This window comes from Nioella ostreopsis, from assembly GCF_004000255.1.
Lineage (GTDB): Bacteria > Pseudomonadota > Alphaproteobacteria > Rhodobacterales > Rhodobacteraceae > Nioella > Nioella ostreopsis.
Window position 1 is genome coordinate 1 of sequence record NZ_RCIQ01000014.1, and the last position, 115343, is coordinate 115343.

103 protein-coding genes, 1 tRNA gene and 1 pseudogene (1 of these 105 running past the window's edge) are annotated in these 115343 nt (G+C 62.3%); 44 read left to right on the plus strand and 61 right to left on the minus strand.

Annotation, left to right across the window (positions count from 1 at the left end; translation table 11 throughout):
* Window positions 1-49: 49 nt before the first annotated feature.
* From EP237_RS14540 to speB, 3 genes are read right to left on the minus strand one after another with little or no spacing between them, the layout of a single operon-like run.
* Window positions 50-1021 (minus strand): M28 family metallopeptidase, encoded by a 972-nt coding sequence (locus tag EP237_RS14540; protein WP_127561633.1) that lies wholly within the window; start codon window positions 1019-1021, stop codon window positions 50-52.
* Complete coding sequence (locus EP237_RS14545) at window positions 1018-1809, minus strand: crotonase/enoyl-CoA hydratase family protein (protein WP_127561634.1); 792 nt, start codon at window positions 1807-1809, stop codon at window positions 1018-1020. Before EP237_RS14545 ends, EP237_RS14540 begins: the two co-directional genes overlap by 4 nt.
* Before the next feature lie 56 nt (window positions 1810-1865).
* Window positions 1866-2831, minus strand: coding sequence for an agmatinase (gene speB, locus EP237_RS14550; protein ID WP_127561635.1), 966 nt, complete (start codon window positions 2829-2831; stop codon window positions 1866-1868).
* Between the two features lie 166 nt (window positions 2832-2997).
* Here speB and EP237_RS14555 point away from each other — a divergent pair, with 166 nt between their 5' ends.
* From EP237_RS14555 to EP237_RS14580, 6 genes are all read left to right on the plus strand, one after another.
* Complete coding sequence (locus EP237_RS14555) at window positions 2998-3921, plus strand: aminotransferase class IV (protein WP_127561636.1); 924 nt, start codon at window positions 2998-3000, stop codon at window positions 3919-3921.
* 152 nt (window positions 3922-4073) lie between these two features.
* Complete coding sequence (locus tag EP237_RS14560) at window positions 4074-4487, plus strand: SET domain-containing protein (protein ID WP_164744714.1); 414 nt, start codon at window positions 4074-4076, stop codon at window positions 4485-4487.
* Between the two features lie 654 nt (window positions 4488-5141).
* Window positions 5142-6566, plus strand: coding sequence for a dihydropyrimidinase (hydA, locus tag EP237_RS14565; RefSeq protein WP_127561638.1), 1425 nt, complete (start codon window positions 5142-5144; stop codon window positions 6564-6566).
* Window positions 6563-6949, plus strand: coding sequence for a VOC family protein (locus EP237_RS14570; protein ID WP_127561639.1), 387 nt, complete (start codon window positions 6563-6565; stop codon window positions 6947-6949). The genes hydA and EP237_RS14570 overlap by 4 nt, the downstream gene beginning before the upstream one ends.
* On the plus strand, window positions 6946-7626 hold the full coding sequence (locus tag EP237_RS14575; protein ID WP_127561640.1) for an aspartate/glutamate racemase family protein: 681 nt from the start codon (window positions 6946-6948) through the stop codon (window positions 7624-7626). Before EP237_RS14570 ends, EP237_RS14575 begins: the two co-directional genes overlap by 4 nt.
* On the plus strand, window positions 7619-8536 hold the full coding sequence (locus EP237_RS14580; RefSeq protein ID WP_127561641.1) for a dihydrodipicolinate synthase family protein: 918 nt from the start codon (window positions 7619-7621) through the stop codon (window positions 8534-8536). The genes EP237_RS14575 and EP237_RS14580 overlap by 8 nt, the downstream gene beginning before the upstream one ends.
* A gap of 390 nt (window positions 8537-8926) precedes the next feature.
* Here the strand turns inward: EP237_RS14580 and EP237_RS14585 are convergent, their stop codons facing one another.
* The 5 genes from EP237_RS14585 to EP237_RS14605 all read right to left on the minus strand — a co-directional run bounded on the left by EP237_RS14585 (window position 8927) and on the right by EP237_RS14605 (window position 11948).
* A complete protein-coding gene (locus EP237_RS14585) occupies window positions 8927-9733 on the minus strand; it encodes a transglutaminase-like domain-containing protein (RefSeq protein ID WP_127561642.1) in 807 nt (268 codons plus the stop codon).
* Between the two features lie 34 nt (window positions 9734-9767).
* Window positions 9768-10571 (minus strand): hypothetical protein, encoded by an 804-nt coding sequence (locus tag EP237_RS14590; RefSeq protein WP_127561643.1) that lies wholly within the window; start codon window positions 10569-10571, stop codon window positions 9768-9770.
* A 200-nt stretch (window positions 10572-10771) separates the two neighbouring features.
* A complete protein-coding gene (locus EP237_RS14595) occupies window positions 10772-11251 on the minus strand; it encodes a hypothetical protein (RefSeq protein ID WP_240661650.1) in 480 nt (159 codons plus the stop codon).
* Window positions 11252-11298: 47 nt separating this feature from the next.
* Complete coding sequence (locus tag EP237_RS14600) at window positions 11299-11643, minus strand: hypothetical protein (RefSeq protein WP_127561644.1); 345 nt, start codon at window positions 11641-11643, stop codon at window positions 11299-11301.
* The gene (locus EP237_RS14605) at window positions 11640-11948 is read right to left on the minus strand and encodes a hypothetical protein (RefSeq protein WP_127561746.1); all 309 of its coding nucleotides are present in this window, start codon (window positions 11946-11948) and stop codon (window positions 11640-11642) included. The genes EP237_RS14600 and EP237_RS14605 overlap by 4 nt, the downstream gene beginning before the upstream one ends.
* 276 nt (window positions 11949-12224) lie before the next feature.
* Here EP237_RS14605 and EP237_RS14610 point away from each other — a divergent pair, with 276 nt between their 5' ends.
* On the plus strand, window positions 12225-12650 hold the full coding sequence (locus EP237_RS14610) for a hypothetical protein (protein WP_127561645.1): 426 nt from the start codon (window positions 12225-12227) through the stop codon (window positions 12648-12650).
* A gap of 89 nt (window positions 12651-12739) precedes the next feature.
* Window positions 12740-13060 (plus strand): hypothetical protein, encoded by a 321-nt coding sequence (locus EP237_RS14615; protein WP_127561747.1) that lies wholly within the window; start codon window positions 12740-12742, stop codon window positions 13058-13060.
* 191 nt (window positions 13061-13251) lie between these two features.
* On the opposite strand, the gene EP237_RS14620 is transcribed toward EP237_RS14615, so the two are convergent.
* From EP237_RS14620 to acsA, 6 genes are all read right to left on the minus strand, one after another.
* On the minus strand, window positions 13252-13986 hold the full coding sequence (locus EP237_RS14620; protein ID WP_127561646.1) for a Crp/Fnr family transcriptional regulator: 735 nt from the start codon (window positions 13984-13986) through the stop codon (window positions 13252-13254).
* 58 nt (window positions 13987-14044) lie between these two features.
* Window positions 14045-15019 carry an IS6 family transposase gene (locus EP237_RS23790; RefSeq protein WP_338068184.1) on the minus strand — a complete coding sequence of 325 codons (975 nt, stop codon included), beginning with the start codon at window positions 15017-15019 and terminating at the stop codon, window positions 14045-14047.
* A 107-nt stretch (window positions 15020-15126) separates the two neighbouring features.
* A complete protein-coding gene (locus EP237_RS14635) occupies window positions 15127-15372 on the minus strand; it encodes an acyl carrier protein (RefSeq protein ID WP_127561647.1) in 246 nt (81 codons plus the stop codon).
* A complete protein-coding gene (locus EP237_RS14640) occupies window positions 15369-16544 on the minus strand; it encodes a dihydrolipoamide acetyltransferase family protein (protein ID WP_127561648.1) in 1176 nt (391 codons plus the stop codon). The genes EP237_RS14635 and EP237_RS14640 overlap by 4 nt, the downstream gene beginning before the upstream one ends.
* On the minus strand, window positions 16544-18541 hold the full coding sequence (pdhA, locus tag EP237_RS14645; RefSeq protein ID WP_127561649.1) for a pyruvate dehydrogenase (acetyl-transferring) E1 component subunit alpha: 1998 nt from the start codon (window positions 18539-18541) through the stop codon (window positions 16544-16546). The genes EP237_RS14640 and pdhA overlap by 1 nt, the downstream gene beginning before the upstream one ends.
* On the minus strand, window positions 18538-20244 hold the full coding sequence (acsA, locus tag EP237_RS14650) for an acetate--CoA ligase (protein WP_206052306.1): 1707 nt from the start codon (window positions 20242-20244) through the stop codon (window positions 18538-18540). Before acsA ends, pdhA begins: the two co-directional genes overlap by 4 nt.
* A gap of 265 nt (window positions 20245-20509) precedes the next feature.
* Here acsA and EP237_RS14655 point away from each other — a divergent pair, with 265 nt between their 5' ends.
* A complete protein-coding gene (locus EP237_RS14655; protein WP_127561651.1) occupies window positions 20510-20746 on the plus strand; it encodes a hypothetical protein in 237 nt (78 codons plus the stop codon).
* 68 nt (window positions 20747-20814) lie between these two features.
* Window positions 20815-22578 carry a phospholipase D-like domain-containing protein gene (locus tag EP237_RS14660; RefSeq protein WP_164744716.1) on the plus strand — a complete coding sequence of 588 codons (1764 nt, stop codon included), beginning with the start codon at window positions 20815-20817 and terminating at the stop codon, window positions 22576-22578.
* Window positions 22579-22748: 170 nt separating this feature from the next.
* Here the strand turns inward: EP237_RS14660 and EP237_RS14665 are convergent.
* From EP237_RS14665 to EP237_RS14675, 3 genes and pseudogenes are all read right to left on the minus strand, one after another.
* Window positions 22749-23387, minus strand: a pseudogene (locus tag EP237_RS14665) (IS6 family transposase); the annotation flags it as partial.
* A 65-nt stretch (window positions 23388-23452) separates the two neighbouring features.
* Window positions 23453-23743, minus strand: coding sequence for a Rieske 2Fe-2S domain-containing protein (locus tag EP237_RS14670; RefSeq protein ID WP_240661651.1), 291 nt, complete (start codon window positions 23741-23743; stop codon window positions 23453-23455).
* A gap of 26 nt (window positions 23744-23769) precedes the next feature.
* On the minus strand, window positions 23770-24732 hold the full coding sequence (locus tag EP237_RS14675) for a fatty acid desaturase family protein (protein WP_127561654.1): 963 nt from the start codon (window positions 24730-24732) through the stop codon (window positions 23770-23772).
* Between the two features lie 136 nt (window positions 24733-24868).
* Between EP237_RS14675 and istA the strand changes: the two genes are divergently transcribed.
* The 4 genes from istA (at window position 24869) to EP237_RS14690 (ending at window position 28057) form a co-directional block, all read left to right on the plus strand.
* Window positions 24869-26392: an IS21 family transposase gene (istA, locus tag EP237_RS14680; RefSeq protein WP_127561749.1), complete on the plus strand. Its 1524-nt coding sequence runs from the start codon at window positions 24869-24871 to the stop codon at window positions 26390-26392.
* A complete protein-coding gene (gene istB / locus EP237_RS14685) occupies window positions 26382-27173 on the plus strand; it encodes an IS21-like element helper ATPase IstB (RefSeq protein WP_127561655.1) in 792 nt (263 codons plus the stop codon). Before istA ends, istB begins: the two co-directional genes overlap by 11 nt.
* Before the next feature lie 92 nt (window positions 27174-27265).
* Window positions 27266-27388, plus strand: coding sequence for a hypothetical protein (locus EP237_RS23700; protein WP_276317005.1), 123 nt, complete (start codon window positions 27266-27268; stop codon window positions 27386-27388).
* A gap of 189 nt (window positions 27389-27577) precedes the next feature.
* Window positions 27578-28057, plus strand: a complete 480-nt coding sequence (locus EP237_RS14690) for an N-carbamoyl-L-amino acid amidohydrolase (RefSeq protein WP_127561656.1) — start codon at window positions 27578-27580, stop codon at window positions 28055-28057.
* A gap of 277 nt (window positions 28058-28334) precedes the next feature.
* On the opposite strand, the gene tcuB is transcribed toward EP237_RS14690, so the two are convergent.
* Window positions 28335-29405, minus strand: a complete 1071-nt coding sequence (gene tcuB / locus EP237_RS14695; protein WP_127561657.1) for a tricarballylate utilization 4Fe-4S protein TcuB — start codon at window positions 29403-29405, stop codon at window positions 28335-28337.
* Window positions 29395-30780 carry an FAD-dependent tricarballylate dehydrogenase TcuA gene (tcuA, locus tag EP237_RS14700; protein ID WP_127561658.1) on the minus strand — a complete coding sequence of 462 codons (1386 nt, stop codon included), beginning with the start codon at window positions 30778-30780 and terminating at the stop codon, window positions 29395-29397. The genes tcuB and tcuA overlap by 11 nt, the downstream gene beginning before the upstream one ends.
* A gap of 83 nt (window positions 30781-30863) precedes the next feature.
* Between tcuA and EP237_RS14705 the strand changes: the two genes are divergently transcribed.
* Window positions 30864-31784: a LysR family transcriptional regulator gene (locus EP237_RS14705; protein WP_127561659.1), complete on the plus strand. Its 921-nt coding sequence runs from the start codon at window positions 30864-30866 to the stop codon at window positions 31782-31784.
* 17 nt (window positions 31785-31801) lie between these two features.
* Here the strand turns inward: EP237_RS14705 and EP237_RS14710 are convergent, their stop codons facing one another.
* The 5 genes from EP237_RS14710 to EP237_RS14730 form a co-directional block, all read right to left on the minus strand.
* Entirely contained in the window at window positions 31802-32623 is an 822-nt protein-coding gene (locus tag EP237_RS14710) for a universal stress protein (protein WP_127561660.1), read from the minus strand.
* Between the two features lie 50 nt (window positions 32624-32673).
* The gene (locus EP237_RS14715) at window positions 32674-33645 is read right to left on the minus strand and encodes a D-2-hydroxyacid dehydrogenase family protein (RefSeq protein ID WP_127561661.1); all 972 of its coding nucleotides are present in this window, start codon (window positions 33643-33645) and stop codon (window positions 32674-32676) included.
* A 63-nt stretch (window positions 33646-33708) separates the two neighbouring features.
* A complete protein-coding gene (locus EP237_RS14720) occupies window positions 33709-34791 on the minus strand; it encodes a 4-oxalomesaconate tautomerase (RefSeq protein WP_127561662.1) in 1083 nt (360 codons plus the stop codon).
* Window positions 34788-36815, minus strand: coding sequence for a tripartite tricarboxylate transporter permease (locus EP237_RS14725; RefSeq protein ID WP_127561663.1), 2028 nt, complete (start codon window positions 36813-36815; stop codon window positions 34788-34790). Before EP237_RS14725 ends, EP237_RS14720 begins: the two co-directional genes overlap by 4 nt.
* A 75-nt stretch (window positions 36816-36890) precedes the next feature.
* Entirely contained in the window at window positions 36891-37991 is a 1101-nt protein-coding gene (locus tag EP237_RS14730; protein ID WP_127561750.1) for a tricarboxylate transporter, read from the minus strand.
* A 128-nt stretch (window positions 37992-38119) separates the two neighbouring features.
* On the opposite strand from EP237_RS14730, the gene EP237_RS14735 reads away from it, so the two are divergent.
* The 3 genes from EP237_RS14735 (at window position 38120) to EP237_RS14745 (ending at window position 41660) form a co-directional block, all read left to right on the plus strand.
* Window positions 38120-38791, plus strand: coding sequence for a response regulator transcription factor (locus EP237_RS14735; protein WP_127561664.1), 672 nt, complete (start codon window positions 38120-38122; stop codon window positions 38789-38791).
* Window positions 38792-38847: 56 nt separating this feature from the next.
* The gene (locus EP237_RS14740) at window positions 38848-40167 is read left to right on the plus strand and encodes a sensor histidine kinase (RefSeq protein ID WP_164744717.1); all 1320 of its coding nucleotides are present in this window, start codon (window positions 38848-38850) and stop codon (window positions 40165-40167) included.
* 333 nt (window positions 40168-40500) lie between these two features.
* Window positions 40501-41660, plus strand: a protein-coding gene (locus tag EP237_RS14745) for an IS3 family transposase (protein ID WP_127561666.1) whose coding sequence is annotated in 2 segments (ribosomal slippage) — window positions 40501-40759 and window positions 40759-41660 — 1161 coding nt in all. Because the reading frame shifts where the segments join, the coding sequence is not laid out codon by codon here.
* Between the two features lie 445 nt (window positions 41661-42105).
* Here EP237_RS14745 and EP237_RS14750 read toward each other — a convergent pair.
* A tRNA-Ser gene (locus EP237_RS14750) sits at window positions 42106-42195 on the minus strand.
* Window positions 42196-42425: 230 nt separating this feature from the next.
* On the opposite strand from EP237_RS14750, the gene EP237_RS14755 reads away from it, so the two are divergent.
* From EP237_RS14755 to EP237_RS14800, 10 genes are all read left to right on the plus strand, one after another.
* Window positions 42426-43268 (plus strand): SPOR domain-containing protein, encoded by an 843-nt coding sequence (locus tag EP237_RS14755; RefSeq protein WP_240661652.1) that lies wholly within the window; start codon window positions 42426-42428, stop codon window positions 43266-43268.
* 18 nt (window positions 43269-43286) lie between these two features.
* Window positions 43287-44453: a D-alanyl-D-alanine carboxypeptidase family protein gene (locus EP237_RS14760; protein ID WP_127561668.1), complete on the plus strand. Its 1167-nt coding sequence runs from the start codon at window positions 43287-43289 to the stop codon at window positions 44451-44453.
* Window positions 44453-45064: a dTMP kinase gene (gene tmk / locus EP237_RS14765; protein ID WP_127561669.1), complete on the plus strand. Its 612-nt coding sequence runs from the start codon at window positions 44453-44455 to the stop codon at window positions 45062-45064. Before EP237_RS14760 ends, tmk begins: the two co-directional genes overlap by 1 nt.
* A complete protein-coding gene (locus EP237_RS14770; RefSeq protein WP_127561670.1) occupies window positions 45061-46197 on the plus strand; it encodes a DNA polymerase III subunit delta' in 1137 nt (378 codons plus the stop codon). Before tmk ends, EP237_RS14770 begins: the two co-directional genes overlap by 4 nt.
* Before the next feature lie 34 nt (window positions 46198-46231).
* A complete protein-coding gene (locus EP237_RS14775) occupies window positions 46232-47038 on the plus strand; it encodes a TatD family hydrolase (RefSeq protein ID WP_127561671.1) in 807 nt (268 codons plus the stop codon).
* On the plus strand, window positions 47038-47835 hold the full coding sequence (locus EP237_RS14780; protein ID WP_127561751.1) for an MBL fold metallo-hydrolase: 798 nt from the start codon (window positions 47038-47040) through the stop codon (window positions 47833-47835). Before EP237_RS14775 ends, EP237_RS14780 begins: the two co-directional genes overlap by 1 nt.
* Window positions 47836-48768 carry an AEC family transporter gene (locus EP237_RS14785; RefSeq protein WP_127561672.1) on the plus strand — a complete coding sequence of 311 codons (933 nt, stop codon included), beginning with the start codon at window positions 47836-47838 and terminating at the stop codon, window positions 48766-48768. It abuts the gene before it with no gap.
* A 70-nt stretch (window positions 48769-48838) separates the two neighbouring features.
* Entirely contained in the window at window positions 48839-49573 is a 735-nt protein-coding gene (locus tag EP237_RS14790) for a fused DSP-PTPase phosphatase/NAD kinase-like protein (protein ID WP_206052307.1), read from the plus strand.
* Window positions 49566-51311 carry an ABC transporter ATP-binding protein gene (locus EP237_RS14795; protein ID WP_240661653.1) on the plus strand — a complete coding sequence of 582 codons (1746 nt, stop codon included), beginning with the start codon at window positions 49566-49568 and terminating at the stop codon, window positions 51309-51311. The genes EP237_RS14790 and EP237_RS14795 overlap by 8 nt, the downstream gene beginning before the upstream one ends.
* Window positions 51312-51578: 267 nt before the next feature.
* The gene (locus tag EP237_RS14800; RefSeq protein ID WP_127561673.1) at window positions 51579-52487 is read left to right on the plus strand and encodes a DUF2927 domain-containing protein; all 909 of its coding nucleotides are present in this window, start codon (window positions 51579-51581) and stop codon (window positions 52485-52487) included.
* A gap of 164 nt (window positions 52488-52651) precedes the next feature.
* Here the strand turns inward: EP237_RS14800 and EP237_RS14805 are convergent, their stop codons facing one another.
* Window positions 52652-53023: a hypothetical protein gene (locus EP237_RS14805; RefSeq protein WP_127561674.1), complete on the minus strand. Its 372-nt coding sequence runs from the start codon at window positions 53021-53023 to the stop codon at window positions 52652-52654.
* A gap of 355 nt (window positions 53024-53378) precedes the next feature.
* On the opposite strand from EP237_RS14805, the gene EP237_RS23540 reads away from it, so the two are divergent.
* On the plus strand, window positions 53379-55793 hold the full coding sequence (locus EP237_RS23540) for a glycosyltransferase family 2 protein (RefSeq protein WP_240661654.1): 2415 nt from the start codon (window positions 53379-53381) through the stop codon (window positions 55791-55793).
* On the opposite strand, the gene EP237_RS14820 is transcribed toward EP237_RS23540, so the two are convergent.
* Genes EP237_RS14820 through EP237_RS14830 form a run of 3 tightly spaced genes read right to left on the minus strand, consistent with a single transcriptional unit; the run spans window position 55787 to window position 57382 of the window.
* A complete protein-coding gene (locus EP237_RS14820; RefSeq protein ID WP_127561675.1) occupies window positions 55787-56443 on the minus strand; it encodes an SDR family oxidoreductase in 657 nt (218 codons plus the stop codon). The two genes, EP237_RS23540 and EP237_RS14820, sit on opposite strands and share 7 nt — an antisense overlap.
* 1 nt (window position 56444) lies before the next feature.
* Entirely contained in the window at window positions 56445-56879 is a 435-nt protein-coding gene (locus EP237_RS14825; RefSeq protein WP_127561676.1) for a DUF1178 family protein, read from the minus strand.
* A gap of 59 nt (window positions 56880-56938) precedes the next feature.
* Entirely contained in the window at window positions 56939-57382 is a 444-nt protein-coding gene (locus tag EP237_RS14830; protein WP_240661655.1) for an NUDIX hydrolase, read from the minus strand.
* Between the two features lie 168 nt (window positions 57383-57550).
* On the opposite strand from EP237_RS14830, the gene EP237_RS14835 reads away from it, so the two are divergent.
* Window positions 57551-58711 carry an acetoin utilization protein AcuC gene (locus tag EP237_RS14835; RefSeq protein ID WP_206052308.1) on the plus strand — a complete coding sequence of 387 codons (1161 nt, stop codon included), beginning with the start codon at window positions 57551-57553 and terminating at the stop codon, window positions 58709-58711.
* Here the strand turns inward: EP237_RS14835 and EP237_RS14840 are convergent.
* The 12 genes from EP237_RS14840 to EP237_RS14895 all read right to left on the minus strand — a co-directional run bounded on the left by EP237_RS14840 (window position 58698) and on the right by EP237_RS14895 (window position 73237).
* A complete protein-coding gene (locus EP237_RS14840) occupies window positions 58698-59045 on the minus strand; it encodes a hypothetical protein (protein WP_127561679.1) in 348 nt (115 codons plus the stop codon). The two genes, EP237_RS14835 and EP237_RS14840, sit on opposite strands and share 14 nt — an antisense overlap.
* Window positions 59046-59200: 155 nt before the next feature.
* Entirely contained in the window at window positions 59201-60922 is a 1722-nt protein-coding gene (locus EP237_RS14845) for an IlvD/Edd family dehydratase (protein ID WP_127561680.1), read from the minus strand.
* Window positions 60919-62370 carry an NAD-dependent succinate-semialdehyde dehydrogenase gene (locus EP237_RS14850; protein ID WP_127561681.1) on the minus strand — a complete coding sequence of 484 codons (1452 nt, stop codon included), beginning with the start codon at window positions 62368-62370 and terminating at the stop codon, window positions 60919-60921. Before EP237_RS14850 ends, EP237_RS14845 begins: the two co-directional genes overlap by 4 nt.
* Before the next feature lie 8 nt (window positions 62371-62378).
* Window positions 62379-64259, minus strand: a complete 1881-nt coding sequence (locus tag EP237_RS14855) for a thiamine pyrophosphate-dependent enzyme (protein WP_164744718.1) — start codon at window positions 64257-64259, stop codon at window positions 62379-62381.
* Window positions 64252-65763 carry a tripartite tricarboxylate transporter permease gene (locus tag EP237_RS14860; protein ID WP_127561682.1) on the minus strand — a complete coding sequence of 504 codons (1512 nt, stop codon included), beginning with the start codon at window positions 65761-65763 and terminating at the stop codon, window positions 64252-64254. The genes EP237_RS14855 and EP237_RS14860 overlap by 8 nt, the downstream gene beginning before the upstream one ends.
* Window positions 65764-65768: 5 nt before the next feature.
* The gene (locus EP237_RS14865) at window positions 65769-66272 is read right to left on the minus strand and encodes a tripartite tricarboxylate transporter TctB family protein (RefSeq protein ID WP_127561683.1); all 504 of its coding nucleotides are present in this window, start codon (window positions 66270-66272) and stop codon (window positions 65769-65771) included.
* Window positions 66273-66296: 24 nt separating this feature from the next.
* Window positions 66297-67262 carry a Bug family tripartite tricarboxylate transporter substrate binding protein gene (locus EP237_RS14870; protein ID WP_206052309.1) on the minus strand — a complete coding sequence of 322 codons (966 nt, stop codon included), beginning with the start codon at window positions 67260-67262 and terminating at the stop codon, window positions 66297-66299.
* A 65-nt stretch (window positions 67263-67327) separates the two neighbouring features.
* Window positions 67328-68380, minus strand: coding sequence for a xanthine dehydrogenase family protein molybdopterin-binding subunit (locus EP237_RS14875; protein WP_127561684.1), 1053 nt, complete (start codon window positions 68378-68380; stop codon window positions 67328-67330).
* Window positions 68377-70266 (minus strand): molybdopterin-dependent oxidoreductase, encoded by a 1890-nt coding sequence (locus EP237_RS14880; RefSeq protein ID WP_127561685.1) that lies wholly within the window; start codon window positions 70264-70266, stop codon window positions 68377-68379. Before EP237_RS14880 ends, EP237_RS14875 begins: the two co-directional genes overlap by 4 nt.
* Window positions 70259-71179, minus strand: a complete 921-nt coding sequence (locus EP237_RS14885) for an FAD binding domain-containing protein (protein WP_127561686.1) — start codon at window positions 71177-71179, stop codon at window positions 70259-70261. Before EP237_RS14885 ends, EP237_RS14880 begins: the two co-directional genes overlap by 8 nt.
* 22 nt (window positions 71180-71201) lie before the next feature.
* The gene (locus EP237_RS14890) at window positions 71202-72365 is read right to left on the minus strand and encodes a zinc-dependent alcohol dehydrogenase (protein WP_127561687.1); all 1164 of its coding nucleotides are present in this window, start codon (window positions 72363-72365) and stop codon (window positions 71202-71204) included.
* A 32-nt stretch (window positions 72366-72397) separates the two neighbouring features.
* Complete coding sequence (locus tag EP237_RS14895; RefSeq protein WP_127561688.1) at window positions 72398-73237, minus strand: IclR family transcriptional regulator; 840 nt, start codon at window positions 73235-73237, stop codon at window positions 72398-72400.
* Window positions 73238-73678: 441 nt separating this feature from the next.
* On the opposite strand from EP237_RS14895, the gene EP237_RS14900 reads away from it, so the two are divergent.
* Window positions 73679-74110, plus strand: coding sequence for a BLUF domain-containing protein (locus EP237_RS14900; protein ID WP_127561689.1), 432 nt, complete (start codon window positions 73679-73681; stop codon window positions 74108-74110).
* Between the two features lie 23 nt (window positions 74111-74133).
* Here the strand turns inward: EP237_RS14900 and EP237_RS14905 are convergent, their stop codons facing one another.
* The 7 genes from EP237_RS14905 to EP237_RS14935 form a co-directional block, all read right to left on the minus strand.
* On the minus strand, window positions 74134-75336 hold the full coding sequence (locus tag EP237_RS14905) for a sugar ABC transporter permease (protein ID WP_127561690.1): 1203 nt from the start codon (window positions 75334-75336) through the stop codon (window positions 74134-74136).
* Between the two features lie 15 nt (window positions 75337-75351).
* Entirely contained in the window at window positions 75352-76116 is a 765-nt protein-coding gene (locus EP237_RS14910; RefSeq protein ID WP_127561691.1) for an ATP-binding cassette domain-containing protein, read from the minus strand.
* Window positions 76117-76186: 70 nt separating this feature from the next.
* Window positions 76187-77275, minus strand: a complete 1089-nt coding sequence (locus EP237_RS14915) for an ABC transporter substrate-binding protein (RefSeq protein ID WP_127561692.1) — start codon at window positions 77273-77275, stop codon at window positions 76187-76189.
* Between the two features lie 154 nt (window positions 77276-77429).
* Window positions 77430-78305, minus strand: a complete 876-nt coding sequence (locus EP237_RS14920) for an SDR family oxidoreductase (RefSeq protein WP_127561693.1) — start codon at window positions 78303-78305, stop codon at window positions 77430-77432.
* On the minus strand, window positions 78302-79306 hold the full coding sequence (gene iolG, locus EP237_RS14925) for an inositol 2-dehydrogenase (protein ID WP_127561694.1): 1005 nt from the start codon (window positions 79304-79306) through the stop codon (window positions 78302-78304). Before iolG ends, EP237_RS14920 begins: the two co-directional genes overlap by 4 nt.
* A gap of 261 nt (window positions 79307-79567) precedes the next feature.
* A complete protein-coding gene (locus tag EP237_RS14930; protein ID WP_127561695.1) occupies window positions 79568-81001 on the minus strand; it encodes an NAD(P)(+) transhydrogenase (Re/Si-specific) subunit beta in 1434 nt (477 codons plus the stop codon).
* A gap of 13 nt (window positions 81002-81014) precedes the next feature.
* Window positions 81015-82589, minus strand: coding sequence for a Re/Si-specific NAD(P)(+) transhydrogenase subunit alpha (locus EP237_RS14935; protein WP_127561696.1), 1575 nt, complete (start codon window positions 82587-82589; stop codon window positions 81015-81017).
* A gap of 300 nt (window positions 82590-82889) precedes the next feature.
* Here EP237_RS14935 and EP237_RS14940 point away from each other — a divergent pair, with 300 nt between their 5' ends.
* Window positions 82890-84173, plus strand: coding sequence for a DUF3422 family protein (locus EP237_RS14940; protein WP_127561697.1), 1284 nt, complete (start codon window positions 82890-82892; stop codon window positions 84171-84173).
* A gap of 371 nt (window positions 84174-84544) precedes the next feature.
* Here the strand turns inward: EP237_RS14940 and EP237_RS14945 are convergent, their stop codons facing one another.
* On the minus strand, window positions 84545-86158 hold the full coding sequence (locus EP237_RS14945) for an AMP-binding protein (RefSeq protein ID WP_164744719.1): 1614 nt from the start codon (window positions 86156-86158) through the stop codon (window positions 84545-84547).
* A gap of 1 nt (window position 86159) precedes the next feature.
* The gene (locus EP237_RS14950; RefSeq protein WP_127561698.1) at window positions 86160-86609 is read right to left on the minus strand and encodes a D-galactarate dehydratase; all 450 of its coding nucleotides are present in this window, start codon (window positions 86607-86609) and stop codon (window positions 86160-86162) included.
* Window positions 86610-86683: 74 nt separating this feature from the next.
* Between EP237_RS14950 and moaA the strand changes: the two genes are divergently transcribed.
* Window positions 86684-87694 carry a GTP 3',8-cyclase MoaA gene (gene moaA, locus EP237_RS14955; protein WP_127561699.1) on the plus strand — a complete coding sequence of 337 codons (1011 nt, stop codon included), beginning with the start codon at window positions 86684-86686 and terminating at the stop codon, window positions 87692-87694.
* Here moaA and EP237_RS14960 read toward each other — a convergent pair whose 3' ends face one another.
* The 6 genes from EP237_RS14960 to argE form a co-directional block, all read right to left on the minus strand.
* A complete protein-coding gene (locus tag EP237_RS14960) occupies window positions 87695-88336 on the minus strand; it encodes an SAM-dependent methyltransferase (protein WP_338068183.1) in 642 nt (213 codons plus the stop codon). It abuts the gene before it with no gap.
* Window positions 88297-89460, minus strand: coding sequence for a M20 aminoacylase family protein (locus EP237_RS14965; protein WP_127561700.1), 1164 nt, complete (start codon window positions 89458-89460; stop codon window positions 88297-88299). The genes EP237_RS14960 and EP237_RS14965 overlap by 40 nt, the downstream gene beginning before the upstream one ends.
* Window positions 89461-89476: 16 nt before the next feature.
* On the minus strand, window positions 89477-90649 hold the full coding sequence (locus EP237_RS14970) for a M20 aminoacylase family protein (protein WP_127561701.1): 1173 nt from the start codon (window positions 90647-90649) through the stop codon (window positions 89477-89479).
* 14 nt (window positions 90650-90663) lie between these two features.
* Window positions 90664-91833: a M20 aminoacylase family protein gene (locus tag EP237_RS14975; protein ID WP_127561702.1), complete on the minus strand. Its 1170-nt coding sequence runs from the start codon at window positions 91831-91833 to the stop codon at window positions 90664-90666.
* Between the two features lie 101 nt (window positions 91834-91934).
* On the minus strand, window positions 91935-93281 hold the full coding sequence (locus EP237_RS14980) for an NAD(P)/FAD-dependent oxidoreductase (RefSeq protein WP_127561703.1): 1347 nt from the start codon (window positions 93279-93281) through the stop codon (window positions 91935-91937).
* The gene (gene argE / locus EP237_RS14985; protein ID WP_127561704.1) at window positions 93278-94441 is read right to left on the minus strand and encodes an acetylornithine deacetylase; all 1164 of its coding nucleotides are present in this window, start codon (window positions 94439-94441) and stop codon (window positions 93278-93280) included. The genes EP237_RS14980 and argE overlap by 4 nt, the downstream gene beginning before the upstream one ends.
* A gap of 222 nt (window positions 94442-94663) precedes the next feature.
* On the opposite strand from argE, the gene EP237_RS14990 reads away from it, so the two are divergent.
* The 5 genes from EP237_RS14990 (at window position 94664) to EP237_RS15010 (ending at window position 100447) form a co-directional block, all read left to right on the plus strand.
* Complete coding sequence (locus EP237_RS14990) at window positions 94664-95671, plus strand: ABC transporter ATP-binding protein (protein ID WP_127561705.1); 1008 nt, start codon at window positions 94664-94666, stop codon at window positions 95669-95671.
* Window positions 95664-96656 carry an ABC transporter ATP-binding protein gene (locus EP237_RS14995; RefSeq protein ID WP_127561706.1) on the plus strand — a complete coding sequence of 331 codons (993 nt, stop codon included), beginning with the start codon at window positions 95664-95666 and terminating at the stop codon, window positions 96654-96656. Before EP237_RS14990 ends, EP237_RS14995 begins: the two co-directional genes overlap by 8 nt.
* A gap of 67 nt (window positions 96657-96723) precedes the next feature.
* Window positions 96724-98433 carry a peptide ABC transporter substrate-binding protein gene (locus EP237_RS15000; RefSeq protein WP_127561707.1) on the plus strand — a complete coding sequence of 570 codons (1710 nt, stop codon included), beginning with the start codon at window positions 96724-96726 and terminating at the stop codon, window positions 98431-98433.
* A 93-nt stretch (window positions 98434-98526) separates the two neighbouring features.
* On the plus strand, window positions 98527-99537 hold the full coding sequence (locus EP237_RS15005) for an ABC transporter permease (protein WP_127561708.1): 1011 nt from the start codon (window positions 98527-98529) through the stop codon (window positions 99535-99537).
* Window positions 99530-100447, plus strand: a complete 918-nt coding sequence (locus EP237_RS15010; protein ID WP_206052310.1) for an ABC transporter permease — start codon at window positions 99530-99532, stop codon at window positions 100445-100447. The genes EP237_RS15005 and EP237_RS15010 overlap by 8 nt, the downstream gene beginning before the upstream one ends.
* 127 nt (window positions 100448-100574) lie before the next feature.
* On the opposite strand, the gene EP237_RS15015 is transcribed toward EP237_RS15010, so the two are convergent.
* Complete coding sequence (locus tag EP237_RS15015; protein WP_420812524.1) at window positions 100575-102782, minus strand: primosomal protein N'; 2208 nt, start codon at window positions 102780-102782, stop codon at window positions 100575-100577.
* Window positions 102783-102871: 89 nt separating this feature from the next.
* On the opposite strand from EP237_RS15015, the gene fsa reads away from it, so the two are divergent.
* The 6 genes from fsa to EP237_RS15045 all read left to right on the plus strand — a co-directional run bounded on the left by fsa (window position 102872) and on the right by EP237_RS15045 (window position 107451).
* On the plus strand, window positions 102872-103525 hold the full coding sequence (fsa, locus tag EP237_RS15020; protein ID WP_127561710.1) for a fructose-6-phosphate aldolase: 654 nt from the start codon (window positions 102872-102874) through the stop codon (window positions 103523-103525).
* Window positions 103526-103577: 52 nt separating this feature from the next.
* On the plus strand, window positions 103578-104291 hold the full coding sequence (locus EP237_RS15025) for a DUF484 family protein (protein ID WP_127561711.1): 714 nt from the start codon (window positions 103578-103580) through the stop codon (window positions 104289-104291).
* 5 nt (window positions 104292-104296) lie between these two features.
* Window positions 104297-105220 (plus strand): tyrosine recombinase XerC, encoded by a 924-nt coding sequence (locus tag EP237_RS15030; protein WP_127561712.1) that lies wholly within the window; start codon window positions 104297-104299, stop codon window positions 105218-105220.
* Between the two features lie 96 nt (window positions 105221-105316).
* Complete coding sequence (locus EP237_RS15035; protein ID WP_127561713.1) at window positions 105317-106006, plus strand: CDP-alcohol phosphatidyltransferase family protein; 690 nt, start codon at window positions 105317-105319, stop codon at window positions 106004-106006.
* Window positions 106007-106124: 118 nt separating this feature from the next.
* Window positions 106125-106454 carry a hypothetical protein gene (locus EP237_RS15040; protein WP_127561714.1) on the plus strand — a complete coding sequence of 110 codons (330 nt, stop codon included), beginning with the start codon at window positions 106125-106127 and terminating at the stop codon, window positions 106452-106454.
* 664 nt (window positions 106455-107118) lie between these two features.
* Window positions 107119-107451, plus strand: a complete 333-nt coding sequence (locus EP237_RS15045) for a hypothetical protein (protein ID WP_127561715.1) — start codon at window positions 107119-107121, stop codon at window positions 107449-107451.
* Here EP237_RS15045 and EP237_RS15050 read toward each other — a convergent pair.
* From EP237_RS15050 to EP237_RS15065, 4 genes are all read right to left on the minus strand, one after another.
* On the minus strand, window positions 107441-107701 hold the full coding sequence (locus EP237_RS15050) for a Flp family type IVb pilin (protein ID WP_127561716.1): 261 nt from the start codon (window positions 107699-107701) through the stop codon (window positions 107441-107443). The genes EP237_RS15045 and EP237_RS15050 overlap by 11 nt on opposite strands.
* 80 nt (window positions 107702-107781) lie before the next feature.
* Window positions 107782-108582 (minus strand): inositol monophosphatase family protein, encoded by an 801-nt coding sequence (locus EP237_RS15055; protein WP_127561717.1) that lies wholly within the window; start codon window positions 108580-108582, stop codon window positions 107782-107784.
* 131 nt (window positions 108583-108713) lie between these two features.
* On the minus strand, window positions 108714-114776 hold the full coding sequence (locus EP237_RS15060; protein ID WP_127561718.1) for a choice-of-anchor L domain-containing protein: 6063 nt from the start codon (window positions 114774-114776) through the stop codon (window positions 108714-108716).
* A 286-nt stretch (window positions 114777-115062) separates the two neighbouring features.
* Window positions 115063-115343, minus strand: partial view of a LysR family transcriptional regulator gene (locus EP237_RS15065; protein ID WP_127561719.1) — the 3' portion only. It continues 628 nt past the right edge of the window; 281 of the gene's 909 nt are visible here — the last part of the coding sequence; its start codon lies beyond the right edge, outside the window; the stop codon is at window positions 115063-115065.

Consider the following 115343-nt stretch of genomic DNA (forward strand, 5'->3'; position numbering starts at 1 on the left):
CGTGGATGAGTTCGTGTTCTGAGGGCGCTCGGGCTCCTGGATCAATCCGCTAGGCGAGCTCCGCCGCGGTTGCCATGATCGCCACCAGAAGTCGCGTCGCCTGTTCCAGTCGGCCGAAGTCCATCAGTTCCGGCACGTCGCCGCTGGTGTGATAGGGCGGGCCGCTGGCGCCGCCATCGTATAGCCCGATACAAGGGAAGCCCGCCGCCTCGAAGGGCATGTAGTCGCTGTCCCAGATATCCGTCTGTGCCGTCGGAAGGCTCGTATGCTGCCCTGCCAGGGCCACGGCCATCTGCCCATAAGCCCCCGCCGCCGCATTGTTGGCGGGGGTTGCGTTGCCCTGATCATACTCGATGAACAGGGGCGCGGCGGGATTGGGCGGGCGATATCCCAGCATGTCGAGGTTGACCATCAGCTCCACCGGCCAGCGCTGCTGCGTGGCCACGGCGGCACAGCGGGCCGAGCCGATCAGCCCCTGTTCCTCGCCGGTGAAGCCAACGGCCACGATCTGGCGCGTGACCTCCTGCCCCGACAGGATGCGCAGCGCCTCCAGCATCGCGGCGATGCCAGAGCCGTTATCATTGGCCCCCGGTGCGCTGACGGCGGGGTTTTCCGAGGTGGTATCCAGATGCGCGCCAAGAAGGATCACCTCGCGGCCGTCCAGTGGATCGCCCCAGATCACGTTGTTGCGCACCATCCCAGCAGGCAGCGTCACCGGCTGGCGCGAGATTGCCCCTACGGGCCCGGCCTCCGCGAAGGCTGCCGCCATCCAGTCCTCCACCGCACCGTAACCCGGCCCCTCGCTCCACCTTGTACCGAAGCCGGCCAGCGCGTCCACATCCGCGCGCAGCCGCGCCGGGTCAACCTGTGCCACCAGCCCCGCAACGCGCGGGTTCATCTCCGGCACCCGGAAGGCCACCTCTGGGCGCGGCACCTTGCCGGACGCAGCCTGTGCCAATCCCATCCGGGGCAGAAGAGTGGCGGCAAGGCCGCCTATGATCAGCCTGCGTCTGTCGGTCATTTGTAAACGGGCTCCCGTCCCTGCATCCGCGCCATGACGGTTTCCACCTGATTGGGCGCACCCATCAGATCCGCCTGCAATTCCGCCTCCAGCCGCAACCCCTCTGCGGTCCTGTTCGACCACAGCGCATCGACCAGTGCCTTGCTGGCCCGCACCGCATCTGGGGATCGCGCGGCAAGCTCCTGCGCGAAGGCCATCGCCGCCGCGTGGGGATTGTCCGACAGGCGTGTCACCAGCCCCTCGGCCAGCGCCTCCGCGCCGCTCATCACCTGTGCTGTCATGATCAACGCCTTGGCCCGGTCGGCGGGCATCAGGCGCGGCAGGCTCAGCGAAATGCCCATATCCGGGATCAGCCCCCATTTGCCTTCCATGATCGAGAGCTTCGCCCCCGACGCGGCAATGCGGAAGTCAGCGGCCAACGCCAGCTGGATCCCCGCCCCGAAGCAGACCCCGTCAATCGCAGCAATCACCGGCACGGGCAGATCCGCCAATGCCTTGGCCGGGGCCTGAAACCGGTTGGCGTCGCCCTCTGGCGCCAGCATCTCGGCCTTGATTGCATCGAGATTGCCTGCAAACCCCATCAGCACGGATGTATCCATGCCCGCGCTGAAATCGTCGCCCGCGCCGGACAGAACCACCGCCCGCAAGCCCGGCTGACCGGCCAGCATCTCACAGGCGGCGACCAGATCCGCCAAAAGCTCCAGCGTCACGGCGTTCTTCTTCTCGGGCCGGTTGAGCCGCAGCTCCGCAATCGGGCCGTCCGCGTTCAAGATATCTATCAGGGCCATCGGCACCTCCATGCAATGCCTTGCATGGGACGCCGACCTGCCCCGCCGGTCAAGCCTTACCGCGCGTCTGATGAGCCGCGCGCGTGCAGAATGCGCCCGATGAGGTTCAGCAGAAGCTGCGCCGCAAGGATCGCCGTCGTGTCCGTGTGATCATAGGCCGGTGCCACCTCGACCAGATCGACACCCACGATCCGCTGCCGTTTCGCCAGCGCCGCCAGCAGTTCCAGCACCTCGTAATAGAGGAACCCCCCGTGGCTCGGCGTCCCCGTGCCGGGCGCGATCGACGGGTCGAACCCGTCGATATCGATGGTCAAGTAGATGTCCACACCCGCCGGGATACGCGCCAGAACCGCCTCGGTCCCCAGGGCCCGCATCTGCCGGACGGAAAGGATGTCGGAGCCCATCCGGGCGGCATCCTCATAGCCTTCCTTCGCGGTCGATGACACGTTGCGAATGCCAAGCTGCGTCAGCCCGGTCACATGATCCTGCTCCGCCGCGCGGCGCATCGGGTTGCCGTGGCCATGGCGCACCCCGTGCCGTTCATCGACGAAATCGAGATGCGCGTCGATCTGCACGATGTGGATCGGCCCCCGCCCGGCAAAGGCCCGCACGCAGGGGATATTCACCGAATGATCGCCCCCCAGAACCACCGGAAGCGCGCCCTTGGCAAGGATTGCCCGCACCCCCGCCTCGATATTGGCGTGGCTTTGCTCCGTATCCGTGTGGACGATATCGGCGTCACCCATATCCACGATCCGGGTACCGGGGCCGAGGTAGGTCACCCCGTCCTCGTGATCATAAGCCCCGGCATGCCCGAAAGAGAAGAGCGTGGAAGCCTCGCGGATCGCGCGCGGACCGAAGCGCGCACCGGGCCGCCACTGGGTGCCGAAATCGAAGGGCGCACCGAGAATGGCCACATCGGCCTCAAGCTTGTCCCAGTCGGGCTGGTAGTCGTATTTCCCGAAGGTCGCGATACCGGTGAAGGGCAGGTTGAGCCGCCCGCTCTCGTATCCATGTGCCATATGCCGTCCCTTTCAAAGCTCCGGCCAGCTAACCGCCCTGCGCACAGGCTGGCAAGGGGCGGCCAAAATCCTTGCAAGGATTTTCCAACGCCCTTGCAAGGGCGTTCCCCGCTTGACGGCCAGCGCCCGCCCGTGTCCCCTGTTCCGGCAAATGGAAAGGGACAGAATGGCACCGGATCTCAGCAAAGGCGCGGCGTGGATGAAGGGCGAAATCATCCCAATCGGCGAAGCCACCATCGGCGTCACCGACTGGGGCGTCACCCATTCCGACATCACCTATGACGTGGTGCCCGTGGTGAACGGCGCCTTCTTCCGTCTTGACGCCTATCTCACCCGCTTCATGGCCTCGCTCAAGCTCACTCGCATGGACCCCGGCCTCAGCCGCGACGCCATTGCCAAAGCCCTGCACGCCATGGTCGCCGCCTCTGGCCTGCGCGACGCCTACTGCGCAATGGTCACGGCACGGGGCGTGCCCCTGATCCCCGGCAGCCGCGACCCGCGCGACTGCGGCAACCATTTCTACGCCTGGTGCGTGCCCTATATCCACGTCATCAAGCCCGAAACGCTGGACCAGGGCGCCAGTGTCTGGATCGCCGAACACACCCGCCGCATTCCGCCCGACAGCGTCAATCCCCGCGCCAAGAACTACCACTGGGGCGACTTCACCCAGGGGCTCTTCGAGGCAAAGGACGCTGGCTATGAAACCGTGGTTCTGCTCGATCATCAGGGCAACCTGACCGAAGGCCCCGGCTTCAACATCTTCCTGGTCGAGGGCAACACCGTCTTCACCCCCGACACCGGCGTGCTGGAGGGCATCAGCCGCCGCACCGCGCTGGAAATCTGCACCGAGATGGGGCTGGAAAACCGCGTCGAGCCCGTGCCTGCCAGCCGCCTCGACACGGCGGACGAGGTCTTCCTCACCTCCTCGGGCGGTGGCATCCTGCCCATCACCAAGGTCGGCACCCGCATCTTCGGCAATGGCAAACCCGGCCCTCTCGCCGCAAGAGCCCGCGCGACTTACTGGGATTGGGTCAACCGCCCCGATCTGCGCAGCGAAATCGCCTATGCGGATGGACCGCCGCCCGCGTGATCACTTCTTCTGTAGCAATGAAGATGCCCTTTGACAGACTCGCGGAAAAAGCGCTGGCATCGCCCCCGCGCTGCCTGCCCGGCGCGGGGCCTGTCCCCATCCTTTCCACGACCGGACAAGGGCAGGCCGGACCCATAGACAGGATCACGCCCATGATGATGGTGCGTTGCTATCTCGGCCCCTCTTCCATCGAGGGGATCGGCGTCTTCACTGCGACCGACATTCGCAAAGGCGGGCTCGTCTGGCTCTATGACAGCCGCTTCGACGTGTCCTACGAGAAAGAGGACCTGACCCGCGTCCCGCGCCATTTCCGCGAGTTTCTCGAACGCTACACCTATGACCATCCGCGCGATCCCGATTTCATCGTACTCGATTGCGACGAAGGCCGGTTCATGAACCACGCAGACCTGCCCAATGTGGACCTCACCGACCCGAACCGGGGCATCGCCACGCGCGACATTGCAACCGGAGAGGAGCTGACCTGCGATTATCGCAGCTTCACCCATGGCCGAGTGGAGTTCCAACCGTCCCGGCACCGCATCGGTCAGGTGATGGGCACCGCCTGACACTTTCGCCTTGGCAGAAATACCTCCGGGGTTTGGGGTGGAACCCCAAGCGGCCCATTGACGCCCCCGCGCAAGCGGGGGGTGAGGTGGGCCGCCCACGGGTCGACGCCGAAGGCGGCGAAACCGGCAGCACCGGTCAGGTGCGTGCGGGCGAATTTCTGGCGGACGCCTGCCGAAGCAGACAGCATTCGCTTCCGGCTTAATAGAGAGCTCTGCCATATGGACCGTTGCGGCAAGAACCGCTTCTATCGACATCCCTAGTCGGCTCAGAAGAAGGTCAATCCTGTCGCGTATCTGCCGTGTCCGATCGTTGACACCCAGCGTCTTGTCCTCTGCCACAAGTCCGCTCAAGTATCGGGCTCCAGCATGCTCGACGGCAGCGTGGTTAAGCTGCGCTCTCTCTTCCCGGATGAGCACGCACAATGCGGACAATCCCGTTTCGCGAGCACAATAACGCAACTGACATCCATGTGACCACAACGTGCGGACACTTCCGGATTGGTGCCACGCTGGCCGCTGGAGCGTCGGAGCGCCCAAAGGTACAGACGCCGCCGCTTTCGGCCGAAGACAAGCTTGTCGGAGACCGTGAAGCTTTGCAGAGCCCGCGATTTGGTGCAGGCTGCGTCCAAGGGCTCAGGATAGTGGCGGGAAGAGATGGACTGCGAGGCAGACATTGTCATTCACGATGGTCAGGTGGTTACGCCTGACGGTGTCGTCTACGGCGACCTGACGATTGCCGATGGCAAGATCGTTTCGGTCGGATCATCCGATGTCAGCGCGAAAGCACATATCTCGGCCAAAGGAAAACTGGTCATGCCGGGCGGTGTCGATCCGCATGCACATATCGAGCAGATGTCGGGCATGGGGCAGTGGAACGCCGACACGTTCGAAACCGCAACGAGGTCAGCCGCCATGGGCGGCACAACCACCGTGATCTCCTTTGCTGCGCAGGCCGCTGGCCAAACAATCCTCGATACGGTTGCAGATTACGCCGCACGCGCCGCGCGGGGCGCAATGATCGACTACGCCTTTCATATCACGCTGACAGACCTCTCGGTGCGAGGATTCGAGCGGGATCTGGCCGAGATGATCCGGAAGGGGCACCGATCCCTCAAGGTATTCACCACTTACAATATCCAGCTGCATGACGCTGAACTGCTGCAGATCTTTCGGCAGGCGCGGCAGGCGGGGGCGCTGGTCTGTGTCCATGCGGAAAACGACGCGATCATTGCACAGGCGAGAGAGGCACTGATCGCGACGGCTCAGACGGCGCCGCGTGACCACGCAAGGTCTCGGCCCAGAATGGCCGAGATCGAAGCGGTGGAACGCATCTGTCGATTTGCCGAATATCTCGATCAGCCGGTCATGCTGTTTCACATCTCGACACGTGAGGGCGCACAGGCGGTGCGGGCCGCACGAGACAGGGGTGCCCCGGTCTGGGCCGAAACCTGCCCGCATTACCTGTTCATGACAGAGGACGTGTTGGACCGGCCCGGCTTGGAGGGTGCCAAGTGGATGTGCTCGCCGCCGCAGAGACGCGCCGCGGATCAAGACGCGTTATGGCAGGCCCTTGGGGATGGCACACTGTCCCTGGTGTCTTCCGATCACTCCCCCTACCGCTATGACGAAACCGGCAAGCTGGCCGCCGGTGCGGATGCCGGATTCCATCAGATTGCCAACGGGTTGCCAGGGCTGGAAACGCGCCTGCCGCTGATGTTCGACGCGATGGTGTCGAAGGGCCGGGGTGGTCCCGAAGGCTTCGCCGAACTGACCGCCCATGCGCCTGCGCGGCTCTACGGGCTCGCGGGCAAGGGGGGCATCGCCGAGGGAAAGGATGCGGACATCGTGATCTGGGACCCGGACAAGACGGTCACCTATGGTGCCAATGACCTGCACGACAATGTGGGCTACAACCCATGGGAGGGCCACAGTGTCACCGGGTGGCCTGAACAGGTTCTTCTGCGCGGAAAGACAATCGTGAAAGACGGACGGCTTTGCACAACCCCTGGCAGCGGGAACTGGGTGGACCGCCCGGTTCTGGCCACTCAACCGACCGGAAAGGGCGGCTTGACACCATGAGACCGGACGCACCCAACCAACTGGCCATCACGTTCTTCTATTACCGCGATCTTCCAGCCGCCATGCGGTTTTACGAGGACGTCCTGGGCCTGACACTGGCGATCGATCAGGGGTGGAGCAAGATCTACGAGATCTGTCCCGGGGCCCATGTCGGGTTGGTGGACGAGACCCGCGGGATGAACAAATGGGCCCCGACCAAGCCGGTGCAGCTTTGCATTCGGGTGTCGGATGTCGATGGCTGGTACGACTACGCCCGTGCAAAGCAACTGGCGAACCTATCTGAGCTCTTCGTCAACGACGAGATCGGCATCCGCGCCTTCGTCTTCAATGACCCCGAAGGCTATCAGATCGAGATCCAGTCGGCCACGCGGGCTGGCGCATGACCACGCTTGTCGTCATCAATCCGAACTCGTCTCAGACAGTCACCGATGGGATCGACGCAGCCATAGACCCTTTGCGGAGCTTCGGCATCCCGATCCGCTGTCTGAGCCTGGCCGAGGGCCCGCCGGGCATCGAAAACCAGCGTCAGGCGGACCTGACCATTGCCCCGATGCTGCAGCTTGCAGCGGCACAGAAGGACGCCGCCGGATACGTGATTGCCTGTTTCGGTGATCCGGGACTTCAGGCCCTGCGCGACCAGACCGTGCTGCCCGTGGTCGGCATTCAGGAAGCGGCTGTCATGACCGCGCTGACCCTTGGGCAACGGTTTGGCGTTATCGCCATCCTGCCTGCCTCGATACCGCGTCATCTAAAAGCTTTTGGCGCTATGGGGGTGCTTGACCGGCTGGCGGGCGATCGCGCCCTCGGGTTGGGCGTGGCGGACCTTGCCGACCCGGGCAAAAGCCTCGACGCGATGATCGCCACCGGCAAGCGCCTGCGCGACGAAGACGGGGCGAACGTGCTGATCATGGGCTGCGCCGGAATGGCCATGTATCGAGACCAGCTGCAAGAGGCGACAGGCCTGCCGGTTGTCGAGCCGACCCAGGTTGCCGTGAGCATGGCACTGGGGCAGATCCAACTGGGCCTTTCACATAGACTGCAAAGAACTGATCATGCTTGATGAAACCACCAAAGGCGTCTTCACCATCGCCGCCACTCCGTTTCTGCCAGATGGTGCACTGGATTTTGACAGTATCGACCGGATGGTCGACGCCTACGTGGAAAAGGGCGCTAATGGCCTGACAATCCTCGGCATGATGGGCGAGGCGGGCAAGCTGTCGGCCTCGGAATCCGTGGCCGTCGTTCGACGCGTGACCTCGCGCTGTCAGGTGCCGGTGGTCGTCGGGGTGTCGGCGTCCGGCTTTGCGGCGATGACAGCGCTGAGCAACGAGGCCATGGCAGCGGGCGCAAGCGGTGTGATGGTCGCCCCGCCCATGGGCCTGCAGACAGACGCACAGATCACCAGCTATTTTCACAACACTGCGGATGCCCTCGGGGACATTCCGTTTGTCTTGCAGGATTTTCCATTGGCGACAGGCGTGCAGATCTCGCCCTCGGTGATCCTGCAGATCGTCGAGGATTGCCCCACCTGCGTCATGCTCAAACACGAGGACTGGCCCGGTCTTGAAAAGATTTCCGCATTGCGCAGGGCCTCGGACGCGGGCAGCCGACGCATTTCCATCCTCTGCGGGAACGGTGGGATGTTCCTGCTGGAAGAAATGATGCGAGGCGCGGATGGCGCGATGACAGGGTTCGGATACCCCGAGATGATGCGCCAGGTCCTTGATGCCTTTCAAGCGGGCGACATCGATCGTGCACGTGACATCTTTGACGCCTACCTGCCCATGATCCGGTATGAATCCCAGCCCGGCATGGGCCTCGCCATCCGGAAATACTCGCTGGCACGCCAAGGAATTATTGCCCATCCAACCCTGCGCAAACCGGGTGCTGGCCTGACCCCCGCGACGAAAGCCGAGATTGACGCACTTGCCGCGCGTCAGGAAAAACGTCTGTCGGACCTGGGGCTGTAGAGCAAATCGGTTATTTTGCACAAATCCTGTGAGGGCCGGAGTTCCCCATTCCCCGGAGGGATTTTTCCCACGGCCTTTGTGACAGGTCTGCCGAGAGCGGTTTAGCCGATTAGAACGGCGATGCGGACCAGGATTTTTGCGACCAGCCGGTCGACGCCTCTCGACATCAGGAATTGGCCGAGACGCTTGATGCAGGTCCACCCCTGACCGCCAGTGCATCTCTGAAAGAAATGCGACGAGAGGGTCCGTCTCGACGCGGCTTCGGCTGTGGTATCCGCTTCAACCCCGCCACAATGCCTTGCTGAGAAAAGGTGTGTTCCTCTTCATTGCATTTGAGGGGATTAGCGACGCCGATTTACGAGGGTGTATCGAAAACGGGGTAGAGGTCAGTCAGGTCAATTCATCCGTCCACACCTTGAATTCCGTCAAGATGTTTACCCCGAATGTCTGGGTCAGCGGCACATCGGCGGCATCGCGACCGCGCGCGATCAGGATTCTCGCAAACCTCGGTTTGTTGTTCCGGGGATCGAATATGTGCCAGTCTCCGGAAAGGAACACCTCCATCCACGCGGCAAAATCCCCAGGAGGATGAGGGAAAGGGTCACCGATGTCGCTCAGATATCCGGTGCAGTAACGTGCGGGAATGTTCATGCAGCGACACAAGGCGATAGCGAGATGGGCGAAGTCGCGGCAGACCCCCTGCCGCTCGGCAAGGGTCTGCGATGCGGTGCGCGTCGCTTGCGCCTTCATATAGTCGAAGCGGACATGTCTGTGCACGAAATCGCAGATCGCCTGGACGCGGGGCCAACCGGGTTGCGTGGTCTCGAAAAGTCGCCAGGCTTCCTCCGAAAGCAGATCGGTATCGCAATACCGGCTTCCTTGCAGGAACTGGAGGGTTTCGAACGGCAGGTCCTGAACGGCATGCTGCTGAGCGTCCGGGGAGACGGGATCGGGCTGGCCCGTATCGCGAAAGATGCCATCCGTCGACAGGCAAAAGTCGCCGGCAGGAGCCACGAGGCGCGTACACCAGTTGCCGAAACCGTCGCGGTAGCTTTCGAGCGGTACGCTCGGCGACGTTACGAGGTAATCCGCGCGTTCCAGATCGCCGAAACGCGAATAGTGGACGTTCAGCACCGCGATCAGCGGCGTCGGCTGGGGCAGGCTGTATCGCAGGCGACACCCGATGCTGACGCGCATGCCGGATAGAGGGCCGCGCGTCGCCGTTTCACCTTTACCTTCCAAGGATGCATGCCCCATCGGAGAGTTGGTAGCCCCGATTGCAACTCCACCGGTTGCCGGAGCGATTGAGATGGGCGTTCTGCGGCACATCAATGGCAATGCAGCCGCCGCTCTGCAACTCGTATCCACGCTCACAGCGCCAGCCGGGTCCGTAGGAGTCCTGTTCCAGAAAAGCGTTTGCCGGCAGCACAATGGCGTCGCAGCGACCGTCAACCTCCACGAAGCCCCTCTCGCAATCCCATGCCGCTCCGTAATCTGCATTTGTGAGATAGCCGTTTGCAGGCACGGCGATCGGCTGGCAGGATCCCGCGTCTGCCACGAAACCGCGATGGCAAGACCAACCTGCGCCTGAATTTTCCTCTGTCAGATAGGCATGTTCGGGCAGATCGATGGACACACAGGCGTTGCGCTCTTGCCGATAGCCGCGGTCGCATTGCCAATCATAGCCGGAAGACCGGAGGAACGCGTTTGCGGGCACCGGGATTGGATCGCAGGACGCCCCGTTCACCACCTCGTAGCCACGCTCGCACTCCCACCCCGTCCCGTAGGAGCGCCCGGTTGGATAGGCGTGCTCGGGGATGTCGAGCGCAAGGCATTCGGCGCCCTCGACCCGGTAGCCAAGATCGCAGACCCAACCGTCGCCATAGCTGCGGGGCTGGGCGTTTGTGGGCACCGGGCCAATGCCGTCCTGCGCAAGGACAGGGACGCCGAAGGAGGCGATCAGACAGACCATGAGTGCCATCTTCGTGACCAGCCACGCCGCGGGATGTCCTGTTGGTTCCTTGGCCTGTCTCATCGCCGCTTGCTCCTTGGCGGACCAGAGTCCGCCGGTTGCCGCGCGTGTCTTCGATAGCCCAAGTGAGAGCGTTCCGGCCAATCGTCGGCTCCGCGCAACGGATGGCGGGGATCTCCTGGAGATCGGTCCCGATGGCATTCCTTCGTTCTCAGCGACCTGGAGCGAGAAGTCCTGCGGGACTGTCGGATGATTGCGACCGGTCATTGGGGCGACAGCTTGTGCAAGGCCGCAGCGGCGAGAGCATGTTCCTTCTGGTGGTAGTCGCCGCAGAACTTGCCGTTGACTTGCACCTCCCAGATTCCGTTTCGTTCGCGTATCTGAACCCCATCGCGCTGCGCTGACTGGTTCATGGAGGAATCCTGCCCTCTACCGCTTCCCGGCGGCACATGTTTCTTGTCGGTCACTTCCGGCTCCTTCGCCTTGCGCGCACGCACGTCTCCGAGGAGCATCACGGCGCGAATGAATTCTTCCGCATAATCATCGGTTTCACGGTGGTCATGTTCATGCCGGACCATACTCATCGGTTCGACGAACCGTTCTCGCAGGTGGTCTATGAAACGCGGTTCCGTCCGTGCCATGTAGGCGATCAGCGCCTGCAGAACCCGTTCATGGGCAAGCACACGCCGTTCGAGATCTGTCGTCTCCGAAGCCCGAGGCAGAAGGGTTTCCGCTTGTGTCATGACCTGTTTCGCCCCCAGCAGATTGATGTTGGTTTGCCTTGTCTCGTTCAAAGATCGAGTTCCGCGAGACACGCCTGCGCGATGTCGCGGTCCGGATCGTCGGTTCCGGGCATGGTCGCCCAGCCCGCATCCATGAGCGCGTCGCGCCGCTGGTAGGTCGCGGCGGCGCGGATCGTCTCCAGTATCTCCGCCCGTTCCGGGTCGGAGAGCGCGATATCGAGACAGACCGGCACCATGGAGGCAACCACGCTATCGCGAGACATCGCCATCGCCCTGTCATTCGAGGTGCCACCGGTTACCCAGCCGCCCCAGCTGAAGCCGACCACGCCGACGAAAACCGCGCCGATCACGGCACCGTAGACACCGGGTTTGAGCCATTCGGGAGTATTCATGTTTCATCCTCCTGCGGGGAAAGCGCCGCATCGCTTTGATCGTTCTTCTTGGTTGCGCCCTGATCCCGTCCCAGCGCCTCTGGCAGATCGCTGTCGGAAATTGCGCGTCGCTCGGAGCGTCCCGCATGACGGCCCCTGCCGCGCACCGTCAGATAGGTTGCCGTCCGACGGTAGGCCTCGAAGCTCAATCCTTGCAGCAGCTCTTCTTCGACGAGAATTTCGTAGTCTCCAGCGGGCAGTTCGTCGGAGTATCCCGATAGGGTGAACGGGGTCGAAAACGTCACCGTCGATCTTGTCGACCGCATGTTCATCTATGGTCTCCACGATGTTGGTGGCTTCGTCGTTCGTCGCTGCAGAGGACCCCATGGTCACCGGGTCGGACCAGTCGACGATTTCCCTTTTCTAGCTCATGATTGTTGGCCTTGCGCTGACACAGGTTAGTCCCCGGCGCCGACCCCTTTGCGCCCTCGCCGTTCACAGACGCCGACACTGACCTGTGTAAGGGCGCCAGGATCGGCCTGCGTCTATGCAGTGGGAAACAGTGGCGAGTTGCGCCCCTGCAACCAAGGAATGGAACGACGATGGCCGCACATGATGTCCTCAACCCGCACCCGCCCGAATTCGAACGATTTCTTTATGCCTCGGTCGGCGAGGACCGGAACGGCTATGTCGTGACAGTCCTCTCCACGCTCGCGCGCCTCGGCCTCGATCCTTGGAAAGAAACCGCTGAACTGGTCGCGTTGGGGCGTAATGCTGCGCAGACGCGGTTGGGAACGCGGCTTGCTCGATTTCGGGATGTTCCCAAGCTTGCAAGCGATCACGGCAGAGTCGCACGAGACCTGAGCCAGTTGCTTCCCGAAGGCCGGACGTCAGGCACCCTGAAGCGCGCTGCCGCGACGGTCGCCGACGGTCACCCGAGCTCAAGCGGAGCAATTTGGGCGGTCCTCGCGATCATCTTTGTGCTGTTTCAGGTGCTGACGTTTGGCGGGTGGGGGTCAGGCGAATGACAGTTTCCACGCAGCCCAGAAAGACAATAGGCCATGCGGCGCACAAGACTGGGACGCTATCGCCTGACGTACAAGGCGTACTATGGGACATGGAGGAACAGTTCTGGACCAGTGGGATCGACAATGCGCGGGCGACGACAGCGCCCAACGCCGTCATGGTCTTTCCCTATCCACCCGGCATTCTTCAGGGCGACCAGATCTGGACCCATCTGCGCGAACGAACCGGCTGGCGCTCCGTCCTCTTGGCCGAACGGCGCGTGACACGGTGTCGTGACATCGCCATTCTCACCTACCGGGTCTCGGCTGAGAAACCCGATGTGCCGATCTACAAAGCACTCTGCGCCTCCACATACCTTCACGACGACGACAGATGGCTGAGAGTTTCCCATCAGCAAACGACTGTCACTTGAAGTAAAGCTTGGCACTGCATCACCCAGGTCGGAACGTCCATGAGAGGACAGTCCAGATGGCTCCCACACAGAACAAGACCGGTGAGACCAACAAGAAACTCGATGCCGCGACCCAGCCTCTCGCGGAACCTCCGGCACCTGACGTGATCTCCGGGGTCGCCTGCCCTGCCAGACGAAGGAGGACCGCCCTGTTATTTCAGGAGCGGTCCGGTCTGGTCCAGATAGGCCGGATCGAACTCGGCAAGGTCCACCAGCCCGCCATAGTCGTGAAACGTCACTTGTCCGTCCCGAAAGGTCACCAATTCACGTTCGCGAAGCTGGCGCAGGACGCGGTTCACGTGGACCGCGCTCAGCCCCAGCGTATCGGCGAGGTGATACTGTGTCAGCGGGCAGTCGAACCCGTCCTTGCCGCCCATGCCGACCAGCGCAAGCCGCGATCCCAGCTCCAGCAGGAAGTGCGCCATACGGGCGTCCGCATCACGCCGTCCGATTCCGACCAGATGCTCGACCACCATCGCCTCGTCCCGTGACGCCGCCCACAGAATTGCAGTCGCCAGGCGAGGGGTCTGCGCGAACGCTTCCAGCAGGTCGACCGCCATCACTTCGGCAGCCTCGATATCCACGATCGGCTCGAAACTGTGGTCCGAGGTGCGCAGGAGAACGCTCCGCAACCCCAGAAAATCCCCCGGCACCTGGACATCCACGATCTGCCGCGTCCCGTCGGCCTGTAGCTTGTAGGAACAGACCCATCCTGCGGAAAGAATATAGGCGGCCTGAGCTGTCTGGCCCTGATGCACCATATCGCGCCCCGCGACGAAGGATCGACGACGCTGGTGCAATCGTTCAAGGACGGCCAGCTCGACATCAGACAGAGCGATGAAGGCCGAGAGCTTGCGCGTCAGAGGGCTGTGTTCAGCTGAAGTCATGGGGCCCCTCGGTTTGTCTTGACCCAAGAGCGGAAATCGGCCCGGACACTGCTCTGGATCAGTCCAGCATAGAGCACTTTCTGCAAGAAGCACGGATGCATTTGAGCCTCACCTTTTCCCGGTTCACAATGCCAAGAAAGGAATCCCGGATGTCCACGGCGAGCGAACATGCAGGCGAGGCCGCCCTATCGATCTGCGAGGCACTGCTGCTTGCCATGAACGATCGCGGGCTGCTTCCGGAGCACGAGATCGTAGGGGTTCTTCGCGACGCCGCAGCGACGCATGAGAACGCCATCGGCACCGAATTCGAAACGGAAAGGCACCGAGCCGTCGCAGACTTGATCAACGCGATCATCGCTGGCGGTGACGCAGTTCGTCGCTTCTGAGGAAGAGCGTCGACGGTGCTGGCAGGCGGCTTTTTTTCGATACGGCGGTGTCGGACCGATTCCGACCAGTTTCCACAAGCACGGTGGACCTGCCCCGGTGCTGTCAGACGAATTCGTCTCGGCAAGGGCAGGTGCGTGTTCTCGGCCCGATCAATCAACTCGCGACCCGTTTCCTGACGGTGGCGAGCACTGATTTCCTTGAGGGCAGCACCGCAGGGCCGGAGCCTGTCTGTAACGATCGCTTCCGGGCGCCCGGGCTTACGCATTGCTTTACTGAGAAAATTCAGCGCGGCCTTCTTATCACGCCTCTTCGTGACATAGCTTTCCAGGACCTCACCTTCGTGATTAACAGCCCGCCACAGGTAATGACGTTTGCCGTTGATCTTCACGAAGATCTCGTCGCGGTGCCATTTCCAGCGGATCGACTTCGGCTCCATGATCCGTCGATTTCGAATTTCCGATGCAAGCACCGGGCCGAACCTATGCCACCAGTAGCGCACTGTTTCGTGACTGACGTCGATGACCCGTTCATGGAGCAGATCCTCGACAGTGTGAAGCGCCAGCGGAAACCGGACGTTGAGCAGTACCGCCAAGCGGATGATCTTTGGGCGCGTCTTGAAACAGCGGAAGGGGCTGCGTTTGGTTATCTGCGAACGCAAGACAGCGCCCTGCCCCGCCTCAAGCTAAGTTCTTCTGACAGGACCCGTCGGCGTGATGCCGGCCAGTGAAAGAGAATGCTTCACCCGCTGTCAGATCATGCCATTCGCTCGGCCAGATAGGCTTGGGCCAGCGCAACGGAGGCAATCCGGGGATAGTCTGCTTCTGGAATATCGACGCCAAGCCGGTCGTGCAAAGCGGTCACCAGGGTCAGCACATCCATCGAGTCGAGGCCAAGATCGTCTTGAATGTGATCATCGGGGCCAACTGTATCCGGTTCTATATCTGGCGCGACATTGGTCAGTTCCTGAAGGAAAGCGGTGCGGATCTCATCGGGTGTCATAGGGCCTCCGGGGTGGAAAGAAGTGAGTCGAAAACGGACAGGAAACGAGAGGCCTGTCGCCCATCATTCGCGCGGTGATCAGCGGAAATCGTCAGGGTCACCAGGTGGCGCGGTTCAACGTTTCCATCAACCACCCAGGGCCGCAGTCCCGGCGCGCCGATGCCGACAAGCGCAACCTGCGGCGGGAAGATGACGCCTGCCATGCTTTCAGCGCCGCTGTCTCCAAGGCTGGACAGGGTGATCGTGCCCTCGGTCATTTCTGAGCTGCGCAATCGTCCTGCGCGGGCTCGCGTGACCAGATCGCGCATTGCTGCCATCAGCTCGACAATGCCCATCTGCTCGGCGTCCACAATCGCCGGGGCCACCAGCCCGCCGCTGCGCAGGGCCACCGCAAGGCCGGGGTTTATCTTGTCGGACGGCTTGAACCCTTCCTCGGTGAAGTGGCCGTTTACGGTCTTCACCTTGGCAGACGCCAGAACGGTCGCACGCAAAAACAGTGCGCCCAACAGAACCCGTTCGGATGGCGGCTTGCCCTCGTTGAAGGACGTCAGCCACTCCATCGCCGGTGTCACGTCGATGGTCTGGGACAGGTAAAAATGCGGGATGGTCTGCTTGGACCGCGTCATTGCCGCTGCGATCGCCCTGCGCATTTCGTCCTGCGGTGACCGTTTGGATTGCGGTGTCTTCTCGGCCTCGACATCCTCCAGGACAATCGCACCGCCTGGCCCTGAACCTGTCAGCATGGCCAGATCGAACCCCAGCTCTCTGGCCTTGATGCGGGCAGCGGGCGAACTTTGGACCACCCCGGGCGCAGGGGCTTGAGGCCTCTGAGGTGGGATGGGCGCTACAGGTTGCGGGGCCGGCGCGGTTACTACGGGCTGCTCTGCCTCAACCGGGGTGGCCTGTTCTGCGACCGCGGCTTCTGGAATGGGTTCGCCTTCGGCCTGTATCGTGGCCAAAGGTGCACCGACGGCCAGGTCGGTCCCGATATCCGCAAGCAACTCCCTGACGGTTCCTTCCTCGAAGCACTCGATTTCAATGGCCCCTTTCTGGGTTTCGACCACCGCCACGATATCGCCACGCGTGACAGCATCGCCGGGGGAAACCAGCCATTCGATCAATCGGCCCGCTTCCATATCGGCCCCGAGCGAGGGCATTGCGAAGATACCCATCAGACCCGCCCCATCACGGATTTCGCCATCGCCACGATCCCTGCAACCTGCGGAATTGCCGCGTCTTCCAGATGTTTGGGATAGGGGATCGGGACTTCGGCCGCACAGACCCGTCCAACGGGCGCATCCAGTGTCCAGAACGTCTGTTCCATGATCCGGGCGGATATCTCTGCCGCCAGCGATCCGGTCCGCCATCCTTCGTCGACGATCACGGCGCGCCGGGTTCGGGCAAGCGAGGCCATGATGGTCTGGTCATCAAGTGGACGCAGGCTGCGCAAGTCGATGACCTCGGCACTGATGCCATCGGCGGCAAGAGCCTCAGCCGCCTCCAGCGTTTTGAAAAGCGAGCCTCCGTAGGTGATCAGCGTCAGGTCATCGCCTTCGCGCCGAATAGCTGCGCGGGTGATGTCGACCGGCCCCGCATTGGTGTCGATCGCCTCTTCCCGGTTATAGAGCATCACGTTTTCAAAGATCAGCACCGGGTCGGGGTCTTGCAAGGCCGTCCAGAGCATCCCGCGCGCGTCCTCGACCGTGGCGGGGGTCAGAACCTTGAGGCCGGGGATATGCGCATACCATCCCTCAAGGCTGTGGGAATGCTGCGCGGCCAATTGTTTGCCCGCGCCGGTCGCCATGCGGATCACAAGTGGCACGCCAAACTGCCCGCCCGACATATGCCGGATGGTGGCTGCTGTGTTCATGATCTGATCAAGCGCCAACAAGGAGAAGTTGACCGTCATCAATTCGACGATCGGGCGCATCCCGGCTGCGGCAGCGCCGATACCTGCACCGGTGAACCCGGATTCCGACAGAGGAGTGTCGCGGATCCGATCTTCACCGAATTCCTCCATCAGCCCCTTGGACACCGCATAGCAGCCGCCATATGCCCCCACATCCTCGCCCATAAGAAAGACGCGGTCATCTCGGATCATCGCGTCGCGGATCGCCTGCTTGACGGCCTCGCGATAGGTCATCTGAACGGTTTCGCCAGAGGGCGCAGTTGGCTCTGGCATCTCAGGCTGTGGGCCAAGAACATGATGATCGAGGGTGTCCAGCGGTTCCAGGCTACCCGCTTCGGCGAAGGCGACGGATTGCGCGATCTCGGCGTCGGCGTCGGCCTCGATCCGCGTGACGTCCTCGGGGTGGATCAGCTTGTTGTCCAGTAGCCATGTCTGGAACTGCACAATCGGCCCGCGCTTGCGCCAGTCGGCGATTTCGTCCTTGGGACGGTATAGCTGTGCATCGAACATGGAGTGCGCCCGGAACCGGTAGGTGCGGCATTCCAGAAAGACGGGTTTGCCAGTGTCCCGGATCGTCGCAATGGCCTTGCGCGCGGCGGCCTCGACCGCGACCACGTCCATGCCGTCAACAACCACGGACGCAACACCGTAAGACGCGGCCTTCTTGCTGATATCGGTTTCCGCCTCGGTGCGCGCCAGGGCTGAACCCATGGCATAGCCGTTGTTTTCACATACGAAGAGAACGGGCAGATCCCACAGGGCGGCAAGGTTCATGGTTTCGTGAAACTCGCCTTCGGCCACCGCGCCCTCGCCGAAGAAACAGGCCGTCACATTGATCTCGCCCATCATCCGGTCGCGCAGGGCCAGCCCGCCCGCCAATGGCAGACCGCCGCCGACAATGGCGTTGCCGCCAAAAAAATTTCGCCGCGCGTTGAAAAGATGCATGGACCCGCCGCGCCCGCGGGAACAGCCTTCGACCTTGCCATACATCTCGGCCATGATCTCCGACATCGGCAGGCCGCGAAGCAGGGCGTGGCCATGTTCGCGATAGGTCGCGACCACCCGGTCCTCATCGTCCAGCAAGGGTATGATCCCCGCTGCGATGGCCTCTTCTCCATCATAAAGATGCAGGAAACCGCGGATCTTCTGCTGCGTGTACATCTCGGCGCATTTGTCTTCGAACTTGCGCACGCGGATCATGTCGGACAGCAGTGACAGAACATGGTCGCGGTTCAGGCGGGGTTTGTCAGGGCTGGTCATGATTCATCCGACTCCAATGTGGAAATATCGCCTTCGGGCAAGCCAAGTTCGCGGGCCTTGAGCAGCCGCCTCATGATCTTGCCGGATCGCGTCTTGGGCAGCGTCTTGTGGAAGATCACCTCGCGCGGGGCGACGGCAGGCCCCAGCTTCTTGCGGGCATGGCCACGCAATTCCCGTTCCAGCTGTGCCCCGGATTCATAACCGGGGTTGAGCGTGACATAGGCTTTCACGATTTCGCCCGCCGTTTCATCGGGAATGCCGATAACGCCTGCCTCTGCCACCGCCGGATGTTCGATCAGGGCGCTTTCAACCTCAAATGGCCCGATCAGGTGGCCAGAGGTCTTGATCAGGTCATCGGCGCGCCCCACGAACCAGAAATACCCATCCGCATCGCGCAGGGCGAGGTCACCCGACAGATACCAGCCATCTGCGAAGCATTTGTCGTAGCGGGCCTGTTCATGCAGGTAGGCCCGCATCATCGACGGCCAGCCGGGCCGCAAAGCGAGTTCCCCGACCTGCCCGGTGCCAAGTTCGGTCAACCCGGCCTCACCCCGTTCGACAATACCCGCTTCGATTCCCGGCATTGGCTGTCCCATGGAACCCGGTCGCACTGTCATGCCGGGCCGGTTGGCGATCATGATGCCACCGGTTTCGGTCTGCCACCAATTGTCGTGGAATGGCTGACCAAAGACCTTCTCGCTCCAGACTACGGCCTCGGGATTCAGGGGTTCTCCAACGCTTGCCAAAAACCTGATGGAGGAAAAATCATAGGGCGCTGCTGCGTCTGCCCCGGATCGCATCATCATGCGGATCGCCGTGGGCGCGGAATACCACACCTCGACCTTTTCGTTCTGGACAGTGGAGTACCAACGGTCGAGGTCGAATTCTGCCTCGTCCACGATCATCGTGACCCGGTTCACCAAAGGTGCAATAATGCCGTAGGACGTACCCGTAACCCAACCGGGATCAGCGGTACACCAATAGATAGTCCCCGGCGTCAGATCGAGCGCATGCCTCCCAGAAAAGGCATGATAGACCACCGCATTGTGGACATGAACCGCGCCCTTGGGCTTGCCCGTCGTTCCCGAGGTGAAATGGATCAGCGCAGGGTCTTCCGGCCCGGTGCGCACGGTCTGGAATGACGGGTTTGAGGCAGCCATTGCCGGGCCAAGTGCGACGCAGCCTTCGGGCGCGACATCGCCAAGGATCAACACCAGTTTCAACGACGGGATCTGGTCGCGCCACGCAACGATCTTGCGCTTGTAAAGCTCGGCAGTCGTGACAAGCACATTGGCGCTGCCGATCTCCATTCTGGTCTGAATGGGTTCCGGCCCGAATGCAGAGAATAGCGGCGTAAAGATCATCCCAGCCTTAAGCGTGCCAAGTGCCGTGATATATAGCTCGGGCACCCGCCCCATCAGTGCAAAGACACTGTCGCCCTTGGACAGACCGTGCGCGGCAAGCACATTGGCCAGCCGGGCAGAGGCGTCTGCAAGGTCTGCATAAGTGAAGGGCAGACGGGCACCGGACTTGCCCAGCCAAAGCATCGCGACATCTTCGCCGTGGCCTTGCCCTACGTGCCGGTCAATCGCCTCGTAGGCAATGTTGATCGACCCATCTGGGGCGTCGATCAAGGCTCGTGCTTCTGCCCATGTATCCGCTGGTGAATTGCGGTCTTCTGAGTGGTGGTGTTCCTTGTCCATGGTCATCCTCCCGCTGCCCAGTTTGGTACTTGGAACGGGCAGAGGGAATGACATGGGTCAATTGTTGCGAAGCGCGACAACAGGACACAATCCTGATGCCCCGGCCTGATGTCCCGGCAATTTCGTTCGGGGTGTGTGTAGAACCTGATCGGGTAGGACCTTGATCAGGGATAGGGTTTTGCCCTTCACCCGATCCTCAGATCCACGCAGTTCGAGGACCGCTTTGCCATTGCTGATGAATTACACCATATTGCGCGGGGTGCGCATGGCACGAGAAGACGAGCCGTTTCAGATAAGCGGCGAAAAACCCATCGATCTATCTGACAAAGCCTGCGGCGTTGCCCGCCAGACCCTTGACTACGCCGTTTCGAAGACACCCAGATCGGGTATGCAAATCATCAGTGAACATGACCATCTGCGTGCGGTCATTGGACATCTGAACCTTGCTCGATCGAAAGACCATAGGAGCATAGAGTGGCCTTTGTTGGGATGGGTCGTCTGATTGAAGGCGCCGTGGTCGCAGTTTTGCTGTTCGCTCTGACTGGATGCGCGCCGCGTGAAGGGTTGGGTGTGCTGGAAGGCGACATTCCTTCGACGCAAGGCGATTTGTGGCGCGTGGGCGAAGCAACGCTTTACCTTGCTGCCGAGGGCCCCGCCCAAGACAGCGCGCAGTTCGTGATACCCGACCTTGGGGCCCATCGTGTCGAGATCCATCTCGAAGCGGTGTCGCGGCGGCCGATTACCATTTCACTCCGCTGCGAAGGCCCTGCCGGAATTCGCCGCATTGATACGCCAAATCGACGCCTGGCACCCGGAATAGCGAGGGAGTTCACCCTTCCTCCGCGGGGTCAAGGGTCTGCGTTGCTTGACTGGCGTCCTGAAAGCGGCGAATGCCGCATCGCATGGGGGGATGATCATAGCATCGCCCTGCGCCCAGAAAGCGCGGTCCTGCCTCATCTGTCTGACCTGTCGCAAGCAGCGCTGAATTGCAGGGTCGATCCGGCTTTGCAACTGGACCCGCTTCAACGGGTGTTCCTTGACCAGGGCGCTTTGCTGCAAACCTGCCCGGTCGATCCGGGTCGTGTCAGGTTGCTGGGTGACGCGCTTGATGGGCTGGCCGCGCGGGTCGAGGCCCTGACCGGCAGCACCGTGTCCCGGCAGGCCCTGAACGCTGGTGATCCAGATCTTCCCCTCGATTTCTCGAATGCGCCGCAGCTTGATCTGATCCAGATTTCATATCTGCATATTCGTGCCGATTTCGTCGGTTACCTGACGGCGCGTATGTTGGCACATCACGCACAGCGCGGCACGCAAGTGCGTATTCTTGTCACCAGTTTGCTGATGCTGGAGGAAGACCGCGTTTTCTACGATTCAATTGCGGCGCGCTATCCCAACATCCAGATCCAGTACTATCAGTGGCGCAACAGGGGCATCGACCGCCCCATCGATATCGTCAATCAGCTGCACCGGGTTCAGCACACGCGCGCATTTCTTGCCTTGTCGAGACAGCCAGGCCGGTCACGCTATATCTTCGGCGGGCGCAACCTTCATGACGGGTTCTTCTTTTCAGACCCATTCGATCTGGAGGATTGGCCATATCTCCACACCTATGACGAAGGCGGCTTTCAGGATCTGGGATTCTTCTCCGTCTATGAGGACATCGAAGTAGAGCTGCGTGATGATCAGGCCGTTCGCAACATCGCGGCACATCACCTGGCGCTGTGGAACCGGGATGCGGAAACCCAGCGGGTTGGCCCATCCAACACCGGATACACTGACCAGAGTCGCGGGATGCGGCACTATCTTTCGCTGCCATGGGCGGATGGGCGCGATCAGGTCCGATGGTTTGTGGATGCAATTGATGCAGCGGCGGACGAGGTGCTGATCGTCACCCCGTATCTCAACCCGCCGCCGCAGATCCAAGAGGCGTTGATACGGGCGCAGGCGCGCGGCGTCAGGGTGCGTATGGTGGTTCGGCTTGAATCGACCGATCCCGCCGGGTTCATCATCACCGCCCTGAACCGTAGATATGCCGCGCTATATTCCGGCCTGTTCGAGATCGAGGAATATTTCCCTCGGCCCCGTATGATGCACACGAAAATGATGGTCATCGACAGGCGGCTTGCTGTCACCACCAGCACCAATCTCGACCACCGTGCGTTCTGGCACGATACCGAGAACGGGCTTGTCTTCATGGAAACACCGCAGGTCGACGCGCTGTTGGACATTGTTGAACAATACCGTCAAACCACCCGCCGGTTGACGCCCGATGAACCCGAACATCCGCTTGGCAACGCTCTCTACAATTGGGCCTGGTTGCGGTCTGTGTTCTGATCGGATCATTCGGGAATGGCTTTGCGCAAGAGCGCCAGGAGCTATGGCGGGGGTGCTGTCAGACCAATTCGAACTCGTCTCAGTTAGGACAGTCAGGCTGTCGCTTACGCCGCGCAAAGACCGCGCCACTCAGCGAGAGCGGCGGCGCGGTTGGCCTTAAATTGCGGTCAGCTGGAGAGGCTGCGTTCCCGGTTGAAGTGGTTCGAGACGGAGGCATGGACGGAGGCGAATTTCTGCAAACTTTGACCCCTCCGGAACCATAGCAGTGCCCGTTCCCGTCGTCGGAATTGCAAGTGCGCGAACTCGGCCCGATTAATCAACCCGCGACCCGTTTCCTGACGGAGGCGTGCACCGATTTCCTTGAGGGCAGCACCGTAGGGCCGAAGCCTGTCTGTAACAATCGCTTTCGGGCGCCCGGGCTTACGCATTGCTTTACTGAGAAATTTCAGCGCGGCCTTCTTGTCACGCCTCTTCGTGACATAGCTTTCCAGCACCTCGCCCTCTTGATCAACGGCCCGCCAGAGGTAGTGACGCTCACCGTTGATCTTCACGAACATTTCGTCGAGAAGCCAGCGCCATCGGCTGAATTTCATGCCCTGGATCCGCCGTTTTCGGATCTCCGAGGCGAACATCGGACCGAACCTGTGCCACCAATACCGGACCGTTTCGTGGCTCACATCGACACCCCTTTCATGAAGGAGATCTTCGACATTCCTGAGCGAGAGCGGGAACCGGACGTAGAGCATCACCGCCAGGCGGAAGATCTCAGGGCTGGTTTTGAAGTACTTGATGGGACTGGGTTTGGTCATGCAGGGACGCTAGCCAGCGCCCTACCCTTCCTCAAGACAAGTTCCTCTGACACTACCTCGCGCAGTCATATCCACGCGAGGACCTGCCCGTCTTCAACTTTGCAATCGATCATCCGCAAGGCGACGCGCGCGGGTGCCGCAAGGGCCTTTCCGGTAAGGGCATCGAACAATCCCTGATGCAACGGGCATTCAATGCGCCGCCCGTCGAAATAGCCATCGCAAAGGTTTGCCGCACCATGGGTGCAGCGCCCATAGCTGATGGAGATGCCGTCCACCCCGTCGTATATCGCCAATTCGCGTTGGCCGACGACGACAGGTGTGACGTCACCTTTTTCCAGGTCGTCAACCTTGGCCACCACGTGCCATGCCTTTACACGAGCCATTACAGGGCCTGCTTGGCGTCAGACCGGGGCTTCTTGCCAAGAAGCTGCGCGACGATATCCCGGTGCGCGCCCAAATATCCGCGCGGCTCCACGAAAATATAGCCATCCAGTTTCTTGTGAAGACGCGGCAACGCGTGGAACGGCACCGACGACGCGTAGTGATGTTCTGCATGGTAATTCATGTTCCAGCACAAGAATTGAAACGGCTTGGACACCAGATTGCTTCGCGTGTTTTCTCGCAAGTCATCGACATTTGGACGACCCACATGTTCGGTCATGCGAATAGCCCGCATGACCGGCTCGCCCATCAGATACGGCACCAGCCAGAACCAAAGCGGGCCCGTCCACCCTGTCGCGATGCATGCGATCAAAAGGGCCACGTAGAATCCCAGCATCAGGCGGGCCTCCAGAAAGACGATGGGTTGCACATCTTTGGGAAGAAAATGCACCTCGCTCTCGTCTATCCGTCCCGACGCATGAAGGATCAAGGCACGCATCTGTCCGAAGACGTAAGGTATGGCCGAGATGTACTTAAGATAGCTCCAGACCGTCTTCGGTAGTGGGATCAGCTCGGGATCTTGTCCATTCAGCTGGGTATAGGTGTGGTGATCGCAATGCTCATAGCGGAAGTGCTGGTGGGGGACGTTGATGATCAAACCGCAGATCCACCCCACGGCATCGTTGAGCCAACGGGTCCGAAACACGGTGTAGTGGCAGCATTCATGTTGCAAAGAGAAATGATGGACCAACACGACACCATGGATGAACATCGCGGGCACAACCCATATCGTCCCCATGGTAAGCGCGATCCCTGTGCCCGTCACAACCAGCAAGATGATCCAGATTGCAAGGTGCCGAAAGGCCGGCAGGTTGGAGCGCTGCATCAACGCTTTTAGCTCCCTGCGGCTGATTGCTCCGTCCTGCAACGCTTGCGTAATGGGGGTTCTGACGGCATCGGTCATTGCTTGCTCCACGTCCAGCCGGGTGTTGGATGTCACTGAGAAGTGACCCAGCAGCAGTCGAAATTGTCACTGGGATTTGACCCATGTGGAACCTTGCCCCTGACGGGATTTGTCAGGGGATATTGGAGTGATCGACATGGGATTTTTGAGCGTCATTCGACGTTGGGCTTTGCGGGACAAGATGCCCATCCGCGAGATTGCGCGGCGGACTGGGCTGTCTCGCAACACAATCAAGAAGTATCTGCGGGCGGGGATCGTTGAGCCGCAGTTTCAGACACCAGCGCGACCGAGCAAGCTGGACCCGTATGCAGAGAAGCTGTCAGGCTGGCTGGTGACCGAGCAGCGCAAGTCGCGCAAGGATCGGCGGACCGCGAAGCAGATGCATGCTGATTTGGTGCAGCTTGGCTATGACGGCTCGTATGAGCGGGTCGCAGCCTTTGTGCGGGCCTGGAAAGGAGACCGGCAACGCGCGCAGCAGACCACCGATCGCGGAACATTCGTGCCGCTGGTGTTCCAGCCGGGCGAGGCGTTCCAGTTCGACTGGAGCGAGGATTGGGCCCATGTCGGCGGCGAGCGCATCAAGTTACAGGTGGCTCACATCAAGCTGTCGCACAGCCGCGCGTTTCTGGTCAGAGCGTATCTGCTCCAGACGCATGAGATGCTGTTCGACGCGCACTGGCACGCGTTCCGGGTCTTTGAGGGCGTGCCGGGCCGCGGGATCTACGACAACATGAGGACGGCTGTCGACCGTGTGGGCGCTGGCAAGAAGCGCGACGTGAATGCGCGGTTCATGGCCATGACCAGTCACTACGTGTTTGAGCCCGACTTCTGCAATCCAGCCGCCGGCTGGGAGAAAGGCCAGGTCGAGAAGAACGTCCGCGATGCGCGCCACCGGCTCTGGCAGGTGATGCCGACCTTCCCTGACCTCGAAGCGCTGAATGACTGGCTTGAAGAGCGCTGCAGGGTTCTGTGGACCGAGACTGCGCATGGCACTTTGTCTGGCAGTATTGCCGATGCCTGGGAGGCCGAGAAGCCTGCGCTGATGCCCTTGCCCACAGCCTTCGATGGCTTTGTCGAACAGAGCAAGCGCGTATCGCCCACGTGCTTGATCACCTTCGACCGCAATCGCTACTCTGTGCCTGCCAGCTTCGCAAACCGCCCCGTCAGCCTGCACATCTACCCTGAACGGCTGGTGATCGTGGCCGAAGGGCACGTGGTCTGCGAGCATCAGCGCATCATTGAACGGTCGCACCGGCAACCTGGCCGCGTCATCTATGACTGGCGCCATTACCTCGCCGTGGTCCAGCGCAAACCGGGCGCGCTACGCAATGGTGCGCCCTTCGTCGAGATGCCAGAGGCGTTCCGTCAATTGCAGAAGCAGATGCTGCGCAAGCCCGGCGGCGATCGGGAGATGGTCGAGATCCTGTCCCTCGTCCTGCATCACGATGAACAGGCTGTGCTCTGCGCCGTGGAAATGGCGCTGGAGGCAGGCGTGCCGACCAAGACCCATGTGTTGAATCTGCTTCACAGGCTGGTGGACGGCACACCGACCGACCAGCCCGATGTGACGCCGCCTTCACGTCTCATTCTGACGAAGGAACCTGAGGCCAACGTTACGCGCTACGATGGACTGCGGGGAGGCACACGCCATGCGTCATGACCCCGCCGGAGCCGCCATTGTCATCATGCTGCGCAGCCTGAAGATGCCAGGCATGGCGCAGGCAGTGCATGACCTCATGGAACAGGGAGCGCCTGCATTTGACGCGGCAATCCCGATCCTGTCGCAACTGCTCAAGGCTGAAATGGCCGAACGCGAGGTGCGCTCCATCTCCTACCATATGAAGGCCGCGCGCTTCCCAGCCTACAAGGACCTGTCCGGCTTCGACTTTGCCGCCAGCGAGGTCAACGAAGCTCTCGTGCGCCAGCTGCATCGGTGCGCGTTCATGGACGCGGCCGAGAACGTGGTCCTGATCGGCGGTCCCGGAACTGGGAAAAGCCATGTCGCGACCGCCATCGGCGTCCAGGCCATCGAGCAGCACCGCAAACGCGTGCGCTTCTTCTCGACCGTCGAACTGGTGAATGCGCTGGAACAAGAAAAGGCCCAAGGAAAGGCTGGAAAGATCGCCGAGGCGCTGGTGAAGACTGAATTGGTGATCCTCGACGAGCTCGGCTACCTGCCGTTCAGTGCCTCGGGCGGTGCGTTGCTGTTCCATCTTCTCAGCAAACTATACGAGCGCACCAGTGTGGTCATCACCACCAACCTCAGCTTCAGCGAGTGGGCCAGCGTTTTTGGCGATGCCAAGATGACCACAGCACTCCTCGATCGCCTCACCCATCGCTGCCACATCCTGGAGACAGGCAACGACAGCTACCGCTTCAAGGCCAGCTCCGAGACGGCGAAAAAGAAACGGAAGGAGGCAGCAGCATTGACCCCATCATGAATTAGCAAACATAACGAACGGCCGGGTCAGATCTCGGTGACAAAGCTGGGTCAGTTCTCAGTGACATCCAACACCGCGTCCTGCGCCTGACCTTGCTCGCGCCCGATATCGTCGATGCGATCCTGGACGGGAAGCAGGGGCCGGGGCTGACGCTTGCGCGGGTGCTGGAGCCGTTTTCGATGGAGTGGACAGAGCAGCGGCAGAATTTTGCATGATCGTCAAGAACGGCCCTTACCAGACATCGACACCTGCGTTTGAACTGCGGCGCGACTTCACGAAAGCGGCCACTGGCGAGCTGCTGCAACCAAACTTGATTCCGGATGTTTCCAGCAAGCTTCGCTTTAATCGTTGCACTCTTTAGTGTTAAGAAACTTCAACAGACATTGTGGGAAAGACTTCGAGGAATGAAGAATCCGTATCTGACACATGGCCGGTTACCTGATCTCATTGCCGCGCTAACGGCCATGGGTGCATATAAGTTTTACAAGTTGGACTTTGAGACTTGGGCGAATAGAATAAGCGGCCCGCAAAAAGATGGCAAACACTGGAAAGCTGTATTTGAGGAACATCCTGAGTTTTTCAGGCTCAACCAAGAAAGAACCAAAGCGTCGCTTGTGTGGCGCAGAACACTTCCGCGCGATTATAACGTCGATGACGTTCCGGAAATCCTACCAGACCATCAGCTTCAAGGTGGGGCCTATGATAGAATCAGCCGCGGCCCTTTGGGCCCTGATGAAATCAAGGCCCTGATTACAGTTGCGATCGAACTGCACGAGCGTGCTATTGATCAACAACGCTCCTCGCGCTGGTGGATACCCCTTCTGACTGGAGGACTTGCTTTCTTGGGTGCTATTGTCGGCGCGTGGTTCTCAAGAGAAGGATGATGATTAATATGGAAACGCCGAAGGACAATAGATGAGAAAAGTCGTTAGCCCTTTCAGGCAGAGCACTTCGACACTAACCTTCTGCTTGACTCTCGGCCCTTTGCAGACATTTGTCGTATGGCCGGCTTCCGCAGTGCGGCTTCTACGAAGCTGACGTTTACCGCAGGTAATTTTCTCGGGCTTGGGCTTACTAAATCCCATGAAAGCCGTTGTGCGAATAAACGTTTGCTTCTGTTGCCCGCAGCATCACGCATTTCGCGAGGAGTTGTTGCTTTCCCTATGATGAACTCCGCTTTGAGTTCTCTTCTCGCACCAATGCGGCCATGCGATAGAAGCCATGTGCCATTTTGGTGAACGGTGTCAGCAAGAAGAAGGCCAGAACTGCGCCGAGATGCAGAGCCAGCAGGGTCGGCATTGCCACAGTCTGACCGAACAGGTAGAGCGCAAGGCCGGAACCCGCCACAAAGCCCAGCAACACCACAAAGGCCATTTCTCCACCCCAAGCCGTGGCAGATCCAAGCTCTCGTGCGGATCTGAGCTTGAGCCTAACCATCCAGAACGCACCAGCTGTCAGCATCAGTCCACCCGTGACGCCAAGCAGTTTTGGCAGCGACCAAAGCGGATAGGGTGCGTGAAGGCCAAAAGCATAGTGCATGACGGTGCCCGACGTGGTCGCAGCAAAGCAGAGCAGGAAGCCATACATGACCAGATGATGTGCATGGCGGCGCGCGTGGCTAAATCGGTCTTCATCCTCGAAATTGCAGCCTTCGCCGTGGCCTGCTGCGAGGTTTTTCATCTTGGCTGCTGACACCAAGGCCCCCTTCAGGTCCGAGAAAGCGACAGACCCTCCGCCGGTTTCCCCCCAGTAGCGCCGAATACTGACGCCAAGGCTAAGGAGCGGAAAAAGGAATGCCGGTGCAAAGATCGCCACCATCGCAGTGTGGGACAGGACCGCGTAGAAACCCTCACCACCTGCCGGTCCGAGAAACCGAGCCGCCACAAACAGGAGAGCAAATCCCAGGACCGTTACGAGTGCAATCAGCACGCCATTGCGTTGAAATGCCTTTGCGGGCGCCTGCGGCCAGGCAAACTCCTCCCAACTGTCCTGTCGAAGATCTGCAAGAATGCCGGGAAGGTTCAGGTCAAACTCATGCGGAGCGGTGTACTGACAAGCATAAAAACACCCCCGGCAGTTGTGGCAGAGATTGGCGAATTGCATAAGGTCGGCATCCGAGAACGCGCGCAGCCGGTGCAAAGCGGGAAAGACCGAGCAATATCCCTCGCAATAGCGGCAGGCATTGCAGATCTCGGCCTGACGGCGGGCTTCCTTGAGAAGTTCAGCTTGCATGGGCTGCGGCCTCCCGCCCTGCGATGCGTCCGAAGACGGTTCCGATTGTCATACCAAATCCAGCGAGATAGCCCTGCCCCAGAATCGATCCGGCCATTGTTTCCCCCGCTGCCCAGAGGTTCCTGATCGGACCATTTCTGGTGGAGCATTGCGCATTCTCGTCAACCTTCAGCCCCAGATAGGTGAATGTAACGCCAGTGCGCAGCGAGTAGCCGTAAAACGGTGGCTCGGTGATCGGTCTGGCCCAATTGGATTTGGAGGGAGTGAGCCCCGCGGTGGCAACGCCATCCAACTCTGTCGGGTGAAAGGGGCTGGTATCACCGCATGCGGCATTGAATTCCGCGACCGTCGCCTGCAACCTGTCCGGCGGCAGGCCGAGCTTTTCGGCAAGCTCCTCCAGCGTATCGGCTTTGATCGGGGGAAATACGGACGGCATGAACAAGTTCAGCGATTTCGCATCAATGATCACATAGCCGACCTGATCGGGTTGAGCTGCCACCAGGCGCCCCCAGATGGCGTAGCGCTTGGGCCAGACATCCTCACCTTCATCGTAGAAACGTTCGGCGTGCTTGTTCACGACGATGGAAAACGGCACGCAATCAAGCCGGGTGACGATGCCCCCGTCGAACTTTGGTGCGCGCCCATCGATCGCTACGGCGTGGCACTGGGTGGGATCACCCACGCTTTCCACACCCTGATCCAGAAGATCAGCCAGAACAACGCCACGGTTATAGGGAGTACCGCGGATGAGAAAGTTTCTTGCCTGTTCTCCCCAGGCACGGGCAAGCCAATCAATGTCTGCCTGAAACCCGCCCGAAGCGACAATGACCGATTTCGGGGAGATCGCATTCGGGGCTCCGCCATGTGTGTAATCCACGCGAGTGATGAGGCTTTCTTCCAATTCCAGATGGGTCACGACAGCCTCATAGAGCACTTCCACTCCCAGCCTTTCGGCCGTGCGATAATAGGCATTCACGAGACCCTTCCCGCCACCCATGAAAAAGGCATTGGTCCGCGCCAGCGACAGGGTGCCAGACAGTGATGGTTGGAAATGGACGCCATGGGCCTGCATCCAGGGCAGGCACTCCTCAGATCTCCGAATGGCAAGTCGGGCCAGATGCTCGTCGGTCTTGCCGCCGGTTACTTTCATGAGATCAGCGAAGTACTCGTCTTCGCAATACGTCTCCACCAGCGGGCCAGCCGGCTTGGAATGCATGCAGCGAAAATTGCGGGTGTGGCGCGAGTTGCCTCCGCGATAGGGTTTGGGCGCAGCTTCGAGTATCAGGACGCGAGCGCCTGCCTCCGCTGCCGTCATTGCTGCGCAAAGCGCCGCGTTCCCACCACCGATTATGGCCACGTCGTATTGGCTGATCATCTGGCTTGTTCCTCTGACTTGAGATGGGCTTAGTCAGGTAGGGTTGATTTGACCAATGATGTAATTCGTGAGATTAATGCAAAATGCGTATCAATTATGACTTCACCGATCTGCAAGCCTTTCTCGCCGTGATGGAAACGGGTTCCTTTCATGGGGCGGCGGATCGGATCGGATTGTCGCAGCCGGCTGTCACCCGCCGGGTCATGAAGCTGGAGGAGATGCTGGAAACCCAGTTGTTTCAACGCCATACACGTCAGGTGAGCCCAACTCTTGCAGGAAAACGGTTGAAGGCACGGGCCGAGGCGATGCTTGCAGATGCCGAGGAGATGACCCTTGCGATGAGAGACGAAACGTCCCGTTTCGCGTTTCAGCGCAACCAGATCGTGACGATTGCCACGATCCCGACCGTTGTGTCCGGCCTGTTGTCGCCAGCCCTTCAGAAGGTGCATAAAGACGGTCAGGCACTGCGGGTTCGCATCCTTGATCATAGCGCCAATGGCGTGGCCGAGGCGGTGGTTTCCGGCGAAGCGGATTTCGGGATCTGCTCCATTCCGGCGCTTGATCCCGGCACGGATTTTCACCCGCTCTTCGATGACCCGATGGTTGCGACCTTTCCTGAAGATCACCCCTTATCCGCTCAGGATACCGTGTCATGGGAAGATCTCATGCAAGAGGCTGTGATCCTCCCAGGTCAGGGCACCGGGAACAGGTTGCTGATAGACGAAGCAATGGCCGCAGCACGGGTGTCCTGCCGCTGGTCCTTCGAGGTTGGGCGATCCACCACCGCGATTGATCTGGTTGAAGCCGGATGTGGTATCGCTCTGCTACCCCGCTCATCCGTGGTGGGACGGGGCCGGACACGTTCCGTGCCGCTTTGCGCGCCGGCGATCCGTAGACCCGTGGGCCTGCTGACGCGACGCGGTGTCAGGCATTCTGAGACGTCCAAGGCGCTATTTGATGCCGTCGCCGATGCTGCCCGCAGTCAATTCGTTTCGATGGAGTGATGCGTCATCACTCGCCCTCAATGCGCCAGAAGCACCGGCACATGTGCCTCTTTCAGAACATCCGTCGCAGCGCCGCCTACAATGTCATGGCTGAACTTGCTGTGTTCAAAGGCCCCCATCACGATCAGGTTGACCGCTTCTGATCTGGAATAAGCCAGGATCGTGTCCGCGATACTGCCAGCTTGCGCGACCGTGACGGCCTTGGCCATGACGCCATGCATCGACAGGTTTTTGACAAGCCGGTCCGTGTTTCGGGGAGTTTGAGAAACGGAGAGCAGCGTCACGTTCGCACCCTGCTCAAGGATCGGCATCGCCGCGGCAATCGCGCAAGTTGCTGCACGTTTCCCGTCCCAGGCAACCAGAACATTGGTAGCGGCGGTTTCCGATACCTCATGCCTTTGCGGCACAATAAGAACCGGGCGGCCGCTCCGAAGGGCGATCAGGTCGGGATTGGTCGCATAGTCGTCCTCATAGACGGCACCCACATGATGACCAATCACGACCAAATCGAAGGCCCGCGCGAAGGCGGCAATCGGCCCGCTCGTCTTCGGGTCAAGCTCCACAAACTCGGCGCGATCTGTCAAACCCTGCGCACCCACGACATCAAGGAAACGCGCCTTGATATCATCCATGATCTTTCTGCCATTCGCGTCGAGCTGCTCGATGACCTGCTTGGGAAGGTGCGCGGGTAGCTGACGGTGGAGAAACCCAATGCCACCCGTTTTGGCCACACCAGTCAGATGCGCGTCGTGGCTTTTTGCAAGCTGAACAGCATACCGAAGACCGCTGCCTTTTGACGGATCGCCGCTATAGGCACATAGGATGGATTTGATGCTCATTGGGTACTCCCAGCATTTTGGCCGGCGATCAGTGGCAAACTGGGGAAAGCCTACGGACGCCAGACCTCCGGATTGATCATGTGGATGGGCGCGCCGTTCGTATAGGCGTTGATCTGATCGAATATGTCACTGAATTGCAGGTCAAATTCGTCTTCGGTCACATAGCCCAGATGCGGGGTCGGCAAGACCTGCGGATGGGAAAGAAGCGGATGTGAACTGTCGGTCAGAGGCTCAGTGTCGAAGACATCAATAGCCGCAAAGATGCGTCCCTTGGCGATTTCAGCCTCAAGCGCACCCGGTGCTATGAGTCCCGCCCTTGAGGTGTTCACGAGCAGGCTACGCGGCGCCATTTGAGAGAGGTCATCGGCCGTGACGATCCCGCGTGTCTCCGGTTTCAACCGGACATGAAGGCTGACGATATCCGAGGTTCCAAAAAACGTTCCGCGGTCCTTTGCGAGGCATTCGCCATCTGCCCGAACCCGAGCGCGACCGGCCTCTGAGGCCCACCATTGCACATGCATCCCCATTGCCTTGGCATAGCCTGCAACGGCCTTTGCGATACGCCCAAAGCCATATAGCCCAAGGGTCCGCCCTCGCATCGTTCGCCCAACCCCTGCCTGCCATTTTCCCGCCCGGATCGACTCCACCTGTGCTGGGATCTGCCGGTAGCTGGCCAGCATCAGGGCCAGAGTCATCTCGGCGGCGGCATAAGAGGGCGTGTCGCTATGCATGTTCGAGCACAGGAGCACGCCATGATCGCTGCAGGCTGCTACATCTACATGCGGATAGACACTGCGCTGCGATATCAGACGCAGGTTGGGAAGCCGTTCCAGCAGATCTCTCGAAATGGTGGTGCGTTCCCGGAACAACACAAGACACTCCGCTTCCTGTACCCGCTTGGCGAGTTTCGCGGGGTCTGGCTCATGGTCGGTCCAGATCGTGACCTCATGCGATGCCAGCTTTGAAAAGCAGGGAAGGCCCCTCAGAGTATCGAACCAGTCATCGAGGATATGCACCTTCATGGGTTTCACGGCCTTTCTAGTCTGAGTGTGCAGCGCGAGCTTGCTCCATCTACCGAACGCGGATCAAATGATACCGGGCGGGATCATGACGTCGCCGCGCGCCAGAAGGCGGGCGGTACGTATCAACCCGGCTGAGCGGATGGTGATGTCCTTTCCATCGCATTCGAAATCCACCACCACGTCAATGGATCCGCTCGGGTGCTCCAAAACGATCCTTGCGGGGCTCTCAGTCGGCACGGAGCAAAGGCCCTCTGCCACTGTGCCAGGGGTCAATACGCAGGAGGCGAGGCATTGCGCGCCGGTCACCGCCATCGTCGGGTGTGCCGTCCAGGGCATGAAATACCGGGCCGCTATTGTGCCGCCGACACGCGGTGATGCCAGAAGACCGAATTTCGGTGTGACCGATTGCGAGACATCACCCATGCCCATAGCCTTGCCGGCGAGTCGGCGCACAGACTCTATCCGTGAAAACAGTGCCTTGTTGTCGTTCAGCTCGGCAACTGTTTCATAGCCGGTCACGCCAAGATCTTCCGCCCTCGCGATGACCATCGGCATGGCAACATCCATGCAGGTCACTTCGACACCATCAAATATGTCGATACGGTTGCCAGTGGGCAGAAGGGCCCCTGTCGCACCGCCAACTGTTCCCATGAACTGCAGGCCTACGGGCGCGGCGCAACCGGGCACACCATCAATCTGCGCATCACCATCATATCGAGTGCTTTTGCCCGGCGTCTGGATGTTGGCTTCTATCAGCGCGCCGGTGTTGACGGCACGAATGCGAATGGTTGTCGTATCACCGATTGGGTCTACCAGACCCATCTCGATCGCTGCCGGCCCAACGCCTGACAGGATATTTCCGCAAGTTGGCTTGAAGTCGACCTGACCGTCCTCAACGCCAACCTGCGCGAAGAAGTAATCGACATCCGCTTTGCTGTCCTCTGACCGTGACAACATCGCGACCTTGGTCGTGACCGCATTGCCGCCACCGATTCCATCAATATTGAGCGGATGGCCCGACCCGATTGCCGCAACCAGAACGCGCGCCAGGGTTTCGAGATCTTCGGGTAGATCGCTCCGCCTGAAATACGGTCCACGAGAGGTACCTCCACGCATGAACCAGAAGGGTATGGCTGTTTGTGTCATGTCAGCGGCCAGGGAAGATCAAGGTAGGATTGCAGCAGGCCAGGTGGGAAATCGCGGTTGAGAGTTGCCGCCATCCCGCAGATGAAGGCGATTCCGGCAGCGGTGTAGAGCGTTGCGAACCCCCAGGATTTCCCCGCGCGATACCGGATGAAGAGCAACAGGAACACCGCCAGCGCCAGGATGAAACCGAGAAGCGCGGTCAGGAGAAGCAGTCCGCCAAACCAGGCCAGCGTTGCCCAAAGACCGTAGGCATTGCTCTCGCTATCTTCGACCTCCCGATCGGCAAAAAGCGGATCGGTTTCGGGCTTCAGTCGCATCTTCAGCAAGAGGAGAGCGCAGCCGATCAATCCGAGAGTGCCAACGAAGACCGGGAAGACGCGGTCGGTCCGGGCGTAGTCCGGGATCATCGAGGCGTCGGTGTAAGCAATCGCAATATAGGCGGTGATCGCCAACAGAAAGAGCAGTGGTGCGCGCTTGCCACCGGAGTTCACATCGCCTTCGGCCTGGATGTTCTTCGCCTGCCGCAAGCCAAGGATGACCGAAAGCAGCGTGATGATGACCAGAACGATCACGATGGGGCTGAAGATATAGTCGAGCCCTTCTTCAAAACTCCGCCGAAAACGGGAGCTTGCGATCTGATAGGCCTGGTTCGTGTAGCGCTCGGCGGGCGCCGAAAGGACAAAGCCAATCAGGAAGGCCGGGCGCGACCAGTCAAAGCGGCGCAAGAGAATACCCAGCAGTCCAATGCCAAACAGGGCGACGAGATCCCAGATGGATTGCCGCGACTGAAACGCCGCGAAGGCGATGATCATGAACAGGAACGGGGCCAGCAGTGCGAAACGGATGTTTGTCAGCCGCGCGATGCCACCTGCCGCAGCAATGCAAATGAGCGTGCCGACGACATTGGCGAGGGCCAGAAGCCAGACGATGGCGTAGGTGAAATTGAGGTTGTTGTTGATCATCGAGGGACCAACCTCGATCTGGCCGGTTCCCAGCAGCGCCACTCCTGAGATGAAGATGGCCATAGAGCCGGAGCCGGGAATACCGAAAAGAAGCGTCGGAACCAGCCCGCCGCCCTCCTTGGCGTTGTTGGAGCTTTCAGGGCCGACAATGCCCCGGATGTCCCCTGATCCGAACTGCGATTTGTCCTTGGAGGTCTGCACCGCGTGTCCATAGGCAATCCAGTCCACAACGGATCCGCCAAGCCCCGGGATCACACCAACAGCCACACCAATCAGGGAACAGCGCACCGACAACCATATATTAGCCCACCAATCCTTCACCCCGGTCAGCCATCCGCCGCCCAGAACCTGCCGGTCGGAGATGGCCTTATCCTGTCTTAGGAGCGCGATGATCTCCGGGACGGCGAATATCGCCAGCCCGACAATCACCAGTTTGAACCCGTCCACAAGGTAGGGCAGATCATAGGAGGCCATCCGCAGCTCACCCGAGGCCGCGCCTTCGCCGATGGTGCCGATCAAAAGGCCGAGACAGGCGGCCACAATTCCTTTGATGGCGACCCGGCCTGCCAGAATACCAACCATGGAGAGCCCGAAAATCGTGACCATAAGCAATTCCGGCGTCTGAAACGCCAGCACGATGGGCCGGGCGGCCAAAATGAAGAAGGTCAGGAAGGTGGCGCCAAGCAGCCCCCCAAAAAGTGACGAGGAGAACGCCGCCGACAGGGCACGCGCCGCCTGCCCTTTCTTGGCGAGCGGGAACCCATCCAGCACGGTCGCCTGGCTTGCAGATGAACCGGGTATGCCCATCAGAACGCTGGCGAAGGTGTCGGATGTTGGCACCACCGCAACCATGCCGACCATCAGGGCCAACCCCAGAAGTGGTTCCATCCCGTACATGAACGGCAAAAGAAGAGACAGGCCCGCAATTCCGCCAAGACCGGGGAAAACCCCGATACAAAGTCCCATCACGACGCCGAGCACCAGATAGCCCAAAACGACCGGGTTCAGGATCATGCCGAAAGCGTCGCCAAGCGCGGGCATGGCGGTAGCGAAGAGTTCCATTGCGGACTCCTGTCTTTTCAGAGATTTCCATGCAGGAATCCCCCGCAACCTTAGGCCGCGGGGGAAAGGGCGAGGTTACTGCAGCACGACGCCGTAGCGATCTGCGAGCCACTCGATCACGTAAGTCTGAGCCTCTTCCGGCACATTGGTGGCACTTTCCAGCGCAACCTGGGCAGCATCGCCGGTCAACTGCGGGTAGACGCCAAGGCGGGCCTCAGAGATCTCTGCGAAATCATCCCGCTCGGTAATGGCCCGGAACGCCGCAGAGTACGCGTCAATTGCTTCCTGGGGCGCGCCTGCGGGCAGGAACACCATCTTCTGGGCCGGGAAGCCTGCCGTGAAGAAGGCGACCCAAGCATCCCATGCCGGTCCGCTCGTTTCGCAGCTTGGTGCGGCTTCGCACACTTCTGCAAAGCTTGGCATATCCGGGAATGTGGGGTCGCGAACAAGGTTGCCATCGGCATCCAGCGCCCCGAAGGAGAACCACGGAACCGCCGTTCCGGCTTCGACAAGCGGCACCACACCAGACAGGTAGGATGACGAGGTCTGATAATCGATATTCGCCTCGCCACGCTCGAACATCAGGCGACCATCGCCCCGTCCTTCGATGCCGAAGACAGGCTCCACGTTGAGACCCAGCAATTCCCACGCAAGAAGCGGCACAAGATCAAGCCGTGTTGCACCCTGACTACCGTAGATGAAATTTTCCTCCAGCAGCGCATCCACACCGCCAGCCTCCAGCTGTGCGGCAAGGTCGGCCGGAAGATAGGCGACACCACCGGTGCCAGACGCCAAAACAACGTTCCAGTCACTGTATTCATAGCGCACCCGCGGGTCATTCAGCAGGAATGGGAACTGGGTGGAACCGGAGGATCCGAAGATCGTGGTCCCGTCTTCATATTCCAGCCCCTGAAAGTGGTTGGCTCCCCGCGTCGAACCCGCTCCTGGCATGAAGGTCACGACAACGGTCGGATTGCCTGGCAACGCTTCGCTCAGAAGCGGAGCGTAGAAGTTGGCCCAACGTGCGGAACCGCCGGTTTCAGAAAATGGAATGATCCACTCCACAGTTTCGCCGGACAGATCAAAACCATCGCCGTCCGCCAATGCATGCGATGCAAGACCTATGGCCGAAACAGTGGTGAGAAGCACTGCAGAGTGCTTAAAATACTTGTTCATGTTTTCCTCCCAGAAAACAGGGTCTCCCAACCCTGGATGTCATTCACAATCGGCTCAACAGCGCCGACTTGATGCGGGCAACATTCAGTGCCAATCTTTCATGAACCTTTCATCGGAAAAAAAACTTCATGCGCATCGTCATAGTAGAGGACAATGTTTCGGTCGCCAAAGGCATCGCTTACCGCCTTCAGGACGACGGACATGCTGTTGATCTGCTTCATGACGGTGCCGAAGCTGATCTCTTCCTGCGGGATGATGGTGGAGATCTCGTTATTCTCGACATCAAGCTACCGGGAATGGGCGGGCTTGAGATTTTGGCGGCAATGCGTGCCAGAGGAGACAAGCGTCCTGTTCTGATGCTGACGGCACAGTCCGAAATCAGCGACAAGGTTGCCGGCCTGGATGCAGGCGCTGATGACTACCTGTCGAAGCCGTTTGAGATGGATGAGCTGAGTGCGCGCATCCGCGCCCTAAGCCGGCGACCGGGGCGGGTTGATTCAGAGACTCTGAGCATCGGACCACTTACATTCGATCCGACTGCCCGCGCGCTGTTGGGTCCGGGTGGTGATTTGTCTGTACCGCGCAGAGAGGTCTCACTCTTCGAGACATTACTAACGGCAAATGGCCGTTTCGTTTCAAAACAGGCGCTGCTCGACGCATTGTACGGCACCGGCAGCGATGTCGACGAGTCCGTTGTGGAAGTCTACGTTTCACGCCTGCGCAAGCGCCTCAAGGCCTTCGGAGTGGAGATCTCCGTGCGACGCGGCATTGGATATGCGATGTCAGAGCCTGACCGATGACGCGAAGCTTTTCGCTCCGCCTGCGGCTGACGATCATTATTCTCATCCCGCTTCTGTTGATCTCGGCAGGCGTTGCAATTTGGGCGGCCAGAGACGCCCAAATCCGTGCCGCCGACCGGTTTGACCGGTCCCTTCTGGTCACCGCCTTGAGCATTTCACGCGACACGGCCATCAGCGGCGGTGACGCCTTGAGCCGGGAGACCCGCGACCTGTTGCAGAACACCTCGGGCGGCCAGGTTTTCTATCATGTCTATGCCCCCGATGGGGTTTTCGTGACCGGCTACGCGACGCCACCGGTTCCTCCCACAGATTTGGAAGACGACGCTTATATCTATTTCGATGCACAGTATTTCGGGCGCCCGGTGAGGGCGGTCCGGTTCCTGGAAAGTCTGGAAATTGACGGGCTGTCAGGCCAGTTCACCTTCACCGTTTGGCAAGACCTGTCCTTGCGGGATGGATTTGTGCGAAGCCTGTCGCAACGCACCTATGCTGTGATGGCCACCCTTGTTGCCGCAGTTGCCTTTTTCGTCTGGTTCGGTGTGCGGGTCGGGCTACGACCACTTCTGGATCTCGAACGCGCGATCGAGCGTCGGTCGGCACAGGATTTGACAACAATCAAGCGAGCGATCCCGGAAGAGGTGAAGGGTGTCGTCGGCAGGCTGAACGAGTTGCTGTCGGAAATGTCGGCGACGATCCAGGCCAAGGACCGCTTCATTTCCGATGCGGCTCATCAATTGCGCAATCCGATTGCAGGTGTGCTGGCCTTGTCGGAGGCCGTTGTGAACTCGAAATCGGAGGCGGATTTCAAGACCCGAAGTGCCGACCTTGTCGAAGCTGCCGCACATGCCGCCAAACTGTCCGAAGACCTCTTGGCCTTTGAAAGAGCACGCTCTGCCCCTCCCTTCGAAAACCTCGCCATTGTGGATTTAGCATCGACATTGGAAAGCATCGTCAAACGATTGCAGCGCGACGCGATGATCCGCAACGTCCGGCTGGAGCTTGAGACGGACGGCGACCCGGTTCTTGTGCGTGTCGATGCGCTGCTGCTTGAGCAAGCCATTGAGAACCTTGTGACCAATGCTTTCTTCCATGGTGGGGAGCAACTGACAGAAGTTCGTCTTCAACTCATGACCGAAAGCCAGCATGCCATCATTTCAGTGATCGATAATGGCAAGGGTATGGAGACCACGGATTTCGAAACAGCGCTCTCCCGGTTTGGTCAAGTCGCCCCCGGCACCGGCAGCGGTCTGGGACTGCCGATCGCAAATGCAGTGGCAGAGGCCCATGGCGGGCGTCTGGTTCTGTCTGAACTCGATCCCGGACTATTGGTGCGGATCTTTCTGCCAATGACGCGTTCATCCGAGCAAGACGCATAGTTTTGCGAAGTTTGTGCACTAAAGAGGATGCAAAGTGAAAACACTCGACCGCCTGAAATTGGGCCAATAGGGGAATCCGCATGTGCAGATGATGGATTCAAACTCCGACACCGTTTCCAGGCTGATCTAAGGATGGATGGCCGAGTGTTCGTGACGATTGGTCAGTCGACATATCCAGGCGCCAGCATTGGGTTGAACAGTTTCGCACCCATTTTTTTCAGATTGGGAAACGGTTTGCCAATGCTGCAGCTTGGTTCAGAGCCGCTGACCTGCCCCCCGAAACTTCCCTCGTTCTGATGTAGAGTTTGCTCAACCTTTCCAAGGAACAAACGAATGCGAAAGAGCCGTTTCACAGAGGCGCAGATCATCGGAATGATCAAAGAACAGGAAGCCGGGATGCCAACAGCGGAGGTGTGCCGCAAGCATGGCCTCAGCCAGGGCACGTTCTACAAATACAAGTCGAAGTATGGCGGCATGGAGGTGTCCGACGTCGCCAAGCTGAGGGCGCTGGAAGACGAGAACGCCAAGCTGAAACGCCTTCTGGCTGACACTATGCTCGACAACGTGGTGCTAAAAGACCTGCTGGGAAAGCACTGACGACGCCGAATGAGCGGCGAGAGGCAGCGCTCAGGGCGATGCGGGATCATGACATCTCGCAACGCCGAGCGTGCAGGCTCGTTGGTGTCGCCCCCAAAACTGTTAGGCGCGAACGCCCGCCCGACAATCCTGAGATCAGGAAGGAGATGAAGGCCGTCGCAGCCAAGCGCCGTCGGTTCGGCTACCGGCGGATCGGCGTGATGCTGGACCGCAAGGGGATGATCATGAACCACAAGAAGCTCTACCGGCTCTACACGGAGGAGAAGCTGGGCGTCAGGCGACGACGGGGTCGCAAACGGGCCCGTGGCTCGCGGACGCCGATGCCGGAAGCGCTGAGGCCGGGCGAACGCTGGTCGCTCGACTTCCTGTCCGACACGTTCGGCGTATCCCGTCGGTTCCGTATTCTGGCCGTGAATGATGATTGCTGCCGCGAAAACCTGTGTCTGATGGCCGATACCAGCATCTCGGGCGCACGGGTGGCGCGGGAACTGGATGCCCTGGTGCGCATCTATGGCAGGCCGGCCAGCATAGTCAGCGACAACGGGACGGAGTTCACAAGTCGCGCGATCCTGAAATGGGCGAACGACAACGGCGTGGATTGGCACTACATCGATCCGGGCAAGCCGCAGCAGAATGCCTTCATCGAGTCATTCAACGGCAGCCTGCGCGACGAGCTCTTGAATGAGGAGATGTTTGACAGTCTGGACGATGCCCGGCGCAAGCTGGCGCTCTGGCGATACGACTACAACAACATCAGGCCGCACTCATCGCTAGGAAACCAGACACCCACACAAGCGCGTCGGACGCTTGAGCAGTTTGAGGGCTCCGCGCCCGACGCGCTTGCCCAAACCAACGACGACGAATATGAAAACCAGACCCGCAGACTCTCGTTATGAATGAGGGAGCCTCGGGGGGCAGGTCACCGCGCAGCGCCGCCACAAAGAAGGCCGTGCGTTATCCCGGCCCGAATATCCGATATATTTGGAGTGGATCGAGTCGTTCACTTGCGCAGCCAAGGTCCGGATCCCGCCCTCCCCGTCGAAATACCCCAATAGTGCAGTGTAAAATTTGGCCCAAAGCGTTAGATTTCAGTTCCATCTGGTCGAACGAGACTGGCGTCAACGTCAGTTTTCTATGTCAAGAAAATCACAACATCGCCAATAGCTTACAAGCTGAACACCAAAACGGCGCAGTCATCAGGTTCAGAGAATACAGAGCCGAGAGAACAGATTTTGGGTCAATTGGCGGGATCGGAGTGAATAGCCTGACGCGTAAATCCCTTTGAAAACACGAGAAAATCCGGCTGAGATCACACGCAGAGAACGGTTTCGCGAGGGCAAATGGCGGAGGAGGTGGGATTCGAACCCACGGTACGCTTTCACGCACGCCGGTTTTCAAGACCGGTGCATTCGACCACTCTGCCACTCCTCCGTGGGGGTCGGAAGCTTCCCTTAGCGCCCCTCCTGCGATTCTGAAAGTACCCCTGAAACCGCAGCAACCGCAGGATGTTGCCGATTGCGTCCAGGATGGGTTTGCAGCGCGCGGGGGAAGCTGTATCCTTGCCGCGAATAGCCGGGCGGGTTCCGGCGACTTGGACGGCGACGCCTCGGGTCAAGCGCAGGGCATAAGGCGCGATGGGGCGGCAGAGCAGGGGAAAGATGATGAGCTTTCTGAAGGCCTACGGACAGCCGGTGCGGATTGTTGGGGCGCTGGCGCTCGTGTTTGCGCTTGCGGGCTGCGAGGACGGGTTTCAGCTGCCTTTCGGCCAGGGCGCGGGCGGAGGCGGCAGCGCCACGTCGGAGCGTTCTGGCTCCACCCGTCTGGTGGAACGCGACGTGGAAGCGCCCGAGGTCTTCCAGGAAACCGACCAGGGGCTCTGGGATGGGCGACCTTCGCTCGGCGGGGTCTGGGTGGCGCATCCCGATGCCACTGACCCGGAGCGGGTGATCATCCGCAACGAGGCCAATGGCCGGTTCGTCATCGGCGCCCTGTTCCGCCGGGAACGCGATAACCCGGGTCCGGTTCTGCAGGTCTCGTCCGATGCGGCCGCCGCGCTGAACATGGTGGCCGGTGCACCGACAGAACTGAACGTGACCGCGCTGCGGCGCGAGGAAGTGTCCGAACCTGAGATCGTCCCGGCCGCCGAGGCCACTGCGCCTGCGGGCGATATCGAAACCTCGACCATCGATCCGATCAGCGTGGCCGCCGCCGCGATTGATGAAGCGGAAGCCGAGGCTGCCAGCCCGGCCCCTGCCCCGCAGACCAGCAGCCTGGACCGGCCCTATATCCAGATCGGCATCTTCAGCGTCGAGGCCAACGCGAACCGCACCGCCCAGATGATGCGCGACGCAGACCTCTCGCCGATTGTGCATGAGCAATCCAGCAGCGGCCGCACCTTCTGGCGCGTCGTGATCGGCCCCGCCCAGACCACGGCAGAGCGCAACCGCATGCGCGAAACCGTGCGTGGACTTGGCTTTACCGACGCCTATTTCGTAACCAACTGACCTGTGCAAAGAGGACTCATGTTCGCCCGGCTTCACCTCGTCATCGTCTTCCTTCTCGGGCTATTGGCCCTGCCCGCCGCCGCGTTCGAGACCGAGGCCAATGCCGCCTATGTGATCGACCACAATACTGGGCAGGTTCTGCTGGATCTCAACGCAGACGTGCCCCTGCCACCGGCCTCGATGTCCAAGCTGATGACGCTGAACATGGTGTTCGAGGCGCTGGAGGACGGGCGGCTGACGCTCGACACGCTCTTGCCGGTCAGTCAGCACGCGATGGATTACGGCGGCTCGACCATGTTTCTCAACACCCGCGACCGGGTCAGCGTCGAGGATCTGATCCTTGGGGTCATCGTGCTCTCGGGCAACGACGCGACGGCGGTTCTGGCCGAGGCCCTCTCGCCGGATGGAACCGAGGACGGCTTTGCCGAGTTGATGACACAACGGGCGCGGCAATTGGGGATGATGAACTCCACCTTCCGCAATTCCAATGGCTGGCCGGAGCCGGGCCACGTGATGTCCGCCCGCGATCTGGGCATTCTGGCGGAACGTCTGATCACCGAGTTTCCGCAATATTACCACTACTTCAATATCCGCGAATTCGCCTTTGACGGCCGTGCCCCCGACAACCGCTTCAACCGCAACCCGTTGCTTGGGCTCGGGATCGGCGCGGATGGCTTGAAAACCGGCCATACGCAAGAGGCGGGCTATGGGCTCGTCGGATCCGCCGTGCAGGGCAACCGCAGGGTCACCTTCGTCATTTCGGGCCTTGGCAGTGCCGAGGCGCGGGCGCGCGAAAGTGAACGCATCGTCAACTGGGCCTTCCGCCAGTTTGCCGAGCGCGAGGTCGTGACCGAAGGTACCGAGGTGGCACAGGCCGAGGTGTTCCTTGGCCAAAGCGCGACCGTCGGAATGGCCGCCGCCGAAAGCGTCACCATGCTGCTGCCTGCCCTTCTGGACAGCGAGATGGAAGCGGAGGTCATCTATTCCGGCCCCATTCAGGCCCCTATCGTGGCGGGCCAGGAACTGGGTGAACTGGTCATCCGCGTGCCAGATATGGAAGAACGCCGCGTGCCATTGCTGGCCACGCAGGACGTGGGCACCGCCGGGATCAGGCTGCGGCTGCGCACCGCCTTCGAACAGGTCATGCAGATGGTCTTCGGCGGCGGCGATCCTCTGGCCGGCTGATGTTCATATCCCTTGAAGGCATCGACGGATCGGGCAAGAGCACTCAGGCGCGCCTGCTGTCCGATGCCCTGCGGGCAATGGGCCGCGACACGGTTCTGACGCGTGAACCCGGCGGCTCACCGGGGGCCGAGGAAATCCGTTCGCTGGTGCTGGAAGGTGATCCCGACCGCTGGTCGGCGGAAACCGAGATCCTGCTTTTTACCGCCGCGCGCCGCGACCACCTGGAACGCACGATCCTGCCCGCTCTGGCCGCCGGGAAAGTGGTGATCTGCGACCGTTTCGCCGACAGCACCCGCATGTATCAGGGCCTGTCGCGGGGCGATCTGCGGGCGCAGGTGGATGCGCTGCATTCCCTGATGATCGGGCGCGAACCGGACCTGACATTGCTCATCGACATGGACCCGGCCAAGGGGCTGGCCCGCGCCAAGGGTCGCAACGGAACCGAGGAAAGGTTCGAGGATTTCGGGCTGCAATTGCAGGAACGGATGCGTGCGGGTTTCCTGGGTCTGGCAGAAGAATTCGCCCCGCGCATCCGCGTCATTGAGGGCGACCGGTCACAGGATGTCGTGGCTGCCGATGTGTTGGCAGTCGTTCGGACTGCGCTCGCATGAAGACCCTTGGCGAAGCTGACGCGCTGCCCGAGGCTGACCGGGCAGAGGGCGCCCCCCACCCGCGCGAGGCGCATGACCTCTATGGGCACGCCAAGGCCGAAGCCGCCTTCCTCGACGCTTTCAACTCTGGCCGGATGCACCATGCCTGGCTGCTCATCGGCCCCAAGGGCATTGGCAAGGCCACGCTGGCCTGGCGCATCGCCCGGTTCCTTCTGGCCACCCCGATGGATGACGGCGACGCGCTGTTCGGCACGCCGCCAGCACCCGACCGGCTGGATATCTCGCCCGAGAACCCCGTCGCGCATCGCATTCATGCGCTGTCGGAACCGGGGCTGTGCCTGATCCGCCGCCCCTGGGATCACGAAAAGAAGCGGCTCAAGACCCGGATCACGGTCGATGAGGTCCGCAAGATGAAAGAATTCTTCGGCCTGTCCGCAGGAGGAAACGGTCGCCGCGTGGTCATCGTCGATGCCGCCGAGGAAATGAACCAGAACGCGGCGAATGCGCTGCTGAAAATGCTGGAGGAGCCGCCGAAGAACGCCACACTTCTGCTGGTGTCCCACCAGCCCTCACGCCTGCTGCCGACCATTCGCTCCCGCTGCCGAACCCTGACGCTTGGCACGCTCGGGCCGGAGGATATGGGCCGCGCCTTGCTGCAAGCGGGGATCGAGGCGGAGGATAGCACCGCGCTGGCCGAACTGGCCGCAGGATCGGCAGGCGAGGCGGTGGCGCTCATTCAGCAGGAGGGCCTGACGCTTTACGCCGAGATCATGGAGCTGTTTGCCACCCTGCCCCGCATGGACCGCATCCGCGCGACCAAACTTGCTGATAGCGGCGGCGCGCGCGGGGCCGAGGCGCGGTTCGACCTGACGCTCGATCTGATGGACCGGATGATGTCGCGGCTGGCGCGCACCGGGGCAACCGGCCATCCCCCGCAGGAAATCCTGCCCGGCGAGGCCGATCTGCTGACCCGCCTTGCGCCCAATATGCAGGCAGGCCGGGCCTGGGCTGACCTGTCGGCAGACCTGACGTCGCGTGCCCGGCGCGGCAAGGCGGTCAACCTTGACCCTGCCGCGCTTCTCCTTGATATGTGTCTTCGGATTGGCAGCACCGCCGAGCGCCTGCCCCTCTGATCCATCCACGGGAAGGCACAAAGGACGACGCTTGATGAGTGACCTGCCGGATATTGTCGACAGCCATTGCCACCTCGATTTCCCCGATTTTGCCGAGGAACTGCCAGAGGTCGTGCAACGGGCCGTTGATCAGGGTGTAACCCGGATGGTGACGATCTGCACCAAGCTGCGCAATGTCCCTCAGGTTCAGGCCATCGCCGACGCCCATGCGCCGGTGTTTTGGGCCGCAGGCACCCACCCGATGAGCGCCGCGGATGAACCCATGGCCACGGTCGAGGAACTGGTGGCGCTGGCGCAACATCCCAAATTCGTGGGCATCGGCGAGACGGGGCTCGACTATCACTACACCGCCGAGAGTGCAGAGGTTCAGCAGGTCAGCCTGCGCCTGCATATCGAGGCCGCACGACAGACCGGCCTGCCGCTGATCATCCATTCCCGCGATGCCGATGATGACATGGCCCGCATCCTGACGGAAGAGCACGCGGCAGGCGCGTTTACCTGCGTGATGCATTGCTTCACGTCGTCGCCCGCACTAGCGGAAACGGCGCTTGGTCTGGGTTTTTACCTCTCCATGTCGGGCATCACCGCCTTCCCCCGCTCCTCCGACCTGCGCGATATTTTTGCCGCCGCACCGGTGGACCGCATCCTTGTGGAAACCGACGCGCCCTACCTCGCCCCGCCACCCTATCGCGGTAAGCGCAATGAACCGGCCTACACCTTCCACACCGCCAAGCGCGCGGCGGAAACCTTTGGGCTATCCGAGGCGGAGTTCTTCGCCCAGACCACCGCCAATTTCGACCGGCTGTTCTGGAAGGCCAAGGAGTGGAGGCAAGCCGCCTGATGGCCGAGCTGCGCTTTACCATTCTGGGCTGCGGATCGTCCGGCGGGGTGCCCCGGCTTGGCGGGCATTGGGGCGATTGCGACCCGGAGAACCCGAAAAACCGCCGCCGCCGCTGTTCGATGCTGATCGAGCGCGAAAGCGAAGCAGGCATCACCCGCGCGCTGATCGACACCTCGCCCGACCTGCGGTCTCAGCTGCTGGATGCGGGCGTGGGCGAACTGCATGGCGTGGTCTATTCCCACGGGCATGCGGATCATGTGCACGGCATCGACGACCTGCGCATGATCGTCTTCAACATGCGCAAACGCATCCGGGTCTATGCCGATGGGGCTACGCAGAACGACCTGCTCAGCCGCTTTGGCTATGCCTTTGTGCAGCCAGAAGGCTCGGCCTATCCCCCAATCCTCGACCTCTATTCCATCGACGGCGATATCGAGATCGACGGACCCGGCGGCGTGATCCGCCTCACCCCGTTCGAGGTGGAACACGGCAATATCGACAGCCTGGGGTTTCGCATTGGCGACCTGGCCTATCTGCCCGATGTCTCCGATATCCCCGAGGCAACCTGGCCCGCTCTGCAAGGCCTCGATTGCTGGATCGTCGACGCCCTGCGCCGCACGCCCCATCCCAGCCACGCGCATCTGGACAAGACCCTGGGCTGGATCGCGCGCGCCGCGCCCCGCCGCGCGGTGCTGACCAATATGCATATCGACCTCGACTACCAAACCGTTGCGGATGAAACGCCCAACCATATCACCCCCGCCCATGACGGGCTGGTGATAAGATACGAGGTCTGAATGACCGCCCTTCTCGACATTGTGCTGCCGGTCTTTCTTGTTCTGGGGGCCGGGTATATCGCCGTCTGGCGCGGGCTGTTTTCCGACGCCGGCGTTGACGGGCTGATGGTCTTCACCCAGAAATTCGCGATCCCTTGCCTGCTCTTTTCCGCGATCTCGACGCTGGACCTCGGGCAAGGCTTCGACTGGCGCCTGCTGCTGTCCTACTACGCGGGGTCCACGACCGTCTTTGTCCTGGGCATTCTTGGCGCGCGCTTTCTGTTCGGGCGCAGCATGGCAGACAGCATCGCCATTGGCTTCGTGGCGCTTTTTGCGAATTCGGTGCTTCTGGGCCTGCCGATCACCGAACGGGCCTACGGGATTGACGCGCTGGTTCCGAACTATGCGATTGTCGCGATCCATGCGCCGTTTTGCTACGTGCTCGGCATCACGACGATGGAAATCGCCACGGCAGCCAGCCGGGATCCGCTGCGGCTGGTCACCACGGTTGGCAAGGCGGTGTTCAGCAACGCGCTGATGATCGGTATTCTTCTGGGCTTTGCCGCCAATCTGAGCGGCCTTCAAATGCCCGGAGTCGTGGGCGACGCGCTCGACCTGATGATCCGCGCCGCGCTGCCCGCCGCGCTGTTCGGTCTGGGTGGCGTTCTTTATCGCTACCGGCCTGAGGGCGACGCCAAGGTGATTGCCTATGTCTGCGGCCTGTCGCTGCTGGTTCATCCCGCCATTGCCTTTGGCATGGGACGGTTGGTCACCGATCTGACCACCGATCAGCTACGCAGCGCGGTCCTGACCGCGTCCATGGCCCCCGGCGTCAACGCCTATCTCTTCGCCAATATGTATGGCGCGGCGCGGCGGGTTGCGGCCTCTGCGGTGCTGATCGGCACTGCGGCCACGGTGCTGACGGCCTCCGGCTGGCTATTGCTGTTGCCGTGACGCGCTTGTGAAACGGCCCTGTCCAGCGTAATCAGCCCTCTACCCGAAACAGCCCGAGGCCCCTGCCGCCGTGACCCCCGCCCTCAAGACAGCCCTGCGCAATCGCCGCGCCCGCCGCCGAGCAGCGCTGTCCCGGTGGCGTGCAGGTTGGTCGGCGGATCTGGATGCCCCCGGGGCGCGCGCGGCCGCGCGCTATGACATGAATGTGCTGGACCATGGTTTCGTCCGGCGGTTCTGGACGAATACCCGTGAAATCGCGCCGGGCGTCTGGCGGTCGAACCAGCCTTCGCCTGAACGGGTGGCCGCGCTCGCGGATATGGGCATTCGCACGATCCTGAATTTTCGCGGCGTCAACCATTGGGGCAGCTATCTGCTGGAGGTCGAAGCCTGTGCCCGCCATGGCATTACTCTGCTGAACGGTCGGCTGAGTTCCAACACCGCCCCGACGCAGGAGGAGATCCACACAGCGCTGGCGCTGATGAAGACGGCCGAAAAGCCGATGCTGATGCATTGCAAATCGGGGGCCGATCGGGCCGGGCTGGCCTCTGTGCTTTATCTTCTGTCCAACGGAACCGGGCCAGACGAAGCCGCGCGGCAGCTGTCTTGGAAACACGCGCATTTCCGGTTCACACGCACGGGCATTCTGGATGCGTTCGTTGCCGCCTACGCGGACGCCCGCCACAAGACCGGTATCGGCTTTCTGGACTGGGTCGATACGGTCTATGATCCCGAAACACTGACCGCTCGATTTACCGAGACCCGAGGCGGAAACCGATTGCTGGACTGGGTATTGCGCCGTGAATGAGCCCAAGACAAACCTGCTGATCCGCCTTTGGCGGGACCACGTGGTGCAGTTCTGGCCGCTGCTGGTCGTGGCCTTCCTGCTGATGGTGATCGAAGGCGGGTCGCTCGGCGCGATATCCTACCTGATCCAACCGCTGTTCGACGAGGTCTTCGTCGCGGGCGACGCGGGTGCGGTCACCTGGATCGCCATGGCGATCTCGGGCGTTTTCGTCCTGCGCGCAATTTCCGGCTTCGGGCAACGGGTGCTGATCGTCACTGTCGGCCTGCGCGTGACCACCAATCTGCAATCGCGGCTGCTAGCACATCTGCTGGGACTGGACGCGCGGTACTTTCAGGACAACGCGCCGGGCGCGCTGATTGAACGGGTGCGCGGCGACACGCTGGCGCTGCAGGGACTGGCCAGCGCCACGCTGATGACGCTCGGGCGTGACACGATCTCGGTCATTTCGCTGCTGGCTGTTATGATCTGGTCGGACTGGCAATGGGCGCTGCTGGCGCTTGCGGGTGTGCCCTTGCTGATCTTCCCGCTGACCTTCCTGCAAAAGCTGATCCGAAAGACCACCCGCGCTGCCCGCGAAGCCGCCTCGCGCCTCTCGACGCAACTTGATGAGATCTTTCATGGAATCGTATCCATCAAGGTCAACCGGCTGGAGACCCACGAGGCCATCCGCTTTGATCGAGAAGTGAACGGCTTCCTTGCCGCGCAGCTGCGGGCTGAACGGGGCAAGGCCGCCAACCCGGCGCTGATCGACATAATCGCTGCCATCGGGTTCATGGCGGTGCTGATCTATGGCGGGCATCAGATCATGTCGGGGGACAAGACCGTGGGGCAGTTCATGTCCTTCTTTACCGCGCTGGCACTGGTCTTCGACCCGCTGCGGCGGCTGTCCGCTCTGGCGGGCAATGTGCAGGCCGCCATGGCCTCGCTCGACCGGCTTTACGAAGTGCTTGAGGCGCGCCCGACCATTCTGACGCCCGCTGCCCCCAAACCGCTGGCCGCCGGCGATGTGGTGTTCGACGCGGTCGATTTCGCCTATGGCGACACGCCGGTTCTGAAAGGGCTCAGCTTTACCGCCGCCGAGGGCAAGACCACCGCGCTTGTCGGGCCTTCGGGCGCGGGGAAAAGCACCGTTTTCGCATTGCTGTCGCGCCTTGTAGACCCGGTATCGGGGCAGATCACGCTAGGCGGCACCACCACGACCGATGCCGATCTGGAACGCCTGCGCGATTCCATCGCCCTTGTGGGACAGGCCGAGGCGCTGTTCGACGAAACCATTGCCCAGAACATTCGTCTTGGGCGGCTCGATGCCAGCGATGAAGAGGTGCGCGCCGCTGCCGACGCTGCGTCCGTTCTGGACTTCGCCAAGACCCTGCCCCTCGGGCTGGACACGCCCGTCGGTCCGCGCGGGTCCGGTCTGTCCGGCGGACAGCGCCAGCGTGTGACCATCGCCCGCGCCATGCTGCGCGATGCACCCATCCTGCTGCTGGACGAACCGACCTCGGCGCTTGACGCGCAATCCGAAAAACTGGTGGGCGAAGCCCTTTCGCGCCTGTCCAAGGGGCGAACGACGCTGGTGATCGCGCATCGCCTGTCCACCATTCGCGACGCCGACCTGATCGTCGTGATGGACAAGGGTCGCGTCGTCGAACAGGGCAATCACGAGGCGCTGATGCAGGCGGGCGGGGCCTATGCGCGGCTGCACCAGTTGCAAAATGCGGGCGTGACCGCGCCGCTGTGACAGCCAACAGGCGATTCCCCGGTTTGTGACAGCCCTTGCCTTTCGGGAATCCCTGAAAATGTGAACAGACGAGCGGCGGCCGTCCTGAACCGGATTCCACGCGTATTGCCAACCCCTTAACGGGAACCGGCTGTGACCGGACCAAACCGCGTCTGTTCACATTTTTTCCGCAGCGGTTGACAGCCCGCCAGAGCCCCCCGAACACTGTGGATCAAAGGCCCGGATCGCTCGCCGGTGCCGTTCCCGACCCATGTGCCGGAGACAGACATGATCTTTACCCGCAACACGCCCGCAAGGGGCGCGCTTGCCCGACTGATCCTTTCCCTCGCTGCCTGTGCGGTCTGCGCCCTTGGGGCGACGGCTGCATCAGCGCAGCACCAATCAGTCATCCAATTGGCCAGTTACTACCAGCAGCTGGAACATCAGCTCGTGTCGCAGGGGCGCTTGCGGCAGGAAAGACGGACCGCCGGCATTGATGCAGAGACCCTGGCGCGCAACTTCATGGCGATTGCGATGCGGTCGGAATATTCCCTTCGCGGTGGCGGCACGGCTCAGGGTGGGGGCGCATCGGCCCTGCGCCGGTGGGAACAGCCCATTCGCCTGGGCGTGCATTTCGGCGCGTCCGTCAGCGGACCGCAACAGCAGCGTGACCTGTCCACGGTCCAAAGCGTGGCGCAACGGCTGCAACGGGCCAGCGGGCACCCGATCCGCGTGGTTGGGTCCAACCCCAATTTTCACGTGTTGATCCTCAATGACGAGGAACGCGCCAATGCCCGCTCGGTCCTGCAACAGATCGCGCCGGGGCTCAGCCGCGCAGCGCAAGGGGCGATCCTGCGGATGCGGCCCAATACGTTCTGCATGGTCGTGGCCATCCCCGGCGCCAATCCTGCCGATGGCTATCAGCAGGCCATCGCGATCGTACGTGCCGAACACCCGCCTTTGATGCGCCGGTCCTGTATTGAAGAGGAGCTGGCGCAAGGTATGGGGCTTGCCAATGACAGCCCCGAGGCGTGGCCGTCCATCTTCAACGATGACGAGGAATTCGGCGTGCTGACCCACCATGACGAGCTGCTGCTTCGGATGCTCTACCATGACAGCCTGCGCTGCGGCATGTCCGCAGGAGCCGTCGATGACTATGTCGAGGCTCTGGCGCGAACGGTGCTGTCCACCGGCTGACGGCCTCCGCCTCCACGAACGTAAACCGGCCCCGGCGCTTTCGCGTCGGGACCGGTCCACCGCACCGCATCCATGGGTGATCCGCTTGGGGAGGGGTCGGATCAGGCACAGGGGAAAATCAGGGATGGGGCGGTCAGGGCAGGCCGATCCGGCCCGCCCAAGTCTTAGCTGTCGTCGGCGGCTGCGAGTTCCGCGAAGATGCGGGCGGCGGTTTCGTTCACGCCGAAGCTCTGGGTCGAGATCACTTCCGAACCGCTGTTACGCAGGTAGGATGCGATGGCGAAGTCGCCATCTTCCTCGGCCTGACGCAGGCGGGCATCATAGGCAACCGATCCGTCAACGGGGTTTGCACCCCCATTCAGAATGAAGGCTGCTGCGGCCCGGTCATCGCCTTCCAATGCGTCGCGCAGCTGGATCAGCTCAGCCAGGGAGTACTGACCTGCTTCCACGCCGACGGAAGCGGCAAGGGTATCATTCGCGAAGGCCGGAGCGGACAGGGCAGCAACGAGCGATGCGGTGATTGCGAGGGTTTTCATGGGTCTTTCCTTTCGAGTGTCGTATGTCTGTTTGCGGTGTTCTGGCGGCGGTGCGACCCGCCTTGTGAGACAGCAGATAGGCCCGGTTTCAGCCGACCAAAACGGCGAAACCGGCAGAGAGTTCTGCGCATCTACGCACACAACTTTTCGCGACGGAAAGTTTTTGCTCATCACGAGAGAGTGATCATCCCACCTCTTGTGACAGGAAAAATGGTTTCAATTGGAACCGACCACACGCTGCCCCTCGCATTTCAGCCCGATATGCGCTTTAATCCGCGACAACGCGAATGACCGGTCCCGCCAGATGGCCCGGCATGAGGATACGAGTAACGGGCACGCGCCCAGGGGGCAGTTCATGCCGAAGCACAGGTATACGATCCTGTCGATGATGAAGGATGAGGGCCACTGCCTTCTGGAATGGGTGGCCTATCACCACCTGATCGGCTTCGACAACATCTGCGTCTACACCAACAACTGTCAGGACGGCACCGACGACATGCTGATCCGGTTGCAGGAGATGGGCTATTGCCAGCATTTCCGCAACGAGGTGCCCAAGGGCAAGAAACCCCAGCCCCACGCCCTTTGGCTGGCGGGCAAGAACCCGGAGATTTGCGAGTCCGACTGGGTTCTGACGATGGATGCCGATGAATTCGTCAACATCAAACTGGGTGACGGCACCGTTCAGGAACTGGTCGATGCCATGCCCGATGGCACGGAAGGCATCATGATCACCTGGCGCTTTTATGGGTCCAACAATGTGCTCGACTGGCGGCCCGGCCTGGTGACCGAAAGTTACACCCACGGCGCGCCGGACAGGTTCCGCAAGGGCTGGGGCGTCAAATCCATGGTGCGGCCCTTCCCCGACATGAAATTCGGCATCCATCGCCCCTCGATCAAGCACAAGGCCTCCAAGGAAGGGCAGATCGAGAAGCTTCTGGCGCTGAAATGGATGAATGGCGGCGGCAAGCCGATGACCGAAAGCTTCAAGAAAAGCGGCTGGCGGTCGACTGGCCCGACGCTGTCCTATGATTTCGTCGAGATGAACCACTACGCGGTCAAAAGCTACGAGGCCTATCTGCTGCGGCGCCTGCGCGGCAATGTGAACAACAAGGAGGACAAGTATAACGCCTCCTATTTCTCGATCTTCGACCGCAACGAACAGGAACCCAATGTCAGCGCCGCGCGCCATGCGCCCAAGGTCAAGGCGCTGATGGCGGAAATGCTGGAGGACGCCAAACTGGCCGAGTTGCAGGACAAGGCGCTCGCCTATCACGCCGCCCGCGTCGATCAGCTGCGCCATACCGGCGAGTATGACGAATGGGTCGAAAGCCTGCGAGAGGCGGGCGCGGTGCGGATTGATCAGCTGGACGAGGTGTTGTTCACTCAGCATCTGCCGAAAGACACCCAGGAACTGGTGCGCAAGATGCAGGCCGATGGCGTGCCAAACAAGACCATTGCCAAGATGATCGCGCGCTCGACCGGCATCCGAAATGCCGAAAAGCGGCAGGATGCAACGGATGCGGAGGAGCTGGCGAAGATGACTGGCGTAGATCTGGAAACCGGCGAACGACAGGACAAGACGCCCGAGCCGGAGCCGCCCGCCGCCAATCTGGCGCCCGAGACCCGCGCCCGGCTGATCGCGCTGATCCAGAAGGCCCGCAAGACCGGAGAGGTGATCGACGAAACCGGGACAGCCGTTTCTGACTCGGATCCGGCCAGCACGCCTGAAGACACGCCCGCCGCCCCGGCCCTGCGCCCCAAGCTGTCGCAGCCTTTCCCCGGCGACGGGCGCAAGGTGGTGCTTTCCACCATGAAGAACGAAGGCCCCTATCTGCTGGAATGGATCGCCCATTACCGCAACCTGGGCTTTGACGATTTCGTGCTGTTTTCCAACGACTGCACCGATGGCACCAACCTGCTGCTGAACCGGCTCGATGCAATGGGGATCGTCCATCATTTCGACAACCCGCTCGGGCCGCGCATGGACCCGCAGCGCCGCGCCTATTCCCGCGCCAACCAGATGGATGCAGTGCGCGACGCCTCCTGGGTGCTGATCGCCGATGCGGATGAGTTCCTCAATGTCCATGTGGGCGACGGCACCGTTGACGCCCTGATCGACGCCTGCCCCGACACCACCGAGGCCATTTCGATCAACTGGCGGCTCTTCGGATCGGGCGGGCAACGGCACATGCTGCCCGAGCCGGTGACGCAGCGCTTCACCCGCGCCTGTCGCGTCGAAGACCCTGAAAGCGGGCTGGTCTGGGGATTCAAGACCCTCTTCCGCCCGGCCAGTTTCGACTATTTCGGCGTTCACCGTCCGCGCTTTGAAAAGAAGGTCGAGATCCACCCCGACCAGGTGACTTGGGTCAATGCCCGCGGTGAACCCATGGGCGAGAAATACCTGCGCGGTGGCTGGCGGTCCAACAAGGATATCGTGGCCTACGATTTCGCCCAGATGAACCATTACGCGATCAAGAGCCGCGAGGAGTTTCTGCTCAAGCGCCTGCGCGGCACCGCAAACTCCAAGGACAAAGGCCGCATCGACCTGGGCTACTGGGACAAGTTCGATCTCAATTCCTGCGAAGATGCGTCGATCCGGTCAGGCGACCTGCAGGGGCGGATGGACGAGATGTTGCAGGATGGCGATCTGGCCGCATTGCACCGCGCCACGCTGGACAGCGCCTTGCGCACTATCGAAATGCAACTGGAAGACCCGGAACTGCGCGACTTCGTGGAAGGCGACAGCCCGGCAGACGTGGCCGCTCAGTAAGGGTGCTCGCGCCCGTCCCATGTCAGAAAACAACCGGTCGAGGCCAGAGACAAGCCGTCGAAGCGCGCCAGCAGCCCGGCTGCGGACTCCGCCACGGTGATATCAGCCGCCGTGCCGCCCATGTCCGTCTGCACCCATCCGGGATGATAGATGCCCACGGCAATCCCCTCGGGCAGCAGTTCCGCCGCAAGGTTGCGGCCCAGATTCAGCGCCGCTGCCTTGGACGCCCTGTAGATGAACGATCCGCCCGGCGCCTTGGTATCGCTGCCCATCTGTGACCCGATGATGGCGATCTTCGCGCCTGACGCGGCGCGCAGTTGCGGCAGCAACGCCTGAACCGTCAGGAACACGCCGGTCACGTTGACGGCAAAGGTCTCGGCCCAAAGCTCTGGCGGAAAGCCGTCATCAAGCTGGTGCAGCTTGTCCAGATACACGCCCGCGTTGCACACCAGCAGATCGACCGGGGCAGGATGCGCGTCTGACAATGCGGCGACCGAGCCCGGATCGGTCACATCCAGTGCATGCCACGCCCCGACGCCATGGGTCTGACCATCGCGGCAGGTGCCCATAACCGTATCGCCACGCGCCGACAGTGCCCTGACCAGTTCCAATCCGATGCCACGGGACGCCCCGGTCACGACTGCGCGCATGTCAGGTGCTCCGGCTCTTGGGGATGATCGGCAAGGGCGCGACGGGAATGCCATCCTCGATCAGCGCCTTGGCCTCTTCCGGCTTGGCCTCGCCATGGATCAAGCGGTCGGGCGCCTCGCCCAGATGGATCTTGCGCGCCTCGCTGGCGAAATTGCCGCCAACATAGGTGGAGTTCTCCTCCACATGTTTGCGCAATGCCTTGAGAGCCTCTTCCATCGGGTTGTCCGGCTGAGACAGCTTGACCGGCGGCGTGCCCTCGCGCTGCGGGGCGGATTTCGCCACGCCCGGCGCCATCATGGCCTTTTGAACACCGCCACCGCCACAGACCGAACAAGACAGCATCCCGCGCCCTTCGAGCGCCTCGAAGGCTTCGGCGGATTTGAACCAGCTGTCAAAGCTGTGGCCATCGGCGCATTTGAGCGTGTATCGGATCATGATTGAAGAACAGTAATCTTCGCGGGTGCAGAATCAAGCCCCGCTGCATCACACGGGCGTCACAAGTACTTTCCCGGGGTGAAATTGCGAATGATTTTCTTCAGTTCCGGTTCATCGACGCGGGCCGCGGCCTTGCGCTGCGAGAACCATTTCAGCTTTCGGGTGCCCTCCTCGGGGAATTCACGCTCCAGCTTGCGTACTTCCAACGGAAACACCGCAACGATGCAGGGGGTGCGGCCATCGTCTGGCAGCGTCTTGGTATAGGAATAGAAGCCCGCGCAGGTTTCGCTGATCACCCCGCGCAACCCACCTTCCTCCCACGCTTCCTGCGCGGCTGCCTCGGCCGGGGTCTTGCCATCCATCGGCCAGCCCTTCGGAATGATCCAACGCCCGGTATCGCGGCTGGTCATCAGAAGCACCTCGACCTCGGACTTGCGGCGGCGAAACGGCAGCGCGGCGAACTGCATTCGCGGTTCGCGCTTCCCCGCGCCGTCCAGGCGCATGGGCGCTTGATATGTCCGAAAGCTTCCCATCTGCGATTGGGTGCCTCTTGTTGTGACGATCCTGCTCACCTGCCAATTTAAGCGGAAATTCCAGGATCGCAAACAGAAGGGGTTGAAATGCGGCCTTTGGGCGCGAAGTCTTTCCGGACAATGGCCAGAAAATCACGCATGACCGATACCGATCCCCCACAAGGTCCGTCCGGCGGGGAAAGCTGGCCGCTGTTCTTCGGCTCCGAGATCTACCGGCATTCCTCCTATGGTGCGCATCATCCCCTGCGGGTGCCGCGCGTATCGACCGTCATGGACCTGTCGCGCGCCATGGGCTGGCTGCCGCCCGACCGGTACCGCAACAGCCCCCGCGCCAAGCCTGCCGCGCTGACGATCTGGCACACACCCGACTATCTCTCTGCCCTGCAAGAGGCCGAGGCACGGCAAGAGGTCAGCCCAGAGACCCGCGAGCGCCATGGGATCGGCACGGTGTCGAACCCGATCTATGGCGAGATGTTCCGCCGCCCCGCCACCGCTGCCGGGGCATCCCTGCTGGCAGGCGAGCTGCTGGCCGGTGGCGGTGTCATCTACCATCCCGGCGGCGGCACCCACCACGCCCTGCCCGACCGGGCAAACGGGTTCTGCTATCTCAACGACCCGGTTCTTGCGATGCTGTCCCTGCGACGCGCCGGCGCGCAACGCATCGCCTATGTCGATATCGACGCCCATCATTGCGACGGGGTCGAACATGGCTTTGCGGGCGATCCCGACACGCTGCTGATCTCGGTGCACGAGGACCGCCGCTGGCCCTTCACCGGTGCACTCTCTGACGACGGCGGTGGCAACTGCTTCAACCTGCCGGTGCCGCGCGGGTTGAATGACAGCGAAATGGCGCTGATCCGCGACAGCCTGATCCTGCCCGCGCTGCACGCCTTCCGCCCTGACGCCATCGTCCTGCAATGCGGCGCGGACGCGGTCGAGGAAGATCCGTTGTCGCGCCTGACTCTTTCGAACAACGCCCATTGGGCCGTGGTCCGGGCAATCATGGACCTGAACGCCCCGCGCTTGCTGGTTCTGGGCGGGGGTGGCTACAACCCGTGGTCCGTCGGCAGGCTCTGGACCGGGGTCTGGGCCACCCTGAACGGCCTTGAGATCCCCGACCGCCTGCCGCCAGAGGCCGAGACGGTTCTGCGCGCGCTGCAATGGGACAAGGCCCGGCGCGGGAAGAACCCGCCGGAGCACTGGTTCACCACCCTGCGCGACGCCCCTCGTGACGGGCCGATCCAAGACCAGCTCCGCCACGATCTGGGGCACCTGACCGCGCGGCTCAGTCGATGGTGAACGCCACGATCACGTTTTCCCGGTCCGGGTACGCAGATCCCTTGCTGATGTAGACTTCCAGCCAGTCGGAATGCAGCAGGAAGGACGTGTCGATCTGATCGGGGCCGGTTTCGGGCGTGTCAAAGGTGGTGTCCGTGCCGCCGATGATGCGCACATGCGCGACCTGACCGGGCCGCACGCGGAGGAAGAAACACTCGGTCAGAGCGTGATAGGACGTCGCCTGAACCTGCGTGGAATTCGTGCCGGGGGCGAATTCTATCACCCTGCATTCGGCATGGGCGGCGGCAGTGGAAAGGGTCAAGGCGGTCAGGGCAGCGGCAAGAAGGCGGGTCATGATAAGGGGCTCCGGGGTCAATCATTGTGTCTGCTCCGACCCTAGCCCGACCTGAAAGCAGAAGGCATGGGGGAAATCCCCCATCCTTGGCCCCCGGAAAGAACGCCCCCAAGGATCACCGCCTTGGGGTACGTTTCGCAATGAGCTTCAGGCGCTCAGCCGCCTGTCTCGTCCAGCGGTTGCAGGAAGTCGAAATCGCACCCCGCATCGGCCTGAAGCACGGTTTCCGCATAGAGCCTGTCATAGCCGCGCCGCGCCTCTGGCGGGACGTTCACCGGCTGCCATTCAGCGCGACGGCGGGCAAGCTCGTCTTCGTCGACCAGCAATTCGATGGATTTGTTGGCCACCGACAGCCGGATCCGGTCGCCGTTCCTGACCAGCGCCAGCGGCCCACCCACCGACGCCTCGGGCGCCACATGCAGCACGATGGTGCCAAACGCCGTGCCCGACATGCGCGCGTCCGAGATGCGGACCATGTCCTTGACGCCCGTTGAACTGAGCTTCTTCGGGATCGGCAGATAGCCCGCCTCGGGCATGCCGGAGGCGCTTTTGGGACCCGCGTTCTGCAACACCATGAAATCATCCTTGGTGATGTCGAGATCAGGGTCATCCACGCGGTTCGCCAGATCCTCCAGCGAGGTGAAGACCACCGCGCGGCCTTCCTTCTCGAACAGCGTCGGATCGGCGGCGGAGCGTTTCAGGATTGCGCCACGCGGGGCAAGATTGCCAAACAGCGCGACCAGCCCGCCCTGCGGTTCCAGCGGGGCCTCGGCCTTCGAGATGATCCGGTGATCGACATAGCCGGGGTCCTGTTCCAGCCGGTCCCCAAGCGTCGTTCCCGCGACCGTCAGCGTGTCGAGATGCAGCAGCGGCTTGAGTTCCCGCAGAACCGCGCCCGCCCCACCTGCGAAGAAGAAATCCTCCATGTAATGCTGGCCCACAGGTTTCAGGTTAACAAGAACCGGGGTCGTGTCGGACAGCTCATTGAGCCGTTCAAGCGAGATCTTGATGCCAAGCCGCCCGGCAACCGCCGTCAGGTGGATGATCGCGTTGGTGGACCCGCCAATGGCCAACAGCATCCGAAGCGCGTTTTCGACGGATTTTTTGGTGATCACCTGGCTCGGACGGATCGGGCTATGGATCATCCGCGCCGCCGCAAGGCCAGAGGCTTCACCCGCGCGCAGCCGGTCGGCATGAACCGCAGGGATCGCCGCCGTGCCGGGCAACGACATGCCAAGCGTTTCCGAGATGCAGGCCATGGTCGACGCCGTGCCCATCACCGCGCAAGTGCCTGCCGTTGTGGCCAGCCGCCCCTCGATATCGCCGATCTGGGTCTTGTCGATCTCGCCCGCGCGGAATTTACCCCAGAAACGGCGGCAATCGGTGCAGGCGCCAAGCCGCTCCTCCTGATAACGCGAGGTCATCATCGGCCCCGCCACCAGTTGCACGGCAGGCAGATCGGCAGAGGCCGCGCCCATCAGCTGCGCGGGCACCGTCTTGTCGCAGCCACCGACCAGCACCACCGCATCCATCGGTTGGGCGCGGACCATCTCTTCCGTGTCCATCGACATAAGGTTGCGGAATTTCAGGCTGGTGGGGTTCAGGAACACCTCGCCCAGAGAGATCGTCGGAAATTCAATGGGCAGCCCGCCGCCAAGCAGAACACCGCGCTTCACCGCGTCGATCAGTTCGGGAAAGTGGCGGTGGCAGTTGTTGAAGCCGGAAAAGCTGTTGGCGATGCCGACGATGGGCTTCTTCAGCACTTCCTTGGAATAGCCCATGGAGGACGCAAAGGAATTGCGCAGGTAGACCGAAAAATCCCGGTCGCCGTAATTCGTCAGCCCGCGGGCCAGGCCCTGATCCTTGTCGTCGCTCATGCGCCCAACTCCGGCAGCTTGGTCTTGATGTATTTGGGGTTCAAGTAGTCATGGACGCCAAGCGACCCGCCCTCGCGCCCCATGCCGCTTTCCTTAATGCCGCCAAATGGCGCCTCGGCGGTGGCCAGCAGCATTTCGTTTACGCCGACCATGCCGAGTTCGAGATCCTCAGAGGCGCGCGTGGCAAGGCCGAGGTCGTTGGAAAACACATAGCCCGCCAGCCCGAAGGGCAGCGCATTGGCCCGCTCCATCACCTCGTCGTAGTCGGTGAAGGTGGTGATCGGCGCGATGGGGCCGAAGGGTTCCTCGGTCATGACCATGGCATTGTCCGGCACCCGGCCCAGAACCGTGGGCTCGAAGAAATAGCCCTGGTTGCGCCCGTCGGGAACCCGACCACCGGCCAGCAGATCGGCACCCTTGCTGACGGCATCCTCGGTCATGGCACGGATCGTCTCCACCCCACGTCGATTGGCCATCGGGCCCACCTGAACGCCCTCTTCCAGCCCGGTGCCGATCTTCAGCCCCTTGGCGATTTCTGCGAAACGGCCCGCGAACTCGTCATAGCGGGATTCGTGCACGTAGAAGCGGGTCGGCGAAATGCAGACCTGCCCGCAATTGCGGAACTTGGTGGGCGCGCAAACCTCGGCGGCCTTGACCGGGTCGAAATCCTTGAAGACCACGACGGGGCCATGCCCGCCAAGTTCCATCGAGACTTTCTTCACGCCCTCGGCTGCCAGCGCGAGGATCTGCTTGCCGACAGGCACCGACCCGGTGACCGAGACCTTCTTGACGATAGGCGAGCGGATCAACTGCTCCGCAATGGCACCGGAATTGCCGGTCACGAAATTCACAACGCCCGGCGGAATGCCCGCATCATGGCAGGCCTGCACCAGCGCGGCACAAGAGGCAGGCGTTTCACCTGCGGGCTTGATGATGATCGAACAGCCCGCCCCGATAGCCGCCGCGATCTTTCGGGCAGGCAGCAGCGCGGGGAAGTTCCACGCGGAAAAGGCCGCAACCACGCCCACGGGCTGATAGATCACCGACATGCGGCTGTCGGGGGTACGCGCCTCGATGATCTGGCCGTAGAGACGCTTGGTTTCCTCGGAATACCACTCGAACTGGTCCGCCGCCGCGCCGGTTTCGCCAAGCGCCTCCGCCTTGGGCTTGCCGGTTTCCAGCGACATGAGCGTCGCGATCTGATCCGCCCGCTCGCGGATCAGGTCCGCCGCGCGCCGGATCTTCGCCGCCCGGTCCCAGGTTCCGGTGCGTCTCCAGATGGCGAAACCCTCGCGCGCCGCATCGAGCGCCGCGTTCACATCGGCCTCGGTTGCCATGGCAATGGTGCCAAGCGCGTCCTCGGTCGCCGGGTCGGTGACTGCTTTGGTCTGGCCATCCGACGCAGGGCGCCATTCCCCTCGGATGTAGAGGTCGAGATCCTGATACATGATGTCCCTCAAATTCTGGAGTTCAGATAGGCCGACTGGACGTCTTCCACCCAGTTGCCAACATTCCAGGAGCCATAGGCCCCCATGGACGCGATCGGATCGCGCCCCGCGTAGACCGGGATATGGACCAGCGATAGCCCGTCATGGGAGAAAGCGTTATCCAGCGCCGCATTGAGGCTGGCTTTTGTTGTCCCTGCATAGACAGAGCGAACCCCGGAAACGGCCCCGGCCAGCGTGGCGTAATCCACCGCGACGGAGTCGTTGGTTTTGAACTCGCGCCCATACTGGTCGTATTGCAGTCCGGTAATCGCGGCCATGCGGCGATTGTCGAAAAGCGCGATCATCCCGCGAACCCCGTGTTCCACCGCGTCAATCAGGATCTGCGGGTTCATCATGAAGGACCCGTCTCCGGTGAAGGCGATGCCATAGGGCGCATCTTTTTCGCCCGCCAGCCCAAGCAGCGCAGACCCCGCGAAGCCCATGAAACTGGCCCCGGTTTCCGTGAAGGTCTGACCCGGCATGTCATCCTCGACGATCTGAAAGCCATTGGCCTGGACGTCGCCCGCATCGAAGAACTTGATCGCACCGACGCGGTTGGCAAAGGAGGACACCGTGTGGATCGCGGCGGGCTGCGTAAGAACAGGGGCTTTCCAAACCACATCGGCCAGAGGCGCGGCTCCGATCCGTTCCGCCTTGAAGCGAGTCCATTCGTCTTTCTTGGCCTCGCATTCGCGCAGCCAGTCGGTGCGCAATTCGGCACCCGTGCCCTCGCCCAGGAAATCCAGCAGCTTGCCGATCACGGCAGAGATGTCGCCGGGCAGGCCCACGGTGTTGGCGTAGTGGTCGAGATCGTCGAAATCGCCGTTGATGTTGATGACGGCCTTGGCATTGGGATAGCCCGCGCCGGAGCAATCGGCCTGACAGACGCCGCGGCTGCCGATGATCACGACCGCCTCGGCCTGTTCCATCGCTTGGTTGCCGCTGATCGAGCCCTTGGAGCCGCCCACATGCATGTTCTGCACATGGGCATCCATCATCACGCCGGTCGATCCGGGCGACAGCACCACCGGCGCACCGATCCGCATAGCGAACTCGCGCAGCGCCTCGTGATGTTTGCGGGTGCCGCCCCCGGCCTTGATCGTGATCTTTTCGACCGTGCGCAGAATGCCTGCGGCTTCCGCGAAGGCATCCGGGGTCGCGGGCATCAGCGGCGGCTGTGCGCTGCGCCCCGGCAAGGTGCCGGTGTTGACCTTCACCCGCTCGGGCTGGGTGTTGATCGGCAGCAGGATGTAGAACGGCCCCGCCTTGTAGGGGTGATGGACGCAGGCCGTGCCCCGGCGCAGACATTCGCGCAGCGCGCCTGCCGTGTGCAGCGTGTAGGATTGCCCCATCAGCGCGCCCATCTTGCCGAAGATCCCCTGTTCGGGTTTCGGCACCTGCTGCATGTTGTAGCCCTCGCCGCGCGTCGTCTCGTCCCCATAGATGTGGTAAACGCCGACGCCATTGGAGGCCGCGGCGAGTGACCCCGCCATCGCCTGCAATCCGCCCGGACCAATGGATGTGACCACGGCGGGCGTCTTGCCCGTTACCCAGGCATGCGCCGTGGCGGCATGGGCCATCTCCACCTCGTTGCGGCAGTTGACGACATTCACGACGCCCTCTTCGTGGTAGATGCGCAGCACCTCACCCAGATCGGTCGAGCCATGGCCGAAGATCGCGTAGTACTGCCGCACGCCCTGTTTCAGCAGGCCGACAATCAACGCCTCTGACAGCGTCAGTTCGACAATCCCCCCACCAAAGGTCATGTCCACATCGGCCTTGGCCAACCGGGCGGCACGGGCGCGGATTTCGCGGGCGACGGGATCGTTCTTTTCGGTTTCGTCAAGCATCGGCTTTGACCTCGTTCTTGGGTTGTTTCTTGGCCTTGAACTCGCTCACGGCCTGAAGACCGATCACCAGCAGGGCGAGAGAGAAGAAAACCAGCACCGTGGGCGAGCTGTAGAAGATCTCGGGATCGCCCATGGACAGCATCATCGCGGTGCGGAACTCGTTTTCCAGCGTCGGCCCCAGCACCATGCCGAGGATGATCGGCGTGATCGGCACCCGGAACGAGACCAGCACATAGGCCGCGACCCCGATCGCTCCCATGGAATAGATGTCAAAGACGCTGTTGCGGATCGAGAAGGCCCCTATGGCGCAGAGCACCAGCACCCCAACCGCCAGCAGTTCGCGGGGGATCTTCAGCACATGCACGAAGAGACGGATGCCCACCAGTTGCAGGCCGAGCACCCACAGATAGGCCAGCACCACGGCGACATACATGCCGTAGACCTCGCCCGCATGGTTCATGAACAGCGCCGGACCGGGGGTGATACCGTGGATCATCAGACCCGCCAGCACGATGGCCGTGGCAGGATCTCCGGGAATACCAAGCGACAGCAGCGGGATCAGCGTGCCGCCCGTGACCGCGTTGTTGGCGGTCTCAGGCGCGACGACGCCCTCGATATTGCCCTTGCCGAAGGTCTCGGGCTTCTTCGAGAACCGCTTGGCGTGATCATAGGCCAGGAAAGAGGCGATGGCGCCGCCGGTGCCAGGAATGGCACCGATGCCAGTGCCCATGATCGAGCATTTGATCATCAGCCACAGGTTGCGACCAAGCAGGCCAATCGAGGGCAGTTCCGCCTTCACGCGGCTGATCCTCTGGGATTTCTCCGGCATGGAGGTCTTGACCGCGAAGGCCTCGATGATGAAGGGCACCGCAAAGAGGCCGATCATGGCCACCAGCAGGTTCACCCCCTGCATCATGTTGACGCTGCCGAAGGTCATGCGCTGGACGCCGTCGATTGTATCCAGCCCGACGGTCATGATCATCAGGCCAAGCGCGCCGCTGATCAGCCCCTTTATCAGGGATCCGCCGCACAGGCCGCAGATCGTCGACAGGCCGAAGAGGACCAGCGCGAAAATCTCTGCCGGACCGAAAGAGATGGCCACGCGCGACACCAGGTCGACCGAGACGATCATCACGATCAGGCTGAAGATACCGCCGAAGACCGAGACAATCACCGCCGTGCCAAGCGCGATGGAGGCATTGCCCTGCTTGGTCATCGGGTGGCCGTCCAGCACCGTGGCGGCGGCAGAAGGCGTGCCCGGTATGCCCAGAAGAATGGCTGAGACCGAGCCGCCGGTCATGCCGCCGATATAGGTGCCCAACAGCAGGCCGATGGCGGGCACCGGGTCCATGCTGAAGGTGATCGGCAAGGCCAGCGCCAAAGCGACTGTAAAGGTCAGTCCGGGGATCGAGCCAAAGATCAGCCCGATCAATGCCCCAAGACCGATCGAGGCAATGGCCATGGGCGTCATGGCAGACGCAAGAGCTTGAAGGAAGATGTCCATGGCGGTTATCCGATGTTGAACCAGCTGCCGTTGGCCAGGTAGATCCCGAGAAGCTTCTCGAAGAACAGCCAGCAGCCGAGTGTCATGCCAAGGGTCATGCCGAGGATCGTTTTCCACGATCTCAGGCGCAGATGAATGACCAGCACGAATAGGATGAGAATGGGGGTGGCGATCAGGAAGCCGAGTTTCTGCAAGAGAAACCCGTAGGCAGAGATTTCGACAGCCACGAGGATCATGGATCCCCAACGTTCGGAGGACGCCTCTTCTATGGCATCCACATCGCCCGTGCCTGCCTTGCTTGCCGGGGTTCGACCCAGCAGATAGGTTCGGATCAGCAGCAGGATGCAAAGCCCCCCGAGGATGATCCCGAGCACCATGGGAAAGGCTCTTGGCCCAATGTCGCCATGGCCCCAGCCCGTCGGGATCGTATCAATGACCAGCCAGGTCCAGACCGCCGAAAGCGCCAGCAGGCTCAGGCTCAGGGCCACGTCTTTTGCACTGTTGGTCATTGATACGTCTCCTGCTGTTCTGGCTTACTGGGCCATGCCGAGTTCAGTCAGCAACGCGCCATAGAAGGCATCGTCCTCAGCGATCAGCGCACCGAATTCAGCGGCGGGCAGAAAGGCCGGGGTAAAGCCGATATTGTCGGATGCTTCCTGGAAGGTGTCGCTCATGACGGCGGCTTCCGCTGCGGCCTGAAGGGCGGCAACAACGTCATCGGGGGTGCCCGCCGGGGCTGCAAGCCCGCGCCACATCGAGATATTCACGTCATATCCCTGCTCCATCGCCGTGGCGACATCGGGCAGCACGTTGACCCGCGTGTCACCGGTCACGGCCAGCACGTTCAGCTCACCGGCCTCGACATAGGAGGCAAACTGACCGGGCCACTGGATGGCGGCGTCGATGCGTTCCGCCAGCAGTTCCACCGGGGCGCGCCCGTCGCCATAGGCGATATAGGCCACCTGCTCGCCGATCCCGAGCGCATCGAAGAGCGCCGCAGAGGTCAGGTGGGTGAACGACCCGCGACCGGAAATGCCGACGCGCAGCACATCACCAGAGGCCTGAACGGCTTCGACCATGTCAGACAGGTCTTCCCACCCGGTCGACGCATTCACCGCCAGCGCCGGGATCTCGGTCGAAACCCGAGCAATCGGAGTGAAGGCCTCGTAGTTGAAGTCGATCCGGCCCATGTGATTGCCGGTGTTGATGGAATTGGAGTTCCAGACGATGTTGTAGCCATCCGCAGGCGTGTTCACCACGTAGGAATAGCCGACCGCGCCACCGCCACCGGTCCGGCTTACGGGCACGATTGGCTGGCTCATTTCCTGCGACATCAGGTCGGTCAGAAGCTGTGCGATGGAATTCGCCGTGCCGCCGAACAGGATTGTCATCTCGATCGGCCGGTCGGGGAACTCCGCCTGAGCGGTCCCGGCGAAGCTCATCGCTGCGGCGGCCAGCAGGCCGGTTGTGGCTCTGCGCAATGTCTTGATCTTTGTCATTGTCTTTCCTCCCAGTTGGTTGATGTTCTGCGCCCCCCTCCTCCGGAGACGCGGTCTTTCGCGTGTCAAAGGCCTCTTCTGTGGGCCTCGGCACGATCCTGCCGCGCGGATTGCGCGATCTGTTCCCGACCCGGCACATGGTTGCGCAGGGCATCGAGGATCTTTTCGGGTGTTGCGGGCAGCGATTTGATGCGCACGCCGATGGCGTCGTAGATCGCATTCATGATCGCAGGCGCGGTCGGCACCAGCGCCGGTTCCCCGATACCCTTGGCCTGAAGCGGGCTCAGCGGATCGGGATCCTCGACGATGGTGCAGTTGATCTGCGGAATATCCAGCGAGGTGGGCAGGATATACTTGGCGAACCCGTGGGTCGTCGTATAGCCGTTCTCGGTCTGGTAATCCTCCATCAGCGCCTGGCCGAGGCCCTGCACCACGCCGCCTTCGATCTGGCCCTCGACGCCACGCGGGTTGATCGCCCGGCCCACATCATGGGCGGCCCAGACGCCCAGCACCTGCACTTCGCCGGTCCAGGTATCGACCTCGACCTCTGCGATCTGGGTGCCGAAGACATAGGCCTGCCATGGGCTGCCGGAGCCATCGACGGGATCGAGCCCGGTGCCATGTGCGGTGAACGATGCCGACCCCACCGGCACGACACCGCGCCCCTTGCAGGTCTTCACGGCCTCGTCCATCGACATGCGCAGGTTGGTGTCCTGCGCCCAAAGCTCGCCGTTGAAGGCGCGCAGGCTGTCGACCGGCACATCCCAGTGATCGGCGATCTCGGCAAAGAGCTTGGCCCGCGCATCGCGTGAGGCCAAAGCCACCGAATTGCCGATCATGTAGGTCTGGCGCGTGGCGCCGGCATGGGCGGCCTCGGGCGAACGAGAGGTATCGTTGTCCCCGATGGTCACGTCTTCGGGGCGCACGCCCAGTTCCTCTGCCGCGACCTGCGCCAGCACCGTCAGGATGCCCTCGCCGATCTCTGTCACGCCGGTGACGATCTTGGCGGTGCCGCCGTCATCCAGTTCGGCCCAGGCCCCGGCCCGGTCGATGGTGGCGGTCCGGGCAATGCCGTACCAGCTCGACGCCATTCCGCGTCCGCGCATCTTGCGGTTCATGATGCAACCCTTTCGTCGTTCGTGGGGGTGACGGTCGGCTCTCCGATCCGGGCACCAAGCGTGCATGGTTGACGTGTATCAGGCCCGCCGAGGTCGCCACGCCGGGGGCCGCGCACCTTGGGTGCGCCCGCTTCCCAACGCGAGGCCGCTTCCGCCGCGTCCAGAACCCGGTCGAGCGAGGCTGTGGTCAGTTCCTGCTGCGTATGGGTGCGCGAGCCGATCCGCATCATGTTGATGCGGCGCAACTCGAACGGGTCCATGTCCAGCGCCTCGGCGGCCATGTCCATCATGCTCTCGGTCGCAAATTGCGCCTGCATGCCGCCAAAGGTGCGGAACGCGCCGGATGGGGTGTTGTTGGTATAGACCACCTTGGTATCGACCTTGAGGTTTTTCACCTCGTATGGCCCGCAGGACAGGATCGCCGCCTTGCGCATCACGCCTTCGCTGGACATGCCGTAGGCACCACCATCGCTGAGCATGTCGAACTCGATCGCGGTGATCTCGCCCGACCATTTCAGACCCATCTTGTAATGCACCTTGGACGGGTGGCGCTTGGCCGAAGCAACAATGCTTTCCTCACGCGTGAAGTTCAGTTGAACCGGGCGATGCGTCTTCATCGCCGCCAGCGCCAGCATGCCCTGATAGATCATGTCCTCCTTGCCGCCAAAGCCACCGCCCACGGCGCTCATGATGAAGCGCACCTTGTTGATCGGCAGGGCAAGGATTTCGGCCAGCATATGCCGGTGATGGGTGATGTTCTGCGAGGGCGAGAGCACGGTCACCACATCGTCGTGATCGACATAGGCGATGCCTGCCTCCGGCTCCAGATAGGCATGTTCCACCTGTTGAGTGGTGAACACATCCTCAAGGATCAGGTCAGCCTCTGCAAAGCCCTTCTCGGGGTCGCCCTTGCGGATCGGGATATGCTTGATGACGTTGTCCTGCGCATAGTCGTGGATCACGGGCGCGCCGGGTTTCAGGGCGTCCTCGGGCGCATAGACACCGGGCAGCTCCTCGTATTCCACCTTGATCTTCGCCAGCGCGCGGCGCGCCGTCACCAGGTCTTCGGCGGCGACCGCAGCGACGGCCTCGCCGAAGTGGCGGACCTTGCCGCGTGCCATCACCGGCTGGTCATGGACGAAGACGCCGAACCCGTCGGTGCCGGGCACATCGTCAGCCGTGATCACGCAGGCCACGCCGTCCATCGCCTCGGCCTCGCTGGTGTCGATCGACACGATCCGCGCATGGGGCATCGGCGCACGCAGCACCTGCATTTGCAGCATGTCCACCATCTTGATGTCAGCGGCATATTTCAGGCGGCCCGAGACCTTCGACGGCGCATCCAGACGGCGCACATTGGCCCCGATGAAGGACTCTCCCGTCGCATCCTCGTCCAGCGCGGTTTCCGGCAAGCGGCCTGCGATCACATCACGGGCAATCTCGACCGCTTCGAAGATCTTCGTGTAGCCCGTGCATCGGCAGATATTGCCGCCAAGGCGTTCCTTGATCTCCTCGATCCCCGCATCGGGGTTTTCGCGCAGGGCCGAGGTCGCCGCCATCACCATGCCGGGAATGCAATAGCCGCACTGGCTGGCCCCGGTCTTGTGAAAGGCCTGCTGCACCGGGGTGAGCGAGCCGGGCCGCGCCAGCCCCTCGATGGTTTCGATCTTCGCGCCATCGGCCTTGGCGGCAGGCATCAGGCAGGATTTCACCAGCTTGCCATCCACGAAGACGGAACAGGTGCCGCATTCGCCCGCGCCGCAGCCTTCCTTGGTGCCGGTGAGGTTCAGGTCCTCGCGCAGGAAGTCCAGAAGGCGTTTATGCGGGTCGGTCTGTTTCACGACCTTGCGGCCGTTCACATCCATGGTCAGGTCGATCTTAGGCATTTTCTGTCTCCCCGAAATTCTTGAATTTGGCGCCGATTTCCGGCTGGTTGGCGAGCGCCTCTTCCAGCCCGGCGCGCACGAAATTCACCACCACGTCGCGCCGGTATTCCTTGCGGCTGCGTGACCCGACAGAATCGGCGGCGCTTTCCGCCACCCGCTGGATCAGCTCTTGCGTGATGCGTTCTCCCTTCAGGCGCCGTTCGGCGTCGCGCAAGCGGATGGGCCGTGGTCCGACCCCGCCAAGAGCCAGCCGGACATCCTCGAACATGGTGCCGGTGCTGTCGGCGCGCACCAGCGCAGCGCAACAGGCGACCGAGATCACAAGCGACCGGCGCTGACCCACCTTCTGGAACGACCCGCCATAGCCATAGGCGCTGTCCACGGTGACGGCGGTGGCAATCTCGCCGGGTTGAATCGTGGTCCGGCCGGGGCCCTCGATGAAATCGACGACGGGGACAGTGCGGCGTTTCACGGCGCCGTCCTCCAGCCGTGTCAGCTCGATCTCGCCATTCAGGGCCACGACCGGAGGGGTGCCGTCGGCAACCGGTGACGCATTCACCAGGTTGCCGACGACGGTTGCCTGCTCACGGATCTGGTCGTCGGCAAACCAGATCGCGCAATAAGGCATGCAGGGAAGGTTGGTCATCAGGGTGCGGTCGGTCAGGAAATCCTGATAGACGGTTGCGGCCCCCAGACGAATGCGTCCCTTGTCACAGGAATACCCCTTCAGTTCCGGGATCTTCGTGACGTCGATCAGCGCCGGGATCTCGACATCCCCTGCCCGGCCCTCGCGGGCCCAGGGCAGGATGTCGGTGGCGCCGGAGACGAGCCGGCTGCCCTCGGGCGCATCGGCCCACAGGGCCAACGCCTCTTCCAGACGTTTCGGAACGTGGTAGCTCTCACAGATCAGCATGGCTCGTCTCCTTCGTGCGACCTTATTCCGCCGCGACCTTGCCGGCTTCGGCGTGCTTGTTCTTCACGACAACCTTGATGGCATCCTCGACCCGGTCCTTGGCGTAGCGCAGGGCCTCTTTCAGGTCGGACATCTCAAAGGTATGGGTGTGGATCAGCGTGGCGTCGAAACGCTTCTGACGCATGAAGGCCTCGGCCCGATGCGTGGCGGTCTTGCCCTCGCCGCGGATGCCGTAGAGGTAGATGTTGTTGCGCACCAGATAGGCGACATCGACCTCGGGGCTGTTATGCGGGAAGGCCGCAAGGCAGATCTTGCCGCCCCGGTTCACCATCAGCGCCGCTTCGTTCACACCATTGGGTGCGCCGGCACATTCAACGACATAGTCGACGCCCTTGCCGCCGGTCAGTTCGCGGACCTTCTCGACCGCGTCTTCGTTGCGCACGTTGATGACGTGATCGGCACCAAGTTGCTTGCCAATCTCCAGACGGTTGTCGCGGGTGCCGGTCAGGATCACCGGCTGCGCGCCAAGCGCCTTGGCCACGGCCGCACCCATCAGACCGATGGGACCGGGGCCGGTCACGACCACGCTTTCACCAGCGACAAGGCCGCCCAGTTCGGTCAGGCCATACATCGCGGTGCCAGCCGTCACGACCAGCGTCGCCTCTTCGTCGGACATGTTGTCATCGACATGCACCAGCGTGTTGATGTTGTTCACCGCGTATTCGGCAAAGCCGCCATCGGTGGTGAAGCCATTGGCGCGGTGGCCCTTGTCCACGTCGCCGTAGTTCTTGCCGTAGTTGTGGCAGGAGGTGTACATGCCCTGACGGCAGCGCTTGCACTGGCCGCAGCCGGCGTGAATTTCCACCGTCACACGTTCACCGATTTCATATTCATCGACACCGGGTCCAAGCGCCACGACGGTGCCCATGTATTCATGGCCGGGGGTGAAGTTCTTGTTGAACGGATCGCCACCATGGATCTGGGCGGGCGGGCCGTGATGGATGATCTCCAGGTCGGTCGCACAGATCGCAACCGCGTCGATACGGACCAGAACCTCCGCCTTGCCCGGCACGGGAACCGGCTTGTCCGCAAGCGTCAGCTCGCCGGGATCGCCCAGAACCCAGGCTTTCATCGTCTCGGGCACCGGGTAGTCCGGGCTGGTTTTCACATTGGCGGGAAGCGTCATGTCCTGTCCTCCTTAGGTTGCTAAAGGGGCTGCTAACGTTGCGCGTTTCGCAGCTTGTTCGAAAAAATGTTGGCCGCCTCGATCATCTGGCGGGTCAGTTGGGCCTTGCGCTCCTCGGTCGCCTCGCTGGCGGGCAGCGTCGTCGAGATGGACGCCACGACCGCGCCGCCACCCTCGCGGATGGCCGACCCGATACAGACGACGCCTGCGCGCAGTTCCTCGTTGTCGATGGCGTATTTGAAGCGGCGCACGCTGCGCAGCTCTTCCACGAGACCGGACAGGCTGTTGATCGTGTTGGGCGTGTAGGATTTCAGCCCATTGGTCGAAATGATCCGCACAAGTTCCGTATCGGGGATCCACGCGAGAATGGACTTGCCCGTCGCGGTTGCGTGCAGCGCGGTCATCTTTTCGACCTCGTTGGGCTCCTGCAGGGTCGAGGCCGCGCCGGGAAAGCTGAGCTTGGTCAGCAGCGAGGTCTCGCTGAGCACGGCAAGCTGAACGCCAAGGCCAAGCTGTTCGCCCAAGCGCCGCAGGTCTTCGCGCAGCAGAACCGCAGGGTCGGAGTCATGCTCCATCATCTCCAGCAGTTCCCGAACCCGCGGGCCAAGCGCATATCCACGGCTGCGGCTGATATGGGTCAGATACCCCCGCGCCACGAGCGTCATGACAAGGTGATGGCAGGTCGAGGCGTTCAGGCCGATCCGATCCGACAATTCCGACAAGGTGATGCCGTCGATCTCGCCAGCTGCCAGTTCCAGAAGCGTCAGGGCCCGATCGACCGACTGGATCGTCCGAACCGGCTTTTGCGGGCTGCGCAGCACGCCTCGCAGGTCCTTTGCCGACCGGTCCTGGGTGTGAAGCTGTTCGTTCATGATCTGGCGATCTCCTCTGGCCTTAAGGTTTCGAAATGGGCCCCTCAGGGCAAGATAATTTGATTATATTGCCTATAATTTGATATCGTGAAACTTAATTTGACCACACCAGGACGCCAGCGGATCATCCCAGATGAAAAAACCACCAAGGATCAATAGGCTAGAGACTTCCCCTCGCCCCTCTGCCATTGCTGCATTTGCGAAGACAGCACGCAACCTTCTCCACGCAAAGCCGCGAATCGGGGGCAGAGCCAAAGGGCTGGCCATGGTGCGGATTGCAGATCTCAGGCCACTAATTTCACAATATCAAATTCGCAATCCAGAACTCCGTTTTGTTGACAGCTGCTCTGGACTTTCGCCAATGGGCAACCAAATGCCCGTTACACTGAAGCTTCGGGGCGAACCCATCGGTCGGGGCGGACAAGAGAGGATGACCTCAAGATGAAATTCATAGCCTATGTCAGTCAGGCCGAGCGGCCCTTCTCTCAGGAAGATCTTGGCGAATTGCTGCGCCACAGCCGCGCGCGGAATGAAAAGGACGGCGTCACCGGATGCCTCGTCTATCGCTTCAACGAGGATTTCCGCCGCGGGAATTTCATTCAGGTTCTGGAAGGGCCGGACGCGGCCATTGACGATGTCTGGGGCCGGATTTCCAACGATACAAGGCACCATACCGTTGTGGTGATCGACGAGGGGCCGATTGACGACAGGATGTTTTCAAACTGGTCCATGGGCTTCAAGAATGTCGACGCCGATGACCTGACCGGCGTCGAAGGTTTCGCCGATCTCGGCAGCGACGCCTTCTGGCAACGGGCAAGCGACGGCGAACTGTCCAACGGGCTGCAATTGCTGCGCAGCTTCTACGAGGGCTGAGCGCCGCCTGCTTCCCGTCCTCCTCAGCCCGGCCGCGCCAGCCTTTCGATCCCGCGGTCGATCGACACCGCCACGACCAGAAGCAGGCCGGTCACGATCAGCCGCGCCTCATTGGCCACGCCCATCAGGTTCAGCCCATTTGATACGGTTGCGATGATCAACGCCCCGAACAGGGCCCCGACAACCATGCCGCGCCCGCCGAACAGGCTCACCCCGCCAATGACCGCCGCCGCAATGCTTTCCAGCAGCAGCGCCCCGCCGCCGACGCCGCCGCCAGACGACACCGATACGCCAAGCGAGCGCGAGGCCGACAGGATGCCGCCAAAGGCCGCCATGCAGCCCGCGATGGCAAAGGCGGTGATCTTGATCCGGTCCACCTTGATGCCCGCCCGCCGCGCGGCCTCAGCATTGTTGCCGATGGCATAGAGATAGGTGCCAAAGCGGGTCTCGGAGGCGATGTAGGACATGACCCCAAGCAGCGCGAGAAACAGGATGACCGGCATCGGCAGCCCACGCTGGTTTTCCAGAAAGACCAGCACCCCGACAAGAAACAATGCCACGATGACCACCGGCAGCAGAACGCCCGCGTTGAACGATGCGGACAGCCCCGCCCTCTGGCGTGACCGCCAGGTCGATCCCATGACCAGAGCGAACAGCACGATGGCGCACAGCACCAGCCCCCAGGCCATTGGGCCGGTCACATGGGTCGCGGCAAGCTGATCGACACCGGAATTCATCAGGTTATAGCGGCCCGTGCGCGGCAGCAGCAGCAACTGGATGCCGTTCAGCACCAACCCCACACCAAGCGTCACCACGAAGGACGGCACCCCGATCAGCGTCACCCACCTTGCCGAGGCCGCACCGACAAGCCCGCCCAGCGCAACGCCCGCAAGGATCGCAAGCGGCACCGGCAGGCCGAAATCCATCACCAGCTTGGCCATGAAGACAGAAGCCACGCCCGAGGTTGCGGCGACGGACAGGTCGATTTCGCCGGTCAGCAGCACGAAGACGAGGCCAAGCGCGATGATCCCGGTCACGGTGGACTGCACCAGCAGGTTGGACAGGTTGCGGCTGGTCAGGAACACATCCGACTGCGTTGCGAAGAAAAGGAACAGCGCGATCAGGCCAACGGCCACCGGCACGAAGCTAAGCTCATTGCCCAGACGTTCCGTCAGCGACCGTGTCGGCGTCGCCGTGGGCGTTGGGGGGATGGATGCATCGGTCATTCGTCTGTCCTCGCCTCAGCCGGCCATGTTGACGGCTTCATTGCCGCCCACCATCGCGTTGACGACCTGCTCGCCGGTCACGTCCTTGGAATTGAAACTGGCGGCGTTGCGCCCCAGCCGCAGCACCTCGATCCGGTCTGTGTTGTCCAGAACGAAGTGATGGATGTCATGGCTGATCACCAGCACGGCCAGCCCGTGCGAGGCCAGTTCGCGCACCAGATCGCCCACCTGTTCCGCCGCCGAATGGCTCAGCGCCGCCGTCGGTTCATCCAGCAGCACCACCTTCGGTTCCCACAGGATCGACCGGGCGATGGCGATGTTCTGGCGCTGCCCGCCCGACATGGCGCCCACGTTGCGGGTCAACGAGATGGAATCGAGCCTAAGCCGCTTCAGCACCTCCTTCGCCCGCTTCTCTGCCGCCGCGCGACTGACACGGTAGCCCGTGTACCAGGGCCCGGTCAGCTCCCGCCCCAGAAAGAGGTTCTGAACCGCATCGAGATTGTCGCACAGCGCGAGGTCCTGATAGACCGTCTGCACCCCCATATCGGCCACTTCGGCCGGGTTGGAGGCAGCCACCTCCCGCCCCTCGAACAGATAGGTGCCGCTATCGGGCCGGTGCACCCCGGACATCACCTTGACCAGCGTCGATTTTCCCGCCCCGTTATCGCCCACAAGCGCCACGACCTTGCCGGGCTCCAGATCGAGCGACACATCGGTCAACGCCTTGACGCCGCCGAAATGCTTGGTGATGCCACGCAGGCTGAGGATGGGCTGTGTCATGTCTGCCTTTCCATGTCGCGAGGTCGCCGGCGGATGTTGCACCGCCGACGACCGGGAGAAACCTCTGATGTCAGAGATTATCCTGACACAACTGAGAGTCTTCCGCGCCCTGGCAGACTTCCTCCCAGGTGTAGATACCGGCCTCGACCACGTCCGAGATATTGTCGAGCGTGACATTGTTCACCGGCAGGAAGGCGGCGGGGACCATCATGTAGTCATTGTCCACCTCGCCGTTCATCCATTCCGCGGGCAGGTCCTCACCGTTCAGGATCGCGACCGCCATGTCGGCAGCGGCCTCGGCCATCACCCGCAGGTCCTTGAAGACGGTGTTGTCCTGCCAGCCCTGCGCGATGAACTGAAGCGCCTCGATGGTGGCATCCTGACCACCGGTCACGACGATCTCGCCCGGCGCGTAACCCTGGCTGACCAGCGCGGCGACCGAGCCGCCGGTGGTGCCGTCATTCATGCCAAGGAACATGTCCACGCCGCCGCCCGTGCGGGTCAGGCAGTCTTCGGCGAAAGCCTGCGCCTGTACCGGGTCCCAGTTGGGGGTGAAATCCTCGCAGACGATTTCCACGCGGCCGGATGCGATCAGCGGATCGAGATACTCGTTCTGGCCTAGCTCATACTGGGTTGTACCGTATTCGCCCTGATTGCCCTTCACGCGGGCAATGCGGATGGTGCCTTCCGGCATCGCCTCGATCAGTTCCGCCGCGCGCTGGCCCTGTGCCTGGCCCACAGCACGGGCGTTGAACAGAACATGCGCCTCGGCCTGGCCGCCGATCGCGTCATGTTCATAAAGCAGAACCGGAACCCCGGCCTCTTCCGCGGCCCGCAGCGCACCCGCAGACAGGTTGGCGTCGGACGAGGTGTAGACGATCAGATCGGCACCTTGCGCGATGGCGTCTTCCACCAGCCGTTGCTGGCGCACCGGGTCGCCCTCGCCGTTCTGTACGGTGACCGTGGCCCCCGGCATCCGTTCTTCCATCGCCGCCACGAAGAGCGGCGCGTCGCGGCGCTCGAAGCGGATGGTGGTGGAATTGGGCAGCATGAAGAACACTTGCTCGCCATCGGCCAGCACGGGTGTTGCGGCGAAGCCGGCCACGGTCAGCGCCACGGCGGCGCTGCTATTGGTCAGGATTTTCGTCAGTCTGGTCATTGTCGTCCTCCCTTGATGTCGTTGGCCCATCGGGGCCTTGCGGGTTCCGGCCACGCGGGGCCGGTTCCAGTTCGGTATTCGTCTGCTCAGTCTAGGCCTGCTGCCTGCCCCGGTCGTGTCGAGTTCTGTCCAGTCTGGAACCGGACAGCCCCCGTCAGCCCGGTTTCGCGGGGATCGGCGTCGCCTCGTAGCAGCCGATAACCCCCTGATCGAAATCGAGAACGGATCCCGTCATGATGCCCGACTCGTCACTGGCCAGGTGGGCGATCCAGCGGGCGACCTCGTTCATGTTCAACAGCCTGCCAGCAGGCAACTGCCTGCCCGCCTCGGCCTGCCAGCCATCGGGCATGTCGTGAAACGTCTTCTGCGTGATGTCCTCGGCGGGCGTGTCCATCCAGCCAATGGCCAGCGCATTCACCCGAATCCCGTCGCGCATCAGCGAAAAGGCCGCGTTCTTGGTGGTGGCCACAAGCGCCGCCTTGGACGCGGCATAGACCGTCAGAAACGGCACCCCGCCATGGGCGGTGATGGTGGCCACGTTGACAATGGCCCCCGGCTTGCCCTCTGCCCGCCAATGATTGGCGGCGTTCTGCATCAGGAAGAAGGGCGCGCGGGCGTTGATCGCAAAGGTCCGTTCCCACAGCGGAGCGTCGCCATCCAGAATGCCGCCCCGGTCGGTGATCCCGGCGGAATTGACCAGAATGTCATAGGTGCCGAATTCGGCAATCGCGCGGTCGTGGATCGACTGGCAATCGTCCAGATCGGTCAGGTCGGCACGGTGATAGACCACCCGGCAGTCAGGCGTGGTCAGCGCATCCGCCGCCGCCTGCCCCTCGGCCTCTTTCCGGCCCATGATCAAAGCACCTTTCAGCCCACGCCGCAGCATCAGCTTGACCGCCGTCAGGCCGAGCCCCTGCGTCGAGCCGGTGACGACCGCCACCTTACCCGCGAATTGCTGGTCGAGAGGAACGTCCTTGTCCGAAGCCGCGTGATAGGCGGCACTACCATAGGGGCTTTGATAGTCAGTCATCCGTAGTTCACCTCCACCGGCTTGTTGGTCTGGTAGGATTTCAGCGCCGCCTCGGACAGAAGCAACGCCCGACGCCCGTCCTCGAAGGTCACGTTCGGCGGTTTGCCCGCCGTCACCTGATCGATGAAATCGCGGATCTCGGCCTCGTAGGCGGCACGGTAGCGCTCGATGAAGAAATAGAGCAACTCGTCCTTCGTCGCCGTCCCGCCCGCCCCGTGGCGGGACACCTCGGTCGGGCGGTGGTTGTTGGACCGCACCATGCCCTCGGCCCCGAATGCTTCGACCCGCTGGTCATAGCCGTAGTTGGTGCGCCGCGAATTGTTGATATGGCACAGCGCGCCCGATGCGGTGCGCATCACGATCATCGCGGTATCCACGTCGCCCAGTTCCGCGAAGATCGGGTCAACCCGGTTCGCGGCCATCGCGAACACCTCGACCGGCTCTTCGCCCAGGACGAACCGCGCCATGTCCATGTCGTGGATCGTGGTGTCGCGGAACAGGCCGCCGCAGGCCTCCAGAATGGCCCGGGGGGGAGGAGGCCCCGGGTCCCTGCTTGTGATGACAAGCAGTTCCAGCGCCCCGATCTCGCCCGCCGCGACGGCCTTTTGCACGCCTGCGTGGCTGGGATCGAACCGCCGGTTGAAACCAAGTTGAAGCGGAACGTCGAAGGCAGCCAGCTTCTCGCGGCACTCTTCGACCTTGTTGATATCTACGTCGATCGGCTTTTCGCACAGGATCGGCTTGCCCGCCTCGGCGGAACGCAGGATCATTTCCACATGCGTATTGGTGGGCGAGGCGATCAGCACTGCGTCGACATCATCGGCCCCAAGCAACGCATCCAGATCGGTCGTCGCCCGCGCCCCCACGGCGGCGGCGGTGCGTGCGGCGCTTTCCTCGAACAGGTCATAGCACCATGTCACACGCGCATCGGGCTGCAACGCCACAAGACGCGCATGCATGTCGCCGATCCGACCGGTGCCGATTATTCCGAAGCGAAGCATCGCGCCCCTCCCTTACATCCGTTTCGAAGACAGCCTCTCGAAAAAGCCGCCGCTCAACAATGCAGGGTTTGTCCAGATTGGAATTGCGGCTCTCACGGGCAGCCGGGAAAAGTGACGAGAATGGAATTCTCCCATGACCGGAACGCTTCCGCAGCAGGTGCGCCGGATCGGGCGCATCCCCAACCCCGGACATGCCCCCCATCCAAAGAAAAAGCCCCAAGGTTAAACCTCGGGGCTTTCCGATTTCAATTTCGACGGGCTTCAGCTGATCTTCGGCAGAAGCGAGTCGATGCTGGCCTTGGCGTCGCCGTAGAACATGCGCGTGTTCTCCTTGTAGAACAGCGGGTTCTCGATGCCGGAATAGCCGGTGCCCTGCCCGCGCTTCGACACGAAGACCTGTTTCGCCTTCCACACCTCCAGCACCGGCATGCCGGCGATAGGGCTGTTGGGATCTTCCTGCGCCGCCGGGTTCACGATGTCGTTGGAGCCGATCACGATCACCACGTCGGTCGAGGGGAAGTCCTCGTTGATCTCGTCCATTTCCATCACGATGTCATAGGGCACTTTGGCTTCCGCCAGCAGCACGTTCATATGCCCCGGCAGACGGCCCGCCACGGGGTGGATGGCAAAGCGCACCTCCTTGCCCGCCGCGCGCAGCTTGCGCGTCAGGTCGGCCACCGCCGATTGCGCCTGCGCCACCGCCATGCCGTAGCCCGGCACGATGATCACGCTGTCGGCCTCATTGAGGGCCGTCGCCACGCCATCGGCGTCAATCGCCACCTGCTCGCCCTCGATCTCCATCGCGGGGCCCGTGGTGCCGCCGAAGCCGCCCAGGATCACGCTGATGAAGGACCGGTTCATTGCCTTACACATGATGTAAGACAGGATCGCACCGGAGGACCCGACCAGCGCACCGACAACGATCAGCAAGTCATTGCCAAGCGAGAAGCCAATCGCCGCCGCGGCCCAGCCCGAATAGCTGTTCAGCATCGAGACCACGACCGGCATGTCGGCGCCGCCGATGCCCATGATCAGGTGATAGCCGATGAAGAGGGCTGCCAGCGTCATGATGAAGAGCGGGAAGAAGCCGCCCGAGTTGAAGTACCAGATCAGGCAGATGACCGAGAGCGCTGCCGCGCCCGCGTTCAGCGCATGACCGCCGGGCAGCTTGGTCGCCGCAGAGGTCAGTTTGCCCGCCAGCTTGCCATAGGCCACCACCGACCCGGTGAAGGTCACCGCCCCGATGAAGATGCCCAGGAACAGTTCCACCCGCAGGATGTTCTGCTCGATCACCGATTTGTGCGCCAGCAGCTCGGCGAACCCGGTCAGCGCCTCGCGCGCCTCCGGCTCCATGCCCAGCACGCGGACCAGCTCGAAATGGGCGTTGAAGCCCACGAACACCGCTGCAAGGCCCACCAGCGAATGCATTGCGGCAACCAGCTGTGGCATCTCGGTCATCTCGACCTTCTTGGCCACGTACCAGCCGATGATACCGCCGCCCGCAATCAGAAGGACCGACAGAAGCCACAAGCCCGAGCCGGGTCCGATCAACGTCGCGAACACCGCCAGCGCCATGCCGGCAATACCGTACCACACCGCGCGCTTGGCGCTTTCCTGACCAGACAGCCCGCCGAGCGAGAGGATGAAGAGAACCGCCGCGACCACATAGGCCGCCGTCGTGAATCCGAATTCCATTGCCTCAGTCTCCTTAGGATTTCTGGAACATGGCGAGCATGCGCCGTGTCACGAGGAAGCCGCCGAAGATGTTGATCCCGGCCATGAACACGCTGAGCCCTGCCAGCAGGATGACCAGCCAGCTGCCCGACCCGATCTGCATCAGGGCCCCCAGGATGATGATCGACGAAATGGCGTTGGTTACCGCCATCAGCGGCGTATGCAGCGAATGCGCCACGCCCCAGATCACCTGGAAGCCGACGAAGACGCTCAGCACGAAGACGATGAAATGCTGCATGAAGCTGGCTGGCGCATAAAGCCCCGCCAGCAGGATCAGCCCGCCGCCCACGGCCAGCAGCGTCACCTGGCTCTTGGTCTGCGCCTTGAAGGCCGCAACCTCGGCTTCACGCTTCTCTGCCGGGGTCAGCTCGCGCGGCTGTTCCTTCTTCGGCTGCGCCGCAATCGCCTGGATCTTCGGCGGCGGCGGCGGGAAGGTGATCTCGCCCTGATAGGTCACGGTCGCACCACGGATCACGTCATCTTCCATGTTGTGCACGACCTGCCCGTCTTTCTCGGGCGTCAGATCGGTCATCATGTGACGGATATTGGTGGCGTAGAGCGTCGAGGCCTGGCTGGCCATGCGGCTCGGGAAGTCGGTGTAGCCGATGATGGTGACGCCATTTTCCGTCACCACCTTTTCGTCCATCACCGTGCCCTCGACGTTGCCGCCCCGCTCGGCGGCCAGGTCGACGATGACCGAGCCCGGCTTCATCGCCGCAACCATGTCTTCCGTCCACAGCTTCGGCGCGGGACGGTTGGGAATCAGCGCCGTGGTGATGACGATATCGACCTCGGGCGCCAGCTCGCGGAACTTGGCCAGCTGCGCATTGCGGAACTCTTCGGACTGTACCGAGGCGTAGCCGCCGGTCGCCGCGCCATCCTGCGCCTCTTCCTCGAAATCGAGATAGACGAACTCCGCCCCCATCGATTCGACCTGCTCGGCCACTTCGGGCCGCACGTCGAAGGCATAGGTGATCGCGCCAAGGCTCGTGGAGGTTCCGATCGCGGCCAGACCCGCCACGCCCGCGCCCACCACCAGCACCTTGGCAGGCGGCACCTTGCCCGCAGCGGTGATCTGACCGGTGAAGAAGCGGCCATAATTGTTGCCCGCCTCGATGACCGCCCGGTAGCCCGCGATATTGGCCATGGAGGACAGTGCATCCATCTTCTGCGCGCGGCTGATCCGGGGCACCATTTCCATGGCGATCACATTGGCGCCCTTGGCCTTGGCCAGTTCCATCCCCTCTTCATTCCCCGCCGGGTTGAAGAAGGAAATCAACGTCTTGTCGGCAGTCAGCCGCTTCAGTTCAGTCTCGTTGGGAATGCGGACCTTGGCGATGATGTCGGCGTCTTTCCAAAGCGCCGCCGCGGTCTTCACGACGCTGACACCGGCCGCCTCGTAGTCGGCATCCGCAAATCCCGCCTTTTCGCCCGCGCCAGCCTCGATCAGGCAGTCATAGCCCAATTTCTGTAGCTGCACGGCACTGTCCGGTGTCATCGCAACGCGATTTTCCCCGGCTTCAATCTCCTTGGGAGCGCCTATCTTCACACTGATCCCCTTTCCCTTTAATCCCGTTGCCCGGGCGTTGCAGGCGCTTTTACAGTGCACAGCCCCCGGCTACAACGGAATGGACGCCGCAGGGCTCATTTACGACACGGCAGCCCCCCAATCGCCCGCGACCATCTGACCCTGCGTCACCCTCCGGCCGGGAAAAGTCCATCGCCCAGCGGGGCTTAGATCGCACGGTATACCGTTGCACACGCCCAACCCCTTCATTTCATTAATTTAATATTGTTGAAAACCACGGTGAACAGGCTATCGCTAGGCAACCGCGCCAAAGGACCACCGATGCCAAGCTTCCCCGATCACCCTCAGCGCTATGACCTGGCGAATGAACTGCACGCCCGCCCCTTCCCCTCGATTCGGCATGGCAGCCAGGCCGCGATCATTGCCCTGAAACCGGTCAAGAACGCCGCCGCCCGCGACCGTGATGCCGACCGCGCCCACCTGATCGCCCTGCTCGACCGCTACGACGCGCAGCACCCCAAGCCCGGAGCCACGCATTTCTCCGGCAAGCTCGGGCGCTACCACCTCAAGTGGGAACAGCACACGGAATTCGTGACCTACCTGGTTCATGGCGAGGGGTTAAGCGACCGCCCCTTCGATTCCGCGATCTGGGATCTCTTTCCGGAAGACTGGATGGCCACCGCCCCCGGCCCACGCATCACCTCTGCCCATTTTCGCATTTCCGAAGGCATCGCGGATGATGACGCCATCTCCACCTGCCTCAAGGACTGGTTCGAACCCGAAAGCCTCGCCGCCAACCGGGTGCTCGACGGCAATGCGGTGCTGGCCAGCGATTTCCGCATCGACCCGGCAGGCCATATGCGCTTTGCCATTTTCCCGAGACCAGAGGCCGGCCCCTCCCGCATCGGTCGTATCGTCCAGCGCCTTTGCGAGATCGAGACCTACAAGGCCATGGCGATGCTCGGATTTCCCAAGGCGGGTGAGCTCAACGCCCGCATGGCCCAGATCGACAGCGGCCTCTCGGCGCTCCTGCGCGACATGACCGGCGACAGCACCGCCCCAGATCAACAGCTCGACAAGCTGCTCTCCTATGCGACCGATCTGGAAAACCTGATGTCCCGCGCCTCGTTCCGTTTCGGCGCGACCGGCGCGTACGAGGCCATCGTGCAGCAACGCATCGAGATCCTGCGGGAAGAACGCTTCGCGGGCCGCCAGACCTTCGCCGAATTCATGCTGCGCCGGTTTGACCCCGCCATGCGGACGGTCAAAAGCACCGAAACGCGGCTCAGATCCATGACCGACCGCGCCTTCCGCGCCGGTGAACTTCTGCGCACCAAGGTCGAAGTTGGCCGCTCTGCCCAGAACCAGGATCTGCTGGAAAGCATGGACCGCCGCGCCGCCCTGCAACTGCGCCTGCAGGAAACGGTCGAAGGGCTCTCGGTCGTCGCGATCAGCTACTACGCGGTCAGCCTGCTCAGCTACCTGCTCGCCCCCGTGGCTTACGAATTCGGCATCGAAAAACCCTGGGTCACCGCCGCCCTCGTCTTGCCGGTGATCGCCGCCGTCTGGCTCATGACCCGCCGCATCAAGAAGATGGTGCACTAACCGCGCTCCGCGACATGCCTGCCTCTTCCCTTTCATCTTGGCGAGAAATACCTCCGCCGGAGGCATCCAGACCCATCCACCCGCTCCACCCTCCCGGAATCGCGACTCCCGTCAAACGCATCCGTGGCAACGCGGCCCAAGGAGGGCGCCAGAGGCGCCTGACGAGGGCCGCTCCCGGATCGACGCGCGGAACGCGCGGCGAAATCTTTGTGTCGCGCCTCTGCTGACATTACGCAACGCAACCTTCGGAGACGATTGCGCCAAGCTTTTAGCAACACGTACTCAAACCGCCAATTCCCAATTCCGTATGCACAGGGGGTGTATGGGGGGTGTACAGGGGGTGTACGCATGGCACCCCCCTGTTTTGCGCCTCACTGACCCCGCAAGGCGCGGCGCATGATCTTGCCCGTGGCGGTCATCGGCAGGCTGTCCCGGCGCAGCACCTTGCGCGGCACCAGATGCGCCGAGACGCGCTCTCGCACCAGGGATTTCAGCGCCTCTTCCATCCCGCCCCAGTCCGCACCATCCCGCAAGACCACATGCGCCACGACAATCTCCGTGCGAATCGGGTCGGGTTCTCCCACCACGGCGGCCATCAGCACATCCGGGTGCCGCACAAGCGCCGCCTCGATCTCAGACGGCCCGATCCGGTAGCCCGCAGAGGTGATCACGTCATCGTCGCGGGCGTGAAAGGTGATCTGTCCATCGGCCCCGCGCGTGGCCAGGTCTCCGGTCCGAAGCCAACCGTTTTTCACTTTCTTTTCCGTCGCTTCCGGCTTGTTCCAGTAGCGCAGGAAAGCCACCGGGTCGGGCATCTTCAGGCAGACCTCGCCCACCTCACCCGCGCCTGTCTCGCGGTCATCCGGTCCCAGCAAACGCACCTCATGCCCCGGCACCGGCAGCCCCATGGCGCCGGGAACGCGGGTCATCATCGCAGACCGAGCCGCCACGATCAGGTTGGCTTCGGTCTGCCCGTAAAGCTCGTTGATCTCCGCCCCGAGCCGGGCTTCGCCCCATTCCAGCATATCCGCGCCCAGAGGCTCTCCCCCGGAACTGACCGCGCGCAGGCACAGCCCCTGCCCCACCGGGGCCTGTTTCATCAGCCGCAAAGCGGTCGGCGGGATGAAGGCATTCGTCACCTTCTCCGCCGCCAAAAGCCGGTATGCCGCCTCCGGCTCGAACTTCGCAAAGCGGTGGCTGATCAGGGGAATTCCATAGTAAAGACAAGGGATTGCCATGTCCATCAATCCACCGATCCAGGCCCAGTCCGCAGGCGTCCAGCCCACATCACCGGCGCGTGGGAACAGGCCCTGGCTCAGCTCCATGCAGGGCAGATGCCCATAGAGAAACCGATGCGCGTGCAGCACCCCCTTGGGGTCGCCCGTGGTGCCCGAGGTGTAGATCATCATCGCCGGATCTTCGGCCAGCGTCTCGGCGGCCAGAAATCCCCGCGCGGGCGTCTCGATCAGATCGGGCAAAGACAGAACCGGCGCGGGCGCGGACCCGGTCGAGATCACAACCTCCAGCCCCGGCAGATCGGGTTGCAACGCCATCACCCGATCCAGATTGGCGGGGTCGGTCACCACCGCCTTCGCGCCGCTATCCGACAGGCGGTAGCGCAGCGCATCCTCACCAAAGAGCGTGAACAGCGGCAGCACCACGGCCCCCAGCTTCATCACCGCCATATGGGTCAGCAACACAAAGGGATGCTGCGCTAGCAGAACAGCCACCCGATCGCCCTTGCCCACGCCATTTGCGGCCAATGCCACGGCCAGCCCGTCGGAAGCGGGCTTGAGCTGGCCATAGGTCCATTCGTGCCGGTCGCCATCCTGGCCGATATGGATGATTGCCACCTGACCGGGTCGCGTCGCGGCCCAATCGTCACAGCAGAGCCGCGCGATATTCATCCGCTCCGGGATGTCCCAGTGAAAGCCCGCGCGCAGATCCTCCCACCGGGCTTCGGCCCGGAACAGCCGCCGGTCCATTTTATCCGCCAGCGATGACCGTCAGCGTCGGCAGATCTGTCAACCCCAACCCGAGCGCCTGCAGCGCCATCAGAGAGATCCGGCTGCCGGACCCCGCTTCGCCGCCGCTTGGGCGCAGGGTGACCTCGACGGAGTTGCCATTCTCAGCCTCCAAGCGGCCTGCTGTTTCGGTGGTCACCAAAGGCGTTTCCAGCCAGAGCCCCGGCGCTGTCGGGTCGCCCAAAGAGGCCACGGTCGTGCCAAGCACGCCGGAGGCTGCGGCCGCAGCGGGCTCATCGTCTGTCTCTTCTGCGCCCTCCTCCGCTTCCGTTTCGTTGGCCACCGAGGGGGGCGGCACGGCGCTGGCCTCACGGTCGCGGTTCAGGAAAGACAGGGGGCGGAACCCATCACCGCACCCGGCAAGCGAGGCGACGAGGGCAAGGGCCAGAAGGGCGCGGATGATCTGTGTCATGACGCAAAGCCTAGGCGCAAAAATCGCACGCATCAACGCTTGCCGCGCCTGCCCGTGCAAACTACCTTCTCAGTATGGAAACACCCGCCCCCCTTATTGACCCATTCGCCCGCGCAATCAGCTATCTGCGCGTCTCGGTTACAGACCGCTGCGATTTCCGCTGCGTCTATTGCATGTCGGAAAACATGACGTTCCTGCCGAAGAAGGAGCTTCTGACGCTGGAAGAACTGGATCGCATGTGTTCGACCTTCATCCGGCTCGGCGTGAAGAAGCTGCGGATTACCGGGGGCGAACCGCTGGTGCGCAAGGGGATCATGACCTTCTTCGAGTCCATGACCCGACACTTGGACAGCGGCGCGCTCGAAGAGCTGACGCTGACCACCAATGGCAGTCAACTCGCTCGCTTTGCCGATCAACTCTATGCTGCGGGCGTGCGGCGGGTGAATATTTCGCTCGACACGCTGGACGAGAAGAAATTCGCCGACATCACCCGGTGGGGCCGCCTGCCGCAGGTGCTGAACGGTATCGACGCGGCGCAGAAGGCGGGTCTGCGGGTCAAGATCAACGCGGTGGCACTGAAGGGCTTCAACGAAGAGGAGCTGTTCACCATTCAGGATTGGTGCGCAAGCCGCGACATGGACCTGACCTGGATCGAGGTCATGCCCATGGGCGATCTCGGAAACGAAGACCGGCTGGACCAGTATTGGAGCCTCAAGGACCTGCGCGCAAGGTTGGCGGAACGCTACACGCTGACCGATCTGGCAGAACGCTCGGGCGGACCCGCGCGGTATGTTCGCATCGAAGACACCGGGCAAAAGATCGGCTTCATCACGCCGCTCACGCATAATTTCTGCGAAAGCTGCAACCGGGTGCGGCTGACCTGTACGGGTGAGCTTTACATGTGTCTCGGTCAGGAAGACATGGCCGATCTGCGCGCCCCCCTGCGGGCCTCCCCCGACAACACAGTGCTGGAAGAGGCCATTCGCGCGGCCATTGCGCTAAAGCCCAAAGGCCATGACTTCGACTATTCCCGGCAGAAGGTGGACGGCCAGATGACCCGCCACATGAGCCACACGGGCGGCTGATCAGCCGGGCTTGCGCGCGATCAGGTCAATTAGGGCCGAGCGCCCGGAATGGCCCCGGCCCTCCTGAACATCGCGTTCATAGGCGGCAAGTCGCTCCACCTGCCAATCCCCGAACGCCTCTCGCAACAGATCGGGCGTGTACATATGCGCCCGGTTGCCCGGCCCTCCGGTGCCGTAGTCGACCTGTTCCGGCGTGTATCCATGCAGCATCAGCACGCCCCCCGGGGCCACCGCACGGCGCAGATCCGCGAACTGGCCCACCCGCGCGGCGGGGTCGGCGAACTGGATGAAGATCGCAACCACGAGGTCATGGGTCCGCGTCCAATCCCAACCAGCCCAGTCCGAGACGTGGTAATCCACCACCACGCCCTTCGCAGCCGCCAACGCCCGGCCCCGTTCCACCGCTGTCGGGGCCATGTCGAAGGCTGAGACCTCCAACCCGCGTTCGGCGAGATGCACGGAATTGCGCCCCTCACCGTCCGCGACGCAAAGCGCGCGCTGCCCCGGTTGGATCCAGCCGGGATTGTCGGTCAGGAACCCCGCCGGGGCTGTCCCGAACAGATATTCCCCTGCCGTGCGATACCGATCTTCCCACATGCGCGTCAGGCCGCCGGCATCCGGCGTTCCACGATCTCGGCCCACCAGCTGCAGCCTGCCGGAATCGCCTCATCCGTGAAGTTGTATTCCGGGTGATGCACCGCCGCTGTATCGCCATTGCCGACGAGGATGTAGGCGCCGGGGCGTTCCTCCAGCATGAACGCGAAATCCTCGCCGCCCATGACCAGCGGGGCATCGTCACAATCGCCGGACACCGCGCGGGCGACCTCTGCCGCGAATTCCGTCTGCTCGGGGTGGTTCACCATCACCGGATAGTTGCGCTGATACCGGACATCCGCCGTGCACCCCATGGCCGAGCTGACTTGTTCGGCGATGGCGGTCAGCCGCGTTTCCGCCAGATCGCGCATTGCGGTCGAGAGGGTCCGCACGGTGCCTTTCAGATGCACGCTTTGCGGGATCACGTTGAACGCCTTGGAGGAGCTTTCGATCGAGGTGACGGATACAACGATGTGTTCCACCGGATCGGCATTGCGGCTGGCGATGGTCTGCAACATCGTCACCACCTGCGCCGCGGTCACGGTCGGGTCGATGGTTTCATGCGGCTTGGCGCCATGACCGCCACGGCCCTTCACCGTGATTTCAAACAGGTCCGTGGCCGCAAAGAACGCCCCGGAGCGGATGGCGAACTTGCCGACGGGCTGGCCCGGCCAGTTATGCATGCCATAGACCTCCTGGATGCCCCACCGGTCCATCATGCCATCATCGCACATCTCTTTTCCGCCACCGCCGCCTTCTTCTGCGGGCTGGAAGATGACCACAACCGTGCCGTCGAAATTGCGCGTCTCGGACAGGTATTTCGCGGCCCCGAGCAGCATCGCCGTATGTCCGTCATGGCCACAGGCATGCATGGCGTCGGGCGTCTTGGAGGCATAGGGCAGCCCGGTTTCCTCGTTCATCGGCAGCGCGTCCATATCGGCGCGCAGGCCGATCACCTTGCCGCTCGTATCCGACTTGCCCTTGATCACGCCGACAACGCCGGTGCGCCCGATCCCGGTCACGATTTCATCGCAGCCGAAGTCCTTGAGTTTCTCGGCCACGAGGGCAGAGGTCCGGTGAGTTTCGAACAGGATCTCGGGATGTTCATGGATATCGCGTCGCCATTCGGTGATCTCGGGCAGCAGTTCCGCGAAGCGGTTCTTGACGGGCATTAGGGTCTCTCCTGTTTCAGTCTTGTGTCGCCGGCATCCGGCGTTCCACCAGTTCCGCGAAGAAGCTGCACCCGGCGGGGATCGCGTCATCGTCGAACACATAGGCGGGGTGATGGCACATGGCGGTGTCGCCGTTGCCAAGGAAGATATAGGCGCCGGGACGTTCTTCCAGCATGTAGGCGAAATCTTCCGAGGGCATGATCGGATCCACGTTGTCGATAACCTGCCCGGCGACGGCGGCAGCGGCCTCGGCCGCGTGGCGGGTTTCTTCCTCGTGGTTGATCGTGGCGGGGTAGCCCGGCGTCCAGATCACCTCCGCCGTGGCGCCGAAGGCGGCGGCGGTGGATTCGGCGACCTGCCGCACCCGTTCCTCGGCCATGGTGCGATATTCGGGATCGAGCGTGCGGACGGTGCCATGCAGGCGCGCCCGATGGGCGATGACGTTGGAGGCCGTGCTGTCGGTCTCGAACGTGCCCACGGTCAGGACAACGCGTTTGATGGGATCGACGTTGCGCGACACGATGGAATGGAGGCTGACCACGATCTGCGCGGCGACCAGCGTCGTGTCGATCGCATGGTGCGGCGCGGCGGCATGGCCGCCCTTGCCGGTCACCACGATCTCGAATTCATCCGAGGACGCCAGCAGCGCCCCGGGCCGGATCGCGAATTGCCCCGTGGGCAGGCCGGGAATGTTGTGCAGCCCATAGACCTCCTGAATGCCCCACCGGTCCATCAGCCCGTCTTCACACATGGCCTTGCCCCCTGCCCCGCCTTCCTCGGCGGGCTGGAAGATCAGCACAACGGTGCCGTCGAAATTGCGCGTCTCGGACAGGTATTTCGCGGCCCCAAGCAGCATCGACGTATGCCCGTCATGGCCGCAAGCGTGCATCTTCCCCGGCACGGTCGAGGCATAGTCCACGCCGGACGCCTCGTGGATCGGCAGCGCATCCATGTCGGCGCGCAACCCGATCACGCGGCCCTTGGTGTCGGTCTTGCCCTTGATCACGGCGACCACGCCGGTCTTGCCGACGCCGGGGGTGATGTCGGTAATGCCCATCTCTTTCAGGCGATCCACGACGAAGGCGGCGGTTTCATGCACCTCGTACATCAGTTCGGGGTGCTGGTGTAGGTGGCGGCGCCAGCCCGCGATTTCGGGCTGCATCTCGGCAAGGCTGTTCTTCACGGGCATGGCGCGGGCTCCTGTCAGGCGGGCATTCGTCGTTCGACGAGTTCGGCGAAGAAGCTGCACCCGTAGGGGATCGCCTCGTCGTTGAAGTTGTACTCGGGGTGGTGGACCTTGGCGCTGTCGCCGTTGCCGACATTGATGAAGGCCCCGGGCCGGGCGCGCAGCATGTAGCTGAAATCCTCGGCCCCCATACGTGGCGGACGGCCATAGCGCACGCGGCTGTCACCTGCCACGGCGCGGGCCACGTCGGCGGCGATCTCGGCGTTTTCCTCGTGGTTCACGGTCACCGGATAGCCGCGCTGGTAGTGGATTTCAGCAGTGCAGCCATAGGCGGCAGCGGTGGCGTTCACGATCTCGATGATCCGCACCTCGGCCATGTCGCGGACATCCTCGTCCAGCGTGCGGACTGTCCCGGCAAGGCGCACGGAATCGTCGATCACGTTGGTCGCGGCGCTTTCGGTATTCATCACGCAGATCGAGACGACCACGGATTTGATCGGGTCCACGTTGCGACTGGCCACGGTCTGCAGCGCCATGACGGTGGCGCAGGCGGCAGGCACCGGGTCGATCACGTTGTGGGGCTGCGCCGCGTGGCCGCCGCGACCGCGGATGGTGATCTCGATTTCATCTGCGGCGGCCATGATCGGGCCGGGACTGACGCCGAATTCGCCAACTGGCAGGCCCGGTTCGTTGTGCATCCCGTAAACCTCCTGGATGCCCCACCGTTCCATCATGCCATCATCGACCATTGCCTTGCCCCCCGCCCCGCCTTCCTCTGCGGGCTGGAAGATCAGCACAACGGTGCCGTCGAAGTTGCGTGTCTCAGCGAGGTATTTCGCGGCGCCGAGCAACATCGCCGTATGCCCGTCATGGCCACAGGCATGCATCTTGCCCGCCGTTTTCGAGGCATAGGGCAGCCCGGTCTTTTCATCCATCGGCAGCGCATCCATGTCGGCGCGCAGCCCGATCACGCGGCCCTTGCTGTCGGACTTGCCCTTGATCACGCCGATGACGCCCGACCGGCCCACGCCGGGCACAACCTCGTCACAGCCGAACGCCTTCAGCTTTTCCTCGACCAGCGCCGTGGTGCGCGGCAGGTCGTAGAGAATCTCCGGGTTCTCATGCAGGTCGCGCCGCCATTCGGTGATCTCGGGCAGCAATTCGGCAAGACGATTCTTCACGGGCATTCGCAGATTCCTTACCAAAGCAATTATGGGGTCAGGGGAAACCTGACCGATTGTTCAAATCCCGGCAAGGGGGCAGACCGCCAAACTGACGGCACGTCGCGTCATATGTCCGGGCCGAGCGTGATGGGCGACCCATCCGAGAACCGCGACAGACGGAAGCGCGACAGGTCGTGGCCGACCGCCTCGCCGGTGATCAGAGAGGCCATCACCCGCCCGAAGCCCGGCCCGATCCCGAAGCCATGCCCGCACATGCCGGTGCAGATCGACAGGCCCGGCAGGCTGCTGGCGCGGTCCACGACCGGCACGATATCGGGCATTGAATCGATCATTCCCGCCCAAGCCAGCGCACCCTCGACCCGGCCAAGGGCGGGAAACTCCTTTCCGAATTCCCGCAGCAGGCGCGCGACGACTTTGCGGTGAGGTGTAGGGTTCAGGACACGCATGCGTTCGAACGGGGTTTCGTCCACGTCACGCCAGACGCGCGGGGTGGACCAGCCGTCGGGATAGCCGCGCGGGGCCAGCGGGTGGTAGACCCGCCCCCAGGGGTCGCGGCGCAGTTGGGGAATGTATTTCGGCACATGCCGGAATGCGTCCCAACCCAGGAAGATTTCGTGAAAGCCACCATTGGCCAGCGTATAGCCGCCATCATCGCGCCTGCGGAAGGCAAGGCTTTGCCCCGTCGCGCCGCCGCCATGCACATCGGGCAGCGCCTTGGTGGCCACGACCGTTGCCTTGACTGACAACTGAGGGATGCGGATCCCATGCTGGCGTAGCAGCAGCGACGACCACGCCCCACCCGCGACCACCACCTCGGGCGCGCGGATGCGGCCCTGTTCAGTGACGACGCCCGCGACCCTGCCGCCCTCGACATCCACCAGCCGCGCGGCGCAGTTTTCAACGATCACCGCGCCCTTGCGCACGGCGGCCCGCGCCAGCGCAGGCACCGCAATCCACGGCTCGGCCTTCATGTCACTTGGCGTATGCAGCGCTCCGGCCCAGGCCGTCCGCCCGCCTGGCAGCAGCTCGGCTGTTTCCCGGGCACTGAGCAAGCGGCTGTCCACGCCTGATCCCGACACCTCGTCGAGCCAGCCCTGAAAGCCCTCCATCTCGGCCTCGCTTCTGGCCAGATAGGTCAGCCCGCATTGCTTGAGCCCCAGATCCTCGCCCACCTCTGCGGCGAGCTCTGTCCACAGCCGGTTCGCCTCCATCATGATCGGCAGTTCCGCCGGGTCGCGCCCTTGCTGGCGGACCCAGCCCCAGTTGCGGCTGCTCTGTTCCGCTGCCACCCGTCCCTTTTCCAGGACCACGGGGCGCAGGCCCTGCTCGGCAAGGTAATAGGCCGTCATCACCCCGATGACACCGCCGCCGATAATGACCACATCCGCCGTATCTGGCAGCGGGCCGGCATGTTCCACGGGCCGGTGCAGCCCAAGGGGGAAGACCGTCATTCGCAGAGCGTCTCCAGCAGCTTGTCCATGAAGCGTTCCCCCGCCTCGAACTGTTCGATGGTGATGAACTCATCGGGCTGGTGCGCCTGCGCGATGTTACCGGGGCCGCAGACAACGGCGGAATAGCCGCCGTGCTGGAACTGCCCGGCCTCGGTGCCGTAGCTGACAACGTGGGTGGCGTTGTCGCCGGTCAGGCGGCGGACAAGCTCCTCCGCCGGGCCGTTTTCTTCGGGCTTCAGCCCCGGTACGTCCCATCTGCGGTCAATCGCGATGAAACAGGAGGGATGCACCTTCTGCATCTGCGCCTCCAGCCGCTTCACTTCCGCCTCGTATCGCGCACCCCAATCGTCCATGGACTCGCCCGGCACGCAGCGGAAGGACATGACGAAATGGCAATCCTTGGCGGTGATGTTATGGGCGGTCCCGCCCTCGATCATGCCCACATGCAGCGTCGTGAAGGGAGGATCGAACAGCGCGTCGCCCTCTTGCGGCACCTTCGCCCGATTCTCGTCATTCATCTTGTTCGCCCAGTCAATCAGCTTGGCGCCTTCCATGATCGCGGAGACACCATCGTCAATCATGGATGAATGCACCTCGAAGCCGCGCAGATGGGTGTCGTAACCGATTCCCCCCTTATGGCCGGTCACCGCCTGCATCATCGTGGGTTCCCCGATGATCGCCAATTGCGCCTTAGGCAGGGTGCCCTGCATGTGGCGGATCATCGGTGGGGCACCTGTACAGCCGATCTCTTCATCGCGGGAAAGGCATATCTGCAAGGGCTTGGTCAGCGGCAGCTTCGCGGCTTTCGCCATCGCCGCCATGGCCAGCGCATCGAAGCCCTTCATGTCGCAGCAGCCGCGCCCGAAGAGCTTTCCGTCCTTCTCGACTACCGTGAACGGATCGGTGGACCAGTTCTGCCCATCCACCGGCACAACGTCGGTATGACCCGACAGAATGACGCCACCCTCGATGTCGGGGCCGATATGGGCGTAAAGGCTCGCCTTGGTCCGATCCTCATTGTAGTCGCGGAAACAGCGGGCCCCGAGCCCGGTCAGCCAGGTCTCTGCCCAGTCAATCAGGTCCAGGTTGCTGTCGCGGCTAACTGTCGGAAATGAAACGAGCTTTTCAAGAAGGTCGCGTGAGGTCATCTCGGCGGGCATGGGCAGGGTCCTTTGTGCTTCGCGCCAGAGCCTCCTCCTAGCCTGCCAGCCCGTCAAGCCCACCCCCGACAAATGCTCAAATTTTGCCCGAACGGTCAAAACCGAACCCAAGGTCATCTTCAAAGCGCTTGCGAGGGGGGAAATTCCTGATACCGTGACGGGAATGAACGCACCCGCCCGGCAGAGGCGGGGCGATGTCCAACCGGTGAGGAGCGTCTGGTGATGCTTGATGGGGCACAGCCCTCAGTCCTTGATGTCAAGGACCTCAAGACCGTATTCAAAACCCGGCGTGGGGAAGTCCACGCTGTGAACAACGTCAGCTTCAGCCTCAAGGCGGGGGAGCTTCTGGGCGTTGTCGGAGAAAGCGGTTCTGGAAAATCCGTGACAATGATGTCCCTCATCGGGCTGGTGCCCGCCCCACCTGCGGTGGTGACCGGTGCGGGCGTCATGTTTGAAGGTCAGGACCTGCTGACCGCGACCGATGAACAGCTGCGCGCCGTTCGCGGGGCCCGGATCGGGTTCGTCTTTCAGGACCCCATGACCTCGCTGAACCCCGTGTTCAATGTCGGCTTCCAGCTGATGGAGCCACTGCGCAAGCATATGGGCATGTCGAAGGCCAAGGCGCGCGTGCGGGCCAAGGAACTGCTGGAACTGGTCGGCATCCCCGATGCGGAGCGGCGGCTCAAGGACTATCCCCACCAGTTTTCGGGCGGCATGCGCCAGCGCGTGATGATCGCCATTGCGCTCGCCTGCGACCCGAAGGTGTTGATCGCCGATGAACCCACCACGGCGCTGGATGTGACCATTCAGGCGCAGATCCTCGAACTGATGAAGGACCTGCGCGACAAGCTTGGCATGGCAGTCGTGTGGATCACTCATGACCTCGGCGTCATCGCCGGCATCGCCGACCGCGTGCTGGTGATGTATGGCGGGCAGGTGGTCGAACATGCCCCGGTGCGAGAGCTGTTCGCCAACCCCAAGCACCCCTATACCCGTGCCCTGCTGAAAACCGTGCCGCATGTCAGCGGCGTGCGGTCCGACCGGCTGAAGGTGATCGAGGGCCAGCCCCCGATCCTGCGCGCCCACCCTACGGCCTGCCCGTTCCGAGACCGGTGCGAACAGGCGTTCAATCGCTGCTCACGGGAAAATCCAACACGCTATTCCGTTGGCCCGGTCCATGACGTGGCCTGTTTCTGGGACCCCGAAACCGGAGGCCCCCGCGATGTTTGACACCTCTCAGCGCAAGAAACTCGTCTCGGTCAAAGGGCTGAAGATGTATTTCCCCATCCATACCGGCCTGATGCGCCGCCATACGGGCGACGTGAAGGCGGTGGATGACGTCAGCTTCGACATCTATGAGGGAGAAACGCTCGGCCTTGTCGGCGAATCCGGCTGCGGCAAGTCCACCTGCGGACGGGCGGTTCTGCGGCTCTACGATCCGACTGCCGGAACCATCGAGGTCGACAGCACCGATATTTCCACCATGTCTCAAGGCGATCTGCGCAAGATGCGCCCGGTCATGCAGATGGTGTTCCAGGATCCGCAAGCCAGCCTCAACCCGCGCATGTCGGTGGCCGATATCATCGGCGAACCGCTGCGCGAACACACCAGAAAATCCAAGGCCGAACGGCTGGACCGCATCTACGAGCTGATGGATGCCGTCGGCCTGAACCGCGATTTCGCCAACCGTTATCCGCACGAGTTTTCCGGTGGCCAGCGCCAACGCATCGGCATCGCCCGCGCCCTGGCACTGAACCCCAAATTCATCGTCTGCGACGAGCCGATTGCCGCGCTCGACGTGTCGATCCAGGCGCAGGTTGTAAACCTGCTGGAAGACCTTCAGGGCGAACTTGGCCTGACCTACCTGTTCATCAGCCACGACCTGTCCATGGTCCGCCATATCGCGGATCGGGTGGCGGTGATGTATCTGGGCAAGGTGGTGGAACTGGCCCCGCGCGAGGGGCTCTATGCCGATCCCAAGCACCCCTATACCGTCGCGCTTCTGTCCGCGGTGCCCGAGCCCGACCCGGCCGCCCATGACGAAGCCAACCGCATCATTCTGCAAGGCGACGTGCCAAGCCCGTCGAACCCGCCGCAGGGCTGCAACTTCTGCACCCGCTGCCCGAGAGTCATGGATATTTGCAAGCAGCAAGACCCAGAGTTCCGCGAAATCGAACCGGGCCGCTTCGTTGCCTGCCACCTGTATAACCAATGAGATCGCCGGAAAACGGCGGCGTATCGAGGTCACAAGAGCTCAAGAGACCAATAAGGAGAGAGAGAACATGAAGTTAAGACATCTCATGCTAGGGGCCGCGGCGGCATTCGCCCTCGCCCCGGTGGCCGCGATGGCCGAGCGTGGCTCGGATGGCCAGCTCAACATCATCTACTGGCAGGCCCCCTCGACGCTGAACCCGTATCTCTCGGGCGGCACGAAAGAGGTGGAATCCGCCTCGCTGGTGCTGGAATCCATGGCGCGCTTCGACAGCGACGGCAACCTTGTGCCGTTCATGGCAGAAGACATTCCGACCGTTGAAAACGGCGGCGTGGCCGAGGACCTGACCTCGATCACCTGGACCCTGCGCGAGGGCCTGCTGTGGTCCGACGGAACTGCCGTGACCGCGAATGACGCGGTGTTCACCTGGCAGTACTGTACCCACCCCGAAGGCGGCTGTGCGCAGGCCAGCTACTTCGACGGCGTGGAAAGCGTGGAAGCGCTGGACGACCGCACCGTTCGCGTGAACTTTGCAGCGCCCAAGCCCTTCCCCTACACCGCCTTCGTCGGCTCCGAGAGCCCGATCATCCAGGCCGCTCAGTTCGCTGACTGCCTTGGCGCGGCCGCGCCCGAATGCACCGAGGCCAACTTTGGCCCGATCGGCACCGGTCCGTTCGTCGTGGAAGAATTCCGCCCGAACGACGTGATCACCTTCGTGGCCAACGAAAACTACCGCAACCCCGACCAGCCGGCCTTCGCCCGCGTGGTGTTCAAGGGCGGCGGCGACGCAGCTTCGGCAGCCCGCTCGGTTCTGGAAACCGGTGAATTCGACTATGCCTGGAACCTCCAGATCGACCCGACCCTTCTGGCCGAGATGGAATCCAACGGCATCGGCACCGTCGTGACCGCGTTCGGCACGAGCGTTGAGCGTCTTCACCTCAACCAGTTCAACCCCGATCCGGCCCTTGGCGACGCTCGGTCGACCGCAGAAGGTGGCCCGCACCCGTTCCTGACCAACCCGATCATCGGTCAGGCCATGTCCATGGCCATCGACCGCGCGCTGCTGGTTGAAATCGGCTACGGCGCAGGCGGCCAGCCCACCTGTAACGTGCTTCCGGCCCCGGCGCTTTATGCGTCCACCGCCAATGACGGCTGTCTGACCCAGGACATCGCCGGCGCCAACGCGCTGCTCGATGAAGCAGGCATCGTCGACTCCGATGGCGACGGCGTGCGTGAATACGAAGGCATTCCGCTGCGCGTGCTCTACCAGACCTCGACCAACGCCGTCCGTCAGGACACGCAGGCGCTGATCAAGCAGTGGTGGGCCGAGATCGGCATCGACGCCGAGCTTCGCAACATCGACGCCTCCGTGTTCTTCGGCGGTGACCCGGCGTCGCCCGACACCTTCCAGAAGTTCTATGCAGACATCGAGATGTACACCAACAACTTCGCTGGTGTGGACCCCGAAGCCTACATGGCCAACTGGCGCTGCAACGAGATCCCGGGCCCGGACACTCAGTGGCAGGGCTCCAATATTCAGCGCTTCTGCTCGGAAGAGTATGATGCTCTCGTCACCGAGATGAGCCAGACCGCACCGCTCGAAGAGCGTGGCCGCCTGGCGCGCGAGATGAACGACATGCTGATGCAGTCCTACTCCATCATCCCGCTGATCCACCGTGGTGGCGTGTCGGCCCATGCGAACTCGCTTGGCGGCGTGCGCATGTCCGACTGGGACTCCGAACTGTGGAACATCGCAGAATGGTATCGCATCGACGAATGATCGCGATCTGATCATCATCGCCGCATCCCTTTTCAGGGGTGCGGCACCCCAAGACCCCAAGCAAAACAGACTTCTGAACCGAGGCGCCCGCCCATGCTGACTTTCACGATCCGTCGCTTGTTCATGGCAATCCCGACGCTTCTGTTCATAAGCCTGATCATCTTCCTGATCCTCGATCTGGCCCCGTCCGATCCCACGGCCAGCCTGCCTCTGACCATCCCGCCAGAGGTGCGGGCAGAGATCCGGGCCTCTCTCGGCCTGGATGAACCCATCCACATCCGGTTCCTGTTGTGGCTCCAGCAGTTCTTCGTGAACGAGCCGCTCAACCTCTTCGAACAATGGACCGGCTGGACCATCGGCGATGGCGACCGCACCCGCGTGATTTCCTGGCAGACCCGCAGCCCGGTGGTCGACATCATCGCGCAGCGTATGCCCCAGACCCTGTGGGTGGTCGGCACCGCTTACGTGGTCGGCATCCTGATCGCGCTGCCCATTGGCATCTACTCGGCCTATCGCCAGTATTCGATCTTCGACCAGGCCGGTACCTTCATCACCATGGTCGGTTTCTCGGTTCCCCCCTTCTTCTCGGGTGTTCTGGTGATCGTGATCTTTGCCGTGCAGCTTGGCTGGTTCCCGTCGGTCTATGACACAACCCACGTGGTGGTGGACTGGGACAGCTTCGTCGTGCAGCTCAAGCAGATGATCCTGCCTGTCATGGTGCTGGCCCTGCAGATCACCAGCCAGATCAGCCGTTTCATGCGCGCCTCGATGCTGGACAATCTCAACCAGGATTACGTGCGCACCGCCCGCGCCAAGGGGCTGACCGAGACGGTGGTCGTGATGGTCCATGTGCTGCGCAACTCGATGATCCCGGTGGTGACCGTCATCGCGCTTGGCGTGCCGCAGGTCTTTGGCGGCGCCATCATCACCGAACAGGTGTTCAAGGTGAACGGCCTGGGCCATCTGCTGATCGGCGCCATCCAGGGTGGCGACATCCCTACGGTGCAGACGCTCACCTTCATCTTCGCGGTGCTAATCGTGCTCTTCAACCTGATTGCCGATGTGCTCTACGGCATTCTTGACCCGAGGATCCGCTATGACTGATCTGACCACGCTCGAAGCGGAAACCTACCAGAAGCCCCGCAACCAGTGGTGGGATGTGTGGGACCAGTTCAAGACCCACAAGGGTGCCCTGATCGGCGCGGCCTTCTTCATCTTCGTGCTGATCTTCGTCTTTCTGGGCCCGATCTTCTGGACGCTGGACGCGCAATATATCGACATCCGCGCCCGCAGCCAGGGCCCGTCCTGGGCCCATCCCATGGGCACTGACCAGTTGGGCCGCGATACGCTGTCCCGGATCATGGTCGGCGGCCAGACCTCATTGCTTGTGGGACTCACCGCCATGCTGCTGGCGCTGATTGTCGGCACGTTGGTGGGTGTTCTGGCGGGCTATTTCAAACGGCTCGACGGCATCCTGATGCGGCTGACGGACCTGTTTCTTGCGCTGCCGCTGCTGCCGCTGCTCTTGGTCATCATCATGCTGTTCCGCGACACGCTGCGCGCGCAGTTCGGGCCGGAGAAGGGTATCTTCATCCTGATCGTCTTCGTCATTGGCATTACCAGCTGGATGCAGACCGCGCGGATCGTGCGCGGCGATGTGCTGGCCCTGAAGGAACGGGAATTCGTTCTGGCCGCCCGGTCCATCGGGACGCCGCCCTACCGGATGATCACCCGCCATGTGCTGCCCAATGTGCTGTCGCCGATCATGGTGTCAGCGACGCTCGGCATCGCCAACGCGATCATCACCGAAAGTGCGCTGTCCTTCCTGGGCCTGGGCTTCCCGTCGGATTTCCCGACCTGGGGGCGGTTGCTGTTCGACGGCACCGACTGGCTGCAGAGAAACCCCGAGCGGGTGATCTGGCCGGGCCTTGCCATTTCGCTTACCGTTCTGTCGGTGAACTATATCGGCGATGGCTTGCGCGACGCGCTCGACCCCAGAATTCGCGGCCGCTAAAGACCCTGCCCTTTCATCTTGGCCCAAATACCTCAGGGGGTCGCCATTGGATGCGCCATTGGTTCAAGCCCAATGGCGACGGGGAGGATCCCCCCGCGGATCGACGCCAAAGGCGGCGAAACACCGCTCAGTAAAAGCTCTGCGGGTCGATATCCACTGCCACCCGCAGGTTATTCGGCAGCTTCAGCCCCCCCAACCATTGCCGCAGCGCATTCTGAATCGGTGCCCCCTTGGGCGCCTTCACCAACAGCCGCACCCGGTGCCGTCCCCTGATCCGCGCAATCGGCGCGGGCGCGGGGCCGTAGACGATCCCGTCAATCGCCCGGATCGGAGCATCCGACCGCGCCAGATGGGTCCCAAGGTCAAACGCCGCCGCCGCCTCGGGCGCGGAAATCACGATCCCGGCCAGCCGCCCGAACGGGGGCATGCCCGTCGCACGACGCTCATCGGCCTCGGCCCGCCAGAACCCTTCCTCGTCCCCGGACAGGATCGCGCGGATCACCGGGTGATCGGGCTGAAACGACTGCAACAGGGCCGTGCCCGGCTTTTCGGCCCTGCCAGCACGCCCCGCCACCTGCCGCATCAGCTGAAATGTCCGCTCCGCCGCGCGCAGGTCAGATCCTTGCAGACCCAGATCCGCGTCGATTACGCCAACAAGCGTCAGCCGGGGGAAGTTGTGCCCCTTGGCCACAAGCTGCGTGCCGATGATGATATCGGTCTCGCCCTCCGCGATCTCGGCAATCCGGGCCTTGAGCGCGCGGGCAGACCCGAAAAGGTCAGAGGACAGTACCGCCTGTTTGGCCTCCGGGAAAAGCGCTGCCGCCTCTTCCGCCAACCGCTCCACCCCCGGACCGACAGGGGCCATCTTGCCCTCGACCCCGCAGGATGGGCATGCCTCTGGCATCGGCTTCGTCTCGCCGCATTGATGGCACATCAGTCGTTTGAGGAACCGATGCTCCACCATCCGCGCATCGCAATGGTCACAGCCCACCTGCTCGCCGCAGGCCCGGCAGATCGTCACCGGCGCATAGCCGCGGCGGTTGAGGAACAAAAGCGCCTGCTCGCCCGCTTGTAGCCGCGCCCGAACCGCGCCTTGCAGGGTCGGTGAAATCCAGCGATTGCCCGGCAGATCCTCCCCCCGCATGTCGATCGCGCGCATGTCGGGCATCACGGCGGGACCGAAGCGGTCGGTCAGGTCGATCCGCGTGTATTTTCCCGATTCCGCGTTCCACCAGCTTTCCAAGCTCGGCGTGGCCGAGGCCAGCACCACCTGCGCGTCATTGAGGGACGCGCGCAGAACCGACATATCCCGTGCGTTGTAAAGCGCTCCGTCCTCCTGCTTGTAGGAGGTGTCGTGTTCCTCATCGACGACGATCAGGCCGAGGTCGCGGAACGGCAGGTAAAGCGCGGACCGAGCGCCGACGATCAGTTGCGCCGCCCCCTGCCCGACCATGCGCCAGCAGCGGCGGCGTTCGGTCATGGTGACGCCGGAATGCCACTCCGCGGGCTCCGCGCCGAAGCGGGCCTTCACGCGGGTCAGGAATTCGCTCGTCAGGGCAATCTCGGGCAAAAGCACCAGAGCCTGCCGCCCCTGCCGCAGGCACTCCGCCACCGCCTCCAGATAGACCTCTGTCTTGCCCGACCCCGTGACGCCCTTCAGAAGCGTGGTGCCATAGCGCCCGGCGCGGATGCCCTCGCAGATCTGTGCGGCGGCCCCCGCCTGCGCCTCGGTCAGTTCCTTGCCGTCTCGCTCGGGATCGAGCGGCAGGTAGGGGACGTCGCGGGGCGTGTCGAACTCCTCCACCACGCCCTGTTTCACCAGCCCCTTGATGACGGAGGAGGTCACGCCCGCCATTTCCGACAGCTCGCCAAGCGTAAAGCTGACCCCGCCATATTCCTCCAGCACCGCGATCACGCGGGTGCGGGCATCGGTCATGCGGTCGGGTTCGCCATACCCCATCCGGTAGAGCTTGCGCATTGAGGGCGGGTCGGCCAGCCCGGGCGCGCGGGTCGCCAGCCGCAGCATCTGCGACAGCGGCGTCAGGGTGTAGGACCCCACGCGGGTCAGAAACTCCCGCATCTCGGCGCGCATCGGGGCCACGTCCAGCACCTTCAGGACAGACCGGATCTTGGCCGGATCCCAATCGCCCCGCCCCGGTCCCCAGACCACGCCAAGCACCTTGCGCGGGCCAAGCGGCACCTGCACGAAGGCCCCCATCCAGCAGCCGCCCTCGGGCGCCTTGTAGTCCAGCACGCGGTCCAGCGGTTCGGCGGTTAGCACGCCCACAAGGCTGCCTTCCTCGAAGAATTCCTGCTCTGCCTGCATGTCACTCATGTTACCGCAATCATAGTTGGGCTTTCCGCCGCGTCTAAGCTGGGGTAAGACACGCCCGAGCCCGCCATCAACCCCTGAGGGATAGACCAATGAAATTCTTTGTCGACTCCGCCGAAGTGGACGCCATCGCCGAGCTGAATGATATCGGGATGGTCGACGGTGTCACCACCAACCCGTCGCTGATCCTGAAATCGGGCCGCGACATCATCGAAGTGACCCGCGAAATCTGCGCCATGGTCGATGGCCCGGTGTCCGCCGAGGTCGTGGCGCTGGAAGCCGATGCGATGATCGCCGAGGGCCGCAAACTGGCCGAGATCGCAGACAATATCTGCATCAAGCTGCCGCTCACCTGGGACGGGCTGAAGGCCTGCAACATCCTGACCAATGACGGGTTCAAGACCAATGTGACGCTGTGCTTCTCCGCCAATCAGGCGCTGCTGGCAGCCAAGGCGGGCGCGACCTATATCTCTCCCTTCATCGGGCGGCTCGACGATATCAACCTCGACGGGATGGACCTGATCGCCGATATCCGCACGATCTACGACAATTACGGGTTCGAGACGCAGATCCTCGCCGCCTCAATCCGCTCTGCCAACCACATGAAGGACGCGGCCCTCATTGGCGCCGACGTGGCCACCGCGCCGCCGAATGTGATCAAGGCGATGGCGTCTCATGTTCTGACTGACAAGGGCCTCGACGGCTTTATGAAGGACTGGGCAAAAACAGGGCAGAAAATCCTTTAAACATGTTGTAAGGTCTGCCCCAACCATAAAAACACCAAGGGGCAGACCACTTATGGGCGAAAGGGCAGACGCGTTGGAAGACTGGCGCGAACGGGTATTGAACGACCCGGATCTCATTCTCGACGACCGCGACGTGATGCGGGCGCTGATCACCGCGAATGACCGCCAGATGGGCGGCAATATCGTCGATATGCGCGGCATCGCCATGGAACGGCTGGAAAACCGGCTGGACCGGCTGGAGGACACGCATCGCAGCGTGATCGCGGCGGCCTATGAAAACCTCGCCGGTACCAACCAGATCCACCGCGCGATCCTGAAACTGCTGGATCAGGCGGAGTTCGAGGATTTCCTCAAGGTGCTCGGCACCGATGTGGCCGCGATCCTGCGGGTGGACCGCATCCGGCTGGTTCTGGAAAGCCCCGAGGCGACGGAAACCAGCGCCCCCAAGGTGCAGAAGCTGGAAGATGTGCTGACCGTGGTCGCGCCGGGTTTCGTCGATGACTACCTGACTGCCGGGCGCAACATGCCGCAACGGCCCGTGACGCTTCGGCAGGTCGGCACCGGGGCGGCCAGCATCTATGGCGAAGCGGCCGACTGGATCGCGTCCGAGGCCTTGCTGCGGCTGGATCTCGGCCTTGGTCGTCTGCCGGCGTTGCTGGTCATGGGGTCGGAAGACCCGCACCAGTTCCGCCCCAGTCAGGGCACCGACCTGCTGAATTTCTTCACGGGCGTCTTTGAACGCAGCATGAAACGGTTCCTGGGGTAGGCGCGATGAGCACCGCCCTCAGCCCCGCCGCGCGCGACCTGATGGACGCGTGGCTTGCGGATGTGGGCAGCCTGCGGGGCGGCTCGCCCGCCACGGTCACCGCCTACGGGGCCGACCTGCGGGACTTTCTGGCGTTTCAGACCGGCCACCACGGTGCGCAGCTTGGCCTAGCGCCCCTGCGCGCGCTTGGGCCACGGGATATGCGGGCCTGGATGGCGGCGGAACGGGGATCGGGTCTCGGGGCGCGATCATTGGCCCGCAAGCTGTCGGCGGTGAAGGGGTTTTACCGATGGTGGGCCGAGCGGGAAGGGTTCGACGCCACGGCGGTCCTGTCCACCCGCGCCCCCAAGTTCCAGCGCAAACTCCCCCGACCGCTATCGGAACCCGCCGCGCAGGACCTGATGGACCGGGTCGGCGCACAGGACGCCCGCGACTGGATTGCCGCGCGGGATGTGGCGGTTGTGACGCTGCTTTATGGCTGCGGATTGCGGATATCGGAGGCGCTTGGCCTTACGGCCTCGGTCCTGCCGCTGTCGGATACGCTGCGCATCCGGGGCAAGGGCAACAAGGACCGGGAGGTGCCGGTTCTGCCCGCCGCCCGACGCGCCGTGGACCGCTACGCCGCGCTCTGCCCGCATGACCTACCCGACGATGGCCCGCTGTTCCGGGCCGTGCGTGGCGGGGCGCTTGGCCCCCGGCAGGTGGCCAAGGTGGTTGAAGCCGCCCGGATGCAGCTCGGCCTGCCCGCCACCGCGACCCCCCACGCCATGCGCCACAGCTTCGCCACGCATCTGCTGGACGCAGGCGGCGATCTGCGCGCGATTCAAGAGCTGCTCGGCCATGCCTCCCTGTCCACTACCCAAGCCTATACGGCGGTGGACACGGCGAGACTGATGGAAGTGTATCGCAATGCCCACCCCAAGGCGTAATATCTGCACCGGGAAATCCCTGCGATGCGGCCTGGGAACCCCGCTTGATGCGGTGATCTGCTTGCCTCTCTCGACACAATGCTTCATGTCAGTCCGATGACTTTGCGTATGAAAGCCCTTTCGGTTCACCTGTTCACCGCCACCGGCGCCGTCTTTGCCATGCTGGCGATGCTGGCGGCGGTCGAGGAAAAGTGGTCGCTCATGTTCCTGTGGCTGGTGGTGGCCCTGATCGTCGACGGGATCGACGGGCCGCTGGCACGCCGCTACCAGGTCAAGACCAATGCACCGGAGTTCGACGGGGTCCTGATGGACCTGATCATCGACTACCTGACCTATGTGTTCATCCCCGCCTATGCGCTGTTCAAATCGGGGCTGCTGCCGGGCTGGACAGGGTGGCTGGCGATCATCGTGATCACCTTTGCCAGCGTCGTCTACTTCGCCGATACCCGGATGAAGACCAAGGACAATTCCTTTGCGGGCTTTCCGGGGTGCTGGAACATGGTGGTTCTGGTGCTGTTCGCGATCAGCCCGAATTTCTACGTGATCCTGGCCCTGGTGGTTCTGTTTTCAGTTGGCATGTTCCTGAACCTGAAATTCATCCACCCGGTGCGCACGGAACGCTGGCGGGCCGTGTCCTTGCCCATGGCCATTGCCTGGACCGGCTTTGCCGGGTGGGCCGCTTGGGTGGATTTTCACCCGGAAAGCTGGGCACTTTGGGGGTTGATGGGCAGCTCTATCTATCTGGCTGTTGCCGGGGTTGCCCAACAGGTTCTGCCAGAACGCTGATCTTCAGACTTTCGTGAATGACGCAGGGTCAATGCGGGGATGGCTTGACTCCGGCTTTTGTTTGTGTATAAATTACACCTATTAGACCAAGCCGCACTCAAACCCAGGAATTTGACCCATGCGTATCTTCTCTCTTCTTTCTGCCGCTGCCCTCGCCTCTGCCGTTTCCGGCGCTTCCCAGGCCGAGGCCCAGTATGTCGACATGTATGAACTGAGCGCCTATTGCAGCGCCGGATACTACGAGGCCTGCGCCATGCTGGATGCCTATGCCATGCAGATGCAGGCCCCGGTCTATGGCGGCTACAACAGCTACGACCCCTACGCGGCCCACGCTCAGCGGATGGATGACATCCACAGCTGGGGCAATCAGATGATGGCCACCGGGGCTGCGAACTCCGCCATTCTGGACCAGCGCCACAACTCCTTCATGGAGACCCTGCGCAACTGATCCCTGATGACCGTGCATGGGCCCGTCAGCCGAGAAGGTTGGCGGGCCCTTTTCGTTTGCGCAGTCCGGTGTCCTGGCCTGCGCAGCTGCATCCAAATTTTTTGTGTCATGTTGAAACTTTTTGCTTGCACCACCCCTCTTAATGTGTAATTAATACACTTACAGAAACACAGCTAACGGAACTTGAACCAATGTCCTTCTCGCCCCGCACCGCCGCCGCCCTTCTCGCCCGTGAAGATCGTTCTCGCCGGGCCAAGCCAGTGACACTTCCGAAGGCGCCCTTCCCTCTTGGCGCAATTGCTGATCACGCCTGAGTTTCGTCGGGCCCGGCAGTCCTCCCTCCCTCCTCCTCCCTTCGCCGGGCCTGACACCCAAGTTTTTCATCACCAAAACATTTTCACACGGATGGTCCTGCTGCGACCGTGAGAGCGGCAGGGCCATCCGCTTTTTCTTGCCAGGTATCTCAGCCAAACTCCGATTGCCGAATCCTATATAGTGTGATATATACACTTGTATTGATTGAAGTCACAGAAAGCCAACCTCATGCCCCTGTCTCCGCATCTTGCAGCCGTCATCCTGTTCTCGCCCCGTCCGCGCAAAGCCAATGCCTCGCGCAAGGGATCAAGGGCACAGATCGTTCCCTTTCCAATCGTACCGCGCCGCCATGATTGAGCTGACACATCTCCCCGGCGTCATCCGCGCAGGAGCTTTCCTGTTGCTCGCAGCGCTGCCCGCTGGCGCCGAAACAGCGCCGGTCCCGTCGTCCGATCCAATGCCGGAGCTTTCTGCCATGGGCCAAACGCTGAACAGCGCCGGGCAATACAGCCTGAACGCTCTGCTGGTCCAATTTGCCGATGACAGAAATTCAGCAGATATCGCGGCAGAGGGACCCTCCTGGTCGGATGTGATGCATCAGCAATCCGGGCGTGGGCAATGCCATGATGGCACCCACGATTGTGAAGGCCCTGGGCTGACCGGTGGTCAGATCACTCGCTAGGCGCATCCTCTGACCCGGCGCCCTCTGCCGCTGCTGCCTGTTGGGCCCGGAAGTCGTCCCACTGGTCAAAGCTCGTCATGATCTCGAACCCGCTGAGGGCCGAGCGCACGTCGTTCGACAGGTTTTCCACGCCTTCGCTGACATAAGACATGACCGCCAAACCCATGGCGACAGAGGCGGCCGTCATGACCACCCATTCGACCGTGGCCGAACCGCTTTCATCATTCCAGAACTGTGCAACGCAGGTCATGGCATCCTCTTGGAATCATCCAAGGACAATGATGCCTTACCGCCAAGGCAAAAATTTGACGGATTATGCCGCGAAGCGTGTCAGATTTCCGACCGGTCGCGGATGATCTTGGCGAACTGATCGAAGATCGGTTCGGCTGCCGCCAGAACCTGACCATCTTCCACCAGGTTCTGCCCCTCGCGAATCGGCTGCACGATGGCGCCCGCCTCTTTGGCGATCAAAAGGCCCGCAGCCACGTCCCAGGCATGAAGACCCCGTTCCCAGTAGCCGTCGTAGCGGCCCGCCGCCACATAGGCGAGATCAAGCGCGGCAGAGCCCCACCGGCGCACACCGGCACAGGCGGGCATCAGCCGCGCCAGATCCTGAAGCGTTGCGGGCAGGTATTTGCGTCCGCCAAAGGGCACACCGGTCGCAAAGACGCAGTCGATCATCCGATGGCGGCCGGACACGCGCAGGCGCTGCGAATCGTTCAGCCAGGCACCGGCACCTTTTTCGGCATAGAACATCTCGTCCTTCGCCGCGTCGAACACCACACCCGCCACGATCTCGCCCTTGTGTTCCAGCGCGATGGACACCGCCCAATGGGGCATCCCGTGCAGGAAGTTGGTGGTCCCGTCCAGCGGATCGACGATCCAGCGGCGGGTGGGGTCGGTGCCGGGGGTTTCCCCGGTTTCCTCACCCAGCCACCCATAGTTGGGGCGCGCGCCGATCAGTTCCTCGCGCAGGATTTCCTCGGCGGCCATGTCGGCCTTGGACACGAAGTCGCCCGGCCCCTTGGACCCGACCTGAAGGTTCTCGACCTCGCGGAAATCCTTCACAAGGCTGCGGCCTGCCTTGCGGGCGGCCTTGATCATGATGTTGAGATTTGCGCTGCCCTGCATGGCGTGTTCCTCGGCTAGACGAAAGCGGCGTATACCCCTAGTCCGCAGCAAAGGAAAGTTGAGAAGCGCAGTTTTTCAGCACCGCCTGAACAACCACGCCCCGGATGGGGACGGGACGTGGTTTGACAGGATCAGGCCGCGCTGGTCGGGTGCGCGCCCACAGCGCCTTTCTTCATGGCACGGATATCGCGTCCCAACAGGTAGTCGCGGGCGGGCGGGCCAAAGCGACTTGCAGCGCCGTCCTCGCCAAAGGCAACATGCGCCAGTTCCGGGAACAAGGTCAGCAGTTCGGCCATCGCCTCTCGGTCGATGGATTTCAGCGCCTGCGGACCTGGGTAGAACGCCTCGGTCCTAGCACCTTCCGCAAACACGATTTCATGCCGGTCGAACATGATATGGACATAGGTCACCTGTTCGCAATTCCGGTCGATCCGCGCGATCTGCCCACCATAAAGCTCCGCCGCATGCTTGGCCCGGATCAGCCGTTCGCCGCTGTCGGTCTTCATGACGAACCCGTGCTGAGGAGAGACCAGCATCTTGCGATCATTGCCAAACGCGCCCTTTCGGATGACGATGGGCTTCAACTCTGGCTGTTCGGTCAGCTCCGCTGCACCGAGTGTGCGGCTGCCGACCCAACGAACCGGCTGGAAGCCATTATCGGCGGTCAGCACCATGTCACCGGGGCGAATGTCCTCGACCGGGCGTTCGCCATCGGCGGTGATGATCATCGCGCCGGGCGTGAAGCAGGGAATGCCGATCGCGAACAGTTCGGGGATCGTGTCGACCTGGTTTGGCGCCACGCCTTCCAGCGTGATGCTTTCCCCCCCCGGGAAGGTCAGGATCGCATCACCGCTGCCATCGCCATTCGTATCGGTGACGACCACATCCCAGGCCGTGACCGGCGTGGTGCCATCGGTGGTCAGGCCCGTGACATCCAGCTGATCATAGGTGTGCCCGTCGCCACGGTCGCCCATGTCGAAGCCTGCGACCAGATCGCTGCCGCCACCATCACCAAGCTGCAGCGTGTCCTCGCCGCCGCCAAGGATCAGGGTCTCAAACTCTTCGGCATTTATCGTGTCGGTGCCATCAGAGATGGTCACGTCTTCCGGGTTTGCGTTGGTCAGGTCGATTGTGGTGTCGACCGTCAGGTTGCTCAGGTCGAGCGTGTCGCCATCGGTCTCGCTGGTTTCCCCGGCGATCAGATTGTCATTGCCGAACCCGTCTTCGACAATGACGGTATCGTCGCCACCTTCGCCGAAGACCTGGTCGTCGCCGGTGCCCGCATAGACAAGATCGTCATCGGTCCCTGCGAAGATGCTGTCGTCCCCGGCCCCACCGATCAGCGTGTCATCGAAGCTGTCGCCGATCAGCGTGTCATTTCCGGCACCGCCATCAATGCTGTCGGCCCCGCCAGTGGCAAAGACATCGTCGCCGTCGAGGCTGTCATTGCCGGACCCGCCCAGGATTGTATCCGCGCCGTCCTGGCCGAAGACCGTGTCATCGCCAAACCCCGCAACGACCGAGTCATCGCCCGCATCCGCCAACACGCTGTCATCGTTGCTGCCATCGGAATGATCAAGCGCATCAATCATGTCGCCTTCGGGATCACCGGTATAGCCCACGTCGATGGTGTCGTTGCCCGAGGTGCCCTCGACGATAAAATCGCGCCCGTCCGGGATGCCGATGGCCACCAGCTCGGCGACGCCATCCACCTCGCTCGGAGCGACGCCCACCAGTGTGATGCTCTCACCGCCGGGAAAGGACAGGACTGCGTTTCCCAAACCGTCATTGCCGACGGTCACATCATTCGTGGTGACCGGCGTGGTGCCACCATCCGAGGTCAGGCCGCTGACATCCAGCTGATCCTGCCCGGTATAGGTGCCATTGCCATTGTCGATCGGCGCTTCGAATTGCTGAACGATGTCCGACCCGTCCCCATCCGACAGAAACACGACATCCTGCGCACCATCATTTGCGCCAAGCGCGATGTAGTCGTCGCCCTGACCGCCCGCGACCGTGTCAGCCCCCGCGCCCATGGCAACGCTGTCATCGCCGGAAGACCCCGTCACGCTGTCATCGCCCGAGCCCAGAACAACGCTCTCGATCTCGGTAAAATCCGCGACGTCGCCCGCAGTGGTTGAGGTCAGGGTACCGCTTTCATTATCCGCCGCGCCATTGGCCGACAGATCCAGCGTCAGGTCAGCGCCTATCCAGGACGCATCCAGAACGTCGACATCCACACCACCTTCGCCACCCGCGATGGTGTCGGCGCCATAACCGTCGAACAGCATGATCGTGTCGGCATCATCGCCGCCAAGGATGCTGTCGCCGCCCCCCGCGCCGTTGAGAAGGTCATCGCCACTGCCGCCGTCCAGCGTGTCCGTGCCGGTGCCGCCATTGATCGAGTCATTGCCGCTGCCGCCGGTGACGAAGTCATCGCCCGCGCCCGCTGCAATACTGTCGTCATCCGCGCCGCCGTCGATGCTGTCATTGCCACCCTGACCGTTGATCAGGTCATTGCCCGCGCCGCCCAGAATGGTGTCCGCGCCTGCGTCATTGCCGCCCCAGACCGTATCTGCCCCGTCTCCCGCAACAACGCTGTCGTTGCCGTCCCCGGCCTCGATGCTGTCATCGTTCGAGCCGTCCGAATGGTCGTTCGCATCGACCATGTCGCCCTCGGGATCACCGGTATAGCCCGCATCAATCGTGTCATCGCCCGAGCTGCCCTCGACGATGAAATCGGGCGCGGGCGGAATGCCAATGGACACAAGGTCGGCCTCTGTCGCCAACTGGCTCGGGTCAACGCCCACCAGAGTGATCGACTCCCCGCCGGGGAAGCTCAGCAACGCGTTGCCGTTGCCGTCATCGCTGACAGTGACGTCGCCCGCATGGATCGGCGTCGTGCCCCAGTCGGATGTCAGTCCCGACACGTCCAGCTGGTCGTTGGTCGAGCCGTCGCCGCTGTCGGTCATGTCGAAGGCCTGGACACTGTCCGCGCCGCTGAAATCCGCCAGGGTGATGGTATCGCGACCACCGCCAAGGATGATGTTCTCGATCTCGTTGAACTGTGCGGTCGAGGTGCCGTCGCTGAACGTGCCTGCCTCAGGGTTCGAACCCGTCAGGTCGATGGTCAGATCGTCTGTGACAAGGCTGAGGTCCAGAACGTCGCCGGTGACCTCGTTGATGCCTTCCGCTTCGATCGTGTCATTGCCGAAATCGTTCTCGATACGGATCGTGTCGTCATTGAAGCCCGACCAGATATAGTCGTCGCCGGTGCCGCCCCACATCTCGTCATTGCCGACGCTGCCGCGCAGCCAGTCGTCGCCCGCGCCGCCAAGAATGGTGTCGTCGCCATCATTGCCGCTGATCGAATCGTTGTCGTCGCCGCCCTCGATCCGGTCCGCACCAAGACCCCCGTCAATCGTGTCATCGCCCGCGCCGCCAAGGATCGTGTCGTCGTCTTCGTCGCCATAAAGATCATCCGCACCATCGCCGCCGTCGATCGAATCCTCGCCCGTTCCGCCGCGAATGGTGTCGGCCCCTGTGCCGCCCTCGACCGTGTCATGCCCGGTATCGGCCAGAACCGAGTCATCCCCGGCCCCGGCGAGAACGGAATCGTCCCCGGCCCCGGCCTCGATCACGTCATCGTTCGATCCGTCCGCCGCGTCGCCCGCATCGACCATGTCGCCTTCGGGGTCGCCGATATAGCCCGCGTCGATCGTGTCCGCGCCGGAGGTCCCCTCGACGATGTAATCGCGCCCGTCGGGGATACCGATGGCCACGAGGTCATCAACCGTGGACAGGTTCAGCGGGTTGACGCCTTCCAGCGTAATGCTTTCGCCGCCGGGGAAGGACAGCACCGCGTTGCCGTAGGGGTCGCTGCTGACCGTGACATCGGTCGTGGTCACCGGAGTGGAGCCGCCGTCCGAGGTCAGCTTGCTGACATCCAGCTGATCGACCGCCGTGCCATCGCCGGAATCGGAGATGTCGAAGCCGCCGACCGCGTCCTGACCGCCGCCATCGGCCAGATGAACGATGTCGCGCCCGGCGCTGAGGATGATGTTCTCGATCTCGGTGAATTGAGTTGCGCCGCCGGTCGACCCGGTTTCGAAGACGGTGCCAGCCTCGGGGTCGGCGGCGGACAGATCCAGCTCCACGCCCGACGTGACCGCCGACATATCCAGCGTATCGCCATCGGTCTCGTCGGTCTCGCCGCCGGTGATCGTGTCATTTCCAAACCCGTCAGTCAGCGCGATGGTATCATCGCCGCCCTGCCCGAAGATCACGTCATCGCCTTCGCCGCCGTCGATCAGATCGCCTGAAGCATCCTCTGGCAGCGCGGCTGGCGTGACGGTGCCGACGACATTGTCGATCAGCAGCTCACCGCCGGAGGCGCTTGGCGGCTGCACGATCTCGATGCTGATCGTCTGACCGTTGAGGGACGGATCGACGACAGTGGAATCCACGGTGACATTGGTCAGCGCGTTGATGTTGCCGGTGGACCCGCTGGTGGAACCGATCAGGGTCGTGCCCGCATAGATATTGATCTGGTAGGGAACATCGCCGCTGCCGCTATAGGCTCCGTCGCCCACATCGGCAGAGAAGGAATAGGTGTCGCCAGCAGTATAGGTCTCGGACAGGGTCTGCGAAATCGCAACCGAGTTCGAGCCACCGCCGTGATAGATCCAGGCCACATCCGTGCCATCCACGGTGCCGGTATTGATCTCGGAACTGGTCGGATTGTAATCGCCTGCCTGCCCCGAACCGGAAACCGAAACGGTCCAGCCGGGAATGCCCTGAGAATACTGCCCGTCGGAATGGGCGGTCTGTTCAAAGCTCTGATTGTTGATGTTCAGGCTGCGTGTTGCCCCCCCGCCAAGCGACGGGTCGTTGCCCCCATGAATGGTGTCATTGCCGTCATCGCCTGACAGCGTGTCGCTGCCCGCTCCGCCAGCCACCACGTCATCACCGCTGCCCGCCTCGACGATGTCATCGCCAGCGCCGGACTGAACCGTATCGTCACCGCCAAAGGCCATGACATAGTCATCATCGCCGGTGGTCCCGTTCACGCCGATCGCGTCATTCGCGTCGATCATGTCGCCTTCGGGATCGCCGGTGAAGGTCGCGTCGATGACATCCGCCGCGCCGCTGCCCTCGACGATGCCGTCAAGCGGGGCATCGGCCACGGTCTGGATATTCACATAGCCGACGTCAGTGGCGCCGTCGCCGTTTTCGACCGTGTAAGTGAAGACGGTTTCGCCCAGGTCGGAATCGGCCGCGACCGACAGCGTGTAGTCGCTGTTCAGCGTAACGGTTTCGCCGGTGTTCAGCGTCACCGACTGGCCCGGAATCACCGCTTGCCCGTTGATCTCCGTCACGGTCAGCCCATTGCCGGACGCGTCGTGATCATTGGCCAGAACGTCGATCACGGCGGTGGTGTTGGCCTCCATCGTGACACTGTCTTCGAAGGCCAACGCGACCGTCTGGATACTGTCTGCCGCGATCAGGACGTTGGTGTCATAGGCGTTGTCCCCCCCATCGGCGAGGCCGATCCTGATGGTGTTTTCTTCGCCCGGATTGACCGGCGCCTTGAAAGACAGGGTGATGGTGAACCCGTCCATCTCGGTATTGTAGGTGTCCGCGCTGGCCGGGTTGTCGACATAGAGGTTCGAATTCGAGCTGTCGTTGACCGTGTCGATCGACACCGTATCGCCAGAGCTGGTCAGCGGCACGAAACTGCCATTGACCCAGACCCCGAGCGTGTCGTTCACGCCGGAGTTCACATATTCCAGATATTCCTCGGACGAGAAGACGAACTGCATCGTGATGTAGTCGTCATCGGGAATGAAGGTGGATTCGAAAACCACCGCATCAAAGGTCGAAGTGGAGGAGATCGCATCGAGATCCGCGTCCCCCGCCCCGCCATGGCCGGTGGATGTCCCGGCACTGGTATTGGTGTTTGTCCCCGTGCCCGCTGTTGTGAAATCGGTGGCGTTGCCGGTGGACAGGATCACCCCGCTGTCACTCGGCACCACCCCGCCAGAGGTCGCGTCGCCACCCGAATAGGTCCCGGCCTGCGTCGCTGCGCCGGTCAGCGTGGCGGACACGACTTGAATACCGTCCCCGAAAATGGTCTCGGCAATCGTCGTGGCATCGGTTGTGGTGGTGACGTTCAATTCGAGTGCGTCAGGCATTACTCAGACCTCCTGCAACGCAAGACGTCCCGACCGTCGCGACCACCCGATTGGTCGCGCGCCTGTCGGTCACAAGGAGAAAATCCCTTGGGAAAACCCGGTTTCCGGCCTGCATTGCACTGCTTTCACATTATTGTTCTGTGAACGTGCTAAGGTCTGATTGGGTCGGTTTTCGGGGCTTGCCCGGGCCTTTTGCGGCTAAGAAAACGGCGATTGTTGGCGAGATGAGAACAATTTACGGAAAGCTGACAAGAACCCGCCGCATCCGCGCCTCATTCGGGCCGGTTCAGCCGCGTCTTTGCAGCTTTACCGGCTCTGTCCGGGCCAGTTTCAGCACATGGGACATGAAGGGTTTCGTCGTATCCTCGACCCGCGTCGCCCCGTACATGCGCCGGGTCAGGCCGGTTTCGGTCAGCGGCCGGGTGACATAGCTGGAATTGGTCCGCTGTTCGCGCACCACCCAGTCGGGCAATACCGTGACCCCGCGGTTGGAGGCCACAAGCAGCAGGATCACGGCAGACAGTTCCACCTGCCGCACCGCACGCGGTTCCACCCCTGCGGGTTTCA

Coding starts and splice junctions, on each gene's coding strand:
- EP237_RS14540 (WP_127561633.1), bottom strand. CDS start 1,021: ATGACCGACAGACGCAGGCTGATCATAGGCGGCCTTGCCGCCACTCTT.
- EP237_RS14545 (WP_127561634.1), bottom strand. CDS start 1,809: ATGGCCCTGATAGATATCTTGAACGCGGACGGCCCGATTGCGGAGCTG.
- speB (WP_127561635.1), bottom strand. CDS start 2,831: ATGGCACATGGATACGAGAGCGGGCGGCTCAACCTGCCCTTCACCGGT.
- EP237_RS14555 (WP_127561636.1), top strand. CDS start 2,998: ATGGCACCGGATCTCAGCAAAGGCGCGGCGTGGATGAAGGGCGAAATC.
- EP237_RS14560 (WP_164744714.1), top strand. CDS start 4,074: ATGATGATGGTGCGTTGCTATCTCGGCCCCTCTTCCATCGAGGGGATC.
- hydA (WP_127561638.1), top strand. CDS start 5,142: ATGGACTGCGAGGCAGACATTGTCATTCACGATGGTCAGGTGGTTACG.
- EP237_RS14570 (WP_127561639.1), top strand. CDS start 6,563: ATGAGACCGGACGCACCCAACCAACTGGCCATCACGTTCTTCTATTAC.
- EP237_RS14575 (WP_127561640.1), top strand. CDS start 6,946: ATGACCACGCTTGTCGTCATCAATCCGAACTCGTCTCAGACAGTCACC.
- EP237_RS14580 (WP_127561641.1), top strand. CDS start 7,619: ATGCTTGATGAAACCACCAAAGGCGTCTTCACCATCGCCGCCACTCCG.
- EP237_RS14585 (WP_127561642.1), bottom strand. CDS start 9,733: ATGCGCGTCAGCATCGGGTGTCGCCTGCGATACAGCCTGCCCCAGCCG.
- EP237_RS14590 (WP_127561643.1), bottom strand. CDS start 10,571: ATGAGACAGGCCAAGGAACCAACAGGACATCCCGCGGCGTGGCTGGTC.
- EP237_RS14595 (WP_240661650.1), bottom strand. CDS start 11,251: ATGACACAAGCGGAAACCCTTCTGCCTCGGGCTTCGGAGACGACAGAT.
- EP237_RS14600 (WP_127561644.1), bottom strand. CDS start 11,643: ATGAATACTCCCGAATGGCTCAAACCCGGTGTCTACGGTGCCGTGATC.
- EP237_RS14605 (WP_127561746.1), bottom strand. CDS start 11,948: ATGCGGTCGACAAGATCGACGGTGACGTTTTCGACCCCGTTCACCCTA.
- EP237_RS14610 (WP_127561645.1), top strand. CDS start 12,225: ATGGCCGCACATGATGTCCTCAACCCGCACCCGCCCGAATTCGAACGA.
- EP237_RS14615 (WP_127561747.1), top strand. CDS start 12,740: ATGGAGGAACAGTTCTGGACCAGTGGGATCGACAATGCGCGGGCGACG.
- EP237_RS14620 (WP_127561646.1), bottom strand. CDS start 13,986: ATGACTTCAGCTGAACACAGCCCTCTGACGCGCAAGCTCTCGGCCTTC.
- EP237_RS14635 (WP_127561647.1), bottom strand. CDS start 15,372: ATGACACCCGATGAGATCCGCACCGCTTTCCTTCAGGAACTGACCAAT.
- EP237_RS14640 (WP_127561648.1), bottom strand. CDS start 16,544: ATGGGTATCTTCGCAATGCCCTCGCTCGGGGCCGATATGGAAGCGGGC.
- pdhA (WP_127561649.1), bottom strand. CDS start 18,541: ATGACCAGCCCTGACAAACCCCGCCTGAACCGCGACCATGTTCTGTCA.
- acsA (WP_206052306.1), bottom strand. CDS start 20,244: ATGGACAAGGAACACCACCACTCAGAAGACCGCAATTCACCAGCGGAT.
- EP237_RS14655 (WP_127561651.1), top strand. CDS start 20,510: ATGGCACGAGAAGACGAGCCGTTTCAGATAAGCGGCGAAAAACCCATC.
- EP237_RS14675 (WP_127561654.1), bottom strand. CDS start 24,732: ATGACCGATGCCGTCAGAACCCCCATTACGCAAGCGTTGCAGGACGGA.
- istA (WP_127561749.1), top strand. CDS start 24,869: ATGGGATTTTTGAGCGTCATTCGACGTTGGGCTTTGCGGGACAAGATG.
- istB (WP_127561655.1), top strand. CDS start 26,382: ATGCGTCATGACCCCGCCGGAGCCGCCATTGTCATCATGCTGCGCAGC.
- EP237_RS14690 (WP_127561656.1), top strand. CDS start 27,578: ATGAAGAATCCGTATCTGACACATGGCCGGTTACCTGATCTCATTGCC.
- tcuB (WP_127561657.1), bottom strand. CDS start 29,405: ATGCAAGCTGAACTTCTCAAGGAAGCCCGCCGTCAGGCCGAGATCTGC.
- tcuA (WP_127561658.1), bottom strand. CDS start 30,780: ATGATCAGCCAATACGACGTGGCCATAATCGGTGGTGGGAACGCGGCG.
- EP237_RS14705 (WP_127561659.1), top strand. CDS start 30,864: ATGCGTATCAATTATGACTTCACCGATCTGCAAGCCTTTCTCGCCGTG.
- EP237_RS14710 (WP_127561660.1), bottom strand. CDS start 32,623: ATGAGCATCAAATCCATCCTATGTGCCTATAGCGGCGATCCGTCAAAA.
- EP237_RS14715 (WP_127561661.1), bottom strand. CDS start 33,645: ATGAAGGTGCATATCCTCGATGACTGGTTCGATACTCTGAGGGGCCTT.
- EP237_RS14720 (WP_127561662.1), bottom strand. CDS start 34,791: ATGACACAAACAGCCATACCCTTCTGGTTCATGCGTGGAGGTACCTCT.
- EP237_RS14725 (WP_127561663.1), bottom strand. CDS start 36,815: ATGGAACTCTTCGCTACCGCCATGCCCGCGCTTGGCGACGCTTTCGGC.
- EP237_RS14730 (WP_127561750.1), bottom strand. CDS start 37,991: ATGAACAAGTATTTTAAGCACTCTGCAGTGCTTCTCACCACTGTTTCG.
- EP237_RS14735 (WP_127561664.1), top strand. CDS start 38,120: ATGCGCATCGTCATAGTAGAGGACAATGTTTCGGTCGCCAAAGGCATC.
- EP237_RS14755 (WP_240661652.1), top strand. CDS start 42,426: ATGAGCTTTCTGAAGGCCTACGGACAGCCGGTGCGGATTGTTGGGGCG.
- EP237_RS14760 (WP_127561668.1), top strand. CDS start 43,287: ATGTTCGCCCGGCTTCACCTCGTCATCGTCTTCCTTCTCGGGCTATTG.
- tmk (WP_127561669.1), top strand. CDS start 44,453: ATGTTCATATCCCTTGAAGGCATCGACGGATCGGGCAAGAGCACTCAG.
- EP237_RS14770 (WP_127561670.1), top strand. CDS start 45,061: ATGAAGACCCTTGGCGAAGCTGACGCGCTGCCCGAGGCTGACCGGGCA.
- EP237_RS14775 (WP_127561671.1), top strand. CDS start 46,232: ATGAGTGACCTGCCGGATATTGTCGACAGCCATTGCCACCTCGATTTC.
- EP237_RS14780 (WP_127561751.1), top strand. CDS start 47,038: ATGGCCGAGCTGCGCTTTACCATTCTGGGCTGCGGATCGTCCGGCGGG.
- EP237_RS14785 (WP_127561672.1), top strand. CDS start 47,836: ATGACCGCCCTTCTCGACATTGTGCTGCCGGTCTTTCTTGTTCTGGGG.
- EP237_RS14800 (WP_127561673.1), top strand. CDS start 51,579: ATGATCTTTACCCGCAACACGCCCGCAAGGGGCGCGCTTGCCCGACTG.
- EP237_RS14805 (WP_127561674.1), bottom strand. CDS start 53,023: ATGAAAACCCTCGCAATCACCGCATCGCTCGTTGCTGCCCTGTCCGCT.
- EP237_RS23540 (WP_240661654.1), top strand. CDS start 53,379: ATGCCGAAGCACAGGTATACGATCCTGTCGATGATGAAGGATGAGGGC.
- EP237_RS14820 (WP_127561675.1), bottom strand. CDS start 56,443: ATGCGCGCAGTCGTGACCGGGGCGTCCCGTGGCATCGGATTGGAACTG.
- EP237_RS14825 (WP_127561676.1), bottom strand. CDS start 56,879: ATGATCCGATACACGCTCAAATGCGCCGATGGCCACAGCTTTGACAGC.
- EP237_RS14830 (WP_240661655.1), bottom strand. CDS start 57,382: ATGCGCCTGGACGGCGCGGGGAAGCGCGAACCGCGAATGCAGTTCGCC.
- EP237_RS14835 (WP_206052308.1), top strand. CDS start 57,551: ATGACCGATACCGATCCCCCACAAGGTCCGTCCGGCGGGGAAAGCTGG.
- EP237_RS14840 (WP_127561679.1), bottom strand. CDS start 59,045: ATGACCCGCCTTCTTGCCGCTGCCCTGACCGCCTTGACCCTTTCCACT.
- EP237_RS14845 (WP_127561680.1), bottom strand. CDS start 60,922: ATGAGCGACGACAAGGATCAGGGCCTGGCCCGCGGGCTGACGAATTAC.
- EP237_RS14850 (WP_127561681.1), bottom strand. CDS start 62,370: ATGTATCAGGATCTCGACCTCTACATCCGAGGGGAATGGCGCCCTGCG.
- EP237_RS14855 (WP_164744718.1), bottom strand. CDS start 64,259: ATGCTTGACGAAACCGAAAAGAACGATCCCGTCGCCCGCGAAATCCGC.
- EP237_RS14860 (WP_127561682.1), bottom strand. CDS start 65,763: ATGGACATCTTCCTTCAAGCTCTTGCGTCTGCCATGACGCCCATGGCC.
- EP237_RS14865 (WP_127561683.1), bottom strand. CDS start 66,272: ATGACCAACAGTGCAAAAGACGTGGCCCTGAGCCTGAGCCTGCTGGCG.
- EP237_RS14870 (WP_206052309.1), bottom strand. CDS start 67,262: ATGACAAAGATCAAGACATTGCGCAGAGCCACAACCGGCCTGCTGGCC.
- EP237_RS14875 (WP_127561684.1), bottom strand. CDS start 68,380: ATGAACCGCAAGATGCGCGGACGCGGAATGGCGTCGAGCTGGTACGGC.
- EP237_RS14880 (WP_127561685.1), bottom strand. CDS start 70,266: ATGCCTAAGATCGACCTGACCATGGATGTGAACGGCCGCAAGGTCGTG.
- EP237_RS14885 (WP_127561686.1), bottom strand. CDS start 71,179: ATGCTGATCTGTGAGAGCTACCACGTTCCGAAACGTCTGGAAGAGGCG.
- EP237_RS14890 (WP_127561687.1), bottom strand. CDS start 72,365: ATGACGCTTCCCGCCAATGTGAAAACCAGCCCGGACTACCCGGTGCCC.
- EP237_RS14895 (WP_127561688.1), bottom strand. CDS start 73,237: ATGAACGAACAGCTTCACACCCAGGACCGGTCGGCAAAGGACCTGCGA.
- EP237_RS14900 (WP_127561689.1), top strand. CDS start 73,679: ATGAAATTCATAGCCTATGTCAGTCAGGCCGAGCGGCCCTTCTCTCAG.
- EP237_RS14905 (WP_127561690.1), bottom strand. CDS start 75,336: ATGACCGATGCATCCATCCCCCCAACGCCCACGGCGACGCCGACACGG.
- EP237_RS14910 (WP_127561691.1), bottom strand. CDS start 76,116: ATGACACAGCCCATCCTCAGCCTGCGTGGCATCACCAAGCATTTCGGC.
- EP237_RS14915 (WP_127561692.1), bottom strand. CDS start 77,275: ATGACCAGACTGACGAAAATCCTGACCAATAGCAGCGCCGCCGTGGCG.
- EP237_RS14920 (WP_127561693.1), bottom strand. CDS start 78,305: ATGACTGACTATCAAAGCCCCTATGGTAGTGCCGCCTATCACGCGGCT.
- iolG (WP_127561694.1), bottom strand. CDS start 79,306: ATGCTTCGCTTCGGAATAATCGGCACCGGTCGGATCGGCGACATGCAT.
- EP237_RS14930 (WP_127561695.1), bottom strand. CDS start 81,001: ATGGAATTCGGATTCACGACGGCGGCCTATGTGGTCGCGGCGGTTCTC.
- EP237_RS14940 (WP_127561697.1), top strand. CDS start 82,890: ATGCCAAGCTTCCCCGATCACCCTCAGCGCTATGACCTGGCGAATGAA.
- EP237_RS14945 (WP_164744719.1), bottom strand. CDS start 86,158: ATGGACCGGCGGCTGTTCCGGGCCGAAGCCCGGTGGGAGGATCTGCGC.
- EP237_RS14950 (WP_127561698.1), bottom strand. CDS start 86,609: ATGACACAGATCATCCGCGCCCTTCTGGCCCTTGCCCTCGTCGCCTCG.
- moaA (WP_127561699.1), top strand. CDS start 86,684: ATGGAAACACCCGCCCCCCTTATTGACCCATTCGCCCGCGCAATCAGC.
- EP237_RS14965 (WP_127561700.1), bottom strand. CDS start 89,460: ATGCCCGTCAAGAACCGCTTCGCGGAACTGCTGCCCGAGATCACCGAA.
- EP237_RS14970 (WP_127561701.1), bottom strand. CDS start 90,649: ATGCCCGTGAAGAACAGCCTTGCCGAGATGCAGCCCGAAATCGCGGGC.
- EP237_RS14975 (WP_127561702.1), bottom strand. CDS start 91,833: ATGCCCGTGAAGAATCGTCTTGCCGAATTGCTGCCCGAGATCACCGAA.
- EP237_RS14980 (WP_127561703.1), bottom strand. CDS start 93,281: ATGACGGTCTTCCCCCTTGGGCTGCACCGGCCCGTGGAACATGCCGGC.
- argE (WP_127561704.1), bottom strand. CDS start 94,441: ATGCCCGCCGAGATGACCTCACGCGACCTTCTTGAAAAGCTCGTTTCA.
- EP237_RS14990 (WP_127561705.1), top strand. CDS start 94,664: ATGCTTGATGGGGCACAGCCCTCAGTCCTTGATGTCAAGGACCTCAAG.
- EP237_RS14995 (WP_127561706.1), top strand. CDS start 95,664: ATGTTTGACACCTCTCAGCGCAAGAAACTCGTCTCGGTCAAAGGGCTG.
- EP237_RS15000 (WP_127561707.1), top strand. CDS start 96,724: ATGAAGTTAAGACATCTCATGCTAGGGGCCGCGGCGGCATTCGCCCTC.
- EP237_RS15005 (WP_127561708.1), top strand. CDS start 98,527: ATGCTGACTTTCACGATCCGTCGCTTGTTCATGGCAATCCCGACGCTT.
- EP237_RS15010 (WP_206052310.1), top strand. CDS start 99,530: ATGACTGATCTGACCACGCTCGAAGCGGAAACCTACCAGAAGCCCCGC.
- EP237_RS15015 (WP_420812524.1), bottom strand. CDS start 102,782: ATGAGTGACATGCAGGCAGAGCAGGAATTCTTCGAGGAAGGCAGCCTT.
- fsa (WP_127561710.1), top strand. CDS start 102,872: ATGAAATTCTTTGTCGACTCCGCCGAAGTGGACGCCATCGCCGAGCTG.
- EP237_RS15025 (WP_127561711.1), top strand. CDS start 103,578: ATGGGCGAAAGGGCAGACGCGTTGGAAGACTGGCGCGAACGGGTATTG.
- EP237_RS15030 (WP_127561712.1), top strand. CDS start 104,297: ATGAGCACCGCCCTCAGCCCCGCCGCGCGCGACCTGATGGACGCGTGG.
- EP237_RS15035 (WP_127561713.1), top strand. CDS start 105,317: ATGACTTTGCGTATGAAAGCCCTTTCGGTTCACCTGTTCACCGCCACC.
- EP237_RS15040 (WP_127561714.1), top strand. CDS start 106,125: ATGCGTATCTTCTCTCTTCTTTCTGCCGCTGCCCTCGCCTCTGCCGTT.
- EP237_RS15045 (WP_127561715.1), top strand. CDS start 107,119: ATGATTGAGCTGACACATCTCCCCGGCGTCATCCGCGCAGGAGCTTTC.
- EP237_RS15050 (WP_127561716.1), bottom strand. CDS start 107,701: ATGACCTGCGTTGCACAGTTCTGGAATGATGAAAGCGGTTCGGCCACG.
- EP237_RS15055 (WP_127561717.1), bottom strand. CDS start 108,582: ATGCAGGGCAGCGCAAATCTCAACATCATGATCAAGGCCGCCCGCAAG.
- EP237_RS15060 (WP_127561718.1), bottom strand. CDS start 114,776: ATGCCTGACGCACTCGAATTGAACGTCACCACCACAACCGATGCCACG.